Origin of the sequence: Rhizobium herbae (genome assembly GCF_017873135.1) — a bacterium.
Classification (GTDB): Bacteria; Pseudomonadota; Alphaproteobacteria; order Rhizobiales; family Rhizobiaceae; genus Pararhizobium; species Pararhizobium herbae.
In genome coordinates this window covers 228302-343345 of the sequence record NZ_JAGGJV010000002.1, presented here as the reverse complement: position 1 = coordinate 343345, position 115044 = coordinate 228302, and the positions used below count along the sequence as shown (strand labels likewise).

Sequence of the window (115044 nt, the reverse complement as noted above, 5' to 3'; positions counted from 1 at the left end):
ATAGAGGATCCACCAGCTGATCGGCACCATGGCGAAGGCGAAGTAGGTCAGCACGAAATGGCCGGACAGAAGGCTGGAATAGACCGGCCCAAGGACCGGCACGTCCTTCACCGCGTCGGCGAAGGGAAAGGTGACCGTCTGGAAGCGGGCGTCACCGGCAAGCGCCGGCGTGCGGCCACCCTGGCGGAACCAGGCCTCGCCAAGAATGACGGTCGAACCGGCAACGACGAAGTTGATGGCAACGCCGGAGACGATCTGGCTGCCGCGCTGGGTGATCGACGCATAACCATGCACCAGACCCAGAAGCACGGAAATGACAATCGCTGCCAGAAGCCCCGCCATGACGGAGCCGCTGACAGCGGCGACCGCGCCGGCGGCAAAGGCTGCCCCCAGCATCTTGCCTTCGAGACCGATGTCGAAGACCCCTGCCCGCTCGGTGAACAATCCGGCAAGCGCCGCGAAGATCAGCGGTACCGAGACGCGAATGGTGGATTCCAGGAGCGCAATGATGGTGTGGAAAAGGTCCATGGCTCAGGCTCCCCGTGTCTGCGCGGCGGCTGTCGCGCGGCTGCCGATAGCCGCAAACGCCCGTCCGATCGCCGGACGGAACATGTTTTCAAGTGCGCCGGCAAACAGGATGACGAGGCCTTGGATAATGACGATCATGTCCCGCGAGATCGACGGCATTTCAAAGGCGATCTCGGCACCGCCCTGGTAGAGCATGCCGAACAGGATCGCCGCCGGGATGATGCCGGCCGGATGCGAGCGCCCCATCAGCGCCACGGCGATGCCGACAAAGCCTGCGCCCTGCACGAAATCCAGCTGCATGCGGAACTGCTCACCCATGATCGGGTTCAGCGCCATCATGCCGGCAAGGCCACCGGAGATCATCATGACGATGATGGTGATCCGGGTTTCGCTGATGCCGGCATAACGCGCTGCCGACGGGCTGTGGCCCATGGTGCGCATCTCGTAGCCGAACCGCGTGCGCCAGATCAGAACCCAGACGCCGAAGGCGGCCACAAGCGCCAAAAGGAAGGAGACGTTGAACGGCGCATTGCCGACGTTGAGCCCGAAGATCGACAGCAGCCAGTCCAGCTTCGGCAATTGTCCGCCCGCCTCGAAGGTACGGGTCTGTGTCGCCATCGAACCGAGCGGCTTCATCACCTTGGTCAAAAGATAGACCATGATGCTGGAAGCGATGAAATTGAACATGATCGTGGTGATGACGATATGGCTGCCGCGCTTGGCCTGCAGCCAGCCGGGCAGGAAGGCCCAGAGCGCGCCGAAACCAGCCGAGCCGATGATCGCCACCGGAAGGACGATGAACCAGGGCATGGTCTTGTCGAGCCAGAGACAGGCGAGCGCCACGCCGATGCCGCCGATATAGGCCTGCCCCTCGCTGCCGATATTGAACAGACCGGCATGGAAGGCGACGGCAACCGAAAGGCCAGTGAAGATGAAGGTGGTGGCGTAATAGAGCGTGAAGCCGATATATTCGCCGCGGCCAAAGGCGCCGTTGATCATGTGATAGGCGGCATTCAGCGGGTTTTCACCGACCAGCAGCACGACGAGACCAGCCACCAGGAAGGCGACGACGAGGTTGACCAGCGGGATCAGGCCGTATTCGGCCCAGGCCGGCAATTTTGCGTATGGATTGCTCATTCGGCGGCCTCCTTACGGCCTTCGACACCCGCCATCAACAGGCCGAGTTCCCCTTCGGTCGCACCCGGATCCCGCTCGCCGACGACGCGGCCGGCAAACATCACGATGATGCGGTCCGAAAGGGCGCGGATTTCATCGAGTTCGACGGAGACAAGCAGGACTGCCTTGCCCTGGTCACGCATCTCGATGATCCGCTTGTGGATGAATTCGATAGCGCCGACATCGACGCCGCGCGTCGGCTGGCCGATGATCAGCACGTCGGGACCGCGTTCCATTTCCCGCGCCAGCACGATCTTCTGCTGGTTGCCACCGGAGAAATTGGCGGTCTTCAAACGCGGATTGGGCGGCCGGATGTCGTATTTCTTGATCTTCTCTTCGGCATCGGCCTGGATGGCCTTGGTGTTGAGGAACACGCCGTTCAGATAGCGTTTGTCCCGATGATAGCCGAGAATGCCGTTTTCGCTTTCCTCGAATTTCAGCACGAGCCCGACATGATGCCGGTCTTCGGGGACATGGGCGAGACCGCGTGTGCGCAATGCGGCGGGATCGGCATGGCCAGTCACATCGACCGGTTCGCCGTTCAGCAGAACTGTGCCGGAGACGGCCTTGCGGATGCCGGAGATCGCCTCCAGCAGTTCCGACTGGCCATTGCCGGCAACGCCGGCGATGCCGACGATCTCGCCGGCCCTTATATCGAAGGAAACGTTATCGACCATTGTCACGCCGCGCCCGTCGCGAACGGTCAGGTTTCTGACCGAGAATTTCACCGCCCCGGGATTGGCCTCGCCCTTGTCGACCCGCAGGAGGACGCGGCGGCCAACCATGAGTTCGGCCAGTTCCTCGACGGAGGTTTCCTTGGTATTGCGCGTTGCCACCATCTCGCCGCGGCGCATGACGGAGACCTCGTCGGTGATCGCCATGATTTCGCGCAGCTTGTGGGTGATGAAGATGATTGTCTTACCCTGGTCCTTCAGCTGGCCGAGGATGCGGAACAGATGATCGGCCTCCGGCGGCGTCAACACGCCCGTCGGCTCGTCGAGAATGAGGATATCGGCCTTGCGATAGAGTGCCTTGAGGATTTCCACCCGCTGCTGCAGGCCGACCGGAAGCTCTTCGATCAGCGCATCCGGATCGACCTCCAGCGCATATTCGCGCTCCAGCCGCTTCAGCTCGACCCGAGCCTTGGAAATGCTGGTGTTGAGGATCTGGCTGTCTTCGGCGCCCAGCATGACATTTTCGAGCACGGTGAAATTCTCCACCAGCATGAAATGCTGATGCACCATGCCGATGCCGTGGGCGATCGCCGCGTTCGGGTCCTTGATGGTCACCTTGCTGCCGTCAACGACGATATCGCCGCTATCGGCCTGATAGAACCCGTAGAGGATCGACATCAGCGTCGATTTTCCGGCGCCGTTTTCACCGATGATGCCGTGAATGGTGCCCTTGCGGACAGTCAGGTTGATATTCTTGTTGGCATGAACAAGGCCGAAGCTCTTGTCGATGCCACGCAACTCGATGGCAATATCGCTCATATTGACCCATGTTCCCCGAAGCTCGACCCGGTTTTCTCCACTTTGACAGCGGTAGCCCGGGCATCGATTTTTTTTACCAATTGGTATAAGTTTAGCATCGAAATCCGGACGTGAAAGCCCAAAAATCGCAAGCCCGCCCACTCTTCCCAGTTCATTGAGGAGAGTCCAGCGCGATTTATATTCGTTGAGTTGCGTGCGCGACCGGAAATGCGGCGCGGCGCCTGCATAATCACAATCAATATGATAAACGGCTGCGCAAGCGGAGAACGAAAGCACGGCCGCAGGAGAGAATCATGAGCGAAGAACGCATCACCCGGCTCGAAGAGACGATCGCCCACCAGGCAAAGACCATCGAGGAACTGTCGGATCAGCTGGCGGAACAGTGGACGGTCGTCGAGCAGGTCCGCACCAAGCTCGATCGCCTCACGGAGCGGTTCCTCAGCCTCGAGGAGCAGAGTATCGATGCGCCGGCAATCACCCGGCCGCCGCACTACTGACAACGATCGCGTCCGGAGTTCATCCAGATGAAAGCCGCCGGCTCTTTCGGACCGGCGGCTTCTTTATTCAATCTCTCAAGCGATCAATAGGGGCAGGCTTCGTCCGACATGTAGTCGTGAACCTGAACCGTACCGGCAATGATATCAGCCTTTGCCTTGTCGACGGCAGCCTGCATTTCCGGGGTGATCAGGGCCTTGTTGTTGTCGTCGAGCGCATAGCCGACGCCGTCTTCCTTGAGGCCGAGATTGGAAATGCCGACGGCGAACTTGTCGTCCTTGGCGGACGAGAAGGCGTCATAGACGGCCACATCGACGCGCTTCAGCATCGAGGTCAGAACCTTGCCCGGCTGCATGCCGTTCTGGTTCGAATCGACGCCGATACCGAGCTTGCCCGCATCTGCAGCAGCCTGGAGAACGCCGACGCCGGTGCCGCCGGCAGCGTGATAGACGACATCCGAGCCCTGGTCGAACTGCGACTTGGCGATTTCGCCGCCCTTGACCGGGTCGTTCCAGGCATCCGGCGTGGTGCCCGTATAGGCTTCCAGCACCTTGACGTCAGCGCCGGTCGATTTCGCGCCGCCGACATAACCACAGGCAAACTTGTGGATCAGCGGAATATCCATGCCGCCGATGAAGCTGACGGTCTTGGATTTGGAGGCCATGCCGGCCAGAACGCCGACGAGATAGGAGCCTTCCTGCTCCTTGAAGACGACCGACTTCACGTTCGGCTTGTCGACGACCATGTCGATGATGGCGAACTTGGTATCCGGATATTCGACGGAAACCTTTTCGAGAGCCGCAGCCCAGGAAAAGCCGGCCATCACAATCGGGTTGTTGCCGTCGCCGGCAAAGCGGCGAAGCGCCTGCTCGCGCTGCGCATCGTTGGCGATTTCGAATTCGCGATATTCGATGCCGGTTTCCGTCTTGAACTTCTCGGCGCCGTTGAAGGCCGCCTCATTGAAGGATTTGTCGAACTTGCCGCCCAGATCGTAGATGATCGCCGGCTTGATATCGGCGGCAAGCGCCGTGGCGGACATCATCGAGAAGGCAAGGAGACCGAGGAGGGTTTTTTTCATTGTGCAGCCCTGTTGTTGCTATTGATCTTATTGGGTCCTCCCGCAAGCTCCTCTTTCGGGAGCATGTCTGCGGAACCACCACTCCCTGTTCAAGGGTATGACTGGTTGGGGCGCATCCTTGCATGCCTCAAATCAAAATTCACTCAAAATTTTTCAATTGGTAAAAAAAGGTAAATCGCCCAAAAAACCGGCAAAATCATTGCTTTCGGTACGCAAACGGCACAAATTTTGGAACTGATGCAGGTAGCAAAAGGTATTTGGCATGCCCCCTGAAGACAACGAAACCTGGGTGATCGAGGCAGGTCATACGATACTGGAAAAGGAAGCCGCCACCGGCTTTGCTTCACTAGAGGCATGGGAGCGGTTGCTTTACTCTCTCTGGGTCGCCGACTACGGCATGAGAAACGCAGGAGACCTGGACACTGCCGAAGAAGTCGATGAACACTTTCGGGAGAAAGGCCTGCAGGCCGCACGCGAGCTTTCGCTTCTCAAATGTATCCAGGGATTTTCTCTTGCCAGAGAAGATCTTGAGCGGCGCTATTTTGAGCTTTTCGACACGATGTGCGAAGAAATCAAGGGTGTCGAACGACGAACCCGATAAGCCTGTTTGGTAGCAAATTCCGTTCTAGGGGACAAGCATCACACGAAGGCCGCAGAGCTTTCTGCGCTGCGGCCTTTCGTAAAAATCAGAGAATTCACCAGGACTTGCTGAGCTTCAGCGTGATCGTGCGCTGATCGCCGTAACCGCAGGTGAAGAGGCCCTGGCAACCCTTGACGTATTCCTTGTCGAACAGGTTCGTCACGTTGAGCGCAGCACCCCAGCCGTTCTTTTCGTAGCGGATCGCGGCATCGGCAACCACCGCGTCGGGAACCTTGGCCGTGTTGGCCATGTCGGCGAAGGATTCGCCCTGATAGCGCAGGCCGCCGCCGATGCTGACGCCTTCGAGCGCACCGTCCGTCACCATATATTCGAGCCACAACGAGGCCTGATGTTCCGGGATCAGATAAGGCCGGTTGCCGATAAGCGATGGGTCGCCATCTTCCGTGATTTCCAGATCGTTATAAGTATAGCTGGCGAGCATCTTCCAGTTCTGGTTCAGATTGACCTTGCCTTCAAGCTCGAAACCGGTCGATGTGACTTCACCGATCTGTTGCTGGTAAGACGGCGGGCCTGCGATGGTCGTCGTGACGCTCTGCTTGACGATCTGGTAGACCGAAGCCGTCAGCGCGCCGTCGATGAAGCTCGGCTCGTATTTGATGCCGCCCTCGATCTGATGGCCCTCTTCCGGCTCTAGCGCGCCGCCGCTTCCGGAAAGCGTCCCGATCTGCGGATTGAAGAAGGTTGCGACGGAGACATAGGGTGTCAGGCCATTATCGAACTCGTAGGCCAGGCCGGCACGGCCGCTCAGCGCGCTATCGTTGGTAGAGTATGATCCTGTCGCAAGCCGTGAATCGTTGTCGATATCGACATAATCATAGCGGCCGTTCAGCGTGACCAGCCAGCCGTCGCCGAACCGGATCTGGTCCTGCGCGTAGACGCCGATCTGCTTCAGGCGGGTGACGGCATCAAGATAGGTGGAATAGGCGGGAAGATCGGCTCCATAGTCCGGGTCCGCCGGGTCGAGATCCGACGCCGGCCAGGCGGATGCCTGTGTCTGGTCGATCTTGTAATTCTTGTAGTCGAGCCCGAGCAGCAGCGAATGGTCGAGCGGACCAGTAGAGAACTCCTTCTCGGCGCGATTGTCGATATTAAAGCTATCGGCGCTGGTGTCATGCTTGAAGCCCAGGCGTGCCAGCTTGCCGTCCGCCGTGTAGGCATAGGGGTAGACAAGCTCCTCGGCCTTGTCGAGATGGCTGTAGCGCAGGTTCTGAGAGAACTTCCAGCCATTGTCGAACTCGTGCGAGAACTCGTAGCCGAACATCTGCTGGTCGTAGCGGCCGTAGTCGTGATCCGGTTCGCCGAAGAAGAAGTCACGATCTATCTTCCCACCAAAGGGGCCATCAGTCACGGTACCCTCATAGGGCAGGAAGCCGTTGCCGACATGGGTCTGATCGAGCGCGGAAGCGATGGCATAGACCGTCAAGCTGGTCGCATCATCGGGCTCATAAGTGATCTGCGGCATCAGGAAGCCACGCAGGTCTTCAGAATAGTCACTGTAGTTATTGCCGCCCGCCACCTTGCCAGTGATCCGGTAAGTGAGCGTGCCGTCCGCATTCAGCTTGTCGTTGGCATCGAAGCCGAAAAAGGCGTTGCCGAAATTGTTGATGCCGATCTCGGTCGAATAGGCTGGCTCGTCCTGCGGGCGCTTGCGCACGAGGTCGACGATGCCGCCGGGGTTCGAGCCACCGTAGAGAACGGCAGCCGGACCTTTAAGGACCTCGACGCGCTCCAGCATGTAGGCGTCGGTCTGGAAACCGCCGAAGCCATAGGAAAAGAGATTGAGACCGTCGAGGAACGCGCCGGTCTGGGTGGCGTCAAAACCGCGGATGTAGAACCAGTCGGTATCCGGGTCGCTGCCGAAGGGCTCGGTCGATACGCCGGCGGTGTAGCGTAGCGCCTCGTCGATCTTGGTAACGACGCCGCGATCATCGAGTTCTTCCCGCCCGACAACGGAAACCGACTGCGGAATTTCGGCAATCGGCGTCGCTGTCTTGGAACCGGTGCCGGTGGCCTTTGCCACATAGCCATCAACAGGTCCGGTCGCTTCCTTGTCCGTACCCTTGCCGCCTTCGACGATCAGGCGCTCCAGCACCGTCGCATTGCCCGTTGTCGCATCCTGCGCTTGCGCCACCTGCGGAAGCGTGATGGCCGCAACTGCCGCGCTCGCCATCAATATCCGGTAGAGACCAGTCCCCTTGATCTGCATAAATTCGTCACCCCAGCTTGAACCCGGGCGTTTCCGCCCCCGTCGGCGACACGCGATCCGGTATTTCCATGAAAATAAGATGAGTATTTAACTCAACTACACAGGGCGGGGATTGTCTCTGACTGCGGTAATTGAACGATTCTGGTCCATATTCCGCATCGCACACAGGCAAGGCAGACGCACTCAGACCCTCTGGCTTTTCGCCCAGGTCGCCGGTGTCGCACCGACGGTCTTGCGGAAGACACGGGTGAAATGCGCCTGGTCGGCAAAGCCCGTCTCGGCGGCAACCACGCTCATCGGCAGTTCACCCTTGAGCATCAGCTGCTTGGCGCGCTCGATGCGTGCCTTCATCTGCCACTGATGCGGCGGCAGGCCGGTGGACGCCTTGAAGGCATGGCTGAAATAGGACTGCGACAAACCTGTCAGCGTCGCCAGCTCCTCCAGTCGGATGCCGCGCAGGCAATTCTCCTCGATATAATCGATCGACCGGCGCAACTGCCACGATGCCAGTTCGCTGCGCCTGCGTGTCCGGACCGGCGCGAGCCGCATGACATCGACGAACAGCGCCACCGACAGGCCGTCGCCATAGAGGTCGTGCAGCGGCTGCGGATTGACGCATTCGGCGGCGATCAACTCGGCCAGCGTCAGGAAACGCGGCTCCGAGAACATCAGCCGCGGCTGCTCCATCTTGCGGGGATCGAGGTCTTCCATCAGCCGGCGGCTGAGGATATCGGCGTTGAAATGCAGATCGAGATGGCGGACATAATTGACATCGACCATTTCCGCCCAGAGTTCCATGCCGGCCGGAATATAGGAAATGACCTGCCGCCGGCTGTCCTCGGCAACGGCCTGCTGCGTCTGGCGCAGCCGGATATTGCGCCGACCGCCGCCTTTGGCATCGAGCACGATGAACAGCCGCGGATCATCGGCGACGTAGAAGCCGCCGGCGGACGGTGCGCATTCGACATCCCAGAGATCGGCGACGATGCCGTTCCATTCGCGCCGGTTCAGCCCGCCGATAACGGAGAAGCCGGAAATCCTGTTGTTCATGCGCGGCTGGAAGGTCATCCGTTGTCTCGGCATCCCGGCAAAGACTGCCGATCTTAAACTTGCTTTTAATAGTCAAGTTTAGCTAGATCAGAACGTTCATCTTTGCAATTGCGCAAATGTCTGGAAACCCAAGGTTCTTCGGCCATTGTGGCTTTTTCGCCATGAAAAGCGCGCTGCGCGAAGCGCCGGCAGAGACGCCGCATTCCAGGAAACGATGCACAGCTATGTCAACAGGCCGCCGTCGCTCAGGCGGAGAACCGGCCCGCGACCGAGGGCCGCTTGTAGCCGATCACCCACAGCACCAGCGCGATCAGCAGGAAGAAGGCAAAGGCAGGCTGCTGCAGCGACCATCGGACCACCGGATCCAGAAAAGCGCCATTCGCATGCGGCGTCTCCAGGGTCTGCACCAGAGACTGCGTCGAGGGACCGCCGGCCGCAAGCGCCGTTGCCAGCGGTGTCAGCACCGGTTGAGACGCCGAGACCGACTGGATGGCATCCACCGACGCCACCAAGACACCGGCGACAAGCGCCATAAAACTCGCAAACCGCAGCAAAAATCGCATTCCGCCACTCCCCAAACCAGCCCGCATCCGCGGCGGCCAGACCGCATTTCTCCACCTATAGCAAGAAATAGGCACAAGCCTGATGAAGTGCAATGCCGCCCTTTCGCGGGCGCGCATCACAAGAAGTCAAAAAACTGTCAGAAATCAGTTGATCCCACCGAGTTCATCGGTATATATCGCGCCGGTCCGCAGGTTTTCACTTGACGGACAACCCGGTTAGGCACCGCCGAACGGGTTTCAGGAGAAAGCAAGCGCTTGTCTCTGATCCACCGGCCCCAACCGCCGGTGCGATTGACAAAACGGACAGGTGGCCGAGTGGTTGAAGGCGCACGCCTGGAAAGTGTGTATACGTGAGAGCGTATCGCGGGTTCGAATCCCGCTCTGTCCGCCATTTTCCTTTACATGTTTACGCGCGGCGAGGCTCGAGTTCCGCTAGATAAGGTGCCAGCTTTGGCTTCCGCTCTTGGTTGCGACGGAGCTCATCTGTTCATGCTGGCCATGCAGCAATATTCCAGTCCCGCAATCTATCGGCAAATTGAGGCGCTGATCAAACCGGCCCTGGTTTCCGAGAGTGTTGTGTAGAAGCGCACTGCGATACCAACGCATTATCCTTCCACTTGCAACACACCGAGAGAAGGCGGGGATTATCCCGCCTTCTCTTATTACTATCGGCGTTTCTTGCGCCACGGCGCATCCTTCTGCCAGTCACCCGCCATGATGGTCCCGTATGGGATCACCTCGTCGACGATTTCGGCGAGGCCGTAATGCTCGATCTGGGACCGGACATTGGCCGCGTTCTTGTAGGCGCTCGGCAGCTCGGAAATATCGGGGTTGCCGGAGAAGAAGCGGGCGTCGAGGCCCATCGTTTCCCTCTCCATCACAGCCGCGATGTTGTTGGGGCTGAGACCCCGGCTATCGGCGCCGAATTCCTCGCCAAGGTGGCGCATGTGCGCCGTCCGCGAGAAATTACGCCCCGCGCCGTGCGGAGAGAAGCCGAGGCCATGGGCCGCGTTCGAGCCACGCACGATCAGGATCGGTTCCGCCATGTTGAGCGGGATGATCGTCAGATCGGTCGCGTCTTCAGCCCAGTTGTCGAAGGCCGGCGTCGCACCCTTGCCGTGGTAGAACAGGCCGTCGGACTTGCGGAAGACGAAGTTGTGCTCGTTCCAGAAACGGTCGCTCACCTTCGCCCCCAGTTTGTCCGCCGTCATGTCATGGATGGCGTAGTGATTTTCCTTCGTCCACTGGCGGATCGTCTGCAGCGCCGACCAGTACATGTCTCCCTCTTCGCTTTCCGCAGGAATCCAGGCATTCTCCCGGTGCGTTTCGGGAGAAAGCACTTCCCGGAACCTGTTGGCGAGCTTCATGCCCCGGTCATAGAGCCGTGCGCCAGGAGCGCGCGATCCATGATGGGTGACGAGCGCCGTCTCGCCGGTCGACTTCATCTGCCCGACATAGGCGAAATGATTGCCGTCACCCTGCGTGGCGAAGTGATCGATGCCGACGCTGATGATCTCCTTCAAAAGTGGGTTTGCCTGGAATGCCGCCAAGGTCGCCTCGGAAGGCTTGATCTGGGCGCCACGCGGACGGCCTCCCGGACCAAAATGCGTCACCGCATGCACGGCATCGAGCAATGCCTTCGGCTCCACGCCCGGGAAGATCGAGATCGCCATCGAGCAGCAGATATCGGCCGAATGCATGCCGGGATGGATCGCTTCCGACGCCACCACGCCGCCAACCGGGATCGTGCCGACCGGCCCGGACGGGCAGGCGTCAGGCATGATCGCGGCTGCGCGAACGACCGGCGTGCGGGCAAGCTCGCGCATTGTCGCGCTCACCTTCTCGATATTGTCCTGTTCGAAGGCGTCTTCGGCACGGATGTTCATGTGGATCAGGATGTCGTTCGGCGCCTTGAGCGGCAGGGTCGGCCCCGGCTGATAGCCGCGGGCGACCGCAAGCGCATCGGCTGTTGAGCCGCCGTCGTTCAGTACCCGGTTGGCCGCTTCCAGCGCATCGCGAAACCACTTGCCCTGGCTCATGCCGGCATCGATCAAATCCTGTCCGCTCATTACCTCTGTCATTGTCTTTTCTGCGTCTGCAGTCCTTCTGGTTCCGTTTCGTTTCGTCACACCACCCGGGCGACGAGCGTTGGCCGGGGAATAGCTCACCGCTCGCATTCCATCACCGATGGCGCTAAGCGGCCCCTGTAGTCTCCGGCGGCATTCGCCCAGGGTCTTCTTCGTCGTCCCGGCGACGAGTTTTGGCAGGACGGTTGTGCTGAGCTACACTTCACCTCGCGGCAACCGGGATGAATCGAACACCCGACCTTCCCGCCGCAAAGCGACGGGATGCTCTTTCCGTGTAGTCCTGCCGGCATTCTCCGGGCATTCCATTCCTTCAAGTCCCCCGGCAACAAGGGTGGCAGGACAGTATTATCTGAGCTACGCGCTCCTTTCGGGAACGCGGGATGATTTGAACATCCGACACACCACACCGGAAACCCTGTGGGCTGCTCTACCTGTAGTCCTGCCGGCATTTGCCGGGGTAGTTCTTTGCAGCGGCGACGAGGATGGACGAAACCGGATGGCCCCGCTCGTGCCAGAGAGCGCTGCCAAGGGAAGGAGTCGAACCTGCCAGACCATCCAGGTGCGGCTGTAGTTCCGTCCGGCATTCGCCGCTGCAATTCACGTCAGAATGACAATCACCCGGACACTTCCCGCCGGTCCTCCACGGTGGGAGGCGACGACGGAGCAGGCTTCGAACCCACAACTCCATTCGCGGAGCACCAGTATCGCTTCCGGCTTTTCGCCTTTGTAGTCATGGCGACCAATTTCAAGGAAACATCCGCTACCAGAATGGGAACGTGACTTCCCCTGTGGGATTCGAACCCGCCGCGGCCGATGTAGTTTCCTTTGCATTCGCCATGTCATTCGTCCGCGACGACGAGGATTTTTGGAAACATTCCTGCTCTACCGACTGAGCTACGGGTCCATAGTATGGCGGACCCGGCGGGACTCGAACCCGCGACACGGAAGTGTGAACTGTAGTTTCCAAGGCATTCGTCACGGTCCCCGCGCCGTTCACGGCGGCGCGGGGGTATTGCTTTTACGTCAGAGCTCGATCGCCTCGATGGTCTTCACCCAGCCGTCTGCTCCGTTCGCGTTGGCCGCGAAGGATGTGATCACACCATAGACGGCATCCGAGAAGCCGCCGATGTTGAGCACGTCGTCCCGCGTCGGCGCCTGTGTGGTGGCATAGGGCTGGATATCGAGGCAGACCAGCTTTGCAGCCGGGTTGATCCTCTTGATCCGCGCCCATTCCGTCATCACGGCCGTCGGCGTGCCGCTCTTACCCGCATCCATCCAGGACTGGTTGTCCGAGATGAACACGACGAGATCGACCTTCGCACTCTCGTTTGCGAGCCTCCTCAACGGCGCGGAGCAGTTTGTTCCACCGCCGCCAACCGCCGCCAGCTTGGCCGCATTGGTCATCACCGAATCCCGCCGGTTGAGCTTGACGTTCACCACGTCATTCTCGAACGGCAGCACCCGCGCCTTCGGGTTGCGCTGCAGGAACGCCGCGGTCATCAGGCCGGCGACATCGATGCAGCGAACCGAGGATGTTGCCCCCTTGCGGTATCCGGTCACGGGCGAACCCATGGAGCCGGAAACGTCCGGGCACAGCACCACGTTGCCGGCAAGCGACGGCACGTTGGAGATCGCGACATCCATCGCGTCCTGCAGCGCATCGCGCACCACGTCCGGAACCTGGCCATCGACCATCTTCCACGCCATCATCAACTGATAGGGGAAGACCTTGGCCTTGCGGACTTCGTCCGGGTCGGCCAGCCGCGCTGCCAGCATCTCGGCAAACCCTTCAACCTCGAACACGCCGTTGCGTGCGAAGGTGTTGAGGTTCTGCCGCACCATCTGCCAGCCGCCCTTTTCGGCGATCTCGACCCAGTGTTCCCGCGTCAGCGGCAGCGAGGTCAGCATCTGGAACGGCACGGCCGGCACGGGCAGCGTCTGGTCACGCCGGAAGGCTTCCAGCGCCTTGACGAGGTCCGGCAGCGCCGCATAGTCGTGCGGCTTGCCGATCGCCCAGGCATAGAGCGCCTTGCGTTCTTCCGATGCAGGCTTCGGATGCACCATCCGGATCACGTCGGCGAGCGACGGGTCATTGCCGACCATCGCGCGCAGGATCTGTTCGGTGCTTGCCCGTTCCAGCCATGCCTGCACCAGCTTCTTCGGCCGCGTGCCGAGCGACTTGCGTCCTGTCGCACCCGAACGCATCACCTGGACGAAACCGCGCAGCATCTTGCCGCTCTTGACCGCGCGCGGAAACGCACGGGCAAACGCGTCGCTCTGGAGCCCGGAAAGCATGGCCAGCAGTGTTACCGGCATGTGTTTCATATGACCCTTCTCGGCAGCATGAACCGCCACCTTGGCCAGGAACTCCGGCTCGACCTGAAGCGCAAGCGCCTTGACCGCCTCCAGCTGCTCGGCCCCATCCGCATAGAAGGTTCCGTTGAACGTGCCGGTCACGGCATACTGCGCCAGCGCCTCGCGCGGCATCAGCTTGTAGGCCGGCGCGGCTTCGTGGTTTTTCGTGTCCGTGCCCGGAAGCAGTTTTCCGAGGTAGGTTTTGAAGATCGCCTTGTTGACCATGACAGCACCTCTTGGTTGGTTCATGCCAGATACATTTCAAGACGCGTGCCAGTTTTACGAAACGGCTCCTCGGCGCGCATAGTTTTCCTCTATCTATCTGTTATTCATTATGAAAATTATCATCGACCAAAGATACTCCAGAAATTGCCAAAACTTGACGTATCCTTTATCGTATCCAAAATTATCGTCTTTTATAAAATTGGATAATCCATGAAACGACGTGTTGCGATCAGCATCTTGGGAACAACCCTCGACATGGGGAAATGGGACAATCGCTGGAGCCGCTGGCGACCCAATGTCGGGCTGTGCCAGCAAAACGGTTTATTCATTGATCGGCTGGAACTCATCCACGACAATCACGCGACCGCGTTGGCCAACCGGATCACCGCCGACATCGCGACCGTGTCGCCGGCAACGGAGGTGCGCAGCAACGTCATCAATTTCCGGGACCCGTGGGATTTTTCCGAGGTCTATACAAACCTCAGGGATTTTGCCCGCAGCTACCCGTTTGATCCAGACACGGAAGACTATCTCGTCAACATCACCACCGGCACGCACGTAGCGCAGATTTGCTGGTTCTTGTTGACCGAGGCGCGCATCATTCCCGGCCAACTCCTGCAGCTTTCGCCACCCCGCGACCGGGAGGCGGAGCAGGATTTCGCCGGCACGCACCGTATTATCGACCTCGACCTCTCGCGCTATGACGAGATTGCCAAGCGCTTCGCCTCCGAGCGCGAGGACGCTGCCTCTTTCCTGAAGTCGGGAATTTCGACCCGCAACGCCGCCTTCAACCGGATGATCGATGAGATCGAGAAGGTGGTGATCCGCTCGACGGCCCCCGTGCTCCTGACCGGGCCGACGGGGGCAGGCAAATCCCAACTTGCCCGCAAGATCTATGAACTCAAGAAGAGCCAGCGAAAAGTCAGCGGCCCCTTCATCGAGGTCAACTGCGCCACCTTGCGCGGCGACCAGGCCATGTCCACTTTGTTCGGCCATGTGAAGGGCGCGTTCACCGGCGCAGCAGGCGAGCGTTCCGGACTGCTCAAATCCGCGGACAAGGGAGTCCTGTTCCTTGACGAGATCGGCGAACTCGGCCTCGACGAGCAGGCCATGTGCCTGCGCGCGATCGAGGAGAAGCGCTTTCTGCCCGTGGGCGCCGACCGGGAGGTCTCCGCCGATTTCCAGCTGCTGGCCGGCACCAATCGCGACCTCGGCGAAGATGTGCGCATGGGCAAATTTCGCGAAGATCTCTATGCGCGCCTGAATCTGTGGACCTTCCAGCTACCGGGCCTGCGCGAGCGCAAGGAGGATATCGAGCCCAATCTCGACTTCGAGCTCAGGCGCCACCTGGAACGCGAAGGCGAGAATGTCACCTTCAACAAGGAGGCCCGCGAGCGCTACCTTGCCTTTGCGACAGGCCCGCAAGCCGCCTGGAGCGCCAACTTCCGTGACTTGTCCGCTTCGGTAACGCGCATGGCGACGCTTGCGCCGCATGGGCGCATCACCACAGACGTCGTCGATGACGAGGTTCGGCGGTTGAATAACTTCTGGCGCTCATCATCCGACAATCACGCAATCAATACCTTGGTCGAAGAATTACTGGGCGCCGAAGCAGCCGCGCGCCTCGACCTCTTCGACGCAACGCAACTCTCCGCAGTCATCCGCACCTGTAGAGAACACACAACCGCAAGCGCTGCCGGCCGGACCTTGTTCGCCAACTCCCGATTGGAAAAAAAGAGCAGCAACGACGCAGATCGCCTGGTCAAATATCTGGCGCGATTCGATCTGAAGTTCGAGGAAATCAGGAAGCCAAGCTAACGGTCATGCAGGAGAAGGCGGCTGTGTCGTGATGCTGTCGCTCTTCAGACTGGTGCCGGATACGCACGCAAATTCCGAGGCGGCCTGACGTCCAAGAGGTATCGAGACACAAACGGACATCTATGCATGGCGCACAACTTCAATGCCGTTGGCGCCAGCCCATTGTCCGATATCCTGCCGTGTCAACGCGGCCGCCATCAGATCCGGGAACTGGTCCGGCGTGCAGGCAAAGACCGGGCAGTCCATGGCGGCAATCGCGCCGGCATGGCGAACGTCATAGCTCGGCCTGCCATCGTCCGAGAGTGCCAGAAGGACGATGACGTTGACCCCGGACTGTTTAAGGGCCGCGACGCGCGCCAGCATGGATGTCGCATCCCCGCCTTCATATAGATCGGTGACGAGAACAAGATGTGTTTTCGACGGCCGCTCGATCTTCGTCTCGCAATAGGCAAGCGCCGCATTGATATCGGTGCCGCCGCCCAGTTGCACGCCGAAGAGAACCTTGACCGGATCGGCCAGATCCTCGGTCAGGTCGACTATTGCGGTATCGAAGCAGACAAGTTTGGTTGATAGCACGGGCAAGGATGCCATGACGGCTGCGAAGATCGATGCATAGACAACCGAAGATGCCATCGAGCCGGACTGGTCGACGCAAAGCATGACGTGGTCGAGATCAGCGCGCGTGCGTGTCTTTCGAGAAAAACCGATCAACGTCTCCGGCACGATGGTGTTGAACTCCTTCTGGTAGTGGCGAAGATTGGCGCGAATGGTCCGCGGCCAGTCGATATCGGCATGACGGGGCTTACAAGTGCGCTGAGAGCGGTTGAGCGCACCGGTCAGCTTCTCCACCGTTTTGGACTGGAGCCGCTTCATCATGTCCTCGACGACCCTGTTGACCACCATGCGTGCGGTTTCCATGGTCTTTTCGGGTATGGCGCCACGCAGCGAAATCAGGTCGGCGACAAGATGCACGTCGGCCTCCAGCGTCGAGAGAAACTCCGGCTCTAGCATCAGCGCCTTGAGATTGAGCCGCTCGAAGGCATCCTTCTGAATGACCTGGACGACGGGGGCCGGAAAGAACTCGCGGATATCCCCTAGCCAGCGCGAAACCTTCGGCGAGGAGGCACCAAGCCCGCCGCGCCCCTTGCTGCCTTCCGATTCATAGAGAGCCGACAGTGCGCGGCTCAGCCGCTGGTCACGTTCACCGAGACCGTCCATGTCGTCATCGCCAAGTGCCAGCTTCCAACGGCGGATACGTTCCGATGTCATGCGTCCATTCCCAGGATTTGCCGCAGCAAGGGCAGCGCGCGTTCGAAGGCAGGATTGTCCTCCGTCTCATCGATACGGGCGGCCGATGCCTGTCTTCGCCCGCCCGCGATGCGTTCCATGACCCGCTTGCGACCGATCGAATCGAAGCCGGCAAGGGCACGCCGAAACAGCGGCAGGCTTTCGACGAAGACCTCTTCGTCCAATCCGCAAAGCCATTCGTCGATCAGGAAAAGCAGCGTCTCGTCCTGGATGAGGACCTCGGCAGACCCGGCGATGAACGCTTCAACGAAGCCGCCGGCTCGGGCAGGCGTTTCCCCGACGATCTGCCGCGAAAAGGCGGCCGATACCTGCTGCTCGCTCCAAAGGCCGAGATCATGAAGCCGTCGAAGGCTGAGCCCCACGACCGGCGCGACGACATGCGCGTCATCGACCATGAGCGCGAGTTGGCGCCGCCATTCGTCGAGCAGCGCGGCATCCCTTAGAACACCGAGTGCCTCGTCATAGGCCCGCATCGCGATCACGCGCGCCGCGGTCGCATCGTCGTCCAGCTGACGGGAGCCGATCCGGACACCGGCATTGATTTCAGAACTGAGCGCAACGATCAGCGCGCGAAGCTCGGGCTCCGGCAATTTACGGGCGGTGCCGTAGCGGACAATGCGCACAAGCGGCACCACCGCTTTCATCAGATCGGTGATGTCATTGGTCTGCACCGCGGCGGCCTGCAGAAAATCGATGCAGGTGCTTGCGGCCTCGGGAAGATCGGCAACAAGCGCGCCATGCACGAGTTGCGAAAGCTGCGCGATGCCGTTCGCATTGCGGCCGCGCTCGATCGTCGCCACGGCTGCGGCCTGCTCGATCGTCAAACCCCAGACAAGCGCTTCGGCAAGGCCGACGGACATCTCCGGAGACCAGGAGAGATTCCAGATCTCGCGATAGGTCCCGCGCGCCGCCTCCGCATCGATCAGGCGGCCCCAATGGATGTCAATCAGGTTGAGCCGATGGAGAAAGGTCGATTTCAACAGGCCCGCGTCGCTGCGGAGATCGAGCTTGATCTGGCTGTCCGCCTCCTCGGGTTTTATGCGGGCCCTGCGGCACCACAGTTCGAAATCCCGCGCCAGCGGCATTTGCGGAACGGAATCATCAATCTCGCCGATCCGGTTGCCGATATAGAGCTTGCGTTCGACCAGCGCGAGCTGGGCAGCGTCGCCGTGGCAGAGGGCGGAAAGCGTGGCATCGCGCATTTCCGCAAGGCCGGGGACGCTGAGGTCTCTCATGCTCGCAAGCCCGAGCGCAAGGCGCGCGGCTTCGATCGCGGAAGCCGTGGAGGCCGAAAATCCTTCCTGCCGCAACAGGGCGGCGGTGCGCGCCTGCCACAGGGCGGCGAAGGCTTCCGGTCCTTGCTGGCCAGCGCCGGAATAAAGGCTCCAGAGATGCCGATACCAGCCCGGAGAAATGACACCCGCACCATAACCGGACGCATAGCTTAGCCGTCCGTCGCTCCACGGCGCCCAGGTCGCCTCCACCTTGATCTTCGGCAGGTCCTTGACGATGCTGCGGTCCTCGGCAACCGTCGTCTCGGCGCGCAGTCCGCCGACATGCCAGGCGCCAACCACCACCGCGACTTCGCCATCATGCTGTTTTAGCGCATCTCTGATATGTCCGCGCATGAAAGCCTCGCGTCGTTCTTCGCGCAGTTGTTCGCTTTCGCTCATACCTCCGGCGTCGGCCTGATGTTGGCGGGCTTCCGTCATGGCAGCTTCGATGGCGGCAAAGATCTCGAGCGGTGACTGGCCGCCGCCGCCCTGCTCGATCAGCCCGTTCCAGAAGGTCTCGCCATCGCCATATCCTGCAGCTTCCGCAAGCAGGTCGAGCGGATCGAGACGAGACGGGGCGGGGATAGTAGTTTGCGTGCCTTCCTCGTCTTCAGCATTCTTGGGCTGCATATCATCTTCGCGTGCAGCCTTTCCAAGGGCGAGCGACACGGCGGCGGGCCAGTCAATGAAGCGCACTGGACGGCCATGCGCGAGCGCCCATTGCATGGCAACCCATTCCGGAGAAAATTCCGCGAATGGCGCGAAAACAGCGTTCGCCGCCTCGTCGGCGGCATAGAACAACATGGCAAGCGGTGGCTTCATCCCGGGCAGTGCGGCATGCCGGATCAGAGCATCACCTTCCGGCGATCCCTCGATCAGCACACAAGCCGGATCGAGCACGTCGAGCGCACCTTTGAGCAGCGCCGCCGAGCCCGGCCCATGGTGCCGGATGCCAAAGAGATGCGGCTTCCGTTTCATGGTTCAGATCACCTCGCGGATGGCCTCGTAGAGATCGCCCCACCCATCGCGCGTCCGGACGACCGTTTCGAGATATTCGGACAAGGCAACGCTATCCTGCACAGGATCCTTGACGACGGCACCGACGATATTCGCCGCCATCGCATTCGCATCGATCCGACCGTCCCCAAAATGCGCGGCTTCCGCCCAGGCCGAAACACCGACCGAAATTGCTTCTGCGGTCGAGAGAGTTCCCGTCGAGGTCTTCAGTTTGGTCTTGCCGTTCAGTGTCTTTCCGTCGCGAATTTCCCGGAACAGCATGACGACGCGGGCAAGCTCCTTTTCGGCGGGCTGGATCGGCGGCAGGCTGAGATTGCCACCGATCTCGCCGACCCGTTTCACGACGATCCGGGTTTCCTCCTCAAGCGTTGCAGGAGACGGCAAAACCACGACATTAAACCGCCGCTTGAGCGCTGACGAAAGCTCGTTCACACCCTTATCGCGGTTGTTGGCGGTTGCGATAATATTGAAACCGCGCGTGGCGTCGATTGCGATATCGAGTTCCGGCACCGGCAGCGTCTTTTCCGAAAGCACAGTGATCAGCGTGTCCTGCACGTCGGATCCCATACGGGTCAGCTCCTCGAGTCTAAGCAGCGTGCCCTCCTCCATGGCGCGCACCAGCGGCGTCTTGACGAGTGCTTCCCGAGACGGCCCCTTGGCAAGCAGCAAGGCATAGTTCCAGCCGTAGCGGATCTGGTTCTCGTCGGTGCCGGCCGTGCACTGAATCAAGCGCTGGGAAGAGCCGGAAATTGCCGCGGCGAGATGTTCGGAAACCCAGGACTTCGCGGTGCCCGGCAGGCCAAGCAGCATGAGCGCGCGGTCGGTCGCAAGCGTCGCAACCGCCGTTTCGATCAGCCTCCGGTTGCCAACATATTTCGCCGAGATCGGCGTGCCGTCGGATGCGTTGCCACCGAGAAGGTAGGTGACGACCGCCTGCGGCGAGAGTTTCCAATTTGCCGGCCTCTCACGGTCGTCACCCTTGGCCATTGCCGCCAGCTCGCCGGCATAGATCTCTTCGGCAGGGCGGCGAAGTTGTGCTTCAGGCATGAACTGGCTCCAGACTATTCATAAGATCGAGAAAAAGGGTTGCGTTGCCGCTCTTGGCAGGCTCCAGAGCGGCAAGCTCGGATCGCAGCGTCGCACGCAAGGATGCCGGACACAGGATGGCCATGCTGTCCGCGACATCCGCGTCGATGCGCGCCGGGTCCTTGAGGCGCCACTGCCAAGGTGTGGATTTCAGAATGCCGTTGAAGAGACCGACCGTCGCCTCGCCGCCCAGCCACTGCGCCGTGCGATGGATCATCCATGCCGACGTATCGCCAGTCCAGCGGTTCGGACGGAAAACATATTCGACCCAGAGCTGGCGCATATCGGAGCTGTAATCCGCGAGAATCTCGGAATCGAGCTGGGAAAGGGCTTCCCAGCTATCGAGGAGATGGCGATCGGTGATCGTCTTCACGACATCCAGCCGCTTGTCCTGCGTGGCCATGAAGAGCAGGGCAACCAGAAGAGCGCTCTGTCCCTCGGCAGCGGTCACCATGGCCTCGACCGACATCGACAAAGCATCGGCGAGGTCTTGCAAGCCCACCGAGCTGAAAGTTTCGCTGAGCCAGACAATCGTCCCCTGGTCCTTCACCGTTACCGGCAGTTCGAGGGTAAGTACCGTCTTCTTGAAGACGAGCCCGGCTTTGCCGACCTTGATGCGCTCAAGAGCACTGCGTAGCGCCGGGTTGTCGCCCTTGAATCCCGGCAGCCGCAAGAGCAGCTTCTGGGCCAGTTCGCGAACGCGCGGAGCACGATCCCTTTCGAGACCCACCACAAACGGCGCATCCGCTTCGGACAAATGTTCCCGCAAGGCGCCGAGCAATCGCACACGGTTGTCTGCATTCTCCGACGACCAGACCGCCTCGACCAGAGCACGCGCTGCAGCAGGATCGGATGACCTGCGGCCACCGATATAACTGGCCTTTACGGCGGGCGTTGCAAGCATCCAGTTCTCGTCGTTCAGGCGATCGGGTGCAAAATAGCTCTGCTTCTGCGCAACCGGCGTCTCGCGCTCGGAAAAGGCGAGCGCTTCCTCCCCCAGGCTTTCCGCATTCGCCTTCACGAAAGATTCGAGCTTCGGCAGGTCGAAAGGATGCAACCGGAGCTTCCTTTCGCCAAGCTTTCGAACGATTGCGCGGGATAGCTGAGCCGACGCCTGGTTCTTGCCCGAAAGCAGCCGGAGCAGGAGTTTCCGCGCTTTATCCGTCATGATCTCGGCAGTTTCGAGGATGGGATCATCGATCTGAAACTGCGAGGGCTGCGCGGGACGGTCGAAGCGCAGCGACTGGCCTGCAAGGGCCAGCGCCTGCAGGGGATCGGTCGCGCCGATCGCGTCGAGCGGCAGACCATCCCGGCTGCCGGTGAGAAGCTTTGGCAGGATCGCGTTCTTCACGCTGCGAGCAGTCATGCAGTCCACCGCCCAAGCGCCGTTTCCGACCAGCAGAGCGTCAGTTCGCTGCCATCCCAGAGACTGGCACCGTCGATCGCCTCGAACTGCAGAAGCGGCCAGCTCGCCGCGGATTGCGATTTCGCCACCGGAAGGCTGATGCCGCTATCATTGAGGTAGACAGTCTCACCCGAGCGCCTGAGCCGCGCACCGCGAAACATCAGGGGAAACTCCCCGAGCCAGGGTTTTTCGATCAATGCCTCCTCGTAAAGCCCATACGCCGTAGCGAGATCGTGGCTCGGGAGCGCAAGCGGCGCATCGGATGCGTCGGTTCCGGTTATCTGTCTGACGATCAGCGCGCGAAGTGGCACGCTCGACGGATAGAAAACCAGTTCAGCATCGAAGGTATCGCCGACGCTGTAACCGCTTGAGGATGCACCGGTCGAAACCGGGACATAGTCGATGAGTACCGCGTGCCGGTCGCTGCCGTGGAGCCATGTCTCGATCCGCCGCAGCTTGTCCGGCTGGACTTCGCTGCGCGCCGCCCAGACCCGCCAGCTGCCAGAAACGCGTGGCGCCTGTTCATCGGCGAGCAATGCTTCTCGCGTGACATTCCAGCCGATCGTCTGCCGAATGTCGTTGCGCAAGGGCTCGGGCAGGTTCTCCTGCCGGCGATAGGCGTCGGCCAGGAGGTGAAGCGCACCCAGTTCCTGGATGGCAACCATAGGCCGTATGGATTCGGCGAAGGTAAAGAGCCGCGCCGGCAAGGTATCAACCCTCAGCGCCAGGCCCGACGCCTTGGCATCGAACAGGCGTTGCGCCATCACCCGGCATGCCGCGGATGCCTTGGCCGGGAAGGCCGCAATCCCCGCCTCCATCTGGTCCACAAGCCAAGTATCCAGGTCATCGAGGCCGTTGGCAATGGATGCCTCGCGTTCCAGTCGGTTGCGTTCACGGACGGCGATGGCGCGGGCTTCCGTCTTCGCATCGACGGCCTCCTCGGATTCCTCGACCGCTGCAATAGCCGCCCTGGGCTTGTCGGCACTGGTCGGGGAGGTGCTCGTGGAAGGTCCGCGGCGGCGCGACAACCATTCTGTCACCCAGCCCGGTGCCACGGCGGTCGTAAATTCGACCTTGCCCTCAGCGCGCATCCACATGAGCGCCAGCGCGTGCTTGCAGGGGAACTTGCGGCTGGGGCAGCTGCATTTGTAGCCCGCGTCGAGTTCCGTGACAGAGATCCTGTAGGGAGTGGCGCCGGACCCCTGGCATTCGCCCCAGATGAGGCCTGACCCGTCCTGCGCGACAGTCGGCCAGCCCGAGGGTTTCAGAAGCTTGCGCGCCGCCGCGAGAGAGCCTTGATCTGGAGCGAGATCTTCGACCTTGGTCAGGGTTAAACTCAGTGGAACCTCCGACTCAAGCCATATTCCATAACTGCCGTTTTCTGGCATGGCCCAGCGCGGAGTGCAACGCCCGCATGTAGGAATGTCGGAACACGGAGTTGCGCTCGAAACTCAACGGCCACTGCAATCGCCTTGCGGAAACATGACTTTGAAAACAAGCCGATATCGAACACACGCATCGCTCACCGATGGCTGCGCATGCGGAAAGCAGCCGAGCTCGCGCCGGCCGCAGCGACAACGGAGGATTCCTTGAAGGCATCATGCAGGCGGCCATTTCTTTCGGCTCGAACCATGCAGGCCTTCGTCATGTTCTCTCCCTGCTTTGATCGCGGACATCTGTGCTTGGGGTGTCTCAAGCAGGATCAAGTCTACCGATATCCGCTGTTCATTATAGCGTTCGGCAAGGTCAGCATCATCCTGAACTATCTTTCACGAGTCCCGGCCTTCGCAAGCGAGTCGTCGCGGCGGAAAATTATCGACAAGCCGCGGCTGTAGACCCCCGCGAGGATTCCGACGATGCCATCTGACATCCGGCCTCCCCGCCTAGCCAGGCTTATCGATGCCGACAATGCTTCTGCTAAAATCGCAGATGGACTATTCGAAGAGATCGCCAAGATCGGAGAGTCTAACGTCCGACGGATTTATGGCGACTTTGCAAGCGCTCGTTCAAAGGCTTGGACCGACGTCCTCGCCAGACATGCGATTATCCCCCGGCAGCAATTTGCCTATACGACCGGCAAGAACGCTTCCGACATCGCCCTCGTCATACAGGGCTATCAGAGACGCGCGGTCAGATTGGCCAAATTCACCCTTGTGGATTCCAGCAGCACCCGCGCTCCCGCGACCGCGTGTTCGGGTTCGACGTGCTCGGCTTCATTGTGGCTCAATCCGTCCCTGCACGACACGAAGATCATCGCGGCCGGCGCCACGCGGGACACGTATAGCGCGTCGTGAAACGCACCGGACACCATCTGCTTGAAGGGCAGCCGCAGTTGCTGCGCGGCCGTTGCCACGCCATCGATGCAGATAGAGGAGAAGGTGGCGGGGCTCATATCGAAGGTCTTGCGGATATCGAGCGTGCAGCCTGTGGATGGAGCGGCGTCGGTAAAAAGCGTCCGAACCCGTGCCTCGATCTCATCAAGCCGGGCGGAATCCGGGTGGCGGATATCGATGCTGAGAAAGACCGAGCCCGGAATGGAATTGACGGAACCGGGATGCACCATGAGGCGGCCGACGGTAAACCGCGCGTTCGGATCGTCGGGCATGATGGTGTCATACAGCGCGTTGAGCGCCCGGCTGACGGCGACCATGGGGTCGCGGCGAAAGGCAAATTCCGTGGTGCCCGCATGCGCCGCCTGTCCGGTCACGGTGATTTCCAGCCAGCGGGTCCCCTGAATGCCGGTGACGACACCGATCGCGAGATTCTCCTTCTCCAGCGACGGGCCCTGCTCGATATGCAGTTCGAGATAACCGAGAACCGGAAACCCGAGCGGCCGGCTGCGGGCCGCCGGCAGGGCTTCCAGCGTGGCATTCAGCGCATCACTCAGCAAGACTCCGTCGGTGCCCTTGATCTCTTGCCAGCCATCCGGCATGCGACCGAGCGAGAAGGCCATGGAACCCATCGCACCTGGAGCAAAACGGCAGCCTTCCTCGTTCGTCCAGGCAACGACCTCGATCGGCGCATCCGTCTCGGCGCCGGCATCCTCCAGAGCCTCCAGAACCTCAAAAGCCGCCAGCGTGCCAAGAGCGCCGTCGAAGCGGCCGCCGGTCGGCTGGCTGTCGAGATGACTGCCGATCAGAAAAGGCGGCGCGTGGCCATCCCGCCCTTCCCGCCGGATGAAGAGATTGGCCAACGGATCCTGAAACACGCCGAAGCCGCGCTCCATGGCGAGCCGGGCAAGAAGCGCCCGGGCGTCGCGGTCGCAGGGTGTCAATGCCTGCCGATTGACACCGCCGGCCGCCGTCGCGCCGATCGACGCAAAATCATCGAGCCGCTTCAAAAGCCGTTCGCCGTTGATGCGCGCGCGTCCGCTCATGCCTTCAGCCCGGCGATGAAGGCCGTCACACGAGCCTTCTCGACGCGGTTCCACCAGACGCCGTCATATTTCAGGGAACTCGCGACGATGACGCCGTCGACGATATCGAGGATGGCGCGCGCGTTGTCCGGCGTCACGCCGCTGCCGACCAGCGTCGGCAGGCCCGCCGCCTCCTTGATCATGCGGATGTAACCAAGATCCGCGGCATGGCCGGTGCGCTGGCCGGTGGCAATCACGGCATCGGCGTCGAAGAAGACGAGATCCTTGACCTGTTCCTCCACCGGCCTGTCGGCGACGATCGCATGCGCACCGTGCTTGACGTGGGCGTCGGCGAAAATCTTGATGCCGTGCTGTCTCAGCTTTGCCCGGTAGCGCATGGCCCGTGCCGCCTCGCCTTCGATAAAGCCTTCGTTGGCGACGTAGGCATTGGCCCATTGGTTGACACGCACGAAGCCCGCGCCGGCAGCACTTGCGATGGCGAGCGCCGGAATGGCGGCATTGGCGAGAACGTTGATGCCGATCGGCCGGCCGAGCTCCCGCCGAATGCGGTCCGAGATGACCGACATGTAGGCGGACGTCTCCGGTCCGATGTCATCGGGTTTCGAAAAGGGGATGTCCCCATGGTTCTCGATGATCACACTGTCGCATCCACCCTCGAGATAGGCGCGCGCATCGTCCAGGCCCTGGCTGTAGATATCCTCTATCGCCTCTCCCTGATAGCGCGGCGCACCGGGCAGGGGCGGCAGGTGAACCACGCCGATCACAACCTTGCTGCGGCCAAAGAGGGAGAACATCGCATCGCCCGCGCTGGATCCGATTGGTTTTGCTGTCTGCGTCATGGCTGTTCCGTTTCCGATTTCTTCATGAGAATTGATAGTTCCGCCGCCGTCGGGCAGGAGGCAAGCGTTCCCGGCCGGGTGACTGCGATCGCTGCGGCTTCAACGGCTATCCGCAGGGCCGCCCCGGGCGCCATCGCCTGTGCCAGACAGCCGGCAAAGACGCCGCACAGCACGTCGCCCGCGCCGCTGGTATCGACGGGGAATACACCGGGCGCCGCGATAAAGACGGCCGGTATGCCTTTTTCGAGCAGAACGCAGCCCCGTGCGCCAAGCGTGACGATAGCGGCCCCCGCACCGTGGGCGATCAATGCGCCGGCGGCCTCCTGCGGCACGGCACAGCCTGTCATCGCCAGCGCCTCGCCCTCGTTGACGACAACGAAATCGACGCAATTCAGATCGAAAGCAACGTCCCTTGCCAACGGGCTTGCATTGAGCACGGTGCTGGCCCCCCTTGCCTTTGCCGCCTGCAGGCAGGCGCTTGTGACCTCGACTGTCAGGTTGCCCTGCATGACGACGATATCGCCGGGCGCGATGGCCTGAAGCAGGTCCGTGTACCGGAGCGGATCGAAGCCCCGCGCGCAGGAAACGCCGCTGATGATCAGGTTCTCGCCGCATGCGTCCACCGCGATGGCGGAACGATCCGTGGGAAAGGCGAGCGCAACAAGGCCGGAGAGATCCAGATCGGCGGAGAGGGTCTGGCGAATGCGAGCACCATCTGCATCCTCACCGACAGCAGCCCAGAGGGTAACGGCGGAGCCGGTGCGTGCGGCGGCGACGGCCTGGTTTGCACCCTTGCCGCCGATGCCGTCCGCATGACCGCTCGCATTCACCGTCTCGCCCGCCTCGGGAAGACGGTCGAGACGGAATGTCGTATCGATGCAGACGTTGCCGACGGCGTGAACGCGCATGGCTCAGGCTTTCGCGGTCGCCCAGGCAAGCATCTGTTCGAACAGCGTCTTGTAGCCCGACCACGCAATGAAGCTCGACGGCAGCCAGTGCGGACCGACGTCAGAGGCCCAGGCGACCGTCCGGCCCTTGCCGTAGGTTCCCGTCACCAGAAGCGGCTGCGAGCCGTAATCCGTCGAGACCGTCGCCAGCACCTCCGCCCCGTCCTTGACCGTTACCTCGTTATAACCGAGCAGAACCGGCCAGTCGGTTCCGAGCCCCTTGAGAATGGGATGGCTCGCCATGCCCGTGACGACCGGTGCGAAGCCTTCCGGGACCTCGACGCGGTCATCAAAGGGCAAGCAGGAGACAGGAAGGACTTCCTCGACGGGCGTCTTGTGATAGCGCGCGCCGCCGTTGATGCCCTGGAAACTGTAGTAGCCACCGAACATCAGGAGTGCGCCGCCGTTGCGAACATAGTCGCGCAACAGACGAAGACGGTTTGGCGTGGTCTTGGAGTGGATCCAGGTATCGGGATGCAGCAGCAGAGTGTTGGCGCCGATATCCGACAGGATGATGGCCTCATAGGCGGACAGAGCTTCCAGCGATTGCGGAAAATCGCGCTGCGCCTCATGCGCCGGCATGAACTGGACGTCGAACGGGCTGTTCTTCAGCGCTGCCAGAAGCTCGTCCGCACCGGTGTGATAGGTGACGGTCGGAAACTGGTCGAACCCCTTGATGTGGGTTGCGGTGGAAACCCAGGACTCGCCTGCGAGAAGAACTTTGGACTTGGACATGGAAACTCCTTGGACTTTGATGCCAGCGGTCAGGGCGCGCTGGAGAAAACGGATTTCGGATTGTCGATCAACATCCTGTCGATGGCAGCCTGATCGACCCCGTGGCGCTTCAGGCGTGGCAGGAAGTGTTTCAGGATGAAGCCGTAGCCGAAGCCGCCATAGCGGGTGAGCATGATTTTCAGGAACACGTCCTGCGACAGCAGAATGCGGTCGCCGTAGCCCATGTCGATCAGGGAACGAATGGCGCGCGCATTCTGCTCGTCGGAGGGCGACTGGGCATCCTGGTCGGCATAATAGAAATCCATGCCGATCATGTCGTATTCGAGAAAGGCTCCGCGCTCGGCCAGCGCCTTCTGATAGGGCAGATCCTCATGGCTCGGGTTCATATGGCAGAGGATCGTGTGCCGTAGATCGGCGCCTTCCTCTTCCACGACGTCGAGAACCTCGTGCGCCAGGCGTTCCCAGCCGGGCAGGTGGACCGAGAGCGGCACGCCCGTGATCTTCGACGCACGGGCGGCACCCCGCAGCGATTTGCGCTCCTCGGACGTGAAATCCTTGCTGACGCCGATCTCGCCGATAATGCCGGCCATGATCTCGGGTTGTTTTTCACCCCCGCCGATGTCGTCGACGATGAATTCCGTCACGGCATCGACATCCATCGCCTTCAGCCAGTCCGGATGGCTGAACTCCAGATAGAAGCCGGTGCCCATGACGATCTTGAGGCCTGACATTTTGGCGATCCGGGCAAGCTTGGCCGGTTCGCGGCCGATGCCGATATTGGTGGTGTCGACGACGGTGTGACCGCCCAGCGCCTGGAAGCGCTTCAGTTCCGACAGCGCCAGATCGCCATCGTCGAGCGAAACGTTGTCGCGGTTCATGTAGGGGTTCATCCGCAACTCGCCGATGATCTCCATGCTGACCTTCTGCGTGCCGATGGCCTGCGCATCCGGGTGGCATGGGCATCGCCAGGACTTCTCCCCATCGAGGAAAATGTGCTCGTGCATCAGGGTGGTGCCCATGTCGTCGACCGGGATGGGGCCGAGAACGGTCATCACCGTCCCGGACGTCACGCCAATGGCGGCACGCGGTGGAACTGGGCTGTCGAACAGATGATCCACCGTCACTTGCCCCGCACCGCGCCGCGAAACAGGCGGAAGTTCAGCCACACGGCGATCAGGATGATCGTGCCGGTGACAATGGGGGTGAGGAATGGTGACATATGGGCAAGGATCAGGCCGTTGGCAATGACCGCAACCGTCAGCGCGCCAAGCACCGTGCCGACAATCGTGCCCCTGCCCCCGAACAGGCTGGTGCCGCCGAGAACCACCGCCGCGATCACTTCCAGCTCGAACCCCTGCCCCGCATTGGATGAGCCGGAGCCGAGGCGGGCCGCGAGAATGACCCCGGCGAGTGCCGCCGACACGCTTGACAGAATATAGACGAACAGGATCGTGAAGCGCGTGTCGATGCCTGCGCGCCGCACCGCTTCCATGTTGGCGCCGATGCCGGTGACGTAGCGGCCAAATGGAGTGTCGTTGAAGACGACGTACGCGAGCGCCAGGATGCAAAGCGCGATCAGCGCGGGAACGGGAATGCCGAGGAACCACGCCCGGCCGATGGTGGTGAACAGGCTCGTGGTCTCGATCGGAATGGAGTAGCCGCCGGTGATCAGAAGGGCGATGCCGCGGATGACGGACAGGCCGGCGAGCGTGACGATGAAGGCCGGAATACGCTCATAGGCGATGAAGAATCCGTGGATCGCACCGATGAAGGCACCAAGAGCCAGCATCATGACGATGACAAGCGGCCATGGCAGGCCGGCCTGCAGCGCCGTTGCCGACAGCGTGGCCACCAAAGCCAGCACCGAACCGACCGAAAGATCGATCCCGCCGGTCGTGATGACGAAGGTCATGGCGGCCGCCACGATCAGCAGCGGCGCCGATTGGCGCACGATGTTGAGCAGATTGGGTGCCGTGAGGAAGGCGTTGGTGACGAGCGAGAAGACGACGCAGACCACCAGAAAGAACAGCGCGATCGAAACGACGCTGCCGTTCGCCAGCAGCTTGTCCCAGAGGGTTGCCTTGCGCAATCGTGCCTGCGAGACGTGAGAACCGGCATGCCCGGTCTGCGATGTGGGCATGGTCATGCGGAAGCTCCGGTTTCATGGCCGTTATGGGCGGAACGGGCGGCGAACTTGCGCCCGACGATGAGGTTGACGACCTCCTCGATGCTGGTGTCCTCGATCCGTCGTTCGGCGACATTGCGGCCTTCGTACATGACCTGGATACGGTCGCAGACGAGAAAGAGGTCCTGCAGGCGGTGCGTGATGAGAATGACGCTGACGCCGCGGGCACTGACTGCGCGAATGAGTTCGAGAACCGCCTCGACTTCCGCCACGGCAAGCGCCGCCGTCGGCTCGTCCATGATCAGCACCTTCGGCTCGAACGAAGCGGCACGGCCGATGGCGATCGACTGGCGCTGACCACCGGAAAGGTTCTCCACTTTCAGGCGGGTATCGGCGATGACGATGCCGAGCCGGTCGAGCATATCGCGGGTCAGTGCATGCATCGTCTTCTTGTCGAGAAGCGGCATGCCGAGTACATGGCGGCGCGGCTCGCGGCCGAGGAAAAGATTGCCGGCAACATCGACCGTGTCGCACAGCGACAGGTCCTGATAGACCATCTCGACATGGGCGGCGCGGGCATCGGCGGGCGAGGCAAAGGATACGACCTTCCCGTCGATCTCGATCGTGCCGCTGTCGGGAATGACGGCGCCAGAGAGAACCTTGCTCAGTGTCGACTTGCCGGCGCCGTTGTCGCCGACGAGACCCAGAACTTCGCCGGGCTTCAGTGTCAGCGAGACATTGTCGAGCGTCTGGATGGGATGGTAGCGTTTGCAAATACCGGTCATGCGGACGCGGTAGGTATCAGTTGTCATGGTGGGTTTTCCCGTTCATGGCGACCTCTCATCCCGATAGCAGCCGTGATGACGCGGCCATCGGACACAAAAAGGGATGCCGCTCGCTTCTCTCCCGTCAACGCGAGAGAGGATGCCAGAGGGGGGCGCGAGCGGCAATCCGGAGAAGGGTTGTTACTTGAACATGCCCTTGAACTCAGCGACATTGTCCTTGGTGACGATGGTCACCGGAACATTGATGATCGGCTCGATGGTTTCGCCCTTCTTGAGCTTGACCAGCGCTTCGACGGCAGCCTTGCCCTCGCCGGCCGGATCCTGCTGCACGACGGCGGTGACCCAACCCTCTTCAATGCCCTTGACGGCCTGCGCGGTCAGGTCCCAGCCGAAGATCTTGACGTCCTTCTGCCGGCCCTGGCTCTCGACCGCGGAGACGGCGCCGATCAGCTGCGGCTCACCCGTCGCATAGATCGTCGTCATGTCGGGATTGGCGGTCATCAGGTTTTCGGCCGCGCCGAGGGCGATGTCCTGCTGGTTCTGGCCATCGACCGTGTCGAGGAAGGTGACGGCCTGGCCGCCGTCGGTCACGGCCTTCTTGAAGCCGTCGAGACGCTGGTTCTGAATGAAGGAATTGAGCGCGCCGACGATGCCTGTCTTGGCAGTGCCCGACATGTCCGACTTCACATAATCCGAAAAGAACTTGCCGATGTCTTCACCGGCCTTGGCGTTATCGACGCCGATGAACGAAACATTGTCGCCGCCGGGGATCTGCGCGTCGATCGCGATCACCGGAATGCCGGCCGCCTTTGCCGCCGTAATCGCCGGCTTGACGCCATTGACGTCGATGGCGACGAGAATGATGCCGTCCACCTTCTGCGTGATATAGGTCTCGATCGCATCGTTTTGCGCGGCCGGAACGTTGTTGGCGTTGAAGATCACCAGATCGACATTCGCAGCCTTTGCGGCAGCCTGGGCACCGTCATTGATCTGATTGAAGAAGAGAGCCTGCTGGTTGATGGTGACGAGAGCGAAGGTATCCGCCTGGGCGGAAGCCGCTCCAAAAGCGATGGTGAAGGCAAGAGCGGCTATGCCGCCGGAAAGAATTTTGGAAATGCGCATTCGGGTTCCCCTTTTTTTGAATGACCCGTCGTCGGGCTCATCGAGCGCTTGAGCGCCGGGGCATAATTCAATGAGCTTGAACCTTTGTCAAGTAACTTGAATTGCGCTTTTTTAGACTCGCACTGCGTTCAGAATGTCGCCGGCGTGTTCACCCAGAAGATGCTGGCTCTTTGTTTTCCGACATTCCTGTAATGGTGCGGCAACTCCGAATTGAAGACGAAGGCATCGCCCGCCGACAGCAGGAAACTTTTTTCGTCGACGATCAGTTCGATCTCCCCTTCCAGCAGGTAGCCCACCTCCTCGCCCGCGTGCTGAATGGGGCCGGCACTGGCACCTCTTTCCTCGATATGATGGATGTTGCACTGGAGCAGATGTCCGGGCGAATACGGAATGATCCGCTCCAGCGAGATTCCCTCGCCGCGACGCAGAGGGTCCAGCGCGATCAACGGGCGCGTGCCCGCACGAAAGATGATCCCCTCCTCGCCGTCCGATTCTTCGAACATCCAGCCAATATTGGTGTCCAGCGCGGCCACAAGACGATGCAGCATCGGCAGTGAGGGCGATGCCTTGCCGTTTTCGATTTTCGACAGAAGACTTTCCGAACAATGCGCCGCGTCAGCCAGTGCCTTCAATGTCATGCCGCGGGTCTGGCGCGAAAGACGCAGGCGCATCCCGAGACGTAAAGGATTTTGCGCGGGAGCCTCATGCATTGTCATCGGTACGTCGCTCGTTTTGTTTGTCTGGTTCATGCGGCGGCTGTCTTTTTTCAAAGTGTCCAGGAAAGACGGCCACGCCTGTCTTCAGCTCTCGCCGTCTGGACGCTACGGTTCCGCGCAAAGGCGCAACACACCCAGTCGTCAATAGCATTGCCCTTTCATTAAAATCAACCTTCTTGAACAGGAATACATGTGCCGCGATGCGATCCCCCGAAACGCTGATCAGCCTGCATCTTGGCCCACTCTATCCGAAAGTCGCCAGCGGAGAACCGATACCGGCACCGCACAATCCACTGGATCGCCAACGTTCAGGCCGTCATCCGCGACTATGCTGCCGCATGCCGGTCGTAATGCGCAGGCATCGTTCAGCGGTCACCTGAAAATCAACCGAAAACCGACATGACTGCCGGCTGTAGCAAAGACTTCGTTATCCCTGGCAGGATCGAAGGTGCACGGCCGGTCGTACATCGAGATTTTCATCGCCTCCCGGCAACAGCCTGAAGAACGGCCGTATTCATACAATTCGAAGACATAAGTAAATCTTACGACAAACATTGTCACTTTTATGCAACCGACAATACCCATTGATGAAATAAACCATATGGAATAACGTAGTGCATAATGTAATTTTTATACATTTGCGGCGCGTTCAGCGCGAAAGACATATGTGAACATGATCGTGTATATTTCCGCGAATTATACAGTGCATGGCATATTTCGAGTTTTACAATCGCTTTGATTTTTCCGCCTGATGCTGAGCTCACTCCAGTGTCTGTATGCATATCTTGAATATTCTCGCAGTGCCGTACGTTACATGTTCCAAGCATGACACATGATAAATAATGCTTGCGGCACGACAGCGTCGTCGCCGTGAACGAACCATTCGCCACAATCACGTCAATCGTTTCATTCACCCGGGAGGCATAAATGACCACGACACCCGCACTTTGGCTTGCCCAGAAACAAGCGAATACCACTGATACAGGCACCACCGGCGACGATCAGACCGGAATAAGGCTCGTTGCCTTAGCCAACGGCAATTTCATTGCGCTTTGGGAATCCAACACCGACGATGGCGTGGGAAGCGCCGGCGGGACCGATATCATCGGCCAGCTCTACGACGCCGAGGGAAACGCGATCGGCGGCGAATTTCGGGCCAATGACGGTTTCTTCGCGGACGATGAAGGTGTTTTCGAAGCTTCCGGGCTGCCGAACGGCAATTTCGCTGTTGTTTACGAGGACACCGACGTAAACGGCACATCGCTGCGATACAACATCCGGGATGCAAACGGCGCCTTAGTGGCAACGGGTACGATTGCCACCGATCCCGGCGCCAACGATCTGGGCGATCCTTCGATCACAGTCAATTCCGACGGAAGCTTCCTGGTCGTCTATCAGGAAATCAATTCGGGCGCGAACACGACGCAGACATTCGGCGTCATCGTCCAGAGCGACGGCACGACTGTAGGCGCGCCAATTTCGCTGATGGGCGCCTCAACGTCGACCAATGTCGGCACGCAGCAGGTCGATGCCGATACGCTGACCAACGGCAACTACGTCATCGTCTCGCGGGACACCGGCACGGACAACGGCCTGGCGATGCGTATCATTTCCTCGACGGGCACCAATGTGCTGGCCTTTACCAATGTCGCCGATACCGTCACCAACGGCGACAACGACGCGGCACCGACCGTAGCCGCGCTTTCCGGTGGCGGCTATGTGGTTGCCTGGCAAAATACCGACGTCAACGATACCGATCTCGAATTTCAGATCTTCAATGCGGCGGGCGCGACCGTTGGCGGCATTGTAACCGTCAACAGCGGCGGCGCGACGGACAACAACGTGGCCCCTGAGCTGGTCGGCCTGTCCGATGGTGGTTTCGTTATCGTTTATGACGACAACGAGGCGGGCACGATCGCCTTGCAGCGCTACGACGCCTCGGGGGCGGAAGTCGGTACCGAGGTCATCGTCGCCACAGATGGCGTCGCTACCAACAGCTCGCCCACCATTTCGCTGACCGATGACGGCCGCCTTATGGTCGGCTGGACGGCCGATTCCTTCAGCGACAGCGATGTCCAGTTCGCAATCTTCGATCCTCGCGAAACCACGCTCAACGGCGACGGCACGAGTGAAGTCATCACCGCGTTCGCTGATGGCGGCACCGTCAATGCTGGTTCCGGAGCCGATACGATCTTCGGCAGCGCCTTCGCCGATACGCTGAACGGCGAGAATGGTAACGACACCATTCATGGTCGGGGCGGCGACGACCTGATCGAGGGCGGTTTTGACGGCGACACGCTCTTCGGCGATGACGGCAACGATACTATCTTTGCGATGACCCAGGCAGCTCCCGACGACTCGGGCGTGGGCGACACCATTTCCGGCGGCAACGGAAATGATACAATCACCGGATCCTCGGGCGGCGACAACATCAACGGCGACGCAAACGACGACACGATCGACGGTGGCGGTGGCGCCGACACCCTTCAAGGGGGCACAGGGAACGACACCTTCATCTTCAACACCGGCGACATATCAGCCGGTGAAACGATCGACGGCGGCGCGGAATCGGACCGACTGCTCGTCGCATCCGAAACAAGCTTTGTAGACGCTACACTCACCTCCATCGAAGAGATCGAGTTTCTCGCCGGGTCGCCAGGGCAGACCATTACCGTTGCCGCCGCCCAGGTGGGTGCAGGTCTTGCTGCCAATCTGGTCGTCGATTTCAACGCCACCGGGAGCCTGGACAAGTTCCTGGTTTCAATGCTGAGTTCCACAAGCGTCGACCTGTCGCAGTTCCAGGTCCAGGACTTCGATCCGGTCGGCACCGAAAATGACCGGCTGATCGTGCTGGGCGATGACGACAGCGAAACCATCCGTGGCACGAATGTCCGCGACGAACTCTTCGGTGTGGGCGGCAATGACATCCTCGATGGGGGCCAGGGCAACGACTATCTGTCGGGCGGCGTGGGATCGGATCGCGCGACCTATGCCAATGCCGCGACCGGGCTCATCGTCAATCTGTCGGACGCCGCTCAGAATACCGGCGAAGCGACGGGCGACGGCTACAACTCGATTGAGAATCTCACAGGCTCTGCATTCGCGGACACGCTCACCGGCACCAACGGTACCAACAGCATCATCGCCGGCAGCGGCGACGATGCCGTGTTTGGCTTGAACGGCAGCGACAACCTGTTCGGTCAGGATGGCAACGACGTTCTGACCGGCGGCACTGGTGCCGACGATTTGTCTGGTGGCGCGGGCAGCGACAGAGCCTCGTATGACACCGCCGCAGCCGGTGTCATCGCCGCTCTGCTGAGCCCTGCGGGCAATACAGGGGATGCGGCGGGCGACACATATACGTCCATTGAGAACCTCACCGGTTCGAACTTCGCCGACACGCTGACGGGTACCAACAGCTTGAACAGCATCATCGGCGGTGGGGGCGACGACACCATCGTCGGCCTCGGCGGCGACGACAATCTGTTCGGCCAGGACGGCAACGACGTGTTGAACGGTGGCGTCGGTGCCGACGACCTTTCCGGTGGCAACGGGTCCGACCGGGCGACCTACGAGGACGCTGCTGCCGGCGTTACCGCAGCGCTTCTGAGCCCGGCAACCAATACCGGCGAAGCCGCCGGCGATACATATGCCTCCATCGAGAACCTGACCGGTTCCGATTTCAACGACAAGCTCACCGGTACCAACGGCTTGAACAGCATCATCGGTGGCAGCGGCAACGATACCATCTTCGGTCTCGGCGGCGACGACAATCTGTTCGGTCAGGACGGCAACGACGTGCTGATCGGTGGCGTCGGTGCCGACGATCTTTCCGGAGGCAACGGCACGGACACCGCCTCGTATGAAACTGCGGCGGCAGGCGTCGTCGCCAGCCTTACAACTCCTGCCGCCAATACGGGCGACGCGGCCGATGATACATATTCGTCGATCGAGAGCCTGACCGGTTCCGCCTTTGGCGATACGCTGACGGGCAACAGCGCCATCAACGTAATCCTGGGCGGTAACGGAGCCGACACACTGAACGGACGGGCAGGCGACGACACGCTGACAGGCGGCTCGGGCAACGACAACTTCCTGTTCGATACAGCGGTGGGCGCAACCAATGTCGATACCATCACCGACTTCAACTTCGTGAACGACACGATCCAGCTGGACAACGCCATCTTCAACGCCATCGTCGGGGTGGGAACGTTGACCGCAGCACAGTTCGTGGCCAATGCCAGCGGTACGGCCGCCGACGCCGGTGATCGTATCATCTACGAGACCGATACCGGCAAGATCTTCTACGATACCAACGGCAATGCCGCCGGCGGTTCGACCTTGATTGCCAATGTCACAGCCGGGCTCGGTATAACCAACGCTGATTTCTTCATCGTCTGAGTTCCGTAATCTGCCATTATCGGTGATAAATTCGACAGCGCCGGGAGCCTCGCTCCCGGCGCTGTCTTGTCAGCCGCTCGTAGCAGACGCGAAAATGGATGCTTGCATCGACGCTATCACACAGGCCGGGATTGCGGTTTATCCCTCTACGTCACGGCGGCGCCGAAGAAAGCCGATGTGGCTTGCGCTTTTAAAAACTTGCCGCTCATCCTACGGAAAAGCAGGCGCCCCCGCCATCGCTGTCACGGATTTCGGTATTGGTCACCAGCGACGCTGGCGCTGCCGGGCAGATTGTTGCTCGCGTCTGTCGACGACAAGACGGTAATCACCGCCCAGGTGGGAAATGCGGCAGGTGGCAGGTACGGCAGCTCAATGGCAAGTCGCGCAGGATTGCGAGTGAAGACGGCCTGATACTTCATTCCCGTCCCGAGCCGGCAATCATCTGCCCGCCAACGCCGGTCGGACGGCGCGTTGCCGCGGCTGGCGCTGAATCTGACTTCACACACTCAACTTGAGGTGTTAATTATGCATCGTGCCAGAGGGAGGAGAACTTCTTGGCAGCCTCATTTCAGCAGTTCATTTTTATTTGATGCCTTTTTCGCGTGGGCGTCGCCTGCTTGGCGATGTTTAGGGGGTATTTCATGTCCTTGCTGGTCACCAATCCTGATAATGAAACCGACGGCGGCTCGCTGGAACTCGACGGCGCGTCGTTCATCACGTCGACCGATGTCGGGGGGATCACCTACGTCTTCGTCGCCGGCGCGACGGACAACGGCATCAGCGTATTCTCGCTGGGCCTTGATGGTTCTCTGAACAATGTCTCGAACGTGACCGACAGTGGCGCGCTGAACCTGGTCGGGGTCAGCGGGCTCTCAACGATCACCTCGAACGGCAACACCTATCTGATCGCCGCCGGGGCGGGCGACAACGGCCTCAGCGTATTCCGGGTCGGCACCGGCGGTGCCCTGACCAGCGTCGACAACGTCGCCGACGACGCCACCCTGAAACTTGGTGGCGTGGCGCGCGTGACGACGGCAACGGTCGGCGGCAATGCCTATGTGTTCGCAGCCGGCACCAACGACGACGGCATCAGCGTCTTTCGCGTCGCGGGCGACGGCAAGCTGACCGATGTCGCCAACCTCGCTGACACCGGCGTGTTCGAGCTGGACGGCGTCAAGGGCCTGACCACCGCCGTCATCGGCGGCAACACATTCCTGTTCGCAGCCGGCGGCGTCGATGATGGTCTCAGCGTCTTCCAGGTTGCCGCCAATGGCAGCCTGACCCACACCAGTTCGGTCACCGACGACGCCACCCTCAAGCTTGACGGGGCGTCTGACATCGCCACCGCAGTGGTCGGCGGTGTCACCTATGTGTTCGCCACGGGCACGATCGACAACGGCATCAGCGTCTTCTCGGTCAATTCGTCGGGCATCCTGACCAATGTCGCCAACGTTTCCGATAGCGCCAGCCTGCGTCTGGCCGGGGCTACGGGCCTGTCTGTTTCGCTCATGGGCTCGACCACCTATCTGACGGTCGGCGGCGGCGAAAATGGCCTCAGCATGTTCAGGGTGAATGCCGGCGGCACCCTCACTTTCATGGACAACATTGACGATGGCGGCTCCAGGGAGCTGGCGGGCACCACCCAGGTGCATACCGCAACCGTCGGCGGCACCAGCTACATCATTGCGGCCGGCTCGACGGACGACGGCATCAGCACCCTCGGCCTCAAACCCAGCGGCCAGCTGTGGTTTACCACCGAGGGTGGTGACGGCGATACCCGCATCGTGAGAGTCAACAACGATGGCTCCAGCCAGACCATCAACATCGACAACACGCCGGCCACCGATCCGCTGCCGAGTTCGTTCCAGGCCGATGTCGGGCTGGACACAGCGGCGGGCTTTTACTTCGGCTTGTCGAACAGCGGAACTTTCGGCGACAACGCTCTGCTGGTGCGTGGCAATATCGGCAGTTCCGCCACCCCGACAACCGTCGTCGATTTCCCCGATACCGTGATCGTCAACGGCATGCAGGTCGATGCGATCAACCACAAGATCTATGTCGGCTACCAGGACGGCAGCGGTTCGGCGCCGGCCAATACCGGCATCCGGGTCTATAGCTACAATCCGTTGACCGGTGCGCTCACCGACCAGGGCTTCCTGGTCACCTCGGCCACCGACACCCGCGGCCAGGAGAGCGGCTTCGACCTGCTCGACCCGCGCGACTTTGCACTGGATTCCTCAATCGGCCGGCTGTTCTATACGGAGCTTCTGACGGGCGGCGCTGCCTCCATAGGCCTCTTCCGCCTCGACCTCGCCAGCCCCAACACCACAACCCAGCTGGTCAGCCAGGCCCAGTTCCCCGACGACGGTTCCAACGGCTATATCTATGACGTCGAGGTCGACCAGACGACCGACCTCGTCTATTTCACGACCCAGTCGAATGCACCGTCGCCGGACGCCGGCTACAACGCCGCGCAGAATGCCATCTGGTACATCAGCGAGAACGCGTCGAGTGGCACCGCCGTCAAGGTATCGCTGGCCGGCATGCCAGGCGGCTCGACGTTCTACCCGGGCGACATGACCTTCGATCAGACGAAGCGACAGCTTTACGTCGAGTCCGAAGAAGGCAACGGCGGCAGCGCGGATGACGTGATCTACGTCTTCCAGCTGGATGGGGCGGGCACCACGGCCACCCTGATCAACAGCATCTATCCCAGCCCGACCTTTGTCAGCAACGGCGCCAACATCCAGGGCATGACCTTCTCGCAGATCGCGATTTTGAACAGCCTTTCCGGCACTGCCGCCCAGCCAGCCGAACAGGGCGGCGCGGGCACGGTGCTGTTGACCGGTGCGCCTGTGATCACCGATTTCGATGGGGATCATCTGGCCGGCGCGACAGTGCAGATCACCGGCGGCACGTTCTCGTCGAACGAGACCAGTGCTGCGGATGATCACCTGGTGTATGGGGCTTCGTCGCAGATCAGCGGACTGATATCGGGGACGAATATCACGATCAGCTGGAATGCCTCCACCTCGACCCTGTCTTTCAGCGGCTATGACACGATTGCCAATTATCAGGCAGCACTGGCGGCAGTCCGCTTCTATTCTACGGGGGACAACCCCACCAACTATGGGCTGAACACCGATCGAACCATTACCTGGACCGTCAGCGACGGGACGCCCGATGTGCCCGGCGGAAGCCAGAACAGCGGCACGACCGTGATCACCATCGGCGCGGTGAACGATGCGCCGGTAAACGGCACGGTCTCCAGCGCCACGGGCAACGAGGACGCCAGCATTGCCGTCACCGGCCTGCAGATCGGCGATCCCGATGCCAACCCGGCCCTCGACACAGTAACGGTTACGCTCAGCGTCACCAAAGGCGTACTGACGCTGTTGACCAATGTCTCCAGCGGCCTGACCAGCGGCGAAGTCTCGGGCAACGGCACCGCCACGGTCACGCTGACCGGTACGCTGAACGAGATCAACGCGACGCTGGCAGCCACCAACGGCCTTCTTTTCACCGGCAACGCCAACGTCAACGGTACGGACACCCTGACGGTGGTGACCAATGACGGCGGCGGCACAGGCTCGGGCGGCGCCCAGTCCGACACCGACGGCTACACCATCACCATCAACGCATTGAACGACGCCCATACTGGCGGCGCGGCGATCAGCGGCACGGCCACCGAAGATCAGGTCCTTACCGCCGTCTCGACGCTTGCAGACGTCGATGGCATCGGTACGCTGCACTATCAGTGGCAGCACGACGTGGGCGGCGGCTATGTCAATGTCGGGACCGACCAGTCGACCTATACGCTTGGCGACAGCGACGTCGGGGGTGTTGTCCGAGTGGTTATTTACTACACGGATGCCGGTGGTACGGTGGAATCCGCGACCAGTTCCGGAACGGCGGCGATCGCCAACGTCAACGACGATCCGACGGGCGGCGTGTCGATCACCGGTACCACGACCGAGAACCAGATTCTGACGGCCAACACCGCCGCTCTGGCCGATGCCGACGGCCTGGGAACGCTGCACTACCAGTGGCAGCGCAATAGCGGGTCGGGTTTCGTCAATGTCGGAACCGACCAGACGACCTACACGCTTGGCGATGCCGATGTCGGCGCCATCATACGCGTGGTGACCAGCTACACCGACGGTCGGGGTTCCGCGGAAGCCGTGACCAGCACAGCGACGGCTGCGATCGCCGGGGTCAACGATCCACACACAGGCGGCGCGTCGATTACCGGCACGGCAACCGAAGATCAGGTTCTCACCGCCGTCTCCACGCTTGCCGACGTGGATGGATTGGGAACGCTGCATTATCAGTGGCAGCACGACGTCGGCTCGGGCTACGTCAATGTCGGAACCGACCAGTCGACCTATACGCTTGGCGACTCCGACGTTGGCGGCGTTGTCCGCGTGATCATCAGCTACACCGACGGTCAGGGTTTCGCGGAAACCGCGACCAGCGCCGCGACGGCTGCCGTCGCCAACATCGATGACCTGGCCGTGGCCCAGGACGACGCTTTCTCAACAAACGAGGCGACCGTGATCGGCGCGGGCCTGAGCGTCTTCAACAACAATGGCGACGGTGCCGACACCGATCCGGATTCGGCGCTGTCGGTGATCGAGGTCAACGGTTTGGCGGCGAATGTCGGCACGGCGGTGACGCTTGCCTCCGGTGCGCTGCTGACACTGAATGCCGATGGCACGTTCAGCTATGATCCGAACGGTGCGTTCGACGACCTGCCTGGCGCATCGTCCGGGGCATCCAATCTCACGCGGGACGACAGCTTCACCTACACGCTTGCGGGCGGCGATGTAGCGACGGTCGTCGTTACCGTATCCGGTGTCGATAGCGACGGCGACGCGCTGAGGGGCATCGGGGGTGTCAACGATATCCTGACCGGCGGCATCGGCAGCGACAAATATTTCATCGGCGATGCCGGCGACACGATCGTCGAGACAGCCGGACAGGGAACCGCTGATCGCGTCTATGCCGAGGTCAGCTTCACGCTCGCCGCGGACGATGACATCGAGATCCTGAGCACGATAACGTCGACCGGCACGGGCGCCATCAACCTGACCGGCAACACACTGTCGCAGACGATCTACGGCAACGCCGGCAACAACATCCTGCATGACGGCGGAACCTCCGGCTCCCCGCTCTTCGCCTCCTCCCCCGACCGGCTGGTCGGCGGCGACGGAAACGATACCTATCTTGTCTACAACACCGGCGATGTCGTGGTCGAAAACGTCAATGAAGGGACGGACCGCGTCTCGGCCGGCGTCGATTACAAGCTCGGCAGCGGCGTCCATGTCGAGCTTCTCAACACCACCTCGCTTGCCGCCACCTACGCGATCGATCTCACCGGCAACAGCTTCGCGCAGACCATCCGCGGCAATGCCGGCGACAACATCCTCAACGACGGCGGCGCCGGCGCCGCCGATACCCTCATCGGCGGCGATGGCAACGACAGCTATCTAATCTACAATGCCGGCGACACGATCGTCGAGCTGACAGGCGAGGGGAACGACCGCGTCAGCGCCAGGGTGGACTTTGTCCTGGCGGACGATGCCAGCATCGAATATTTGAATACAACCTCGCTGCTTGCCACACATGCGATCGACCTGACGGGCAACAACCTGAGCCAGTTGGTGCGCGGCAACGCGGGCACGAACACACTGGACGGCGGCGACGGCGACGACTTGCTCTATGGAATGGGCGGGCAGGACAGCTTCCGCTTCTCTACCACGCTGAGCGCCGGCAACATTGACAGGATCGGCGACTTTAACGTCGCCGACGACAGGATCGAGCTCGACCACACGATCTTTACGGGCCTGTCGATCGGCGCGCTGTCTGTCTCGGCATTCAAGGATACCGCCGTGGCGGAAAAAGACGCCAATGACCGCATCATCTACAACTCCGATACAGGCGCGCTTCTCTATGACGCGGACGGGTCCGGCACGGCATTCGGCAATGTCAGGTTCGCAACCCTTATCGGCGACCCGACCCTCACCGCCGCCGACTTCTTCGTAGTCTGACGCAAAATGGGGTCGATGCCAACGTAACCGAACCGCGCGCAGAATTGCCGCTGTTGCATGTGGTCGGATAGCTCGCCTACGGTCAATCGAGGAGATGGTGTAGGTCGGCTTTCCGCTTGAATACCCGCCGCAACCTCGATGTTGCCGCTCAAGGAGAAACGAGCATGACCTATGTTGCATCCCCCAAGCGTCCTGTTGGTCACCCGGATCGAGCACTCGACTGTGAAGAAGCGCTCGAAGCGGCACTCAGGCACGTGACGGAAGGTGAAACGCTCGGGGAGCAGGACATCGAAGCCCGGCTTGTCCAGGGCGGCCTGGCGGCAGGATGGGAAGAGGCGGAACTCAGGACAGCGATCGCCGACCTCCGCCGGAACGCTGCGCTGGGACTGCAGGGATTGTCGGAATAGCTATTCGGTCGAATTTGACCTGTTCTTTGGCGAGGCCGGGCATTCCCCGGCCGTTCCTCAAGATGGTGACGGCATCCTGCGCCAACAGGCAGGCCGTCCACCGCCATTCTCCCCGTTCCGACGAAAGCTCTCAGCGCTTGTCAAAAACGGCTGCATCCTGCCGGCCATCGTCTTGTGTCAAAAATACAATACGATGCTCTAGCTGCGTGTTGCAGGCTTGACGACGGTTACCGACTGTGGACGGAGTCGGCTCCGCAATTCCGGAAAGTTTTGTGAATTGTTATTTTCGTTGGAAGCGTATTCATGACCTCGATATCGAACGCCAGGCCTTTCAAGCCATCATCGCCGGGACGCATCCGGCGCATGGTGGTCACGCTGCCGCTCGTCCTGGCGCTCAGCGCTTGCGGCGGCCATGTCAAGGGTGTCATGCAACCGCTCAACCTTGCCGCCGAGCCAAACGGCAATGCGGTCGTCGATATGCTGGTGGCGACCAGCCGCCTGCCGTCCGACAATCCTGCGACGCTGTTTTCCGGGGAGCGCAGCGTAAACCCCTCGATCACCGATGTCGCCGTCTCCATACCGTCGGACAAGGCGCGGGCCGCCGGAACGGTGCAATGGCCGAAGAAGCTGCCGCCCAACCCGGAAACGGATTTCGCCGTCGTCAGGGTACAGCCGGTGGCAACGGGCAAGGAGGCCCACGACTGGGTGCGCCGTCATTCGTCCGGTGGACATGCAATGGTGTTCATCCACGGCTTCAACAATACCTATGAGGATTCTGTCTTCCGGTTTGCCCAGATCGTTCACGATTCCGGCGCCGATGTGACGCCTATTCTGTTCACCTGGCCGTCGCGGGCAAAGGTGTTCGATTACAATTACGACAAGGAAAGCACCAACTATTCGCGCACCTCGCTGGAGATGGTGCTGAAGGCGCTGGTCGAGGACAAGAACATCAAGGACATCACGATCCTCGCCCATTCTATGGGAACATGGCTGGCGATGGAATCGATCCGCCAGATGGCGATCCGCGACGGCAACCTGCCGAAGAAGATCGAGAACGTCATTCTGGCCTCACCCGATATCGATGTCGATGTGTTCGCGCGGCAGTGGAGCGAACTGGGCGACAAGAAACCGAACTTCACCATCTTCGTCTCGCAGGACGACCGGGCGCTGGCCCTATCGCGCTACATCTCCGGCGACGTGCAGCGGCTGGGACAGATCAACCCGGCGGAAGAACCCTACAAGACCAAGCTGGAGAACGCCGGCATCACCGTCGTCGACCTGACCAGGGTGAAATCCACCGACCGCCTGAACCACGGCAAGTTCGCCGAAAGCCCCGAGATCGTGCAGCTGATCGGTCAGCGGCTGGTTACCGGCCAGACGCTGACGGATTCCGACATCGGCGTCGGCGACGGCATCACGGCGATCGTCGCCGGAACGGTAAACACCGTCGGCAAGGTCGCGGCGACCACGGTCGCAACGCCGGTTGACCTTCTCTCCGGAAACATCAAGCCGCTGCCCAAGAAAAAACCTATCGATACCGGCACGACGTTCCAGAGCGAAACCACGCCGTTGAACTGAGTTGCCGGATCGGGGAAAGCGGGAAATCGTGCCCTCGACTGTTCGTAAAAGGCTTGGCCGCAAATCCGCTGGAGCTACAGCACCTCCACCCGGTTCTCGACGAGATGCACGCCGATCACCGAGGCCGCCGCTTCCTCGATGCAGCCGATTTCGGCTTTGGACGAAACATGGCCGCTGAGCACGACAGTACGGCCGAACGCCATCACCGACAGGCCCGACGTGTCGATCAGCGCGGCATACCGGATATAGCGCAGCACCTTCCCGGCCAGATCATCACCGGTCAGGTTCGAATGGTCGTCCTGGTGAACGTAGATTTGCTTGTGCATGGCCATGGTGTCCTTCGAGGGGACAACGCAAGCTTTTCCCGAATGTTCCGCTTTTCTGCAATGGCTTCATCGTGACGGGAAACGTGCAACCGGCATCAGGTGCCCGGCTGAACGTGGATGAAGGCTTCGACGGCCGCGGCAATGAAATCCTGGCGGGCATAGTCCACCGGCTGCTCGCCGCGCAGCACATGGCCGCACATTTGGATTGCCGCCTTGTATGCATTGCCATCGTGAACCGGCCACTTCTCGAGAAGACATTCCGCCGCCTCGCGCGTATGGCGAATGGTGCGATATCTTCCTATCCCGTCGAGTTCGAGGACGACGGGCTCCTGCCACCATTTTTCGATCATTCGGCAACCTCCCGTCACCATCCTGTCATATGAGCCTTGCGTGAAATATACGCCTTGCCCGCTACTTGCTCCGCCTCGGGTTGCGGCATCCCTCCGAATGGGTCTATGGCGGACGTTCATTTTGCCAAGAGGCTGCGCCTGATGTCCGATGTCTTCCTGAATGTCGTGCCGATTTTCGTCCTGATCCTCCTGGGTTGGCTGATCGTGCGGATGAACTACCTGAAGGCGACGGTCGGGGACGGGCTTGGGGACTTCGTCTTTCGGGTTGCCGTGCCGGTGCTTTTGTTTCGCACCATCGCGGAGGCCGACTTCCGGGACGGTTCGCCATGGCCGCTCTGGGTCGCCTATTTCTCCGGCGTCGCGGTGACATGGACGCTCGGGCATCTCGCAGCCACGCTGTTTTTCAAGAAGGACGCGCGCATCGGCGTACTCGCCGGGGTCTCGTCTGCCTTCGCCAACACGGTCTTCATCGGTCTGCCGCTCGTTTCGCGCAGCGTCGGCGAGGAAGGTGTCGTCGCCCTGTCCATCCTCCTGTCGGTGCACCTGCCGGTCATGATGATCGCCGGCACCATCCTGATGGAGCGCGCCGAGCGCAAGGCCAGCGGCAAACCGGGACAGAGCCCGCTCAGGCTGCTCAAAGGCATCCTGCGCAATCTGGTGCGCAATCCGCTGGTCATCGGCCTGGTGCTTGGAGCACTGGTTCATCTCGTCGGCGTGCCGCTCGGCGGTCCGGTCAAGATCGTCGTCGACCAGCTTGCAGGCGTCGCAGCGCCGGCCGCGCTGGTCTCGATCGGCATGGCGCTCGACAAATACGGTCTTGCCGGCAATACCGGTCTCGCCTCGATCACCAGCGCCCTGAAGCTGATCGTTCTGCCGGCAACCGTCTACGGCGCCTGCCAGCTGCTTGGCCTCAACAGCGACTGGACGGCGGCGCTGGTGCTGACCTCATCCGTTCCTACCGGCGTCAATGCCTGGCTGATCGCCAACCACTTCAATGTCGGTCACGGGCTCGCCTCCTCGACGATCACCATCACCACCGCGCTCGGCGTCATTTCGGTTTCCGCCTGGGCCTATATCCTGCTGTAGCAAAGCGGCAGCAGGAACGTAGACATGAGAAAGCCCGGCACTTGGCCGGGCTTTATTCTTTCAGCTGCGCTTTGTTGCGTTTATTGGGCAGGCGCCGTTTCCGTGGCAGGCTTCGTCGCCTCGCCTTCGGTCGCAGGCTTTGCCCCTTCCGTAGCGGGCTTGGCAGTTTCGCCTTCGGCAGCCGGCTTTGCGGCTTCGCCCTCAGTGGCAGGGGTCGCGGCAGCAGACGCGTCGGGCAGAGCAACCGGCGAATCGGCCTGCTCGCGCAGCCAGGCAATCAGATTGGCGCGCTCGTCCGGCTTCTTGACGCCGGCAAAGCCCATCGCGGTGCCAGGAACATGCTTCTTCGGTGCTTCGACGAAGAAGCTCAGGTGATCGTAGGTCCAGGTCTTGTTGGCTTCGGCGAATGTCTTCATGCCGGCCGAATAGGCAAAACCTTCATGCGAGGCGATCGGCCGCTCGACCACGCCCCACAGGTTCGGGCCAACCTTGTTGGCCCCTCCCTTCTCGGCGGTGTGACAGCTTGCGCATTTCTTGAAGACGGTCGCGCCTGCCGTTGCATCGGCAGCAGCCAGAAGCGGCTTGATATCGACTTCGGCTTCTGCCGCGCCACCGGCGCCGGCTTCCGATGTGCCTTCCTCGGCGATGATGGCGAAACCTTCCTTTTCGGGAGCTTCCGAATGGAAAATGCCTTCCGAGGCTATCGATACGGACATCAAAACAAAGACAGTACCAAGAAAGGCACCCACGCCCATGTTCACATATGAGTTCATCCGCCAATGCTCCCCTTGCAACCGGCCCAAACAAAACGCCAGCCTATCTTGAAATCGCGCGGAACCTATGTCTTTTGGCTTTGCGTTGCAACAGACATTATAAGCTCCGGACTGAGACCTTTTGACACTTTTCCGGCGCATTTTGAAGGCCCTACCATGAATAGCGACAATTTGGACAAAACCCTCATTCTCATTCCCGCGCGCATGGCCTCGACGCGGCTGCCGGGCAAGCCCCTTGCCGACATTTGCGGCCTTCCGATGATCGTTCAGGTCGCCTTGCGGGCGCGGGACGCGCAGGCGGGCAGGATCGTCGTTGCGGTGGATCACCAGGACACATTCGATGCGGTAACGGCCGCCGGCTTCGAAGCGGTGATGACAAGGGTCGACCACCAGTCGGGGTCCGATCGCATCTATGAAGCGCTGCTGAAGAGCGATCCGAACGGCAGGGCCGAGATCATCATCAATGTGCAAGGCGACCTTCCCACCATCGAGCCTGAGACAATCCGCGCCGCGCTGCGGCCGCTCGAAAATCCGGATGTCGATATCGCCACGCTGACCGTCGAGATCGAGGATGAAGACGAGAAGCTCAATCCGAACGTCGTCAAGGTCGTCGGCTCGCCGCTATCCGAGACCCGCCTGAAGGCACTTTATTTCACCCGCGCCACCGCACCGCACGGCAAGGGGCCGCTCTATCATCATATCGGCCTCTATGCCTATCGTCGCGCCGCGCTCGAAAAATTCGTATCCCTGCCGCCGTCGGCGCTGGAAAAGCGCGAATCGCTGGAGCAATTGCGGGCCCTCGAAGCTGGCATGCGCATCGACGTCGAGATCGTCAAATCCATACCGCTCGGTGTCGATACCCCGGCCGACCTTGAAAAAGCCCGGCGTCTTCTCGCCGCCAAAGCCTGATCGGACCATGCAATGATCACCAAGACCAACCGGATCTCCTTCCAGGGCGACTATGGCGCCAACTCCGACATGGCCTGCCGCGACATGTTTCCGGAGATGGAGCCGCTGCCCTGCCAGACATTCGAGGATGCTTTCCTGGCAGTCGAGAATGGCGAGGCCGATCTGGCGATGATCCCGATCGAGAACACGATCGCCGGCCGCGTCGCCGACATCCACCATCTGCTGCCCGAATCGCGACTGCACATCATTGGCGAATATTTCATGCCGATCCGGTTTCAGCTGATGGTGCTGCCGGGGGTTTCGCGCGATGAAATCCGCACCGTGCACAGCCATATCCATGCGCTCGGCCAGTGCCGCAAGATCGTGCGCGCCAATGGCTGGAAGCCTGTGGTGGCCGGCGATACGGCGGGCGCAGCCAAGCTCGTCTCCGAAATGGGCGACCGGTCGATGGCGGCCCTTGCCCCAAGGCTCGCTGCCGATCTCTACAAGCTCGACATCATCGCCGAGAATGTCGAGGACACGGAAAACAACGTGACGCGTTTCGTGATCCTGGCGCGCGACCCGAAGAACATCCACCGGAAAGCGGAAAACGACGTCATCGTCACCACCTTCGTCTTCAACGTCCGCAATATCCCGGCAGCCCTCTACAAGGCGCTCGGCGGCTTTGCCACCAACGGCATCAACATGACCAAGCTGGAGAGCTACCAGCTCGGCGGCAAGTTCATCGCGACGCAGTTCTATGCCGATATCGAGGGTCATCCGGAGGATGCGCATGTCCGGCAGGCGCTGGACGAGCTGCGATATTTCTCCGAAAAGGTTCGCATCCTCGGCTCCTACGCGGCGCATCCGATGCGGCTTGTCCTCTAAAGACCGCGTAGCGTTTCTCGCGGGTTAGAATTGGCGGCTGGAAATCACTGGCGAAAAGTGATTGTTTTACGGCGAACCGTTGTGATTTGTTCGTCGCGTTGAGCAGTGCCTGATCGGCAGTCCTCAATGCTTTCCGGCAACAACATGCGCTTGCGAGCCTTCCGCGAAATGCGCAACAAAGGCTGCCCCATGGCAATCAGGACACTTCTTCTCTGCTCCGCCGCCGCATTGGCGGCCTCGACGGGAGCAAGCGCCGCCGACGCCATCGTTGCCGCGGAACCGGAGCCCATGGAGTACGTGCGCGTCTGCGACGCTTTCGGCAAAGGCTACTTCTACATTCCCGGCACCGAAACCTGCCTGAAGATCAGCGGCTACGTGCGTTTCGATTCCAACTATGGCGAGAGCCCTTATTCGGGCGAGAGCAGCGGCTGGGATGCGTTTACGCGCGGAACGATCATGCTCGATGCACGATCGGACAGCGAATTCGGAACGTTGCGCAGCTTCATCGAACTGCGCAGCGACGCGAACAACATCACCGACACCAATACCTATCTCAACGCTGCCTATATCGAGATTGCAGGCTTCCGCGCCGGCTATGCCGATTCACGATACGACACCTGGCTGAATTCCGCCGGCAACATCATCAACGACGATGTGATCGATTACACCGGCGACCGGACCTCCCAGGTCAGCTACGTCTATGGCGGTGACATGGGCTTCTCGGCTTTGATCGGCCTCGAGGAAGGTGCCGGGAGCTATGATACCGGTTTCGCGCCGGTGCCGTCTGTCTCCTATCGCGGCAACGACTTTCCGCACGTTATCGGCGGGGTAAAGTACATGGGGGACTGGGGCGGCATCTCGGCCGTCGGCGGCTACGACACGGAAGCCGAGGCCTTTGGCGGCAAGCTCCGTCTCGATGTCAAGTTCAACGAGACGCTTTCAGTCTTCGTGATGGGCGGCTATCAGTCGGATTGGGACAATGACAATGGCCCCGGCGGATCGCGCCAACGCAACTACTATGGTCCGTGGGATGGCGACTGGGCCGTCTGGGGCGGGTTCTCCGCGCAGATGACCGAAAAGGCCTCGCTGAACGCGCAGGCAGCCTACGAGGAAGACGGAACTTTCGCCGGCGCCGTCAATGTCGAATATGCCGTGGTCGATGGCCTGACGCTCCAGCCGGAAATCAACTACACCGACTTCGGCGGCGAACGCGGCAACGGCAGCGCGATCGGCGGGACCATTCGACTACAGCGCAATTTCTGACCCGGTAAACGGCTAAAACAACACTCCATCGGCGTCCGCCATCCGCGGCTGCCGATTTTGTTCACTTTGGCCAGTCCAGCCAGTCGCGCATCAGCTGATGGGCGATCGCGCCCTTCGGCGGCGGACCGAGTTCCCCCGCCGCCAGCGTCACGCCGGTATTGCGGGCCAGCATGGCTGCTGTCTCCTCGCGCGTGAACCAGCGGCAATCTTCCAGTTCCTGATCGTCGCGGTGGATATCGCGGGACTTCGCCTCGGCATAACAGCCGATCATCAGCGTGTGCGGCATCGGCCAGGGTTGCGAGGCGTGGTAGCGGACGCGGCCGACGCGGATGCCGGATTCCTCATGGGTTTCGCGCCGGACGGCGTTCTCCATCGTTTCGCCCGGCTCGACGAAACCGGCGAGACAGGAATACATGCCCTCGGGAAAGTGCGGACTGCGGCCGAGCAGGCAGAGGTCGCGCTCCAGATCGATGGTCAGCATGATGACCACAGGGTCGGTGCGCGGGAAGACCATGTGACCGCAGGCGGAGCAGACACGGCGATAACCGCCGGCCTTGCCTTCCATGGCCGAACCGCACTTGCCGCAGAAGCGGTTGGTCGCATTCCAGGTGATCAGGCTTGACGCCTGCGCAAACTGGCCGAGCAATTCGTCGGGCAGCATCTGCTGGCGATAGAGCGTGCGGCCGTCGGCCAGCTTGAAAGGTTCGGGGAGCGTTTCCTCCGTCAAACCAATCGGGACAGCCAGCCGCGGCTCGCCATTGGCCAGGAAACCGAGCAGGATGGCATCGTCAAGGACCGGCTCCAGCCCCGCCAGCTCGTAGGGTGCAAACAGCGGGTCGATGATCTTCTCGTCGTGCTTGACGACCAGCTTGCCGCCGGAAAAAGCAAAGACATGCGCTCCCTCCTTGCGGAAGGCCACTTCCAGGCAATCGTCGGCACGATGTTCGGACTGTCTGTCGAGGTGATTTTCCGCGAATGCGACGAGCGTGCTCGGCTCGGGATGCGGGCTGTGCAGGTCGAAGATCGATGTCGTCATGGTCAGAGGTTTTCCAGTATCCGTGCTGCGAATGCCTTGCGCTCGTCATCGCTCCAGGGTTCGGCAGTGCCAAAACCCCAGACCGGCCCCGGCCAGTTGGCATCGCCCTCGTTGCGGGCGATCACATGGACATGGAGCTGGCGGACGATGTTGCCAAGCGCGCCGACATTGATCTTCGTCGCCCCGGTCACCTTTTTCAATGCCGAACCGACCATGTTCGTCTCGAATGTCAGCATGGCCTGGTCAAGCGGCGTCAGGTCGAAGACCTCCGACACGCCATTGCGCTGGGGAATAAGCACCAGCCAGGGCCAGCGGCGATCATTGTTGATGCGAAGCTGGCAAAGACCGAGCGTGGCGATAAGCAATCCATCGCGCTGGAGGCGTTCATCAATTTCGAAAGCAGGCAAGCAGGTCTCCCATGGACAGTGATTTTTCTTTTGTTTCAGTAACGATAGCAGTTTTTTTGGGGCGTGGCTTGCATTTGGTTTCGATATTGCCGATATGGAAGCCGGGAGGTTGGTGGTGGACGAGCCACTCGCCAACCGGGTCAGGTCCGGAAGGAAGCAGCCCCAACGAGCCAGGCACGGGTCATCGTGCCAGCCTCCCACCCTTTTCCTTCTGTCCTGTCTGGACACGACTTGGTGCCAAGCGGCAGGGGCGATGAGCGAAGATAGTCTGATCCCGACATCCGAAAAACCCGCCGCCTACCGCGTGCTTGCGCGCAAGTACCGGCCGAAGGATTTCTCCGACCTGATGGTCGGCCAGGAACCGATGGTGCGCACGCTCACCAATGCGTTCGAGACCGGCCGCATCGCACAGGCCTATATGCTGACCGGTGTTCGCGGCGTCGGCAAGACGACCACTGCCCGTATTCTCGCCCGCGCGCTGAACTACAAGACCCCCGAGATCGACAAGCCGACCATCGACCTGCGTATTCCCGGCGAACATTGCCAGGCGATCATGGAGGGCCGGCATGTCGACGTGATCGAGATGGACGCCGCGTCCCATACCGGCATCGACGATATCCGCGAGATCATCGAGCAGGTGCGCTACCGCCCGGTTTCGGCACGCTACAAAGTCTACATCATCGACGAAGTGCACATGCTCTCGACCCAGGCCTTCAACGGCCTGCTGAAGACGCTCGAAGAGCCGCCAGAGCATGTGAAGTTCATTTTTGCCACGACCGAAATCCGCAAGGTTCCGATCACGGTGCTGTCGCGCTGCCAGCGTTTCGACCTGCGCCGCATCGGCGCGTCGGATCTCGTCGGCCTGTTCACCACCATTCTCGGCAAGGAAGGCATTTCGGCCGATCCGGACGCCATGGCGATGATTGCACGTGCCGCCGAAGGCTCGGCCCGCGACGGCCTGTCGCTGCTCGACCAGGCGATCGCGCATGGCGGCGGTATCGTCGAGGTCGAAGCCGTGCGTTCGATGCTCGGCCTTGCCGACCGCGCCCGCATCGTCGACCTTTTCCAGCATATCGTCAAAGGCGATGTTGCCGCGGCGCTTGAAGAATTCGCCGGTCAATATGAAGCCGGCGCCAGCCCGTCCGTCGTTTTGACCGACCTTGCCGATTTCACCCATCTCGTCACCCGGCTGAAATATGTGCCGGATGCCGCCAGCGACCAGTCGCTGAGCGAGGTCGAGCGCACGCGTGGCGCCGAATTCGCCTCTGGCATCGCCGTGACGACGCTGTCGCGCATGTGGCAGATGCTGCTGAAGGGCATTCCAGAAACGGAAAGCTCGTCACGTCCGGCCGGCGCCGCCGAAATGGTGCTGATCCGGCTTGCCCATGCAGCCCACCTGCCCTCGCCGGAAGATGCCGCGCGACGTCTGCTTGAATTGTCCAGCGGCGAAACCGGTCGCCAACCCTCCGCCCCGAATGGCGGCAATGGCGGCGGCGCGCAGGCATCGATGACCGGCTCGGTGCAGGCACGCGGCAACGATATGCCGCCCGCGCAACGGGCAACCGGGAACGGCGCGACCATGCTGCGCGCAGTACCTGACGTGGCGCCTCCGCAGGCGATGCCGGTCGGCAAGATCGAGGAGCGGCCCGTCGAGGCGCCGGCCGCCAAGGCCGAACCCAAGGTTCCCGTGCGCTCGGTGAGCGATATCGCCGATCTCTGCGGCACCAACCGCGACATCAAGCTGAAGACGCTGGTGCGCGGCTTCGTGCGGCTGGTCAATCTCGAACCCGGAAGGTTGGAAATCAACCTGCCGGAAGACGCGCCGAAGACGCTGGTCGCCGAGTTGCAGAAGAAGCTGGAAGACTGGACCGGCATCCGCTGGATGGTCATCCTCAGCCGTGAACCCGGCCAGCCGACATTGCTTGAAGCCGAGACACAGGCGCAGGAAAAGCGTGTCAGCGATGCGCGCCAGGATCCGGATGTCGCCGCCATTCTCGCCCGCTTCCCCGGCGCCAAGATCACCGACGTCAGGATCAAGGGGCCGGAACCGGAAGAGGAAATCGAGCCGGTGGCCGTGGCCGCCGCCGAATCCGAGGAAGGCGACATCCTTCCCGGCGACGATATCGAGCACTAGGTCTACACAGAACCAAGAGACAAGAAGAGGACAGGACAATGCGCGACATCATGGGCATGATGGGCAAGGTCAAGGAAATGCAGGCCAAGATGGAGAAGATGCAGGAAGAGATTTCTGCGCTCGAAGTCGATGGCTCCTCCGGCGGCGGGCTTGTGACCCTGCGCATGGACGGCAAGGGCAACCTGAAGGGCATCAAGATCGACCCGTCGCTGTTCAAGGAAGACGATGTTGAAATCCTCGAGGACCTGATCGTTGCCGCCCACAAGGACGGCAAGGACAAGGCGGAAGCCATCACCGCCGAAAAGACCAAGGCGCTGACCGCCGGCCTGCCGATCCCGCCCGGCATGAAGCTGCCATTTTAAGGCTGCCGACGGGGCCGGTTGCCGCTCGGCGTCATTCCACAGGCAGGAAAGCCGCGCCGACGATGCGAACCTTGCGGGCCGGCGGCGGTACGACGCTGGCGGTGCCGCGCAGGTCGACATCGCCCAGAAGAACGACGTTCAAGGCGACCGTCTCGACCGGCTGAATGGCCTGTGAATTCACGATTTCCCGACCTGAACCCGCCGTATCGCCTGCGACGGGTGTTTTTGCCAGAACGGTCTTGTAGAAGCGGTTCATATCGCACGTTTTCAGCGGTGACGCCGTGCGATAGGCGCCGGCATTCGGCAGCTCCGCATAGCGCGCACCTGTCGTCACCGAAATCATCTCGTCCGTGTTCCGCTCCGCACTGGTCATCCGGTAGACATCCATTGCCGGATCGTCGCAGATGAATTTGCACTGCGCGGCGATCGCCTCCACGTTCTCGGCCGTGCTGTACCCGGAATTCGGCGTCGGGAAGGAATAACCGTCGGACAGCCGGACGCAGCGCGTCTCCATCCTGGCGCTGATGCGCGGCAAGGCATAGCCGACCGTTGCGCTGCGGGCAGCCGCGGCGGCGGTACGGCGGGCAGACGCACGCTCGGCGATCACCGGCATCTTGCAGCTCTGCCCCGGCGCGGCGGACAGGCTGGCAAGACGGGCGCTCGCCTGTGCGATGCGGCCGGCAATTTCGCGGCATGCAAATGTGGCCCCGGCAGCGCAGCGGTATTTGACTTCGAAGGCGCGATTGGCGGCGATCTGGCGCTGCAGGCGGGCGATTTCGGGGCTGCCCGATGCCCTTGACCCCGAACAATCACCGGCCAAAACGCTATTGCCATGGATCGCTAGGCTGAAAAGCGCGACAACCACCGCGATTCCGAACTGCCTGACATAGGTAAATCCGTGCATGATGACCGCCTTTGCCGCTCTCCTGCACACAGACGCAAGCATACTCGCGCCCTTGCCCTTGCAAGTTCGCGGATGTTTTGCGGTGTCTGCACAATCATCGATTTATCGCAGCAAGCCCGAATGCAATGAGGGCCTTGCGACAGGGTCTCTCATAGGTTGAGAACGGATTGAAATAAAGCGGAACTTGAGCGGATGGTTAAGGCCGACGGTTGCAGTGCGAGGCGACGCCGATGACGGGAGCGGAAGATGTTCATGCGCTGGTGAGCCTGGCTCTCAGCTTGTGATGGATCGGTGCTGCGAGATAGCGGCCGCGATCCTCGTCAGAAAAATTTTGACCGTAAGTCTCCAGCATTTCCGGCATCAGCACCGGCAAACCGGAATAGGCATGATAAGTCACGGCATCGCCCGCCTGAATGACACCGTCTTTGAGCACGCGGCAATAGAAACCCGGCCGCCCGGCCTTGGCGAACCGTCTTGCGAAGGCCGGATCGCCCATACGGGCCGCCAACGTTGCGCATGGTATGCGGGCGGAGGTGACTTCGAGCTCGACCGTATCCGTCTCGAACCGGTCACCAACCGAGATCTTGCGGCTGTCGGCGCCTTCGATCACCAGGTTTTCGCCGAAGATGCCGGGCTTGAGGTCACTCCCCAGTTCCTTCGACCACCAGTCCATATCGATGGAACCCATGGCATAGACGGCCTGATCGGGTCCGCCATGATGCTTGCGGTTGCAGATTTTGTCGCCGATCAGGCCTTCACGGTCGATCATCACACCCGCTTCGACCGGATGCTTGAAAATGCCGGTCTTGTAAGACTTTCCGGGCAGGATTTCGGCGCTGCCGGTGCAGACGGCCAGGATTTTCATGGACAACACTCTCTTTTCAGCGATTCCGTTCGCCGGAGATATGGAGTAGAAACGCGGCATGGCAAAGCGAGTCACCGGCCCAGAAATCGAAAAACTCATTCAGCTCCTGGCAAAGGTGCCCGGGCTCGGGCCGCGCTCGGCCCGGCGCGCAGCCCTGCACCTCGTCAAGAAGAAGGACCAGTTGCTTGGGCCGCTTGCCGACGCCATGGGCGAAGCCTACGCCAAGGTCCGCATCTGCTCGTGCTGCGGCAATGTCGATACGATCGACCCCTGCAGCGTCTGTTCCGACGATCGGCGCGACAATTCCGTCATCATCGTGGTGGAAGACGTGTCCGATCTCTGGGCGCTGGAGCGGGCCAGCGCGATGAACACCGCCTATCACGTGCTCGGCGGCACGCTGTCGCCGCTCGACGGCGTCGGGCCGGACGACCTGAATATCAGGGGCCTCGTCGAGCGCGTGGCGAAAGGCGGCGTGCGCGAACTGATTATCGCCGTCAACGCCACCGTCGAGGGCCAGACGACCGCGCATTACATTACCGACCAACTGGATGGACTGGGCGTCAAGATCACCCGGCTGGCGCATGGCGTACCGGTCGGCGGCGAGCTGGATTACCTGGACGAGGGCACGCTGACGGCGGCACTGAGAGCGAGGACGGCGATTTGAGGAAAGCTATTCGGATGCCGCACGTCACCCCCCTCTGTCACTTCGTGACATCTCCCCCACAAGGGGGGAGATTGGCTGGGGCGCTCGCCTTCCTCAAAAAGACACTCTCCCATTTGCAGCAAGACTGGCTCGGGAAAAGAACAATCTCCCCCCTTGTGGGGGAGATGTCGGCACAGCCGACAGAGGGGGGTAAGGCGCGGCAAGCTCTGGCAGCAGCGATCCTCGCCCTCCTGACGCTCGCCGCCTCGCCCACCCTCGCCGCATCAAAAGCCGATACAGAGGCACAATTCCGCCAATGGCTGCAAACCGACCTCTGGCCGGAAGCACAGAAATCGGGAATTTCCGAAAAATCCTTCAAGGCAGCCTTTGCCGATGTGAAACTCAACTGGGACCTGCCGGATCTCGTGGCCCCAGGCACCAAGCCACCCGGCGACCAGAAGCAGAGCCAGGCGGAATTTTCCTCGCCCGGCGCCTATTTCTCCGAACAGCGGCTGCAGGGTCTGGCGACGACCGGCCGCAGTCTTGCCAAGGAAAATGCCGCGACGCTCCGGCGGATCGAGAAGACCTACGGCGTTCCGGGGCCGATCGTCGTTGCCATCTGGGGCCGGGAATCCGGTTTCGGCCGGGCGAAGATCCCGCATCCGATCATGGACGTGCTGGCCACCAAGGCCTTCATGTCGACGCGCGGTGATCTCTTCCGGCGCGAACTGATCGCCGCCCTGCATATTCTCGACAGCGGCGACGTGCGCGAGGCGGAGATGAAGGGATCCTGGGCCGGCGCCATGGGCCAGCCGCAGTTCCTGCCGACCAGTTTCCTGAAATATGCCGTCGATTTCGATGGCGACGGGCGGCGCGACATCTGGAAATCGACGCCCGACACGCTCGCCTCGATCGCCAACTACCTGGCGAAGAAGGGCTGGAAACGTGGCCGCGACTGGGGTTTCGAGGTCTATATTCCCGCCAATGTCTCCTGCGCGCAGGAAGGCCCGGATCTCGCCAAACCAATCTCGCAATGGGCATCCGATGGGATCGAGCGCGCATCCGGCAAGGCGTTTCCATCCGACGAATCGAAGGCGGATGGCATGATGCTGGTGCCGGCAGGCCGTCACGGCCCGGAATTCATCGTCACCCCGAATTTCTACGTGATCAAGGAATACAACAATTCCGATCTCTATGCCCTCTTCATCGGCAACCTCGCCGACCGGATCGCCTCGGGCGGCGGCGCCTTCAAGCGCGAGTTCGGCGATGTCGGCAAGATGCTGCGTTCGGACGTGCTGAAGATGCAGAAAACGCTGGAAGGTCAGGGCTATGACGTCGGCAAGGCGGATGGCCTGCCCGGTTTCAAGACCCGCCGCTCGATCGGTCGCTGGCAGGCGGAACACGGGATATCCCCGACCTGCTATCCGCAAGAGAACCTGATCGGAAAACTCTAGCCTACCGGGCGAAACCCTGCCGGATTTCACCCGGTACAATGGCTGGTTTCAGGCGAGAATTTCTTCGAGAGCATCGAGGATCGCGTTCCACCCACTTGTATGCCCCTGCCTTGCCTCCTCGCTCTTGAATTTCACCTGTTTCAGCGTGATTTCCGTCGTGTCGGCGTCCACTTCTGCGAGATCGATGGTCACCACGCTGTCGTCGAGCGAATAGGGCGACTCCCAGGTGAAGGACAGGCGCGAATAGGGATCGATCTCGAGATAGGTGCCGGCATGCGGGATTTCCTTCTCGGCCGTCACCATGATGATCGAAAACCGGCCACCCTTCACCGGATCGTTCTTGACCCTGGACAGTTCGGTGCCGCCGGAAGGCACCGCCATGAATTTCGCCAGCATTTCAGGCGAAAGCCAGGCATTGAACACTTTCTCGCGCGAAGCTGCTATTTTGCGGTTCACCGTCAGTTCAAGCTCATTCATCTCTTTCATCCTTTGAAACGAGTAGGTTCTCCAGCGCCGCAAGGCGCAGTTCCCAGATGGACTTCAATTGCGCGAACCAGTTCTCGGTCAGCTTCAGCGGCTCGAGCTCGGCCGCGATGAAATGTTCGCGGCCCAAGGTCCGGCGGGTGACAAGTCCTGCTTCCTCCAGCACCTTGATATGCTTGGAGACGGAATTCAGCGACATGTCGAAATGGGCGGCGAGCGCCGTCACTCTCAACGCCCCCTCCTGAACGAGCAGCGTCAGGATTTGTCGCCGCGTCGTATCACCCGCGGCTTTCAGAATTCGTGACAGATCATCGTCGTTCATTTATTCACCTTATTGGTTGAATATATAAATTTGAGCCGATAGTCAACCATATGGATGAATATTTTTGAACAGGCAAACTCCGCCCTCCCCGGAAACTTTCGCGACGACGGTGGAATTGTTCGGGATTTGAAGAGAAATGCAGGGCAGCGAGGACGCTCAGTGCATGTCCATCTGCTGCTTGTAACGCTCGTAGTCGTAGGGAAGGATGGTCTGGCGCTCGATCATCCGGTGAACGCGCGGTGCCGCGTCGCCGCGATGAAGCGCCGTCAGACGGTCGCCGATTTCGGCATCGGCCTGCGTGCGGCGCTGGTTGTGGCGAACATATTCCACCCAGGTCGGCACGTGATAGGTTTCCGTCCACACCGTCGGGTTTTCCAGATCGCGCATCAGGCCCCATTGTCCCGCGCCATCGCGGATACGGACACGGCGACGCTCGGCCATGGCGGTGAGGAATTCCGGCACGTCGTCATCGGCGATCTCGTAATCGATCATCACGACGATCGGGCCGCTACGGGGCTTCAGGTCCAGCTTCAGCAGCGGCTCGGAGAAGCGGTTGAGCGGATCGAGATTGAGCGACTGGAACTCCGGCAGCGGCAGGCGCAACCCGATGGCAGCGCCGACGATCATCAGCAGCGCCGATGCGATCAGCGCATTGGCCGGGCCGTAATTTTCGGCCAATTGTCCCCACATCCAGCTGCCCGCCGCGATGCCGCCGAAGGTGGTGGTCTGGTAGAGCGACAGGGCGCGGCCGACGACCCAGCGCGGGGTGGAGAGCTGCACGGTCGTGTTGAACAGCGATAGCGCTAGCACCCAGCCGGCACCCGACAGAAGCAGCGCCAGGCTGGTCAGCCAGCCATAGGGGCTTAAAGCGGTGATCAGGCTGCTTACGGCAAAACCGGCAAAGGCGATGCGGACAATCCACTCGCTCGACAGATGTTCGCGCAGCCGTGCACTCAACAGCGCGCCGCCGATGGCACCGAGGCCGAAAGCGCCGAGCATGATGCCGTAGGTCAGCGGCCCGCCGGCAACGAGATCGCGGGCAACCAGCGGCAGAAGCGCCAGGATGGCGCTGGCCGACAGGCCGAAGACGAAGCCGCGAAACAGCACCTTGCCGATATTGGGCGACATGGCGACATAGCGCAGGCCCGCCGAAATCGCCCGGCCCATGGATTCGCGCGGCAGCTTGCTCAACGTTACTTCACGGCGCCAGCGGACGAGCGCGAAGATGATGGCGAAATAGCTGAGCGTATTGGCGGCAAAGGCCGCCGCGGCCCCGGCGCTTGCCACGATGACGCCGCCGATCGCCGGGCCGACCGAACGGGTGATGTTGAAGCCCATGCTGTTCAGGGCCACGGCGGCAGGAAGCACCTCGCGCGGCACCATGTCACCAACCGAGGCCTGCCAGGACGGATTGTTCAGCGCCGTGCCGCAGCCGATGAGAAACGTGAAGAACAGCAGTAGCCACGGCGAGATGAATCCGAAATAGGCACAGACGGTCAGAAGCGCCGAGACAAAAAGCATGAAACACTGGGCGATCAGCATGATCCGTCGCCGGTCGAAATTGTCGGCAAGGGCACCGGAGACCAGCGAGAACAGCATGATCGGCAGCGAGGTCGAGGCCTGCACCAGCGCCACCATGTTCACCGAATCCGTAATCGACGTCATCATCCAGGCAGCACCGACGGCCTGGACGAGACCGCCGAAATTGGAGGCGAGGCTCGCGACCCAGATGACGCGGAAAGTGTCGTGCTTGAACGGCGCCAATGGCGATAGTCGATGTGGCAAAGCGCTTCCCACCCTGTCTGTCTTTGAATCGTCTTTGTGATGCCCAATCTAGGCCAGATGATATTCCGGGCAAGCAAAAGCACCGATCCCGGCATGATTTTGCCACTTCGTGCCCCGCGCCCGGGTTTTGTCGGCCGGGCAGCGGGATATCTTGCATTTGCGGATAATCGAGCGTATATGACCCTCAAATTCTTGATCGGTTGATGAAGAGTGGGCCCGTCAGGACCCGCTCTTTTTTGTTACCCGATGTTTTGGGAGAACTTCGTTTGTCCGATACGACAACGGCAGAAAATACGCAGGAACCACGCCTGATCACCGAGACCGGTGTCGATCGTCGCATTGCCGACATCATCGAGCCGGTGCTGGTGCCTATGGGATACCAGCTGGTGCGCGTCCGTCTCTCGTCACAGAACGGCGCCACGCTACAAATCATGGCCGAGCGGCTCGACGGCACGATGACCGTGCAAGATTGCGAAGCGATCTCGACGGCGATTTCGCCGGTGCTTGATGTGGAAGATCCGGTCGATCGGGAGTATCATCTGGAAGTGTCGTCACCGGGAATCGACCGGCCGATGGTGCGCAAGTCGGATTTCAGCCGCTGGACCGGGCATCTCATCAAGTGCGAGACCTCGATCCTGGTCGATAACCGCAAGCGTTTTCGCGGCAAGATCGTTTCGGCCGACGACGAAGGTTTCACGATCGAACGCGACCAGCCGGCCTATGGCGAGGAACCCCGCGTGGTCATTCCCTTTACGGCGCTGGCTGAAGGCAGGCTGATCCTGACGGATGACCTGATCCGCGACGCGCTGACAGCAGACAAGAAGGCGAAGGCAGCACAGGCTGCCAACGAAAACTTCGAAGACGAAGATTCGCCGATCAATTGAGTTTATGGGCGCGGGACGCCTCGATACGAGGCCCCGGCAATCAGACGGAGACTTTAATATGGCAGTGAGTGCTAACCGGCTCGAACTTCTGCAGATCGCGGATGCCGTCGCGCGCGAAAAGGTGATCGACCGCGAAATCGTTCTGGCCGCCATGGCCGACGCGATCCAGAAGGCGGCGCGCTCGCGCTATGGTTCGGAGAGCAACATCCGCGCCGACATCAATTCCAAGACCGGCGAAATCCGCCTTCAGCGCCTGCTCGAAGTCGTCGAGGTCGCCGAGGATTACGCGACGCAGATCCCGCTCGAGCTTGCACGTGACCGTAACCCGGACGCTGTTATCGGCGACTTCATCGCCGACCCGCTGCCGCCGATGGATTTCGGCCGCATCGCCGCCCAGTCGGCCAAGCAGGTCATCGTCCAGAAGGTGCGCGAAGCCGAGCGTGACCGCCAGTTCGACGAGTTCAAGGACCGCATCGGCGAAATCGTCAACGGCACGGTCAAGCGCGTCGAATATGGTAACGTCATCGTCGATCTCGGCCGTGGCGAAGGCATCATCCGCCGCGACGAAATGATCCCGCGCGAGAACATGCGCTACGGCGACCGCGTCCGCTCTTATGTCTACGACGTGCGCCGCGAACAGCGCGGCCCGCAGATCTTCCTGTCGCGGACCCATCCGCAGTTCATGGTGAAGCTCTTCACCATGGAAGTACCTGAGATCTACGACGGCATCATCCAGATCCGCTCCGTTGCCCGCGACCCCGGTTCGCGCGCCAAGATCGCCGTCATCTCGAACGATTCGTCGATCGATCCGGTCGGCGCCTGCGTCGGTATGCGCGGTTCGCGCGTCCAGGCCGTTGTCGGCGAATTGCAGGGCGAAAAGATCGACATCATTCCGTGGAGCCAAGACCCGGCATCGTTCATCGTCAACGCGTTGCAGCCGGCCGAAGTGTCCAAGGTCGTTCTCGACGAGGATGCAGAGCGCATCGAAGTCGTGGTTCCGGATGAACAGCTGTCGCTGGCCATCGGCCGCCGCGGCCAGAACGTCCGCCTCGCCTCGCAGCTGACCGGCTGGGACATCGACATCATGACGGAAGCCGAGGAATCGGAACGCCGCCAGAAGGAATTCAACGAACGCACAGCGCTGTTCATGGAAGCTCTCGACGTCGACGAAATGGTTGGCCAGGTTCTGGCGTCGGAAGGCTTTGCCGCCGTCGAAGAGCTTGCCTATGTCGAGCTCGACGAAATCGCCTCGATCGAAGGCTTCGACGACGATACCGCCAGCGAACTGCAGACCCGCGCCCGCGAATATCTCGAGCGGCTGGAAGGCGAACTGGATGCCAAGCGCGTCGCACTCGGCGTTTCCGACGAACTGCGTACGATCAACGGCATGACCAGCCAGATGCTGGTGGCGCTGGGCGAAGACGGCATCAAGACGATGGAAGACTTTGCAGGCTGCGCCTCCGACGACCTCGTTGGCTGGTCGGAGCGCAAGGACGGCGAAACGAAGAAGTTCGAAGGCCTGTTCTCCAAGCTCGAAGTCTCGCGCGTCGAGGCCGAACGCATGGTCCTGCAGGCGCGTCTCGCGGCCGGCTGGATCACCGAGGAAGACCTGGCGCGTGAAGAAGAAGCCCTCGAAGTCGTGGAAGGCGCGGAACAGGACGCCTGATAGGGCGTTGCTGATCGTGATCCGAACAGATGTTGCTGCTTGAACACCGCCATGTTGATTGAAGACAAGGACCCTGTGGGGGACATCGATGGTGAAGCAGTGAATGGCCGCATGTGCATCGTGACACGGCAGAGCGGAACGCCGGAAACGCTGATCCGCTTTGTCGCCGGCCCGGACGGCCGGGTAGTGCCCGATCTGAAGAAACAGCTGCCCGGACGGGGCTGCTGGGTGACGGCGGAACGGGCGGTGCTGGAGAAGGCGATAGCCAAGAAGCTGTTTGTCCGCGGCCTCAAGAAGGCGGATGTGATCGCCGGACCGGAACTTGCCGACGAAGTCGATCGGCTGCTGTCGATACAGCTTGGTGGCATGATGAACCTGGCGCGCAAGGCCGCGCAGTTCGTCAGCGGCGCCTCGAAAGTCGAACAGGCAGTGCGCGGACTTGCGGCGCTCGCCACCTTCCATGCGGTCGATGCCGCTGCGGACGGTGTGCGCAAGATAGACCAGGCGCGCAAGGCGATGAGCTTTGTCGTCGATGACGGACAGGAAATACCCTCCTTCCGCTTCTTCACCGAAGCGGAAATGGACGGGCTTTTAGGCCAGAATGCTTTTATCCATGCTTGCGCGCTTGCAGGGCAGGCGGGTGAGGGTGTAGTGAAGCGCGCAAACATGCTCGAAAGATACCGGGGAACCGTCCCCGCTCGAGCCGTTGGCGCCGAATCTGGCTTGCCGACACAATGACGCGGGTCACCGGCGCAGGCCGGAACAGCCGCGATTGCAGAACAGAAATTGAACGGCGGGGTCTGGTGATACGCATCCGGCCCTGATCTTAGGAACGGAACGGAATGACCGACAACAACGACGACAAGACATTCGGCGGAGCCAAGAAGACGCTGACCCTGAAGCCCTCCGGGGTCAGTCAGGGAACAGTTCGCCAGGACATGGGTCGTGGGCGGACGAAGGCAGTCGTGGTCGAGACGCGCAAGCGGCGGCCGATGCGGCCGGAAGACGAAAAGCCGGTCGTTCCGATCGTTGCGGCACCTGCCCCTGTGGTGCGCGCTCCAGAACCGCGCCCGGCACCCGTCCAGCAGCAACAGCCTTCGCGCCCTGCGCCGCAGCAACAGCAGCCGCGCCAGCAGGACAACCGCCAGGACAACAACAACCGCCCGCGTGTCGGCGTGGTTCTCAACCAGCTGTCGGCCGGTGAGATCGACGCCCGCCGCCGTGCGCTGGCCGAAGCCCAGATCCGCGACGCCGAAGACGCCAAGCGCCGCGCCGCCGAAGAGGCACGTCGTGCCGCCGAGGAAGCCGAGCGCCTGAAGCTTGAGCAGGCCGAAACAGCCCGCCGCGCCGCTGAAGAAGCAGCCCGCACACCTGCGGAACGCGAAGCCGAGAAGGCAGCTGTCGAGGCGGCCCAGGCCGCCGAAGCGGAAGCCGCAGCCGTTGCCGCCCGCAAGGCGGAAGATCAGGCCCGTGCGCAGGCCGCACAGCCCGCGACCACAGCGACGGTCACGCCGCCGCTTGGTGTTCGTCGCAAAACGGAAAAGGAAGAGGAAGAGGCCCGCCCGAACCGTGGCGCCACCGCACCGGTGCGCGGCAAGGTCGTGCGTCCGGAGCCTGCAAAGGCCCCTGCCCGTCCGAAGACCGAGGAAGAGCGCCGTAAGGGCAAGTTGACGCTGACTGCCGCTCTCGACGACGACGGCAATCCGCGCGGCCGTTCGATGGCCGCCATGCGCCGCCGGCAGGAGAAGTTCCGCCGCAGCCAGATGCAGGAAACCCGCGAAAAGGTCATGCGCGAAGTGATCCTGCCGGAAACCATCACCATTCAGGAACTGTCGCAGCGCATGTCCGAACGGGCCGTCGACGTCATCAAGTTCCTGATGAAGGAAGGCCAGATGATGAAGCCGGGCGACGTCATCGACGCCGACCTTGCAGAACTCATCGCGGGCGAATTCGGCCACACGGTCAAGCGCGTCTCTGAATCCGACGTCGAAGAAGGTCTCTTCAACAGCGCGGACGACGAAGGCGACATGGTTTCGCGTCCGCCTGTTGTCACCATCATGGGTCACGTCGACCACGGCAAGACCTCGCTGCTCGACGCCATCCGCAAGACAAGTGTGGTTTCGGGCGAAGCGGGTGGCATCACCCAGCATATCGGTGCCTATCAGGTCGAGCAGAACGGTCACAAGATCACCTTCATCGACACACCCGGCCACGCCGCCTTTACGGCGATGCGTGCCCGTGGCGCCCAGGCGACCGATATCGCGATCCTCGTGGTCGCAGCCGACGACAGCGTCATGCCGCAGACGATCGAATCGATCGCCCATGCGAAAGCAGCCGGCGTTCCGATCATCGTGGCGATCAACAAGGTCGACAAGCACGAAGCCGATCCGCAGAAGGTTCGCAACCAGCTGCTTCAGCACGACGTGTTCGTGGAAACCATGGGCGGTGAAGTGCTCGACGTCGAAGTTTCGGCCAAGACCGGCCTCAACCTCGACAAGCTGCTCGAAGCCATCCTGCTGCAGGCCGAAATCCTCGACCTCAAGGCCAATCCTCATCGCAGTGCCGAAGGCACCGTTGTTGAAGCCCAGCTCGATCGCGGCCGCGGTTCGGTCGCGACCGTTCTTGTCCAGAAGGGCACGTTGACCCCGGGCCAGATCATCGTTGCCGGCGACCAGTGGGGCCGCGTGCGCGCGCTCGTCACCGACAAGGGTGAGCATGTGAAGTCCGCAGGCCCCGCGACCCCGGTCGAGGTTCTCGGTCTTTCCGGTACGCCGCAGGCAGGCGACAAGTTCGCCGTCGTCGAAAACGAAAGCCGTGCCCGCGAGATCTCCGAATATCGTCAGCGGCTCACCCGCGACAAGGCCGTTGCCCGTGCATCCGGCCAGCGCGGCTCGCTCGAACAGATGATGATGACGCTGCAGAATACCGGCCTCAAGGAATTCCCGCTGGTCATCAAGGGCGACGTGCAGGGCTCGATCGAAGCCATTGCCGGCGCACTCGACAAGCTGGGAACCGACGAAGTCCGGGCCCGTATCGTGCATTCGGGTGCTGGTGGGATCACCGAATCCGACATCTCGCTGGCGGAAGCCTCGAATGCTGCGATCATCGGCTTCAACGTCCGTGCCAACGTCCAGGCCCGTGCGGCCGCGGAACGCGCCGGCATCGAGATCCGCTACTACAACATCATCTACGATCTGGTGGATGACGTGAAGGCAGCGATGTCGGGCCTGTTGTCGCCGGAACGCCGCGAAACCTTCCTCGGCAATGCCGAAATCCTGGAAGTGTTCAACATCACCAAGACCGGCAAGGTCGCGGGTTGCCGCGTCATCGAAGGCAAGGTCGAACGTGGTGCAGGTGTCCGTCTGGTGCGCGACAACGTCGTCATCCACGAAGGCAAGCTCAAGACCCTCAAGCGCTTCAAGGACGAAGTCTCCGAAGTGCCGATGGGTCAGGAATGCGGCATGGCCTTCGAGAATTACGAAGACATCCGCGCCGGCGACACCATCGAGTGCTTCCGCGTCGAGCACATCACCCGCACGCTGTAATGGCTTTCGGGCTGACAAGATCAATCTTCAGAATGGCGGCTTCAGCCGCCATTTTGCTGTCTGCTACAGGCCCGATACTGGCTGAGGTCTGCGATAAGGCCTACAAATTCGACTACAGCGATCTTGCTCCGGTGAACGCTGCGTCGGAATTTCTGATGATTGTGGTAGGACCGATCGGCGGGCTGGTCGTGTTCTTTGTCGGCCTCTATCTGACGACATCGAAAGCCGGCGTCTTGTTGGGCCTGTCGCTTTTCCTCGGACTGATCGGCCTCTCGGAAATCTTGATGCCGCGTGATGACGTGATCTTCGCTTACATGATCGAAGAAGGATGTGCGCCCGCCTATTCCGCCGTCGGGCCGGTATTCCTGGCAATAGCAATCTCGATCGCCATTTTCGCCGCTTTCGCAATTCGACGCAGAACATCATCCGCCTGAAAATGGCCATGGTGGCTGCGGGCGGCAGCGTCTACGATGCCGGACTCATCCGTTCGGAAGGTTTTTAGATGTTCGCCAATTTCCTCGCCATCACCCTGATCAACACGTTTTCCTGGTTTGGCGGTCAGGGCTACTGCGCCTATGACTTTGCCGTGCTGGAGAGCGGCGAGGAATTGACGAACATCTCGCTGACGCTGCGGCCACGGTTCGATCCGGAGAATACGGCGACCGGCAACACGGAACTGCCGGATGAAACCGTCACGTTCGACGTACTCGGCGGGTCGTCGGTCAATGCGGGAAGTACGGCCAAGATCGAGACCGATTGCAATGTGGAAGGGTTCGACATCGTTGCCGCCACGGGTACGGCGGACGGGGAGCCCATCGATCTGATCGCGGCGGGACGAGTCGAGATCGACAACTACAAGCCACTGCCCCTGAAAGTCGGGGAATAGCGCTGCGGCCGATCGGGACCGCAGCGCGAATGTTTAGATCTGCCGGCCGAGCTTGGCGTCCACCGACTGCGCATTCGATCCGCGAACGGCGAAGAACAGGAAGATGGCTGCCCAGAGGATCGATTTCTCGGCACCACCGAGACCCTCGCCCTGAACGATACCGTGGAAATAGACCGTCACCAGCAGCACGATCATCGCCGCGAAGGCCGCCGGGCGGGTGAACAGGCCGATCGCGACCAGGATGCCGCCGAAGAACTCGGTGGCAGCAAGAAGCGGCGACCAGAAGACGCCGGGGTAAAAGCCGAGCCCTTCGACCATGCCGACAGCGCCGAAAGGGTTCATGATCTTGCCGTAGCCATGCGTCACCAGAAGCACGCCGGCAATGACACGCAAAAGCGTTTCCGCCGTCGTGTCGAACGGCAGATAGAGCCGTTGCAGGGCGGGCACCATGGCAGGTGGGCGGACGGATGTGATGTCGGTCATGTCGTTTCCTTTGAATTTTCGCAATGCCGCATTTTCTTGCTGCGGAAATGGCACGAGGCAAGGTCCGCCCCTTTAAAACATGATAAATTTAGTTGACATTTTCGTGAGGCGATCGTCATCGCCCGTGGTTGCCGCACATGCGGCGGGGAGATACCATCGTCTTTGCAAAATCACACCGGAAGCCGACATGACCGAAAAGCCGCGCATCTCCATCCTCTACTGCACCCAGTGCAACTGGCTGCTGCGCGCCGCCTGGATGGCACAGGAGCTGCTCTCCACCTTCGGCGACAGCCTGGGCGAGGTCGCGCTCGTTCCGGGCACCGGCGGCAATTTCGAAATCCACGTCGGCGCGGTGCTGATCTGGGAACGCAAGCGCGACGGCGGCTTTCCCGGTCCGAAGGAATTGAAGCAGCGTGTGCGCGACGTGATCGAACCCGGGCGCGATCTCGGCCATACGGACCGGACCTGATGCCTTGACGGCAGGACTTCTTTTCGGCGTCTTCAGCGCCGCTTTCCTCTCGGCCACCTTGCTGGTCGGCGTGTCCGAAGCGGCATTGGTCCTTGCGGCCGGGCAGCCGGACGCCCGGCTGTTCGAGCTCTTCCTGGCCGCGACCATCGGCAACGTGCTTGGAGCCATAGTCAATTTCGCACTTGGCCGCTTTCTGCTGCGCTTCGAGCATCGGCGGTGGTTTCCCGTCGGCCCAGCCAACCGGCAGAGAGCCGAGGTACTGTTTGGCCGCTACGGCAGGCCTGTCCTGCTTTTCTCTTGGCTGCCGGTCATCGGCGATCCGCTGACGCTTGCGGCCGGGTTGCTGCGCACGCCTTTTCCGGTCTTCCTCCTCTATGTAACGATCGGCAAGGCAGCGCGTTACGCTATGCTGCTATGGGCTTACACCGCACTGGCGGGATAGGTTTTGCGGAGACGTGTTTGCAAAAACGAAAACGGCGGGGAAAATCCCCGCCGTCTTCGACATGAAACGCCGGCTCACCGGTAAGGCGAACGGCAGATTCGATAGACGCCACCATACGCCAGGAAGCGATTGGTCGACGGATTGTAGGAGCGATACCGGGACAGGCACCACTCCACATGCGACCCGCCGTAACCGCGGCGATAAACCACCGGTGGCGCTACATAGACACGATAGCCCGGGCGATAGTAGCGCCGATGGCTGTAATACGGCCGATAGTAAGGTCTCGGCCGATAATGACCGTGGCCGCGATGGGTGACGGTCTGCACATCGGACTGATGCGCCACCTTGACGTCCGGCACCGCCAGCGGCACCGCCTGCGCGGAGGCCATAGGTGTCATGATGGAGGCGGCGCTCAGCACGCAGCCAATAACGAAACTTCGAAATCCCGCCATTTGTCTCCTCATTTCTCCCAAAAGGGTTTGCTTCGGTTGGTGTCCCTGTTTCATATTACGGCCAGTGTTTTTGTTTTATTCGTTGTTTCGTTTATTGCCCGACTGCAAATTTGGCGTCATTCGACGTCCAACCCCTACCAAACGGGTAGAATGCGCCAATATTCCCTGCGAGTCACTCGCCCGATTATCAAAATCCTGTCAACCAGACGGAGAATAGATTGAGTTTGAAATTCGGCACCAGCGGCCTGCGCGGCCTGTCCACGGACTTGAACGGTCCCGCCGCGGCCATCTACGCGACCGCCTTCGCGCACTATCTTTTGTCCTCCGGTCAGGTCAGATCCGGCGATCCGATCCTGCTTGGCCGGGACTTCCGCGCCTCGAGCCCGGAGATTTCTGCCATCTGCGCCGGCGCATTGACCCGTGCCGGACTGACCGTGCTGGACTGCGGCACCGTGCCGACACCTGCGCTGGCGCTTTATGGCCTGGAAAGGAATGCCGCTGGCCTGATGATCACCGGTTCGCACATCCCCGCCGACCGCAACGGCATCAAATTCTACCGTCCGGACGGCGAGATCGCCAAGGCCGATGAAGAGGCGATCGGCGCTGCGGCGGCCAAAATCATCGCTCAATCCACCCCCATCGACGCGACGCCGGGAACGGCTGACAATCATTCCGAACCCGCGATTGCGCTTTTTCTTGCCCGCAACACGGCGATCCTGCCGCCCGGCGCACTGTCCGGCCTGAAGATCGGCGTCTACCAGCACAGCACGGTGGCACGCGATCTGTTCGTCGAGGTACTCGCCCACTATGGCGCGGATGTCCTCCCGCTCGGCCGCTCCGCCGATTTCATTCCCGTCGATACGGAAGCCGTGTCCCCGGCAACGATCGAACTGCTCAAGGCCTGGGCTGGAGAATACGGGCTCGATGCCATCGTCTCGGCCGATGGCGACGGCGACCGGCCGCTCGTCAGCGACGAGACCGGCCTGCCCTTGCGCGGCGATCTGCTGGGCCTGATTGCCGCCCAGTTTACGGGGGCTTCCATCGCCGTCACGCCGGTCACCTCCAATTCCGGCCTGGAGCGCCAGCAGGGCCTTTCCATCCTGCGTACCCGCGTCGGCTCGCCCTTCGTCATCGCGGGCATGCTGGAGGCCGTTGCCGGCGGCCAGACGGGCGTCGTCGGTTTCGAGGCCAATGGCGGCACGCTGACCGCCACCGACTTCACCCTCAACGGCACCCTGCTCAGGGGCCTGCCGACGCGCGACAGCTTCCTGCCGGTGCTTGCGGTGCTATCGTTCGCCGCGCGCAGCCACAAGCCTCTCTCGGCGCTTGCAGCGGGCTATGCCTTGCCGGTGGCGCTGAGCGACCGGATCGAGAATTTCCCAATTGAGACAAGCGCCGCGCTGATGGCCTATCTGCGCGGCGGCGCGGACAATCTCGCCGCCTTTCTCGCCCCCATAGGAAAGCCGCAATCCATCAGCGACATCGATGGATTGCGGGTAACGCTGACCGATCGGAGCGTTATCCATTTCCGCCCCTCGGGCAATGCCCCCGAGATGCGCTGCTATGTCGAAGCGGAAACCGCCGATCAGGCGCAGACGCTGCTCGAACAGGGCCTCGATTGCATCCGCGCCTTTGCCCGGCAATGCGGCTGAGGCCGATCGCAAAACGACCCGGCCCGAAATCATTTTCGTGGAAAACCGTTGCAGCCCAACGGTTTATTTGGCTTTCCGCAGACCTTTTCACGAAAACTTCAAAAACCCTGTTGACACCTGCACGCGAGCCGCTTACATCCCCGTCCGTCGCCCAGATGGCGGAATTGGTAGACGCGCCAGCTTCAGGTGCTGGTACTCGAAAGGGTGTGGAGGTTCGAGTCCTCTTCTGGGCACCATTCCATTCTAAGTCCTTGATTTAATTCAAGGACTTTTGTGCTAGTCAGTAATGTCCCAGCTGTAACAGTGTTTGTTATAGTCGAGGCATTCAAAGCATGAAAATATTGCCTGAACGGCTTATGGTGCGAAACGGCACCTTCTATTGCCGAATGCGGGTGCCGCGCGATCTGGCGCGGACCTTTGGTCGGGAGTTGATTGTCACCTCCTTGCGAACAGAAGATCTCACGACAGCCAAATCTCGGCTTGCTCGAAAGCCCATCGAGCTGGAAGATCAGTTTGTTGCCACACCGGCAAAACAACATTCTGAAAAAGGCTATGGCCAAACTCCCATGATCGATTCGACGACGGCTCGAGCCCGATTTCTGAAGATCGCCCGGTAGGACGCTAAGGAGTGCGGCTTCGATATGGATCATAGTCCCATCAACAGATCGGCCCTTGCCTACGCGCCAATGCTCGAAAAGCGGCTCCGCCGGTTCAGGAAGCCACACTGTGGATCCGTTCGCATCGACGAAACCTACGTGAAAATCCGCGGTCAATGACGCTATCTTTTTCGGGCTATCGACAAACACGGCAGCGCCGTCGATTTCCTGCTCACAGCAAAGCGCGATCTGGATGCCGCCAAGCGCTTCTTCCGCAAGATGCTAAAGGACGAACCGCTGCCGTCACCCGGCAAAATCGGCACCGACGGAGCCGGTACCTTTCCTTCGACCATCAAAACATCTGTCGATGAGGGCCTCCTGCATCCCGACCCCGTTCTTTATCTTATCAAACACCTGCAGCAAGGCATCGAGAGTGACCATTTCCGGGTGAAAAAAACATGCCAAAAATTGGCGGCTTTCAAACTCTCAACACAGCGCGACTGACCATCGCCGGTTTCGGGGCGATGCTATGGTTGAGGAAGGGCTTCGGCTTTTCCGGAGGCTGGTCCATCAATGACCAGAATGATTTGCTGGCGCGCATCTTCGGACTCAAAAAGGCTGACAAAGCGTGAAATCGCAGCCGCTTACGAGATAACTGCACACTCAAGAAAAGTTTGCGACCAGGCCCTCAGCTTCCTTCGGCCCAGGTCCCAATCAACATTGTCATGAAGCGCTCCGCCGCAGGCGAAAGCGTCCCGCCGCGACGTCGTACGATGCCGATCGTTCGTGAGATTTCGGGATTGCGAATAGGTCTCGTGACGAGGAACGGGTGCTCTTCCTGTGGCGTAGCGAGTTTCGGCAGAACCGAAATTCCAAGCCCGGCCTCCACCAAACCAAGCGATGTCGAGAGATGCGTGACCTCATAGGACCAGCGCAGCTTCAGGTTCGATTTCGCCAATGCTGCGTCAAGAAGGGTACGGTTACCGCTTGAGCGGTGGACCGTGATCAGTTGATAGGGCGCCAGATCGTCCCATTCGAGCTCGCTTTTCGCCGCCAGCGGATGATCCTTGCGTGCCGCCAATACGAATGGATCTTCGATGAGCCTCTCGAAGATGAGGTCGGGATCTGAAAAGCCCATGATATTGATGCCGAACTCGACTTCCCCGCGGGCGACTGCCTGAAGCCCGTCGGTGGCGGGCAGATCGAGAATGCGAAAACGAATATTGGGATACTCGGCGCTGAACTGCTTGATGACGGTCGGCAAAAAATAGAAAGCAGCCGTCGGCAGGCATGCGATCGTCACAAGGCCGCTGCGCTGGGACCCGACATCGCGCACCGCAAACAGCGACGTGTCGAACTCCTCAAGCATGCGCCGTACCAGGGGGATCAGCTCCGCGCCAAGGGCGGTTGTCGAGACATGACGCGTCGTGCGCTCGAGCAAGGGCGCCCCGATTGCCAGCTCCAGCTTCTGAATTCGACGGCTGAGTGCCGGCTGTGACAGATTGAGCGCTTCGGCAGAGCGGTGGAAGTTTTCCAGTTCGACGACCGATAGAAACGCGCGGAGATCCAATATCTCGCAATTAATGCTCATAACGCATCATTCCCTCTGATATTCGCATTTCACATATCAATGGTTTTGCCGCTTACTGCAACAAAGAAGCTGATTGATATTTAAATCACATCAGTATGCGGACACAACCATGAACGACCTGATTTCCATTCCCTGCGTTCTGATGCGAGGCGGCACCTCCAAAGGACCGTTCTTTCTCGCATCCGACCTTCCGTCGGATGAGCGTGAACGCGATCAGATCCTGCTTTCGGTCATGGGGTCTGGTCATCCTTTGCAGATTGACGGCATCGGCGGCGGCAACCCCGTCACCAGCAAGGTTGCCATCGTCGGCCCGGCAACCGTGTCCGATGCGGATGTGGATTATCTGTTCGCCCAGGTCCGCATCGATCAGCAGCTCGTGGATACTTCACCCAACTGTGGAAATATGCTGGCGGCCGTCGGGCCGTTCGCGATCGAGGCCGGCCTGGTCAAGGCGGTGACGGGCGTAACCCGCGTGCGCATTCACAACGTCAATACCGGCAAACTGATCGAAGCGGAGGTTCCGACCCCCGATGGCGGCGTTGCCTATATGGGAGATGCCTCGATCGACGGCGTGCCCGGCAATGCTGCGCCGATCGCGCTGACCTTCATGGACGCGGCCGGGGCACGCACCGGCAAGCTTTTCCCCACCGGCAACCCGCGCGACAGGATCGATGGCATCGATGTGACCTGCATCGATTGCGCGATGCCAATGATGCTGATCGAGGCCGCCGCCCTCGGTGTGACGGGCAATGAAACGGCTGCCCAGCTCAATGCCAACGGCACATTGCTGCAGCGGCTCGAAACGCTAAGGCTTGAGGCCGGCCGGCGCATGGGCATGGGCGATGTCAGCAATCAGGTGACGCCAAAACCGGTGCTGATCTCCAGGCCCAACAAGGGCGGCGATCTCCGGGTGCGCTATTTCATGCCGCACCAGTGCCACCCGTCTCTCGCCACGACCGGCGCGGTTGGGATTGCCACGGCCTGCATCAGCGACGGAACCGTCGCCGCGCAGCTGATCGGCGACCGCAAGCCGCCGGTCGTCCTCGTTCTGGAACATCCAAGCGGTCGTTTGGAAGTGAAACTGGATACCCGCGACGGCAAGACAGTCGCCGGAATCCTGCGGACGGCCCGACGTCTCTTCGAGGGTCGGGTCTTTGCAAAACCTATCGTGCAAATGGTTTGCGCGGCATAATCGAAAGTGGTTGCCGGGAGGGCGCCACGCATCAGGGAGGAATACACATGCGTAAACTCATACTCGCCCTTGCGACAACGGTCGCTTTCGCCGGTTCGGCTTTTGCGGAACCCGTCCGCATCAGCGTCGGGTCCTACAACCTCAACAACCTGCCCTTCCCGGTCGCAGCTGGCCTGGGTCTCTACGAGAAGGAAGGTCTTGAGGTGACCGTCGAAAACTTCGCATCTGGCGGCTCCAAGACGCTGCAGGCGCTTGTTGCCGGCTCCACGGATATTGCTGTCGGCTTCTACGATCATACGATCCAGATGCAGTCGCAGAACAAGGCGGTGGTCGGCTTTGTCCAGCTTGCGCGCAATTCTGGCCTCGTTCTGGCCGGCGGGAAAAACTCGTCCTTCGATCCGACCAAACCGGAAACGATCAAGGGCGCGAAGATCGGCATCACCGCACCGGGATCATCTTCCGACTTCTTCGTGCGCTACTACCTGCAGCGCAACAATCTTTCGGCCGACGATATCTCGCTGATCGGCGTCGGTTCCGGCGCGGCCGCAGTCGCGGCACTCGAGCAGGGGAAAGTCGATCTTCTGGTCAACTACGATCCCGCGGCGACCTTTATTGAAGCCAAGGGTGTCGGCAAGATTTTGATCGACGCCCGCAGCGACGAGGGTGCCAAGGAGATCTATGGCGGAATTTATCCGACCTCCGTCCTCTATGCGACCCAGGCCTATATCGACGAGAACCCGGAAACCATCCAGAAGGTCACGAACGCCACCGTCAAGGCACTGGCATGGATGAACACACATAGCGCTGAAGAGATCGTCGAAAAACTGCCGAAAGAATTCATCTCCGGCGACCGGGACACCTATGTGAAGGCCGTCCAGAATGCCAAACCGATCTTCTCGGTGGACGGCACATTCAGCCAGACCGACACGCAAACGCCGTTGGCCGTTCTCAAGAGCTTCAATGAAAAGGTTGCTGCCGCAACAATCGATCTTTCCAAAACCTACACGAACGCTTTCGTGGACAAGGTAACGGATAAGACCACCAACTGATCCGAGGAGGAGGCCATGTCTTTGGCTGTCGTAAACCCCATGCCTGCCCCGGCGGGACAGCAAAACGCAAAGTCGATGGTATCGATCGACGCCGTGACAATGTCGTTTGGTTCCTATGTCGCGGTGCAGGACGTCAACCTCACGGTTGCCGATGGCGAGTTTCTCGCCATCGTCGGCCCTACCGGTTGCGGCAAGAGCACCATTTTGAATGCGATCGCAGGACTTTTGAAACCCGCGAGTGGAACGGTGTCGATTGACGGCACGCCGGTCAAGGGCGTGCAGAACGACATCGGCTATCTCTTCCAGCAGGACGCGCTGCTGCCGTGGAAGACATCGATCGAGAATGTCGAGCTCGGCCTGATGTTCAGGGGTGTCGGATCCACCGAGCGCCGCGAGCGTTCGATGAGCTGGCTTGCCAAGGTCGGGCTGAAGGGCTTCGAACACCGCTATCCGCATCAACTCTCCGGTGGCCAGCGCAAACGTGTCCAGATGGCGCAAGCCCTCATTGCCGGTCCGAAGGTGATCCTGATGGACGAGCCCTTCTCCGCGCTCGACATCCACACGCGGCACCTCATGCAGAATGAGTTGCTGCGCCTGTGGCAGGAAGAACGTCGCGCCGTGGTCATGATCACGCACGACCTTGAAGAGGCAATCGCGCTGGGAGACCGCGTCGCCATTCTGGCCGCCGGCCCTCGTTCGCGGGTCATCGAGAGTTTCCCGGTCGATCTCGAGCGGCCACGGGATGTGGCTGAGATCAAACTCGATCCACGCTTTATGGATCTGTATCGCAATATCTGGGCTTCCCTGCGCGGCGAAGTGGAGAAAAGCTATGAACGTCGTGACTGAACGCATTATCCAGCTCGGTATGCTGGTCTTTATCCTCGGCGGCTGGCAGCTCGGCGTGACCGCCGGCTTCATCGATGTTTTCTTTTTCCCGGCGCCACTCGATATCTTCAACCAGATCGTCAGTTGGATCGTTGACCCGGGCTTTTACAAGCATGTCTCGATAACCCTGACGGAGACTGTGCTGGGTTACATCATCGGCACGGGTCTTGGTGTCGCCGCCGGTGTATGGCTCGGTCTCAGCCGCAGCGCGGCGCGGATTCTGGACCCGTTCATCAAGGGTCTGAACGCCATTCCGCGCGTCGTGCTGGCGCCGATTTTCGTTCTTTGGCTTGGACTTGGCCTCTGGTCGAAGGTGGCGCTTGCCGTAACGCTCGTTTTCTTCATCACCTTCTTCAACGCGATGCAGGGCGTGCGCGAAGTCAATCCGGTGGTCCTCGCAAATGCAAAGATCCTCGGGGCCAAACGTTCCGATCTGTTGCGGCACGTCTATTTCCCGGCAGCGGCCAGCTGGATCCTGTCCTCCCTTCGCACGTCTGTGGGCTTCGCGGTGGTCGGCGCCATCATTGGCGAATATCTCGGCTCTTCTGCAGGGCTTGGTTATCTGATCGCGCAGGCGGAAGGCAACTTCGACGCGGTCGGCGTGTTCGCCGGCATCATCATCCTGGCCATGTTCGTCCTCATCATCGACCGAATTCTCGATGTGCTGGAAGGCCGGCTCATCAAGTGGAGACCGAACGCAGCAGAAGAAAGAGCGGCGTAACTAATCGAATCGTTTCCATGCGAGTTGGAGTTGGGGTGCCACCATCGGCGGCCCACTCTTTTTCGGCCTTAAGTTCGAACGGTAACCAACACCCGGTTGGTGAGAAGAATCAAAGTGCTAAAATCGTGGCGTTTCTGAGCATCCATTGTTTTAGCACCCCATTGAATGGTGCCGGCTCACACATTCTCTCCCCCTTCTTCATCCAAAATCAATGATGATCGTCTTGGGTTGGCGGCGCGCCCTTCTTGCGAAGATTCATGCCCTAGTCGTGCGGGTCGTTGTGGGGCATCGATCCGCGGATGTCTCTCCCTGCAATGCCGTCGACCACGACGTCGAGGGGGTGCAACTGTGTGAAAGCTCTCCCGAGCAGTATGCAATGCGTTTGGCTCAGGCCACCCCGTCCGCACTTTCGAAATCGAAGAATTTCTGGATCGCAAGGGCGGAAGCCCCACGCGACCAGATGTTGTTCTCCCAGTCGATCTCGATCGGCGGCGGCACTTCAAAGCTGTACTGCTTGACGGCTTCGATCATCGGATCAATCAAAGCCTTTCCAAACCGAATGGCTTCCCCGCCAACAATGACCACTTCCGGGTCGACCAGGTCGATCATGCCGACGAGGCGGATACCGATGTCGCGGCCGATCGACCCCAGGAGTTCGACTGCCTGCGGGTCCCCGGATTCTGCTGCTTCCTGCAATTTGACCGGTTTCTGCCCCGCACTCGTGGCACACAGTTCCGCCCACTGCCTTTCGATGGCCGGCTCCGAAAACCGATGGCTCCAGTTCGCAAATGTGTCCGTTTTCAGCCCGCCGCCATCGACGGCAAAGCCAATTTCACCAGCCGCGAAGCGCGCGCCACGATGGATTTGCCCATGGAAAATCAGCGCCGACCCAACACCCGTGCCGATGATCAGCACGAGCGCCGAAGAACGCCTGCGTGCCGCGCCGAACAGTTGCTGGGCGATGGCGAAAGCATTGACATCGTTATCAACCCAAACAGGAACATGAACCTGCTCGGCAAGGAGGGAGGCAATCGGAACGTTGTGCCAACCGAACCGGTGGGAGATCCGACAGACACCATGTTCGACGTCTATCAATCCGGGCATCGCAAGCCCCACGCCGATGAGCTTTTCACTGCGCAGATCGCTGTCTGGGATCAATTGTTGGACCGCCTGCCTGGATGCTTCCGCCACGGTTTCTGGCTCCACGTTTGACAGTGCGACCACCGTGGCGGCCAGCGGCTCTGTGGAAAGATCCGTAAGCACCGCTTCGACGCGGTCAGACATCAGCTTGAGGCCGATCGAATATCGTGCGGCGTAGTCGAGCTCGACCAGCACCGGTTTGCGCCCGCCCGTGCTTTGGGTACTCTCACCCTCTTTCAGAAACCCCTCCTCGATCAGCTCGGAGACCAGTCCCGTTATTGCGGCATTGCTAAGGCCGGTCTTTGCGGCCAGCTCCCCGCGGCTCAAGCCCCCTTCCCGGCGCAGGAGATTGAGGGCCAGTCTCCGGTTGAGTGCTTTTGCGGTGCCTTGATCGACTTTAAGTGCCATGCGCCCATCTTATTTCATTAAGTGAAAAAAGTCTTGCCATAATCCCCATGCTGAACTATAAAGCCCGCGAGGATCAGTCTCCTGTTGCTGTAGCACAGCCGATTGGCGTCTGGGAGGAGTCCAGACAGTCTTCCAGAAAATCGCGGGCCTACCCGCAGACACGAACATATTCAGGCACATATGCGCCGGATGTGGTGTGCGATCCCTTTCGCACGCCATGGATTTCTGCGCGCCCAAGGTGGAACGAGACAATGACGATTTCTTGGATTTCAACATCTCCTGCAGAGCAATGGGTCGCCAAGTCAATCGACCAGCCACTCAGTGCCATGCGCGGTCCGGCGTTGACCACTGGCACACCCATCCTTGAGAATTTCAAAGGCTTTGGTGGCTGCTTCAACGAACTGGGCTGGAAGGCACTCCAGCTTGTCGACGACAATGCGCGCCAAACCATCCTCGCGGACCTTTTCTCCAAGGACGCCTGTGCATTCAACTACTGCCGCTTGCCGATCGGCGCGAACGACTATTCGGAAATCTGGTACAGCCACAACGAAACGGCTGGCGACTTCGCCATGGCTGATTTCTCCATCGAACGCGACCATCAATATCTGATCCCGTTTATCGAGGCGGCCAGGGAAATGCGGGGCGAAGAGTTGACCCTCTTTGCCTCGCCCTGGAGCCCGCCGACCTGGATGAAATTCCCGCAGGCTTACAACTACGGCACGCTTGTCTGGCAGCCGGAATACCGTAAGGCCTATGCCGACTATTTCGTCCGTTTCGTCCAGGCTTACAGCGACATTGGCATTCCGATCGACGCCGTACATGTCCAGAATGAACCGAATTCCGACCAGAAGTTCCCGTCCTGTATCTGGACCGGAGCCAAGATGCGCGACTTCATCCGCGATGATCTCGGACCGGCATTCTCGGCCGCCGGCCTGAAGACGGAAATCTGGGCGGGTACGATCGAACGGGGCGACTTCAATGCGTGGGCCGGCACGATCTTTTCCGATGCCGAGGCGGCGGCCTACATCACCGGGGCCGGATTTCAATGGGCCGGAAAACACGCTGTCCAGCGGACGCGTCAGGCATTTCCGGACCTGCCGATCATTCAGACCGAGAACGAATGCGGCGATGGCGCCAACACATGGGACCATGCTCACCACGTCTTCGACCTGATCCAGCACTATGTTTCAAACGGCACTGAAGCCTATGTCTACTGGAACATGGTTCTTGAGCCGCAGGGCGAGAGTACCTGGGGCTGGCAGCAGAACTCGATGATCACCATCGATCCTGAAAACCTGGCCGTGATCTACAACCCCGAATTCTACGTGATGAAGCACTTCAGCGCCTTCGTGCGTCCGGGCGCCAAGGTGCTTGCCACCGTGGGGGCGATGGCGGCAAACGCGCTTGCCTTCCGCAATCTTGACGGCACGACCATCTTCGTCATCCAGAATCCAAGCGATGCGCCTCGCAACGTCCCCCTGTCTCTTGGAGAGGAGGCGGCAACGTTCACCCTGCCCGCGCGCTCGATCAACACAATCCGTTTTTGACTGTTCTGGTGGACGATCCCCGTCTGCCCTGCTTGAGGAGGAAGTACATGAACCTTTCAATACGCATGCTCAGGAATACCGCGCTTTTTCTGTCGCTTTCTGCGTCCACCGTGCTGGCGCAGACGACCGTCAACATTCTGCGCCCGGAAGTACCGGCCAACGAAAAGGCCTATTACGATCAGGTCGTCAGTGAATTCGAGAAGACGCATACCGGCGTCGACATCGCGTTCGAATACCTCGCCAACGAAGCCTATAAGCAAAAGCTGAGCATGCTTCTGCAATCCGACGCGAAACCCGACTTGATCTACAGCTGGGCCGGCGGCGTGCTGGCGCAGCAGGCTGAAGCCGGGGTCTTGCAGGATATCACCGCGGTGATGTCGCCGGAATGGGAGGATAGCCTGTCGGCAGCGAGCCTTGCGGCGTTCACCGTCGATGGCAAGGTCTACGGCATACCCACCAACGCCAATGAGGTTGTGTTCTGGACCAATACGGACCTCGCCAACAAGGCTGGCATCGATCTGAGCGCCATCAAGACCTGGGATGACTTCCTCGCGGCGGTCAAAAAGGCGAAGGCAGCCGGCGTTACGCCGATCCTCGCCGGAGGTAAGGACAAGTGGCCGCTGCACTTCTATTACGGCTACCTGATGGTGCGCGAGGCGGGCAAGGACGGACTGGCTGCGGCCATTGCAGGAGAAGGCGATGGTTTTGCGTCGGCACCGTTCATTAAAGCGGGAGAGGACTTCAAGGCACTTCTCGATCTCGAACCCTTCCAGCCGGGTTTCATGGACACAACCTTCGAGCAGGCGACGGGCATGTTCGGCGACGGCAAGGGTATCTTCCACCTGATGGGTGACTGGGATTACGGCACAGCCAAGCAGAACTCCGCCACAGGCAAGGGTATCCCTGACGAAAAGATGGCGACTGTCCGGTTCCCGGTGGTTGCCGGTGGTGCCGGGCAGGCAACCGATACCTTCGGCGGCATCAATGGGTTTGCCGTGGTCGCCGGTGCGAAGCCCGAAGCGGTCGAATTCCTGAAATATCTCTCCAGCAGGGAAAACCAGGCAGAAGCCGGTGCTGAGGGTCTCTTCATTCCCGTAACCAAGGGTGCGGACGACCGGATGAGCAATCCCTTCTTCAAGCAGATGTCGGCCGCCCTGGTCGCGTCCAGCTTCCACCAGATCTTCCTCGATCAGGCGTTGGGGTCGGACGTTGGGGCGACCGTCAACGATGCCGCAGCAGACATTGCCCAGGGTGCGGCAACCCCGGAAGAAGCCGCGAAAACCGTCCAGGATGCGTGGTCCGTTCGTTGAAATTCGCATGTCGCCGGCAGGTTTGACCTGCCGGCCCCATCCAGTGGAGCGAAGCCATGACCAGTGCAGCAAGCATACACAACCGGAAGTCCCGTTCGATATTCGCCGATCTCATGTCCAGCAAAGGCCAGGCAGTCCTTCTCTTGCTGCCGCCAGCCTTGCTGCTGTTCACCCTCTTCGTCGCCTTGCCGCTGTTCGATGCGGCCTACTACAGCCTGTTCAAATGGAACGGATACGGCACACCGACCGATTTCGTCGGCCTCGACAATTTCCGTCAGGTCCTCAATCACGGCATCTTCTGGGAGTCCGTTCGCAACACCCTGATCGTGCTCGCCGTTTCGCTGTTCATCCAGCTGCCGCTCGCACTCGGCCTTGCGCTGATGATCTACGAGAAGACGCCCGCGAACACCTTGTTCCGGCTGGTCTTCTTCCTGCCCTACATCCTGGCGGAAATCGCCTCCGGATTGATCTGGAGCTTTGTCTTCGACGGCAATTCCGGCGTCGCAAGTGCCATTTTCAAGTCACTCGGGATGGACCCCGTCTTCATTCTCGCCGATCGCCACTGGGCCTTTCTCGCCATCACGCTCGTGGTGGTGTGGAAATATTTCGGCTTCCACATGATGATTTTCGTGGCCGCCTTGCAAAGCGTTCCGAAGGAACTTCTGGAGGCTGCAAGGCTCGAAGGCGCAAAGCGCTGGGAAGTCGTCCGCTTTGTCCAGGTGCCGTTGATCGGGGCGGCAATCGGCGTCTCCGCCTTTTTCGCCGTCGTCGGGTCGCTGCAGCTCTTCGACGTGGTCATTCCGTTGACCAATGGCGGGCCGTCCAATTCGACCCACACCATCGTCACCTATCTCTACAGCTTCGGCCTCACCCGCAACCGGATCGGCTTCGGTAGCGCTGTCGGCGTCTTGCTCTTCCTTGCCGCCGTCGGGGTCTCGATCTTTTACCAGTATCAAACCAACAGGAGGAGCAAGTGATGACCTACGCTCGCTTGGTTCCACAGCTCGCGCGTCTGGCGATCCTGCTGATTGTCGTAACGTTCGTACTCGGCCCTTTGACAGTCGCCGTGTTCGGCGGCTTCAAAACGAATGGCGAACTGCTGGCCAGTCCCTTCGGCCTTCCTTCACACTGGAACACCGAATTCTATTCGGCACTGCTCAACGATCCGGGCTTCTGGAAATATCTGGGTAATTCGCTGATCATCTCGCTCTCCACGGTCGTCCTGACGCTGATCGTTGCGGCCGCAGCCGCTTACGTGTTTGCGCAAATCCGCTTCTTCGGCTCCAGGATGATGATGTCTTACCTTTTGGCCGGACTCGTGTTTCCGTTCGCGACGGCAATCCTTCCGCTCTTCATCAAGGTGCGGGACTTCGGCCTTCTCGACAGCTACTGGGCCGTGATCCTGCCGCAGACGGCGTTTGGCCTGTCGCTCTCCATCCTGCTCTTCAAGACATTCTTCGAGCAGTTGCCCAAGGAGCTCTTCGAAGCGGCCTATGTTGAAGGGTGCGGCTATATCCGCTTCTTCTGGCGCTTCACCCTGCCCCTTTCGACACCGATCCTTGCCACCGTCGGCGTCTTTGCCTTCGTTCAGAGCTGGAACAACTTCCTGCTGCCGCTCGTGGTGATCAACTCGCGCGACCTGTTTACCTGGCCGCTCGGCATGATGCAGTTCCGTGGAGAATTCCTCGTCGAATGGAACAGGGTTCTCGCGTTCATCACACTCACCATCCTGCCGGCCGTCGTCTTTTTCGTCGCCGCGCAGAAATACATCGTTGCCGGCCTGACGGGCGGCGCCGTCAAGGGCTGAAACTTAATTTTGGGAGGACTAGAACATGGCAAATGTAGAACTCAGCAACATCAACAAGACGTTCGGAGCAGTCGAGACGATCCCAGATTTGACGCTTTCGGTTCCGGACGGCTCTTTCACGGTGCTTGTTGGCCCCTCCGGCTGCGGAAAGTCGACTTTGTTGCGCATGGTGGCGGGTCTTGAGGAGCCAAGCCGTGGCAAGATTTCGATCGGTGGCAGGGATGTCACCCATGAGGAGCCGTCCAAGCGCGGCATCTCGATGGTATTCCAATCCTACGCGCTTTTCCCCCATATGACGGTCGAGCAGAATATCGACTTCGGCCTCCGGCTTTCGAAGACACCACCGGAGGAACGGCAGAAACGCGTCGATGCGGCGGCCGAGATCCTGCATCTCAAGCCACTTCTGAAGCGCAAGCCGGCAGCCCTGTCCGGCGGTCAGAGGCAGCGCGTTGCGATCGGACGTTCGATTGTCCGCAACCCTGACGTTTTCCTGTTCGACGAGCCCCTTTCCAATCTTGACGCGGCTCTGCGCAATCAGATGCGAGTCGAACTCGCCGATCTGCATGAGCGGTTGAAATCGACGATGATTTACGTGACCCACGATCAGGTCGAGGCGATGACGCTTGCCGATCAGATCGTTGTGATGAATGCGGGAAGAATCGAGCAGGTCGGTGCGCCGATGGAACTCTACAACCGCCCGCAAACACTGTTCGTCGCAGGCTTCATCGGTTCCCCCCGGATGAACCTGATTACCGGCGAGGCCGCCGCAAAAGAGGGTGCGAAGACGATTGGTGTCCGGCCCGAACATATTGAGCTAGGCGAGCGTGGTGCCTGGAAGGGCCGACTGCGCTTTGCCGAACATCTCGGCAACGAAACCATCGCCTATATCGATTCCGAACTTGGGGAGCTGATCATTCGCATCAATGGCGACCACAAGATGAAACCGGGGGAAGTGCTGCAGTTTCAGTTCCTGCAGGAGCATATCCACCGCTTTGATGAAAGCGGGCGGCGGATACAGTAACGGGCTCGCGCTATGGCGCCCTTATCGCGCTTACTGATAAGGGAATTACACACCGATTTGCGTTGATCTGGAATACCGCCAGCGCCGACCAAGGTTTTTGCGCAACCCCTGCAGCCACGCAAGCCGAAGTCCCCGGCCGTTCCCATGTATCAGGTGGCGAAACATAGCTCGCCACCCCCAAATTTTGATCGCTAGCCCATCAAATCATGAAGCGCACAGTTACAAAGCTCAATTCCTCCGCCTTGATTGCGATCGAACAATAGACGCACGAATACCAATAACCTTGAAAACCAACGGCACAACCCGGTCATTAACGCAGCTCTGGTGATGTATCTTCGTTTATTGCATCAAACAGTACCGCAAGCTCGCCCTCCGAAATGCTTTCACCAATTGACCAACTGAGCGCATCGTAGAAGCCGAAAAAGGATTGCCGCGTTCCATCGATAAGTTTCTGGGCTTCATCCTCGCCCAGCTTCAGCCGCTCAACGATAAAGCCTTTCAGCGCCGGCTCCGCCTTCGGATGGCTGAATACGATAGCGGGTGACGACGTTGTCTTGATCCGCGGAGCGGGCGTCGGTTCCGGCACGCAGGGCAGGACCCGCGACAGACGGATATCGCGCGATGAGGCTGCAACTTCGATTGCGAACGCCGTCGCCCGCAGGGTCCAGCGTCCGGTTGCGGTATCGAAATACTGGAAGTCGCGCGGCAGAAGTTCGATATTCACCGTCGCTGTTTCTCCCGGGGCAAGAGCATGCTTGGAAAAAGCCTTGAGTTCGCGGACTGGCCGTTTCAGTCCCGGCTCGATCGGGCGCACGAAAATCTGCACGACTTCCTGACCGAAGACCTCTCCGGTATTGCCGACTTTGAACTGCAGCCTTACGGGCGAGCCGGGCACGACCGCTTCCGCATCGACGGAAAGATCGCCATAAACGAAGTGGGTGTAGCTCAGACCGTGGCCAAAGGGAAAAAGCGGCTTCACCGCACGCACATCATAGTAGCGGTACCCGGCGAAAATGCTTTCGCTGTAGAGATGATGGCCGTTTTCGCCGGGATAAGTATGGAAACCCGGAATATCCTGAATCTTAACCGGCAGCGTCGTGGAGAGCTTTCCGCTGGGATTCACCTTGCCGAAAAGCACCCGTGCCAGAGCCGCGCCACCTCCCTGCCCCGGATAGAAGCAGGCAAGGACGGCATCGACCTTATCAATCCAAGGCATGGCAACGGCATCCGGCATGGTCAGGGCGACAATCGTCCGGCAACCCGTGCTTGTCAGGGCCTCGATCAGTGCATCCTGTCCATCGGCAAGGCTGATATCGGATCGGTCGGTGCCCTCGCCTTCGTCGCCGGTACGATGATTGGCGAAGACAAGGACCATATCGGCAAGGCGCGCCTTGGCCACCGCGTCTGCAATCTGGGTGCCGAGATCGCCGCCATTTTTAGCGAATGGCATGAAATCGATCGCCGCCTCTGCCGCAAGGGCACGGATTTCATCCAGCGGAACATCGACACGGTAAGGATTTGTGGTTGCTGAGCCGGACCCTTGGATTGTCGGCTGTATCGCTCCAGTGCCAACGACGAGAAGGCGTTTTCCCGCCATGTCCTTGAGTGGCAGCGCGGCTGTATCGTTTTTCAGGAGAACAATCGATTCCGCAGCCATGCGGCGGGCAAGTTCGTGATGTCGATCGAGATCGACGGGCCCGACCGCTCGGCGTTTTCCAACCAAGCTCCGGACAAACGAAAGAATACGCCGGCAAGATCGGTCCAGCGCCTCGCAGTCCAGGTGTCCGGCCTGAAGGGCCGCGCGCAGCCGCGCCTTGCGCGGGCCGCTTTCCGGCATGTCGAGATCGGTGCCGGCATGGACCGCCGCTGGCCGGTCCTTGATCGCATGCCAATCCGAGATCACCACGCCGTTATAGCCCCATTCCTCCCGCAGAACGTCCGTCAGCAACCATCGGCTTTCAGCGGCCTGCGCGCCATTCAGCGGATTGTAAGCGCTCATCACCGTCCAGGGATCGCTTTTGGCAATCGCCCGTTCAAACCCGGCAAGGTAGATTTCACGAAGCGCGCGTTCGTCGACGTCCGAACTCATATTGGTTCGGTCGATCTCGGAATTATTGCAGGCAAAGTGCTTGAGCGAGGCTCCGACACCAGCGCCCTGCAGGCCACGAATGAGACCGGCGGCGAGATCACCGCTGACGACCGGATCTTCGGAGTAATACTCATAGGCACGTCCGGCGAGCGGGGTCCGGCGAATATTGATACCGGGGCCAAGAAGCAGATCGACACCGAGAGCCTGGCACTCGGCCGCCAGCGCCTGTCCCAGTTGCTCTGCAAGGGAAGTATCCCAGGAGCAGCCGAGAAGATTGCCGTTCGGAAAACATGTCGCCGGATGAGTATCACCGAACATCCCTGCGCCACCATCTTCGGCGCGCCGGTTCACCACCGCAAGAAAAGCGGAAAGAGCGGCCTCCGGATCGCTGCCGGAATCGATCTGCGTTGTCGAATACCGTACGCCATAGGTCCCATCGGTCATGACGATTGCGGGTATGCCAAGGCGCTCGATAGCCGTGGTCCTCCAGAGCCCGTGGCCGCTGACAAAATCGATCTTTTCCTCATCGGTCATCATAGCGACAACAGACTGCAACTCGTCATCATCAACGGTGTTCAAGGTCGCCTCACTGGTCTTGCAATGTAACAGTTGCCGGCCACGGCCGGCGTTCAGCAGATTTTCTGGAGAAGCTCGATCAGCATCATGCGTTCGGCAGGAGAAAGGGGGCCAAGCGTCCTTTGCGAGACGTCCAGTGCCTGCGCAAGATTCCGCGCGATCGTATCCTCGCCCTCCCGTGTCAAAGTCAGAACCAGTCGGCGCGCATCGACGGCGTCAGGCGCCGTGTTGACGAGGCCGCGCTTGACGAGGCGGTCAACAACACCCTTTATGGTTGCCATATCCATCGCCGTCTCACGGCCGAGATTGCCCTGCGAACACGGCTGCAGATCCTTGAGCTTGACCAATGCGGCCCACTGCGTCGTCGTCAGCTTTTCGGCGATCATATCGGCGAAGATCGCCACATGCCGCTGGTTTGCCTGCCGCAGAAAAAAACCGATTTGTTCCCCCAGCACATAGGCACTGCCGTTGGCGGAAATCGCAGACGTTTCTTCCGCGGGAGAATCGACGCTGCGGGCCGGCTGCTGTTCAAAAGGGCCGTTCATGATTTCTCTCGTTTCCCGGTGCGGCTTTCGCCGGCAACGTTTGGATGCTGCGTCGCTCGGAACATCCATCAGGACGCCCAGGCATCCAGAATGGCCTGCGTTGTCGCGATTTCCAACTGTTCCGCGAAACGCGGCAAAAGATGCTCAAGAACCAGTGTATGAGCCGTTTTGTCGCCGCTTGCCACCGCATCGGCCGCAACGATCACACGAAATCCGAGATCAATCGCATCAAGCACACTGGCGTGCACACAGACATCGGTTTCGACGCCGCTAAACACCAGCGTGTCGATGCCCGCCCCCTCCAGCCTTCCGGCAAAACCGGAAACGCCGAAAACGGAAAACGTCTCCTTCTCCACCTGGGAATCCGTCCCGGCGAGCGCGGCCAAAGGCTCGACCAGATCGAGCATTCCCGGAGCAAGAGCCTCGCCCGTAACCATGGACCAGCGGCGATAATAACTTTTCCACCGGCCCTTGGCGTCTTCGGCGCGCTGCGGCACGATGAACTTCACGAAGAGCGTGTCCGCCTGCCGCTCGCGGCTCAGCCGGACGACGTTCGGGAGGATCGTCTGGATCGCCGGCGTGTGCCAGGCGGTCTCCTCGGCAAACAGGCGCTGCATGTCGATGACCAGATGCAGTGTGCTCTTCGGGATCGGCTCGATCAGCATCGGTTCAGTCCGCAACGGCAACGGTGTGGTCGGCAGACCAACCGAGCACGACCGTCTCGCCCTGTTTGAGGAGATTACCGTCGCGGTTCTGGGCAAAGAGCTTGACCTGCATCCCGTCAGCCGTCTCCAGAATGTAGGATAGCGCCTGGCCCGCATAGATCACCGTTGTGATGCGCGCCGTCAGTCGGTTGCCGGGAGACGTGTCCTTGACGACGAACATCTTTTCAGGACGCACCGCCAGCGTCGCCTGCGCGCCATCGGCCGGCAAGGCACCCGTTACATGAACCACGGTGCCATCGGCGAGACGGACGGCACCGCTTTCGACTTTACCTTGGAGAAAGTTCGAATCCCCGAGGAACTCGGCAGCAAACCGTGTCAGCGGCTTTTCATAGACCGTTTCCGGGTCGCCGATCTGGACGATGCGACCCTTGTCCAGGATCGCGACCTTGTCGGACAGTGTCAGTGCCTCTTCCTGGTCATGCGTGACGAAGATGGTTGTCAGGCCGGTTTCACGCTGGATGCGAAGCAATTCCACCTGCATTTCCTGGCGAAGACGACGGTCGAGCGCCGATAGTGGTTCATCGAGTAGCAGGACGCTTGGCTTGATGACCATGGCGCGGGCCAACGCAACGCGCTGCTGCTGGCCGCCGGAGAGCTGTTTCGGCATGCGATCGGCAAACCCGGGGAGGCGGACCATTTCCAGCGCCGCATCGACCTGCTTGCGCGCTTCGGCGCCATGAATACCGCGGCGGCCAAGGCCGAAGGCGACGTTCTGTGCAATCGTCATATGCGGGAACAGCGCGTAGGACTGGAACATCATGCCGATGTTGCGGCCCCAGACCGGAACATGCGTGACGTCCCTGCCGCCGATGCTGACTTTACCCTCGTCCGGCCGGATGAAGCCGGCGATGATGCGCAGCAATGTCGTCTTGCCCGATCCGGACGGTCCGAGAAGGCTGGTAAAAGACCCCTCCGGAAAGTCCGTGGAGATATCGGTCAGAACCGGCGTCGTGCCGTAGGTCTTGGCGACCGCGTTTACATTAACGTTTGTCACTGACATCTCCGGGTTTGGCGAAGCGCGCAAAGATCAGGATCGCAGCCATCGAGCCGAGCAGAAGCAGCGTCGATATGGCGTTGATTTCGGGCGTGAAGCCCTTGCGGATCGCGGAGTAGATCTGCACCGGCAGCGTCGAGTAGCCGGGCGTGGCAAGAAAATACGAAATCACGAACTGGTCGAGGGAAACGGCGAAAGCAAAGAGCGCCGCACCCAGAATGCTCGGAAACAGAAGCGGAAGCGTCACCGCGAAGAAGGCGTGAATCGGCGTGGAACCAAGGCTCATCGCCGCCTCTTCGAGATCCGCCCGGATCGTGTTGAAACCCGTGCCGACCACCAGCACGACATAGGGGATCGCCAACGCGACGTGACCGATAAGCAGCGCGTGCATCCCGCGCCCGATGCCGGACCAGTAGAAAAACACCAGCATGGCGGTGCCTGTGATCAGCCAAGGGATGGCGATCGGCGGCAGAAGCAACAACTGCAACAGGCTCTTTCCGCGGAACGTGCGCCGGGATAGCGCAATAGAAGCCATCGTACCGAGACAGGTCGCGATCACAGCGGTAATCACCGCTATGATGATGCTGTTCATACCGGCTTTCAGGAGCTGCTGATTGTCCATCAGGGCAACGTACCAGCGAGTGGAAAAGCTGAAGGGCAGTTCATAGAGCTGGGATTCGTTGAAGCCCATCGCCATCATCACCAGGATCGGCGTGTAGAGAAAAAAGAGGATCGCCAGAAGGTAGATACGGCCAAGCTGTCTCATCTTCGCACTCCCCTATGCCGTCGTGCCGCGGCGCAGGACGCCGGAGAAGGTTGCAAAAATCGCGAGAACGACGGCGAGCAGCGTGAACGACAGGGCAGCCCCGAGCGGCCAGTTAAACGCCTGGGTGAACTGGTCCTCGATCACCGTGCCCATGGTCACACCTACCTTGCCGCCAAGGATGCGTGGCTCCATGAAGGATCCGATGACCGGCACGAAGGTGAGCACCGCTCCGGAAATCAGGCCGGGTGCCGCAAGCGGCAGGAGAATGCGCAGAAGGATCGTCCACCAGCGCGCGCCGAGGCTCGCCGCCGCCTCGATGATTGCATCATCGATCGTCGATAGGGCGATATAGCAGGTGAGGATCATATAAGGGAGGTAGCCGTGGACAAGGCCGAGAACGATCGCATAACGGGTATAGAGGAAGGATACGGATCCTATATCCGGTAGCAGCATATGCACCACGCCGTCGAGGAAGCCGTTTTCCCGAAGGACCATTGTCCAGGAGAAGACACGGACAAGCCCGTTCGTCCAGAATGGCAGGAGGAGGAGCACCAGCAATGTCTCGCGCATTCGCCCGACCGTCGCTCGTGCCAGCGCGACCGCGGCGAGAAATCCGAAAACGGCGCAGAGCAGCGTCGTCCAGAAGCCGATGACCAGCGAGGTCCAGGCGATGTTGATCAGATAGGGCTGGTCGATGAAGGCGCGGTAGTGCTTCAGCGTGAAGACGATGGGCGTCTTGCCCATCGGCGTCGCCGACATGAAGCTGAAAACGAACATCGTCAGGAGCGGCAACAGAACCGCCAGCGTCAGCCAGCCGTAGGTCGGCAGCAGAAGCGCTGTCGTGGCGACCCAGGCCGGGATCGGGCGGCGCTGGCGCGGATCCGAAGATCCGCGCGCCGCATCGTTGAGGATGGTATCACTCCGCATAGAAGGCTTTCACTTCCTGCCAGAGGTTGTTGAAGGCCTCGCGGCGATCATCCGGCAGCGCCGACATGATGCTCATGTTGGCGATGTATTCCGGCTTGTGGATCTGACGGCTGAGGTCGTCGGCCGGCAGGCTTTCCATGGCAGCGGTGTTGGCGGACGCCGGAGCGCCGGCCTTGGTTGCCCATTCGACATAGAATTTCGGATCGATCATCCAGTTCGCGAAAGCATGCGCACCTTCGGCATTCGGGGCGCCGACCGGGATGCCGAGACCATCGACCCAGCCGATGCCGCCTTCCTTTGGAACGACGAAATCGACCGGCAGCTTGCTGACGCGCCGCGAACGCACCGCGCCGCCGGACCAATACATCGCCACGTCGAATTCCTTGGCCGCGAAGGACTTGTTCCACTGGTCCTCGGTCGACCAGAGCAGCTTGACGTTCGGCTTGAAGCCCTTGAGGGTTTCCTTGACGAGGTCGAGATCCTTCGGATTGTTCATATCCTGGCCGGTCAGAAGGGCTGCGGCGGCGATAGCGCCGACGGCATCATCCTGAAGGCCGACGCGACCCTTGTAGGCCGGATCGCCGAACACGGCATAGCTGTCCGCCTTCGGCAGGCCTTCGCGCATGGCAATAGCGGTGAGGCCCCAGACCCACGGAACCGCATAACCGACACCGTCCTTGTTGAAGTTCTCGTTGGAGCGCAGGTTTGCCGCGACCGAGGCGATATTTGGCACCTTGGCATAGTCGATCGGCGAGATCAGGTCTTCCGCCATGGCCTGGGCGCAGCGCGCCGCATTGAGGACGACGAGGTCATAGGTGCCCGGATTGGTGCGCAGCTTGGTCAGCATTTCGGCTTCCGAGCTGTAGTAATCGTGCACGACCTCGATGCCGGTCGCTTCCTGGAAGGCCTTGATCGACCAGGCTTCATCCGTGCCGTAGCCCTGCCAGTTGAGGACGGTGATCGTGCCGGCCGAAAAGGCCATTTTCGGCAGCATGGAAACGGCGGCACCGGCGACAAACGTTGCCGACATCAGCTTGAGTGCGTTGCGTCTTGTGATTTCAGTCATGATGTTACCCTCTTTGAATCGGTTGATCTCAGATAAATCCGCGGCGCAGCGACTGCATCTACACTCCGCGCGGAGCATTCAAAGGCATCGAACATTCACATACAAAGAAGGAAATTAGTTTGTATGCAAATTAAAAACCGGAAAAGACGCAACCTGAAACAACATCCAAAAGAGAATACCACAAGTCAGCCGACTGCGTTCTGCCGGAAATCGAATTCCGCAACAGCCAAGGCAAAAACCATCCAGACTTCCGCCTAAACGTGACTTGAAAGCATAATCGAAGCGACAATCCGTAGGATTGTTATCGTCCGATTTTTATCCTCAATCTGAAGTCATTCCTTTGTTCTGACCCTCTGGTTTCAGTTTTCTTTTTGTTATTTTTGTTTGTGTACAAATTAATAAGTCAAGGCTTGATTTATGTCAAGCAACTCACGCTCAAACCGTGCCTGCAACGGCACGAAAATAGATGTCGAGGCGCCGGGGGGCCTTCGAGCCGGAAAGTTCGATTTCAAGCGCGTCGCCGGGACTTAAGCTTTGGCTCTCGCCATCGATTTGCAGCGCCACCACCGTGTCGACGGAAATACCCGGAAAGGCCAGCGAACCTGGCACGTGGAGCGGTCCGATCACGCAGGAAAAAGAAGCCCCCGCAATTGCAATCCTGGACAGCGTCGTTCGCAGCGTCGAAGTCATGAATGGTCGGCCGTGCCGTCGAAGGGTCATGACGCCGGCGGAGATAGAGACGTCGATTTGTCCCGCCGGCGACAGCATCGGGCCGAGCGTGACGTCGCCGCCGGAATTCGACACTGTCCATCCGGACCACGGGTTGAAATCGACCACCTCGCCGACGGCCATCAGCGGCAGCAGGGCCGCCCAGATGTAGAACGGGTCGGTGTCGCCCTGGTCCATGGCTTCGCCTGTTGTGGCGTTGTAGTTTTCTGCGGCGATCCTTTGGCTTTGCCAGGATTGCATGAACAGCGCGTGGCTCTGATCGGCCAAGGTCTTCGCCTCGGCAAGGAACCCGTAACGCCGCAGTCCGAGCCAGACCATGTAGTTGACATTCGGCCAGATGCGGCCACGCCAATAGACATTATCGGCAAAGGCCGGATCGTCGCGCGTCGCATTGGGCAGCGGATAGGGGCCGGCAAAAGTCTTTTCGTCTTTCAGGTGTTCGAGCAGATGGTGCGCCTGCTCTTGCGTCGCCGCGCCGCACAGCAAAGGATAAAAACTCGTCGGCGAGAGCGAACGTACGAAGCCGCCCTTGCGCTGGCGATTGGCGAAGATCTTGCGCTCGTCGTCCCAAAGCTGTTCGGAAATCAGCGTGCGACTGCGCGCCGCCGCCTCGTCAAATTCGCGCGCATCGTCGTGATGCCCGAGCACGCTCGCCATGTTCGACAGCATTTCCGCATCCAGCGCCAATGCACAATTGATGCCGAGATCGAAGGTCGACAGCGTCCGCGTTTCCGGCTGATAGATCGCCTCGTCATGGGTTGCGGAATTGTCCATGCCGGTCTCGTTGCGGGCGCCGAACGCCGTGCCCTTGTACAGGCCTTCGCCGACATCGGACGTGCCGCAGGAAACGAGGCCAGTCGCGTCCGGATCGCGGTGGGTTCGCCACCAGCGCTGGTTTCGGGCAAGTGCCGTGTAGCTTGCCTCCAAAATCGATCGCTCGCCGGTGCGCTGATAGAGCAGCCATGCCACCAGAGCGCCATGTGGCGCCTGCGTCCGGTCGACCCAGGCGTCGTTCGAGGTGACGATGCAGGCAATGTTGCCCTGCGGCGTCGCGCCGGCCAGCGCCACGGCCATGTTTTCGCGGGCTAGATCGGCGTCGAACACCCCGGCGAGAAGGGCGGCAAAGGTCTGGTCGTTGTACCAGACGGCAAACTTTCCGAGGTTCCAGATGCGGGTGACGGCGGTATAGGGCCGCGCGTTGGTTTCGTCCCAGACCGTGTTCCAGGCGACGACATCGCGGATGGCGTCCAGCGCTCCGGCATAATCTCCCGCATGCATAGCCGGCGCGCACGCCTTAACACCCGCATTCAGGCAAGCGCGCGCCTCGGTGACCGCCAGTTCCGCGCTGTCGGCAACGGCGGCGGCATAGGCGCCCTGCCGCATCATTTCGAGATTGAAGCGGAGCGCCAGCACCGGTGCCTCGCTGCTGCGGCTTGCCAGATGGAAATAGCCGTTCGCTTCGAAATCGGCCCGCAGATCATCGATCGTCGTATGACCCGTCACCTGCACCGGCGCCTCGCCCGTGGCCACAGCAACGAAGCGCGTTCCGACCTTGACGACGGCAACGCCTTGCTTTTCATCGAACCGAACCGTTTCGCCGCCCTCGGCGGAAATCGCAATCGTCACCCAGAAACGCAGGCCCCATTCACCGGGCTGCGTACCATTCCAGCTGCCGCGAAAGGCAAAAGGCGTTGTCTTCGCCGCCGACAGGGCGATCGTCGTGCCGGAATGCTCCGTCTCCAGCTCGACCACCGAACCGTCGATCCCGTGGCGGCCGAGCCGGACGTTGTCCCTGCGCGGCTCGATCAACGAGACGGTGCGGCTGCGGGTGGAATAGAGCACCGGCGTGATGCGCACGCCGAGCGGCAGGAAGACCATCTCGGCCGGTCGGGTGGACCAGCTGTTCCAGGCGCGATCAAGGGGAATGGTCGTGTGCTTCAGCATGATGTCGTTCCGGTCTGGTCTGCTTCAAGGGCAATCAGGCGTGGGGCGGCAAGCAACCCGCTCGCGTCGAGAGTCTCGCCCTGGTAGGGCGTTCCCGCATAATAGCGGTTTGCGGCCGTATTGGAGACGGCGATTTCAAGATCGTAGCTTCCGGCCGCAAGATGGCCCAACTCAAACCGGTATGGGCTCCAGCCGCGACGGCCGATCTCGATGCCGTCGAGAGACACGGCGGCGGCCGTTTCCACCCGCGGGAGTTCCAGCACCCAGCGACCGGCAGTCTCGATGCTGATCCTGTTGCGATAGATGCCGGTGCCGGAGAAATCGGGGAAACCCTGACCTTCCCAGCCGCTTGCAACCGAGATCGGCGCGGTCGCCTCGCTGGCTCCAGCCTGGAACGTCCATCGCTTTGCGAGCACCGCGACCGGGCCGCGTGGCGACGCAAACTCCGAAATCGTCAGACCACGCCCGCCTGCCCCGTCAATCGGAAGCAGCCGCATGCACCACACCATTTGTGGCTCGATCAAAATGTTGAGGGATGAAAGCCCGGCCTCATTCGTGATCCCGCCCGTTGCCGGATGCCAGAATTCGCAGTCGAAGCCTGTCGAAAGATGCAGATCGCATGACGCTGGCTCGGGGCCGTCGTTGAACAGAACGACACGCCAGCTTCCGTCCGGCTCACGGCCGATCCATTGCCACGGCTTTTCACCCGTTAACGTCGAAAGCAGCGGACCCCGTTTCGGCAGGGTTTCGAGCAAGGCCACAATCGACACGACATCCGGCCGATCGGCAAGATGAACACTCGCCCAATTGCCGAGTACCGGCATAGGCCCGTCACACAGCACCGACGGCATGGCCCCCGAGCACCAGACCGCGCCGCCGGACGCCCGCAGGCCGACCAGTTTGTCCAGTGTCGCGCTTGACTGCATCACCGTGGCGGACGGCAGGACGACAGCATCGAACGTCAGCCCGGAACACGTCGATAGCCGTCCATCCCGGATGTCCGCCAACCCAATGTCATCCTCACTGATCAACATGAAATCGCAGCCGAGTGCCAACAGATGTTCGCACCATGCGCCAGTATGGTCCGCATGCGCATGGCGCGGACCTTCCGCCCAGGCGGTGTGCAGGGGATAAAGAATGGCCACCGGCGCATGCGGCGTCGCCGGCTCGATGAAGGCGGAAATCCGCGCCGTTTCCTCGGCGAAGAGATGGTGATACGGCCACCACGGCTCGAAATTGATGCCCGGTCCGAAATCAAACCGCGGATTGAGGAAGGGCGTCGTGTTGGTATGGCTGCCATCCGTCTGGTAGACACCGTGCCAGAGGAATTGCCGTGCGCCGAGGCAATACAGCCTGATCGCCTGTGCTCGCATCGTCTGAAGCGTCAACTCCCATTGGCCGGCGGCACGCACGGGAGCGCGCAGCGCGCTGGCATAGGTTTCGACGACGCAACGGCTGCGTCCATTCGAACGGGCGACGGAGTCGCCCAGCTTCGGCGCCAGTTGTGCTGTGAAATTATTGGCGTCGACGGCGCTCTCGTGGCGGAACCGGTCGATGCCGAAGAAGTCCGTGGCCGGCGCCACACGCGGATCGATGGAGGTAAAGCCGCCGTTCAGCGACCAGGAACCGACATGCGGCAGGATTTCATGTCCGGTGAGCACGAGGCCCCTTTCATCCGCCCATGCCCGCAGCGTCCCGAAGAAGGCCTCGTTCATCAGGGTCGAATAGGTCTCGTAGAATTTCGCCCGAAGGCGCAGCGTCGTTTCGCCTTCCCCGTAAAGCAGAGAGATGAGCGCGCGCGGAAACGACGCCTCCGTTGCATTCTCGACGCGGTTGCGGAGTTCGTCGACAAAAAGCAGGCTGTTGCCGAGATTGCCGCTGATCTGGTCCCAGCGATAGAAGCCCGCAGCCGGCTGGTCGTAGAAGACGAAACCCAGCGGATCGTGAACCAGCCCCCCCAGCGCCGCAACGATGGGTTCGATCCCGACTGCGATGAACCGCTGTGCCGCAGCGGGCATCAGGTAATTGATCAGCCGCGAACTGGCCGACCGGGCGCTGACGAAGACCGTGAGCTTCCGTCCCGCCGGCACCTCACCATCAAAGGCGTAGCTGCAGGAAACCGCATCGCAGCCGGTCAATGCGACACGATCGGTGACATCCTCGACAATCCTGGACGTGTCGACATCGTCGGCGTCGTGCAGCAAGGCGGCCTCGATGGCCCATCCGCCCCAGAGGACCGCGCCATTCTCATATTGCCAGCCCATGATGTCCGGCCCCATAGACTGGACGAAAGGCGGCTGAATGCCGCTGATCGCGCCTCGCCTTTCCTCTGTCGTCGCCCAGAACAGGTGCCGTTCGCGCAGGTCGTCGCGCCCTTCGACCGTTCGACCACCGGCGTGGCCGCTGATCCAGTTGTAGTCGTCGTAGATGCCGGTCTTGAGGCCCAGTTCGCCGGCTATGCCGATAGCCGTGCGATAGGCAACGATAAAGGCTTCCGACATGTAGAGATGGCGTGGAAAGGCGATGCGCGCCTGGATCAGTATCGTGCCGAAACCCTGCGCCTTGAAATCGGCGAGCTGCCGCCTGCAGGTTTCCGCGTCCGGTATCGCGTGCCAGAACCAGTAGGCGGAGGGGCGGAAAGCAGCGGTCGGATTGAAGAAAAGCGCCCTGCTTTCGTCGGTTGTCGTTGCAAAGACGTGTGCAGGGCGGTTGTCCATCTCAGTGCACCACCGAGCCGACGCGCCGCATGGCGTCGCCGATCCCGTCCCAGGAGGCCTTGCCCGGAGCGAACCGCGCCCGCAGATAGGCGGCCAGGTCCGCAATCTGCTGTTCGTCCAGCGTATCGCGGAAACTCGGCATCGACATGATCTCCGGCGTCTCCCGCCCCGTGGTCTGCGCCAGAATGGCCGGTGCCTCGACGCCGTTGAGGATGGCCTGAAGCAGGTTATCCGGGCTGTCGCTGTGCAGGTTGCTGTTGAGGGCCAGCGACGACAGCGCATTCGTGCCCGTATGGCAGGAAGCGCAGGCGCCCTCGAAGATCCGCGCACCTTTCGGCGCAAGACGGGCGGCATCGGCTTGTGCCGAAACGCTTGCAGCGACCACCGTCTGCGCTGTCGTGACCTCATCCGCGGCTCCGGCGGGTGCGCTCCCCTTGGCCAGATAGGTCGCCATGGCGCGGATGTCTGCATCCGGCAAGGGCGCCAGCGCCGAAACGACATCTGCCATCGGACCGGCCGCGCTGCCGTGATCGCGTGCATGACCGCTGCGAAGGTAGTTGTAGAAAGCCTCTTTCGTCCACGAGACGGGACTTTTCGCATGAGCGTTCAGCGCGGGCGCTTCCCAGCCATCGGCGAATCCGCCCGATAGAAACGCCTTGCCGCCCTTTTCAGCCCCCAGCACATTGCGCTCCGTGTGACAGGCAGAACAGTGGCCGAGCGTTTCTACCAGGTAGGCCCCCCGGTTCCATTCGGCATCCTCTGCCCGATTGTATTGGAAAGGTGCGGCTTTCAGGAACATGGCGTTCCAGCCGGCCATCAGCGCCCGGATGCCGAAGGGGAATTTCAGCTTCGTTTCGGTCGGCTTTTCCGCCACCGGCGTCTGGGTCATCATGTAGGCGTAGAGCGCCTGCAGGTCGGCATCCTCGGCACCGGCAAAGGAGGTGTAGGGGTGAGCCGGATAAAGATGGTGGCCGTCACGGCTGATCCCCTGTCGCATGGCGCGCTCGAAGGCAGGATAGGACCAGCCGCCGATGCCGTTTTCCACGTCAGGTGTGATGTTTGTCGCATAGACAGCGCCGAACGGCGTGTCGAAGCGGCGCCCGCCGGCAAAGGCGAGACCATCAGTGCCGACATGGCAGACATTGCAGGCGCCGGCCGCAGCCACCAGCCGGCCGCGCTCGATCGTCACGCTACTGTAGACATTGGCATCGGGCCGTTCGATCGGGCTGATCGCCGTCCGCCATGGAGATCCCATCGTGAGAAGGCCGGCGACGGCGGCAAGACCACCCGCAATCGGCAGGCCGAATTTCCACCATACGGTGCGTTTCCGCTGCGCGGGCGTTTCCGCCTGCCCGCCACCATTCAGCCCTGCCAGCACGCGCTCCGGCGTCAGCGGCAGCTCGCGGAAACGGATACCCGTCGCGTCGAAAACGGCATTGGCGATCGCCGCGGCGCTCGGAACCGAGGCGGATTCACCGACACCCAGCGGCGGCTCGTCCGGACGCGGGATCATCAGGACATCGATGTCGGGCACCTCCGGGAAGGTGATCAGCGAATAGCCGCCCCATTCCTTCGACGTGACCGCTGTCGTGGAGAAATCGACCTTTTCCTTCAACACGCGGCTGGTGGACTGGATGATGTTGCCGTGGATCTGGTGCCGAACGCCATCGGGATTGATCATCAGGCCGGAATCCTGCGCGCAGATCACCTTGGTGACGGCGATCTCCCCGGTCTTGCGATTGACCGCGACGTCGGTGACCCAGGCCGCCCAGGCTGCCGCCGTGCCGGGAAACTTGCCATGCACGTAGACAGCATAGGCAAAACCGCGGCCGTAAAGCAGATCGCCCTCCCCGCCCAGCGTGCCCGGCTTGGTGTGGGGCACCCAGCCTGCGCGCTCGGCCACCGCATGTACGAGATCGATGGCACGCGGGTCCTGCAGGTAGCGCAGCCGGTATTCGATCGGATCGACGCCGGCTGCCGTCGCCAGTTCGTCGACGAAGGATTCATGGGCAAACGTGTTCGGCATGGCCGAGACGCCGCGGAACCAGGAGGCCCGGGCGATCGGCGGCATGTCGTGAACGGTGACACGCAGATTGCCATAGGCATAGGGCGGGATCGCCGTGCGGTCGCCCATCTGCAGCGTATCTGGCGCAGCCGGTATCTTGCCGGTCAGGATAAGGGGAAGCGTCGGCGCGAGATTGGAGGGATAGCGCGTTTCGAAATCATAGGCCGACGGGCCTCCGTCGATATCGAGGCCGCCGCGCACGTCAATCACCTGAGCCGCCCCTTTCGGCTCCCAGGCATGCTCCTGTTCGCGGGTGAGCTGCACCCGGACGGGCGCATTGACTGCCCGCGACAGGAGCGCCGCATCCGCCGTCACGTCGTCGGCGCAGTTGCGCCCGTAGCATCCGGCCGCCTCGAGCCGTTCAACCGTGATGCGGTCTTCCGGCAGATCGAGCAGGATCGACAGGTCGCGGCGCATCGGGAAAGGGTTTTGCGTACCGGACCACACCGTCAGCCCCTCTTCGCGGAAATCCGCGACGGCGCAGGACGGTCCGATCGAGGCATGCATCTGGTAAGGCCAGACATAGGTCCGGTCCATCGCGGTCGTCGCACCGGCCAGGGCCAGATCAACATTGCCACGGTCGGCCAGTTTGCGCGGTGTTGAAGGGTTTGCACGAAGCGCTTCTTCCGGCGCGTTGAGATCCGGCCGTTCCGGCGCGGCGCGCCAAAGAACCTTCAGCTGTTTCGCGGCCAGAGCGGCATTTTCCTCGCGTGTGGCGACGACACCGACGAAGTCGCCGATCGCGACGACCGCAACCAGACCGGCAACATTGGCAACGGAGCTTTCGTCGATCGAGATCAGGCTCGCCCCGACATGCTCCCCGTGATCGAAACCGGCATAGGGCGGGCGCACGACGCGGCCATGCAGCATGCCAGGCACACGCACATCGTGCACATAGGTCCAGCGCCCGGTCGCCTTCTGCGGGATATCGACGCGCGGGCGCGACGCGCCGACGATGCGGTAATCAGACACCGGCTTCAGCGGTGCTTCCGGGTCAATGGTCAGGCGTACATGATCGCCGGCGACGAGCTCGGCGAAGGTCATGCTCCAGTTTTCAAGCGTTGCCGTCCTGATGATCCCGTCTTCGACAATGAGGCTTTCGACCGGCAACTCATGCAGCCGCGCGGCCTTCGCCAGGAGAAAGTGTCTCGCCGTCGCCGCGGCCAGCCGCAGCGGCGTGGCCGTCACCTGGATCGTCTCGCTTGCAATCGTCGCACCCTGGTTCGGGGTGACGGATGTGGCTCCGAGCACCATCTGAACCTGCTCGAAGGGAGCTGACAATTCCTCGGCGACAATCTGCGCAAGCGACGTGCGAATGCCGGTGCCGAGATCGACATGCCCGTTAAAAGCTGTGATGAGCCCATCCGCGCCGATCGTCAGATAGAGCTCGCCCTCGCCGCTTGCTCCGGCCGACAGAACGGCAAGCAACTCTTCCCTGGAAAGATGGTCGTCCTTCGATGTTTCGCGCTCCACCGTCATTGCGGCCGCTCCAATGTCTCGGTCGCACCACCGCTCATTCGCGCAACCTTCCGTGCGGCTTCATTTCGCAAGTCGGCCTGTGACAACTCGACTGCGCCGCGGACGGCGGCAAGAATCTCGATATGCGTTCCGCAACGGCATAGATTATGGCGAAGCGCCTCGCGGATGTCCGCCTCGGACGGCGACGGGTTTTGCTGGAGCAAGGCGACAGTCGCGATGATCATGCCGTTCAGGCAATAGCCGCATTGCGCGGCTGCGGCGTCTATGAAGGCTTGCTGGACGGGGTGAAGATTGTCCCCGTCACCAAGGCCCTCCAGCGTGGTCACGCAGCGCGACCCGACCGCCGAAAGCGGAATGGTGCAGGCGCGTACGGCCCGGCCATCGACCAGGATGGAACAGGCGCCGCACTCGCCGAGACCGCACCCGAATTTCGGGCCGTTCAGCGCAAGATCGTTTCTGAGAATATAGAGTAGCGGCGTCTTCGGATCGGCCTCGACGGCCCATTGGGAGCCATTGACATCGAGCTGGAAGGCCTTGCTCATACGGCACATCCTCAGCGACGCAACCGCAGCAAAGACAACACTGCGGAAACCGCTTCCGCACCCATCCTCATCCTGCCCGCCCGGTCAGTGCCCATATCGCTTCCCGCTTCTCCGTACGCTCAATAAAAAGTGTATACGCTTTAAAGTAAGATCGTTCAAGCAAAAATACACCGGAGAAAATCAGCCGGAATGCCGCATAAATCAGCGTAATGGCTAGTTCTTCGGCAAGGATTCAGCTGAGTGCCGGAATTTTTGGCTTGCTTTTTAAAGCGTATACACTTAATAATCGGCAACCAAATTCAATTGCGGCAAAGGACAGCCCATGACGACGGAGAAGCAGACGATCGCAATCATCGGCGCAGGGCTCGGCGGGGCCGCGGCGGGTGCGCTTCTCCAGTCAGCCGGCTTCGACGTGAAGATTTTCGAGCAGGCGCCGAGCTTCACCCGCCTTGGCGCCGGCATCCATATGGGGCCGAACGTTCTCAAGATCTTCCAGCGCATCGGCATGGACCAAAAACTGATCGACATCAGCAGCACGCCGAGCCACTGGTTCAGCAGAAACGGCATGACCGGCGAATATCTGTCCCGCATTCCGCTCGAAGGGTACGGGGCAACCTACTGCACGGTGCATCGCGGCGACCTGTCCGCCCTGCAGATGGATACGATGGCGCCCGGCACCGTGGAATTCAACAAGCGGCTGACACGGCTTGAGGACAATGGCTCCGATGTCTACCTGGAGTTCCAGGACGGCACGTCCACCCGCGCAGCAATCGTCATCGGCGCCGACGGCATCAATTCGCGTGTCCGTGAAACTCTGCTGGGTGCGGAGCGTCCGAACTACAGCGGTTGGGTTGGCCATCGCGCCATGATCTCCGCCGAAAAGCTGAAGAAGTTCGATCTCACCTTCGAGGACTGCGTCAAGTGGTGGGGACCGGACCGTCATATGATGGTGTACTATACCACGAGCCGTCGCGACGAGTATTATTACGTGACCGGCGTACCGCACGCCGCCTGGGAATTCGACGGCGCCTTCGTCCAGAGCAGCCGCGAGGAAATGTTCGCGGCTTTCGCCGGCTATCATCCCGTCATCCAGGCGCTGATCGAGGCGACGGATGAGGTGACGAAATGGCCGCTGTTCAACCGTAATCCCCTGCCGCTGTGGAGCCAGGGCCGCATGGTCCTGCTCGGCGACGCCTGCCATCCAATGAAGCCGCACATGGCGCAGGGTGCCGCCATGGCGATCGAGGATGCGGCGATGCTGACGCGCTGCCTTCAGGAAACAGGCCCGAATGCCTATTCCGCGGCCTTCGCACTCTACGAGGCGAATCGTCGCGAACGTGCCACCCGCGTGCAGACCGTATCCAACGCCAACACATTCCTGCTGACGCAGGAAGATCCGTCCTGGGTCTATGGCTACGACGTCTATGCCGAGCCACTCCAGGACAAGAGCGTCGCATGAGCGCCCCCCTCCTCTACGGCGCCAATGTCTTTGCCAATGGCATTCGACAGCACTACCTGCGTTACGGCGGCAAGGGGTCTGCCCTCATTCTCATTCCCGGCATCACCAGCCCGGCGATCACCTGGGGCTTCGTCGCCGAGCAGCTGGCGGAACGCCACGATGTCTACGTGCTCGACGTGCGCGGCCGTGGCCTGTCCTCCACCGGACCGGACCTCGACTATGGCCTTGATGCCATGGCGGCCGATGTCGTCGGCTTTGCCGATGCGCTCGGTCTCTCCGCCCCTGCCCTTCTCGGTCATTCCATGGGTGCGCGCATCGCGATGCGGGCGGCGACATCGGGAAAGACCGGGTTTGCCCGTCTCGCTTTGATCGACCCGCCGGTCTCCGGCCCCGGTCGCCGGCCCTATCCGAGCAAGCTGCCCTGGTATGTCGATTCGATCCGTCTTGCGGTAAAAGGTATCGATGCGGAGGGGATGAAGGCGTTCTGCCCGACCTGGAACCAGGACCAGCTGAGGCTTCGCGCCGAATGGCTGCACACCTGCTACGAGCCGGCCATCGTCACGGCCTTCGAGGATTTTCACACGGACGACATCTTCCCCGATTTCAAGGCGCTGAAGCAGCCTGCAATGCTGATGATCGCCGGGCGCGGCGGCGTGATCGCACCGGAGGACGAGGCGGAAATCCACACGCTTAATCCCGCAATAGAGATCACCCGTGCGGCAAATGCCGGCCACATGATCCCATGGGACGATTTCGACGGATTTTTCGAAGCGCTTGGAGATTTCCTCGTCCGATAATCACCGACGGCGGGCCTTTGGTCCGCCATTTTATTGCCGCAACGAGAACGCCTATCCGCGCCCGCTCATTGATCAAAGGAGCCCACCCGTGCAGAAATTCTACCGTATCGGCCAGATCGTGCCGAGCTCCAACACGACGATGGAAACGGAAATTCCGGCGATGCTGACGGCACGGCAATCGATCCGCCCGGAGCGCTTCACCTTCCACTCCAGCCGCATGCGCATGAAAAAGGTGGTCAAGGAAGAGCTGGCGGCGATGGACGCCGAATCGGACCGTTGCGCGATCGAATTGTCGGACGCCCGCGTCGATGTTCTGGGTTATGCCTGCCTGGTCGCCATCATGGCCATGGGGCTCGGCTATCACCGCCAGTCGGAAAAGCGCCTGACCGGTCGCACGATCGACGAAGGTACGAACATCCCGGTCGTCACCAGCGCCGGCGCGCTGATCGAGGGGCTGAAGGTGATGAAGGCGAAGAAGATTGCTGTTGTGGCACCCTATATGAAGCCGCTCACCGAACTCGTCGTCAACTACATCCGCGAAGAAGGCTTCGAGGTGATGGACTGGCGGGCGCTGGAAATTCCAGACAATCTCGATGTCGCGCGCCACGATCCCAATAATCTGCCGGCCATCGTGCAGACGCTCGATCTGACCGATGTCGATGTCATCGTGCTGTCGGCCTGCGTCCAGATGCCGTCTTTGCCCGTGATCGCCAAGGTCGAGGCCATGACCGGCAAGCCGGTGATCACGGCCGCCGCCGCAACCACCTATTGCATGCTGAAATCGCTCGGGCTGGAAGCCGTTTCGCCGGGTGCCGGCGCGCTTCTGTCCGGCGCCTATTGAGGAGAGCGTCATGCAGAGTGCTAAAGCCAATTATCAAGGTGTCTGGGGCAACCGCATCGGCTTTGGCCAGCGGCCGGCCCTTCTCGTCATCGATTTCCTCAAGGCCTACACGATCGAAGGCGCACCGCTTTATGCGCCCGGCGTGGTCGAAGCGGTCGCCCGCACGCCGGAGCTGATCGACGCCGCACGGGCCGCAAAGGTGCCTGTCATTCACACACGCATCTTGTACCTCGCGGAAAACTGCGCCGATGGCGGCATGTGGGTGAAAAAGTCGCCGGTGATGAAAGCCATGGTCGAGGGCAATGTGCTGGCGGAATTCTGCGACGAAGTCCCGCCCGCTGCCGGCGAACTTGTCATCGTCAAGCAGTATGCCAGCGCCTTCTTCGGCACCAGCCTCGCCTCGCATCTGCATGCGCAGGGCATTGACACGGTCGTGCTCGCGGGGTGCTCGACGAGCGGCTGCATCCGCGCCAGCGCGGTGGATGCCGTCCAGCACGGGTTCCGCACGATCGTCGTCCGCGACTGCGTCGGCGACCGGCATCCAGATCCGCACAATGCCAATCTTTTCGACATTGACAGCAAATACGGCGACGTCGTCTCGCGTGAAGAGGCGATCGCCGAAATCGCCAAGGTCACATCCGAATGTCCCTGACGGGACGAAACACCCACGCCTTCAATCAATAAAAGGGAACGAGCATGGATCATTTCAGCTTCACGGAAATCTGCCTGCATCAGTTGAAGATGTCGGGCGTCCACGAGGGCGAAAAACTCATCGTCCTGACCCAGGGCAACGAGCGCCTCGATTACGCCGACGCCTTCATGGCGGCGGGTATGCGGCTTGGCGCCAAGATGTACCATATGCGGTTGCCGCCGGTGCCGCCGGCAGGTGCATGGGCGGTTGGCCAGACGGGCCTCGCAGCCATGCCGGAAGCGGTCGAGGCCCTGAAGGCCGCCGATATGCTGATCGACTGCATCTTCCTGCTTTTCAGCCCGGAACAGATGGCGATACAGGCATCCGGCACGCGTATTCTCACCGCTGTCGAACCGCCAGAACTTCTCGCCCGCATGTTGCCGACGAAGGAACTGCGCGAGCGCGTCGAATTTGCCGGCGAACTCCTGTCCAAGGCAAAGGTGATGCGGATCACCTCCGCACATGGCACAGATGTCACCTACAAGCTCAACACCTATCCCGCCATCACGGAATATGCGTGCACGGACGAGCCGGGCCGCTGGGACCACTGGCCGTCCGGTTTTGTGTTCACCGGTGGTGACGACGACGGTGTAGACGGCACAATCGTCGTTGCCCCCGGCGATATCCTGCTGCCGCAGAATATTTATGTGCGCGACCCGATCATCTATACGATCGAAAATGGCTGGATCACTGATATCAGAGGCGGCCTCGACGCCGAGCTGGTCAAATCCTACATGGCCGGCTTCAACGATCCGCGTGGCATGGGCATGAGCCATGTCGGCTGGGGCCTCAATCAGAACGCCAAGTGGCATCGCATGGTGCCCGGAGAATTCCCGGGCGGCATGGGCATGGAGGCCCGCTCGTTCTACGGCAACGTGATGTTCTCCACCGGCCCGAACAACGAACTCGGCGGCCCGAACGACACCGCCTGTCATCTCGATATCCCGATGCGCAATTGCTCGCTCTTCCTCGACGACGAGCCGATGGTTCTCGACGGAGACATCGCCGTCAAGGAAATGCAGTACAACTGGAAATAAAGGCCGGGCAGCCCTTGGGCTGATGCCAAAGATTGCTCTTCCGGAGAGGGCGATCTAATCAAAAAGACGGGGAGCATCGTCATAGGCCTGGCGAAGCTTCCCGTCGATCCGGGACCAAATAGTTGAAAGGGCGGGCCAGATGTCGGACGAGCAGGAAAAGCCGGATCGGCAGATCGGTGGCTACAGGTTCACCGATCAGGTCGGGCACCTGATGCGCAAGGCCTACCAGAAGCATCTTGCCATCTTCCAGGAAAACGCCAGCGATCCGCACTTAACCTCGGTGCAGTTCGTGACGCTTTGTGCGCTACGCGACAACGGCCCCAGTTCCCAGGCCGAACTGGTCAAGGCGACCGCAGTCGATCAGGCAACAATCCGGGGCATCATCGACCGGTTGAAGGCACGCGGCCTGATCGAAGTCTCGAAGGACGCGCAGGACGGACGCAAGGTCATCATGTCGCTTCTGCCTGCTGGCAGGGATGTGCTTGACGCCATGTATCCGCGGGCGAGTCTGATCACCGATCTCACTATGGAAAAGCTCAATCCGGCGGAACGCGTGGCGCTGCTCTACCTGCTGCGCAAGATTTCGGAAGACGACGAAATCTGAACCACGAGTACAGTGTCCGGAGGCGCTTCTCCCGATTGAGCAAGCCAAGCGTATTTGAGATTTTCTTCGGGCAGTCTGAGCACGTCGGCCGGTTCTGTCGCAAACTTTGCGACGGATTTGCAACCTGGATGGTCATGGCAACAGAGAACAACGTCTGGTCTGAAAAGGTCGTCATCGACAAGAGCGGTGCGAACCTGGCAGGATTGCAAAACATGAATTGGCTGCTGCTGTTGCAGGCATGGTTCTGGCGGATCGAGATCCTGCAGGTCAAATACCTCAACAACATGATCGAGCTAGACCACCGGTTTCTCAAGAAGCTGACCCGTCCGATGAAAGGCTTCCAATCCTTTCAGTCTGCGTCAGCAACGCTGGATGGCATCGAAGTGGGGCATATGATCCGCAAGCGGCAATTTCCAACGAGTGGCCAATCCGCATTTCAGCAATTCGCCGCGCTGGCAGCAAAACTGTGTCCAGCGATAGCTGTTTCCGTAACCTTTCCAAAAGTTTGCGACAGAACCCGTTCGCCTGCCGATGATGCCGACGTCGTACTTGCCACTCATTCCGAAATCCGAGCGGCGGCACCGAGTTCGAGCCAGTCGAGCTCTTCCTCCAGCCGATGGAATGCGTCGTCACCGATCTGACCCGATCGCCGCATCTCCAGCGCTCTTGTGCGAGCCGCGGCCAGAGCTGCTCTTTGACCTGAGACCCTTGTTCCCTCCAGTTTTCGGGAGCGTCTTGGGTTTTACCTCATTTAACCACCGATGTGCCGCCTCCCATGATAAACAAGCTCGTGAACCACGATGGCGAGAACGCAGGCGTACCGGCGGCAAGTATCCAACGATAGAATTATTTGTATCTGAAGAAATGACCGCTCTGGCGGCCATGCCGAGAACGCGTGCCTGGTCCGAAACGATTGGTTTCTGGATCGAGAAAGGCGAGCAAGACGATGCCGCGAGCATTGGCATTGCTCTCACAGTATCGCTGTCGTCGATGCCAGCGGCGCGCTCGTCGCCTTTACGCGACAGGACGGGCCCTGATCGGAAGCATCGACCTTGCGATCGGTAGGGCGGCCATGAATGCCTGAACGTATCATCATTCGTTGAAGGAGAAGACCGTGACCCAACATGTCCTGTTCATCGTCACCAACGCAGCGGTGATCGGTCCGCACAACCGCAAGACAGGCTTCTTTTTCGCCGAGGTTGCTCATCCTTTCGATGTGCTCGACAAGGCGGGGATTGCAGTGGAGTTCGCATCACCTGCTGGTGGATGGACGCCGTACGACGCGTACGACGAGAGCGATCCCGCCCAAAAGGAGTTTCTCGAGAGCAAGGCTTTTCGGCGGCTGAATCACAGCCGCAAGCTGTCCGAAGTGGACGCTGCGGATTACGACGCCATCCTGGTGCCCGGCGGCCTCGGGCCCATGGTCGACATCCAACGCAATGCGGATGTACAGAAGGCCATCGAGCGCGCCTGGAGCACGGGCAAGCTCGTGACCGCTGTTTGTCACGGTCCGTGCGCGCTGCTCAGCGTAGACCTCGGTGATGGCACACCGTTCGTGCGCGGCAAGAAGCTTACGTCATTCTCGAAGAAGGAAGAGTACGACTACGCCCGCGATGACGTGCCCTACGAACTCGAGGACGCGCTAAGAGCGGAGGGTGCCGAGTACTCGTCCGCATCCAACTGGGAACCTCACGTCATCGTTGATGGCCGGCTCATCACCGGACAGAACCCCGCCTCGGCGGGACCGCTGGGGAAAGAGTTGGTCGCTGCCCTCAGACGGGCTGCCGTTCCGGCGTGAATTGTTGAGACGCAGACTGAGATATTCGGGCGTGCGTTCCATACCGTAATCTCATGCTTGCAACCTCTCGCCCCGCCCGCTCAAACGAATGCACGTGCGCATTTCATGGGGAGCATTTGGTATGACGCAATCGCCGGCCAAGATCACAGCCATCCTGACTGCTCATCCCGGCAAGGCCGCTGAATTGCGAGCACTGCTCGTTGGGATGGCCCCGCTTTGCAGGGCGGAACCCGGCAACCTGCGTTGGGATGTCTGGCGCGACCTGGCACATAGCGAGCGCTACGTACTCGACGAGCTGTATCTGGACGCCGCCGCCGTCGAGGCGCATCGCAAGACCCGGCATTATCAGACCTATTTGGCCGTAATCTCCGAACTGGCCGACCGCACGGCATGGGTGCTGGAGGCGGTGGAGGTCAGGTAACTGGCCGGCATCGCCGATGCCTGGCACCCGGTTGAGCACACACATGCTTCTCCCGCTCCGGCCAGCTCCATGGATTGGATAGGAGAGCGAGGATATGCGGTACCCTCCTTTCCGCATGGTGTGTTCGGTGTCACCTTGCCATTGTTCCCCGGGACGACATAGGAATGTGCAGGAAGAACGGCCGATCGTTTATGTCATCGATGACGACCCATCGGTCCGGGACGGGCTGGACTCCTGTTGCCATCGGTCGGTTACATCTCTCGCGCTACCGGCGGCGACCCTCTGCGGTGTACCGTGCCATTGCGGCGAAGCCTGCCAGGCAACCCGGCAATCCGCGGCAAAGCGGCTCCGTTCTTCCCGCCCCATGAAAATCCAATGAGCATGGAACGCCCCCCTGCTCCGCCACTCTCTCTTGCTTCAGATCAAAATTATACACGGAGGGGCCTCAATATGAGTAACTCCCCTATTGAATTCGGCTTTTTTCATCCCCATCTCCAGTTGGCACCCGGTTACCGATGTAAACCGGGCAAAGCTCGGTCAGAAGGAACGACGATCTGTTCCCGGCCGGTGCGGTTCTACTGCTGACGATGCCTCTGGCTTAAAACCGCCGGAGAGTTTTGCTATGTCTGCACTAACCGTCTGGTTTTTTCAAAAGCCTGCATTAGTATGTGCTTCCATGATGGACACACGCTTCTCTTCGGCTCTGCAGATTATTATTACAGTTGCCGTCAACGAAAAGAACAACACTCGCTCGACGAGCGATACGCTGGCAGCGAAACTCGATGCCAAGCCCAGTCTTGTGCGCAAGCTGCTGGCCCCATTGATGCAGAAGAATATCCTTGTGTCGTCCGAAGGATACCAGGGCGGCTATCGGCTGGGCCGGCCCGCCAGTGCGATCTATTTGAGCGAGATCTATCTTGCCGTGACACCGGACAAGAAAATCTGGGCCACCCGCGACGACATTCCCGCCGAATGCTTCATTTCAAGCAATATCAACGAATGGTCGGAGAAACTCGGCAAGGAAGCGGAGCAGGCGCTGCTTGGCCTGCTGGGCGAAAAATCGGTAGAGGACGCCATCGCGGAACTGGCGACCATCGACGGCGGCAAATGTCCGCTGGGTAGGACGCTCGCGCCCTGAAAGGGAACTTTCCCGGTCGTGCGGGACGGCCGGAGGGAACCGGGCCGTCCCCGTCACTGATCGGAGGTCAATCAAATCCGTGACGAACCATGGGCCAGCCGCGCGATTGCACGGCCGGCCGTATGCCAGAGTGCGACTTAGAAATCGCGCTGCAGGCGAACGAAGCCGAACACTTCGTCGTCGGCATCGTCTTCGTCACGATACTGAACGCTCACCTTGCTCTTGAGGCCGTCAGTGATCTTGTAGTCGACGGTCACGCCGCCGGTCCATGCATCGCCGCCGCCAAAGCCGTCGCCATCCGCACGGAGGGCGATTTTGCTGAAGTACTGGAAGCCGGGAGTGATCGCGAACTTGTCGTTGATCTTCAGCTCATACTGAGCACCGGCAGTCCATTCCGACTCTTCGTAGTAGTAGTTCGCACCGGTAGCATAGGCACCGTAAACGCCAAGCTGGCCCGGTCCGATATCCGCGGTGACGATGCCGCGGACAGCACCTTCTTCGCTATCGGTGTCATAACCGCCAAGCAGGTAAGCGGTGACAACGCCGACCGTGCCGGAAACCTGACCGATGATACCAACATTGTTCGGACGCGCGGTGTCTTCCAGCTCTTCCACGGCGATACCCGCCTTGAAGGCGTCCGTTTCGTACTGGTAGCGAATGGCGTTGTGACGGGTTTCATTGCTGGCAAGGACGTCGGTCTCGCCGCTCATGTCGTCATCCCACCAGTTGTACTGCATGCCGATGCGGAGGCCGGCGATGTCGATGTAGCCTTCGTTGAGGAAGGTGTTGTCGCCCGAGGGATTTTTGGCCTCAGTACGCAGGCTGATCACACTGGCCAAAGTACCGAATTCCGTGTCGTTCTTCGCCGTGAAGTCGATCTGTGCGCGGGTCTTGGTGTTCCAGTCGGACGTGCCCGACTCATCGCGACCGAAGTCGGTCTGGAAACGGATGTAACCGCCGATCTTCAGGCAGGTTTCCGTGCCCGGGATGTAGAAGTAGCCAGTACCGAACGCGTCGCAGACGCGTACGTATTCCATCGGCTCAGGTTCAGCCGCGACAATAGCGTCGGCGGCAAATGCGCCGCTTGCTGTGCTCAACGCCGCAGCGGACGCAAAGAGAAAAGCCTTTATAGTCATTTCGGATCCAATCAAGTTTCGATTGGGCACAGGTTTCCGTGGCTGAAAATCAGCGTCCCCGACCCCAAATATCGATTCAAGCCCCAATGGCAGCGGTCAAGACCGCATGCCGAGATTACATGGATGAGGAACTGTAACAATAAAAATTACAGTCTTATTTGTCATAAATGTCTGTTGGGATTTTTACTGTTGCCGAAACGCAACGGCTGCAGATGCCGGATTGTGAGTGCCCTCACCATCTCAACGGGATATCCCGTCCGGCGCACCTACTCATGAGGGTGTGACCGGTAACATATACGGTGTGGAGATAGTCGCGGCACGATCAAACTGCAAGTAGGAGCGGCTGACGATTTCGTGAAAGACGTCAAAGTGACGCAACCGCGCAAGGCTGATCGCCTCAAGCGGCCATTCACGCGCCGGGCCAGACCGGCGAATCGCGCTTGACATCACAGACCTGCCCGTATTTTAATCCTGCCGACAGATTAAGCACTTCCTTCACATGACCATATGGTCGACGGGCAGTTTGGCCCCATGATGCTCCCATCACCGATGGGTCGGCATCATGGGGTTTTTGGTTTTGGCGGATCGATGAAAAACACGGTACGGATCGGCATTCTTTATTCGACGACAGGCCCCTATGGGGGGATGGGCCGGGACGGACGCGATGGCGCCGAGCTTGCCATCGAACAGGTCCGCGCTACCCATGAAAATGCCATCGAACCGGTCTTCATCGATCCGCATGCCGATATCGCCGCCTATCTCGAAGGCGCCCGTTCGATGCTGCGCGATCACGGCTGCCGGCACATCATCGGCACCATCACCTCGCTTGCCCGCAAGGAGGTGATACCGCTCGTCGAAAAGCATGACGGCCTGCTCTGGTACATGTGCCCCTATGAGGGCTTCGAGGCCAATGACAACGTCATCTATACCGGCGGCTGCCCCAACCAGCACCTGCTGCCGCTGTTCGACTATCTGATCCCGCGCTTCGGCCGCCGGCCCTATCTGGTCGGCGCAAACTATGTCTGGGGCTGGGAAATGAACCGCCTTGCCCGGGAACTGATCGAAGACGCCGGCGGCGAAGTGCTGGGCGAACGCTATCTGCCGCTCGAAGAGACCGCGGTGGAGCGCATCGTGCTCGACATCGAACAGCGCCGGCCGAGCTTCATCCTCAACAACCTCGTCGGCCCTTCGAGCTATGCCTTTCTCGCCGCCATCCGCGCGCTCGGCGCGCGCGATCCGGCCTTCCGCCCGGAAAACTGCCCGGTTGTCAGCTGCGACCTGCAGGAATGCGAAATCCCCGACATCGGCCTTGGCGTCGCCACCGGCCAGCTCTGCGCCGCGGCCTATTTCGACACGGTCGCCACGCCGGAGAATACAGCCTTCAAGGCGCAGGTGGCAGCCCGCTTCGGGCCTGACCGACGCGTTTCCAGCATCTTCGCCAGCGCCTATGCCTCCGTAAAGCTTTGCGCGGAGGCTATCATCGCAGCCGGAACGGACGATCCAACCGCCGTGTCGCGGTTTCTGTCGGCAACGCCGCTTCCGACCGTTCTCGGGCCAATCCTGATCAGCCCGGACACCCGCCATGCGGCCCTTCCCTTTCATCTCGGCCGGATCAACGACAGCGGCGGCTTCGACATCATCGCCTCGCAGCCGGCCATCGCCGCCGACCCTTACCTCACCGGCCGGCGAATGCGTCCGCCGCCGCAGCTGAGGATCGTGTCATGAGGGAGACACCGAATTTCACCGGCTGGCGGGCCACGATCCTGCACAGGGAAGACAGCAACACAGAACGCCTGACACGCCAGCTGAAACTGATCGGCTTGCACGTGAATGTGCAATGGGAACCGCTTGACGCGGGCGACCTGCCCGATATCGTTCTGGTCGATGCGGACCAGGGCTTCGATGGCCTGTTGCCCTGGAGCGGCGAGGATGCACCGTGCCCGCTGGTGGCGCTGCTGGGCTCCGAGGCCCCGGGCCGCATCGCCTGGGCGATGGCACAGGGCGTCGGCGCGATCATCGCAAAACCGCTTGCGTCCTCGGCCGTCTACCCGGCCCTCGTCATGGCGCTCGGCATCCACAAGGAGCGCAAGGCCGTCATCGACAAGATGAAGCACCTTGAAGAGCGCGTGCGCCTGCGCCCGCTGGTCCACGCGGCCGTCGAGCGCATCATTGCCGTGCGCAAGGTCGACGAGGAGCTCGCCTACACAATCCTGCGCAATTGCGCGATGCAGCGGCGAATGCCGATGGAGCAGGTCGCAGCCTCGATCCTCGGCGGCGGCGAGCCGTTGCCGGAGGCCGGCTGATGCGGATCCTGAAAAGCATGATCCGCCAGCCGTCGGCCCTGTTCGGCCTGGCGATCGTCGCGCTGGTTATCCTCATGGCCATCGCCGCCCCCCTGATTGCGCCCTATAGCCCCAATGAGCAGATGTTCGACGGCCTGACGCTGGAAGGCGCGCCGATGCCACCGAGCGCGCAGTTCCTGCTCGGCACCGATACGCTCGGCCGCGATCTGTTCTCGCGGCTGCTGTTCGGCGCCCGTACCTCGCTTGTCATCGGCCTCGTCGCCAATGGCATCGCCGTCACAATCGGCCTTCTGATCGGCATCCTGTCGGGCTATATGCGCGGCCTCGTCGGCAATGCGCTGATGCGCTTCACCGACCTAATGATGGCCTTTCCGGCTCTGCTGCTGGCAATCGTGCTGGCGGCACTGCTGCGCCCCAGCCTCTGGATCGTCGCCATGGTGATCGCGCTGGTCAACTGGGTGCAGGTGGCGCGCATCGTCTATACCGAGACCCGCGGCCTGGTGGAGCGCGACTTCATCCTGGCGGAGCGCTCGCTGGGCGCCGGCCACGTCCGCATCCTGTTCCACCATATCCTGCCGCACCTGATGCCGACGGCAATCGTCTGGGGCACGCTCGGCATTGCCACCACCGTGCTTCTGGAGGCGACCCTGTCGTTCCTCGGCATCGGCGTGCAGCCGCCGACACCGTCCTGGGGCAATATCATCTTCGAAAGCCAGAGCTATTTTCAGGCCGCCCCCTGGCTCGTCTTCATTCCCGGCGCCGTGATCCTTTTGACCGCCCTCTCGTTCAACCTGGTCGGCGATGCGCTGCGCGATATCCTCGATCCGACGCAGCGCGGGAGGGGTTGAGATGATCTTCCTGCTGATGCGGCGTCTCGTCCAGACCGCCCTGATCCTGCTGGGCGTCGCCGCGATCACCTTCCTGCTGCTCTATGCCCTGCCGGCCGACCCCGCCCGGATGATCGCCGGCCGCAGCGCCACGGCGCAGACGGTTGCCAATATCCGGCACGAACTCGGACTAGACCAACCTCTGCT

The 115044-nt window shown here is 60.9% G+C and carries 96 protein-coding genes, 2 tRNA genes, 1 other RNA gene and 5 pseudogenes (2 of these 104 only partly in view); 54 read left to right on the top strand and 50 right to left on the bottom strand.

Annotation, left to right across the window (positions count from 1 at the left end; genetic code table 11):
• The 3 genes in view from J2Z75_RS06900 to J2Z75_RS06890 are tightly spaced (at most 3 nt apart) and all read right to left on the bottom strand, a layout consistent with a single transcriptional unit that may run on beyond the window.
• A protein-coding gene (locus J2Z75_RS06900) for an ABC transporter permease (protein WP_209849667.1) crosses the window boundary here: on the bottom strand, positions 1-528 show its 5' portion. The gene continues 444 nt to the left of window position 1, outside the view; 528 of the gene's 972 nt are visible here — the first part of the coding sequence; its start codon is at positions 526-528; its stop codon lies off the left edge, out of view.
• A 3-nt stretch (positions 529-531) separates the two neighbouring features.
• Positions 532-1665 (bottom strand): ABC transporter permease, encoded by a 1134-nt coding sequence (locus J2Z75_RS06895; protein WP_209849665.1) that lies wholly within the window; start codon positions 1663-1665, stop codon positions 532-534.
• Entirely contained in the window at positions 1662-3197 is a 1536-nt protein-coding gene (locus J2Z75_RS06890; protein WP_209849663.1) for an ABC transporter ATP-binding protein, read from the bottom strand. The genes J2Z75_RS06895 and J2Z75_RS06890 overlap by 4 nt, the downstream gene beginning before the upstream one ends.
• A 293-nt stretch (positions 3198-3490) precedes the next feature.
• On the opposite strand from J2Z75_RS06890, the gene J2Z75_RS06885 reads away from it, so the two are divergent.
• Positions 3491-3694 carry a SlyX family protein gene (locus J2Z75_RS06885; protein WP_209849660.1) on the top strand — a complete coding sequence of 68 codons (204 nt, stop codon included), beginning with the start codon at positions 3491-3493 and terminating at the stop codon, positions 3692-3694.
• Positions 3695-3777: 83 nt separating this feature from the next.
• Here J2Z75_RS06885 and J2Z75_RS06880 read toward each other — a convergent pair whose 3' ends face one another.
• Positions 3778-4770: a BMP family lipoprotein gene (locus J2Z75_RS06880; RefSeq protein ID WP_209849657.1), complete on the bottom strand. Its 993-nt coding sequence runs from the start codon at positions 4768-4770 to the stop codon at positions 3778-3780.
• A 262-nt stretch (positions 4771-5032) separates the two neighbouring features.
• Here J2Z75_RS06880 and J2Z75_RS06875 point away from each other — a divergent pair, with 262 nt between their 5' ends.
• Positions 5033-5371, top strand: coding sequence for a hypothetical protein (locus J2Z75_RS06875; protein ID WP_209849654.1), 339 nt, complete (start codon positions 5033-5035; stop codon positions 5369-5371).
• Positions 5372-5465: 94 nt separating this feature from the next.
• On the opposite strand, the gene J2Z75_RS06870 is transcribed toward J2Z75_RS06875, so the two are convergent.
• The 3 genes from J2Z75_RS06870 to J2Z75_RS06860 form a co-directional block, all read right to left on the bottom strand.
• The gene (locus tag J2Z75_RS06870) at positions 5466-7637 is read right to left on the bottom strand and encodes a TonB-dependent siderophore receptor (protein WP_209849651.1); all 2172 of its coding nucleotides are present in this window, start codon (positions 7635-7637) and stop codon (positions 5466-5468) included.
• A 183-nt stretch (positions 7638-7820) separates the two neighbouring features.
• The gene (locus tag J2Z75_RS06865) at positions 7821-8705 is read right to left on the bottom strand and encodes a helix-turn-helix domain-containing protein (RefSeq protein WP_209849648.1); all 885 of its coding nucleotides are present in this window, start codon (positions 8703-8705) and stop codon (positions 7821-7823) included.
• A gap of 227 nt (positions 8706-8932) precedes the next feature.
• Positions 8933-9250, bottom strand: coding sequence for a hypothetical protein (locus J2Z75_RS06860; protein WP_209849644.1), 318 nt, complete (start codon positions 9248-9250; stop codon positions 8933-8935).
• 301 nt (positions 9251-9551) lie between these two features.
• On the opposite strand from J2Z75_RS06860, the gene J2Z75_RS06855 reads away from it, so the two are divergent.
• A tRNA-Ser gene (locus tag J2Z75_RS06855) sits at positions 9552-9641 on the top strand.
• A 274-nt stretch (positions 9642-9915) separates the two neighbouring features.
• Here the strand turns inward: J2Z75_RS06855 and J2Z75_RS06850 are convergent.
• Together J2Z75_RS06850 and J2Z75_RS06845 are read right to left on the bottom strand one after the other, a co-directional pair.
• Entirely contained in the window at positions 9916-11319 is a 1404-nt protein-coding gene (locus tag J2Z75_RS06850; protein WP_209850653.1) for an RtcB family protein, read from the bottom strand.
• Between the two features lie 1041 nt (positions 11320-12360).
• Entirely contained in the window at positions 12361-13917 is a 1557-nt protein-coding gene (locus tag J2Z75_RS06845) for an RNA-binding protein (RefSeq protein WP_209850651.1), read from the bottom strand.
• Between the two features lie 210 nt (positions 13918-14127).
• Here J2Z75_RS06845 and rtcR point away from each other — a divergent pair, with 210 nt between their 5' ends.
• Positions 14128-15735 carry an RNA repair transcriptional activator RtcR gene (gene rtcR, locus J2Z75_RS06840; RefSeq protein ID WP_209849639.1) on the top strand — a complete coding sequence of 536 codons (1608 nt, stop codon included), beginning with the start codon at positions 14128-14130 and terminating at the stop codon, positions 15733-15735.
• A 120-nt stretch (positions 15736-15855) separates the two neighbouring features.
• On the opposite strand, the gene J2Z75_RS06835 is transcribed toward rtcR, so the two are convergent.
• The 6 genes from J2Z75_RS06835 to J2Z75_RS29505 all read right to left on the bottom strand — a co-directional run bounded on the left by J2Z75_RS06835 (position 15856) and on the right by J2Z75_RS29505 (position 23473).
• Entirely contained in the window at positions 15856-17004 is a 1149-nt protein-coding gene (locus J2Z75_RS06835; RefSeq protein WP_209849636.1) for a VWA domain-containing protein, read from the bottom strand.
• The gene (locus tag J2Z75_RS06830; RefSeq protein ID WP_209849633.1) at positions 17001-19295 is read right to left on the bottom strand and encodes a DUF5682 family protein; all 2295 of its coding nucleotides are present in this window, start codon (positions 19293-19295) and stop codon (positions 17001-17003) included. The genes J2Z75_RS06835 and J2Z75_RS06830 overlap by 4 nt, the downstream gene beginning before the upstream one ends.
• Before the next feature lie 3 nt (positions 19296-19298).
• Entirely contained in the window at positions 19299-20381 is a 1083-nt protein-coding gene (locus J2Z75_RS06825) for an ATP-binding protein (RefSeq protein ID WP_209849631.1), read from the bottom strand.
• Entirely contained in the window at positions 20374-21786 is a 1413-nt protein-coding gene (locus tag J2Z75_RS06820) for a DUF5691 domain-containing protein (protein WP_209849629.1), read from the bottom strand. The genes J2Z75_RS06825 and J2Z75_RS06820 overlap by 8 nt, the downstream gene beginning before the upstream one ends.
• Positions 21783-23213, bottom strand: a complete 1431-nt coding sequence (locus J2Z75_RS06815; protein ID WP_234937200.1) for an SWIM zinc finger family protein — start codon at positions 23211-23213, stop codon at positions 21783-21785. The genes J2Z75_RS06820 and J2Z75_RS06815 overlap by 4 nt, the downstream gene beginning before the upstream one ends.
• A gap of 134 nt (positions 23214-23347) precedes the next feature.
• Positions 23348-23473 carry a hypothetical protein gene (locus tag J2Z75_RS29505; protein WP_268842047.1) on the bottom strand — a complete coding sequence of 42 codons (126 nt, stop codon included), beginning with the start codon at positions 23471-23473 and terminating at the stop codon, positions 23348-23350.
• Positions 23474-23681: 208 nt separating this feature from the next.
• Here J2Z75_RS29505 and J2Z75_RS29665 point away from each other — a divergent pair.
• Positions 23682-23993 (top strand): annotated as a pseudogene (locus J2Z75_RS29665) (NYN domain-containing protein); the annotation flags it as partial.
• Here J2Z75_RS29665 and J2Z75_RS06810 read toward each other — a convergent pair.
• The 9 genes from J2Z75_RS06810 to J2Z75_RS06770 form a co-directional block, all read right to left on the bottom strand.
• Positions 23942-25201 carry a Zn-dependent hydrolase gene (locus tag J2Z75_RS06810; RefSeq protein WP_209849626.1) on the bottom strand — a complete coding sequence of 420 codons (1260 nt, stop codon included), beginning with the start codon at positions 25199-25201 and terminating at the stop codon, positions 23942-23944. The pseudogene J2Z75_RS29665 and the gene J2Z75_RS06810 overlap by 52 nt on opposite strands.
• Positions 25198-26040, bottom strand: coding sequence for a BtpA/SgcQ family protein (locus J2Z75_RS06805; RefSeq protein WP_209849624.1), 843 nt, complete (start codon positions 26038-26040; stop codon positions 25198-25200). The genes J2Z75_RS06810 and J2Z75_RS06805 overlap by 4 nt, the downstream gene beginning before the upstream one ends.
• Positions 26037-26948, bottom strand: coding sequence for a ribokinase (locus J2Z75_RS06800; protein WP_209849622.1), 912 nt, complete (start codon positions 26946-26948; stop codon positions 26037-26039). The genes J2Z75_RS06805 and J2Z75_RS06800 overlap by 4 nt, the downstream gene beginning before the upstream one ends.
• Positions 26949-26951: 3 nt before the next feature.
• Positions 26952-27722 (bottom strand): glutamine amidotransferase, encoded by a 771-nt coding sequence (locus J2Z75_RS06795; RefSeq protein WP_209849621.1) that lies wholly within the window; start codon positions 27720-27722, stop codon positions 26952-26954.
• A 29-nt stretch (positions 27723-27751) separates the two neighbouring features.
• A complete protein-coding gene (locus tag J2Z75_RS06790) occupies positions 27752-28840 on the bottom strand; it encodes a phosphotriesterase family protein (RefSeq protein ID WP_209850647.1) in 1089 nt (362 codons plus the stop codon).
• 2 nt (positions 28841-28842) lie between these two features.
• A complete protein-coding gene (locus J2Z75_RS06785) occupies positions 28843-29868 on the bottom strand; it encodes an ABC transporter permease (protein ID WP_209849618.1) in 1026 nt (341 codons plus the stop codon).
• On the bottom strand, positions 29865-30659 hold the full coding sequence (locus J2Z75_RS06780; protein ID WP_209849617.1) for an ATP-binding cassette domain-containing protein: 795 nt from the start codon (positions 30657-30659) through the stop codon (positions 29865-29867). The genes J2Z75_RS06785 and J2Z75_RS06780 overlap by 4 nt, the downstream gene beginning before the upstream one ends.
• Positions 30660-30812: 153 nt before the next feature.
• The gene (locus J2Z75_RS06775) at positions 30813-31754 is read right to left on the bottom strand and encodes an ABC transporter substrate-binding protein (RefSeq protein WP_209849616.1); all 942 of its coding nucleotides are present in this window, start codon (positions 31752-31754) and stop codon (positions 30813-30815) included.
• Positions 31755-31882: 128 nt separating this feature from the next.
• Complete coding sequence (locus J2Z75_RS06770; RefSeq protein WP_234937199.1) at positions 31883-32503, bottom strand: cupin domain-containing protein; 621 nt, start codon at positions 32501-32503, stop codon at positions 31883-31885.
• An 894-nt stretch (positions 32504-33397) separates the two neighbouring features.
• Here J2Z75_RS06770 and J2Z75_RS06765 point away from each other — a divergent pair.
• The 4 genes from J2Z75_RS06765 to J2Z75_RS06750 all read left to right on the top strand — a co-directional run bounded on the left by J2Z75_RS06765 (position 33398) and on the right by J2Z75_RS06750 (position 44906).
• Complete coding sequence (locus tag J2Z75_RS06765) at positions 33398-36871, top strand: beta strand repeat-containing protein (RefSeq protein WP_209849615.1); 3474 nt, start codon at positions 33398-33400, stop codon at positions 36869-36871.
• Between the two features lie 641 nt (positions 36872-37512).
• Positions 37513-42921, top strand: a complete 5409-nt coding sequence (locus J2Z75_RS06760) for a beta strand repeat-containing protein (protein ID WP_209849614.1) — start codon at positions 37513-37515, stop codon at positions 42919-42921.
• A 164-nt stretch (positions 42922-43085) separates the two neighbouring features.
• A complete protein-coding gene (locus J2Z75_RS06755; RefSeq protein WP_209849613.1) occupies positions 43086-43328 on the top strand; it encodes a hypothetical protein in 243 nt (80 codons plus the stop codon).
• 363 nt (positions 43329-43691) lie between these two features.
• Entirely contained in the window at positions 43692-44906 is a 1215-nt protein-coding gene (locus tag J2Z75_RS06750; protein ID WP_234937231.1) for an alpha/beta hydrolase, read from the top strand.
• A gap of 74 nt (positions 44907-44980) precedes the next feature.
• Here J2Z75_RS06750 and J2Z75_RS06745 read toward each other — a convergent pair whose 3' ends face one another.
• Together J2Z75_RS06745 and J2Z75_RS06740 are read right to left on the bottom strand one after the other, a co-directional pair.
• Complete coding sequence (locus J2Z75_RS06745) at positions 44981-45232, bottom strand: BON domain-containing protein (RefSeq protein WP_209849611.1); 252 nt, start codon at positions 45230-45232, stop codon at positions 44981-44983.
• Between the two features lie 95 nt (positions 45233-45327).
• Complete coding sequence (locus J2Z75_RS06740; RefSeq protein ID WP_209849609.1) at positions 45328-45582, bottom strand: DUF982 domain-containing protein; 255 nt, start codon at positions 45580-45582, stop codon at positions 45328-45330.
• Between the two features lie 141 nt (positions 45583-45723).
• On the opposite strand from J2Z75_RS06740, the gene J2Z75_RS06735 reads away from it, so the two are divergent.
• Positions 45724-46668, top strand: a complete 945-nt coding sequence (locus J2Z75_RS06735) for an AEC family transporter (RefSeq protein WP_209850643.1) — start codon at positions 45724-45726, stop codon at positions 46666-46668.
• Between the two features lie 80 nt (positions 46669-46748).
• Here J2Z75_RS06735 and J2Z75_RS06730 read toward each other — a convergent pair whose 3' ends face one another.
• A complete protein-coding gene (locus tag J2Z75_RS06730) occupies positions 46749-47441 on the bottom strand; it encodes a c-type cytochrome (RefSeq protein WP_209849607.1) in 693 nt (230 codons plus the stop codon).
• A gap of 156 nt (positions 47442-47597) precedes the next feature.
• Here J2Z75_RS06730 and J2Z75_RS06725 point away from each other — a divergent pair, with 156 nt between their 5' ends.
• From J2Z75_RS06725 to J2Z75_RS06715, 3 genes are all read left to right on the top strand, one after another.
• Positions 47598-48350, top strand: a complete 753-nt coding sequence (locus tag J2Z75_RS06725; protein ID WP_209849605.1) for a 3-deoxy-manno-octulosonate cytidylyltransferase — start codon at positions 47598-47600, stop codon at positions 48348-48350.
• A 12-nt stretch (positions 48351-48362) separates the two neighbouring features.
• A complete protein-coding gene (locus J2Z75_RS06720) occupies positions 48363-49217 on the top strand; it encodes a prephenate dehydratase (protein WP_209849603.1) in 855 nt (284 codons plus the stop codon).
• Between the two features lie 189 nt (positions 49218-49406).
• A complete protein-coding gene (locus J2Z75_RS06715; protein WP_209849600.1) occupies positions 49407-50480 on the top strand; it encodes a porin in 1074 nt (357 codons plus the stop codon).
• A 61-nt stretch (positions 50481-50541) separates the two neighbouring features.
• On the opposite strand, the gene nudC is transcribed toward J2Z75_RS06715, so the two are convergent.
• Both nudC and J2Z75_RS06705 read right to left on the bottom strand, forming a co-directional pair.
• On the bottom strand, positions 50542-51516 hold the full coding sequence (gene nudC / locus J2Z75_RS06710; RefSeq protein ID WP_209849597.1) for an NAD(+) diphosphatase: 975 nt from the start codon (positions 51514-51516) through the stop codon (positions 50542-50544).
• Between the two features lie 2 nt (positions 51517-51518).
• Positions 51519-51923: an HIT domain-containing protein gene (locus J2Z75_RS06705; RefSeq protein ID WP_209849592.1), complete on the bottom strand. Its 405-nt coding sequence runs from the start codon at positions 51921-51923 to the stop codon at positions 51519-51521.
• Positions 51924-52027: 104 nt separating this feature from the next.
• Between J2Z75_RS06705 and ffs the strand changes: the two genes are divergently transcribed.
• The 3 genes from ffs to J2Z75_RS06690 all read left to right on the top strand — a co-directional run bounded on the left by ffs (position 52028) and on the right by J2Z75_RS06690 (position 54419).
• Positions 52028-52124, top strand: an RNA gene (gene ffs / locus J2Z75_RS06700) — signal recognition particle sRNA small type.
• Between the two features lie 52 nt (positions 52125-52176).
• On the top strand, positions 52177-54057 hold the full coding sequence (locus tag J2Z75_RS06695) for a DNA polymerase III subunit gamma/tau (RefSeq protein WP_209849589.1): 1881 nt from the start codon (positions 52177-52179) through the stop codon (positions 54055-54057).
• A 38-nt stretch (positions 54058-54095) separates the two neighbouring features.
• Positions 54096-54419, top strand: a complete 324-nt coding sequence (locus J2Z75_RS06690; protein WP_209849586.1) for a YbaB/EbfC family nucleoid-associated protein — start codon at positions 54096-54098, stop codon at positions 54417-54419.
• Between the two features lie 31 nt (positions 54420-54450).
• Here the strand turns inward: J2Z75_RS06690 and J2Z75_RS06685 are convergent, their stop codons facing one another.
• Positions 54451-55323, bottom strand: coding sequence for a DUF2865 domain-containing protein (locus tag J2Z75_RS06685; RefSeq protein WP_209849582.1), 873 nt, complete (start codon positions 55321-55323; stop codon positions 54451-54453).
• 250 nt (positions 55324-55573) lie between these two features.
• Positions 55574-56188: an MOSC domain-containing protein gene (locus tag J2Z75_RS06680; RefSeq protein WP_209849577.1), complete on the bottom strand. Its 615-nt coding sequence runs from the start codon at positions 56186-56188 to the stop codon at positions 55574-55576.
• A 58-nt stretch (positions 56189-56246) separates the two neighbouring features.
• Between J2Z75_RS06680 and recR the strand changes: the two genes are divergently transcribed.
• Both recR and J2Z75_RS06670 read left to right on the top strand, forming a co-directional pair.
• Positions 56247-56852 (top strand): recombination mediator RecR, encoded by a 606-nt coding sequence (gene recR, locus J2Z75_RS06675; RefSeq protein ID WP_209849572.1) that lies wholly within the window; start codon positions 56247-56249, stop codon positions 56850-56852.
• Positions 56853-57016: 164 nt separating this feature from the next.
• Positions 57017-58285, top strand: a complete 1269-nt coding sequence (locus tag J2Z75_RS06670) for a lytic murein transglycosylase (RefSeq protein WP_209849569.1) — start codon at positions 57017-57019, stop codon at positions 58283-58285.
• Between the two features lie 48 nt (positions 58286-58333).
• On the opposite strand, the gene J2Z75_RS06665 is transcribed toward J2Z75_RS06670, so the two are convergent.
• From J2Z75_RS06665 to J2Z75_RS06655, 3 genes are all read right to left on the bottom strand, one after another.
• Entirely contained in the window at positions 58334-58762 is a 429-nt protein-coding gene (locus J2Z75_RS06665; RefSeq protein WP_209849566.1) for an SRPBCC family protein, read from the bottom strand.
• Positions 58755-59090, bottom strand: a complete 336-nt coding sequence (locus J2Z75_RS06660; protein ID WP_209849563.1) for an ArsR/SmtB family transcription factor — start codon at positions 59088-59090, stop codon at positions 58755-58757. Before J2Z75_RS06660 ends, J2Z75_RS06665 begins: the two co-directional genes overlap by 8 nt.
• Positions 59091-59246: 156 nt before the next feature.
• Complete coding sequence (locus tag J2Z75_RS06655; RefSeq protein WP_209849560.1) at positions 59247-60875, bottom strand: MFS transporter; 1629 nt, start codon at positions 60873-60875, stop codon at positions 59247-59249.
• Between the two features lie 266 nt (positions 60876-61141).
• On the opposite strand from J2Z75_RS06655, the gene rimP reads away from it, so the two are divergent.
• The 7 genes and pseudogenes from rimP to J2Z75_RS06625 all read left to right on the top strand — a co-directional run bounded on the left by rimP (position 61142) and on the right by J2Z75_RS06625 (position 67856).
• Positions 61142-61759, top strand: coding sequence for a ribosome maturation factor RimP (rimP, locus tag J2Z75_RS06650; protein ID WP_209849557.1), 618 nt, complete (start codon positions 61142-61144; stop codon positions 61757-61759).
• A 58-nt stretch (positions 61760-61817) separates the two neighbouring features.
• Complete coding sequence (gene nusA / locus J2Z75_RS06645; RefSeq protein ID WP_209849554.1) at positions 61818-63425, top strand: transcription termination factor NusA; 1608 nt, start codon at positions 61818-61820, stop codon at positions 63423-63425.
• A 51-nt stretch (positions 63426-63476) separates the two neighbouring features.
• Positions 63477-64163, top strand: coding sequence for an RNA-binding protein (locus J2Z75_RS06640; RefSeq protein ID WP_209849551.1), 687 nt, complete (start codon positions 63477-63479; stop codon positions 64161-64163).
• 104 nt (positions 64164-64267) lie between these two features.
• Positions 64268-64843, top strand: a pseudogene (locus tag J2Z75_RS29660) (translation initiation factor IF-2 associated domain-containing protein); the annotation flags it as partial.
• A gap of 42 nt (positions 64844-64885) precedes the next feature.
• Positions 64886-66970, top strand: a pseudogene (gene infB / locus J2Z75_RS06635) (translation initiation factor IF-2); the annotation flags it as partial.
• Entirely contained in the window at positions 66970-67404 is a 435-nt protein-coding gene (locus tag J2Z75_RS06630) for a hypothetical protein (RefSeq protein ID WP_209849545.1), read from the top strand. The pseudogene infB and the gene J2Z75_RS06630, both read left to right, overlap by 1 nt.
• A gap of 68 nt (positions 67405-67472) precedes the next feature.
• Positions 67473-67856 carry a hypothetical protein gene (locus J2Z75_RS06625; protein ID WP_209849542.1) on the top strand — a complete coding sequence of 128 codons (384 nt, stop codon included), beginning with the start codon at positions 67473-67475 and terminating at the stop codon, positions 67854-67856.
• 33 nt (positions 67857-67889) lie between these two features.
• On the opposite strand, the gene J2Z75_RS06620 is transcribed toward J2Z75_RS06625, so the two are convergent.
• The gene (locus tag J2Z75_RS06620) at positions 67890-68339 is read right to left on the bottom strand and encodes a DoxX family protein (RefSeq protein ID WP_209849539.1); all 450 of its coding nucleotides are present in this window, start codon (positions 68337-68339) and stop codon (positions 67890-67892) included.
• Between the two features lie 187 nt (positions 68340-68526).
• On the opposite strand from J2Z75_RS06620, the gene J2Z75_RS06615 reads away from it, so the two are divergent.
• Both J2Z75_RS06615 and J2Z75_RS06610 read left to right on the top strand, forming a co-directional pair.
• Entirely contained in the window at positions 68527-68808 is a 282-nt protein-coding gene (locus tag J2Z75_RS06615) for a SelT/SelW/SelH family protein (protein ID WP_209849536.1), read from the top strand.
• An 85-nt stretch (positions 68809-68893) separates the two neighbouring features.
• Complete coding sequence (locus J2Z75_RS06610) at positions 68894-69250, top strand: YqaA family protein (RefSeq protein ID WP_407692748.1); 357 nt, start codon at positions 68894-68896, stop codon at positions 69248-69250.
• Positions 69251-69324: 74 nt separating this feature from the next.
• Here J2Z75_RS06610 and J2Z75_RS06605 read toward each other — a convergent pair whose 3' ends face one another.
• Entirely contained in the window at positions 69325-69648 is a 324-nt protein-coding gene (locus tag J2Z75_RS06605; RefSeq protein WP_407692743.1) for a BA14K family protein, read from the bottom strand.
• A gap of 272 nt (positions 69649-69920) precedes the next feature.
• Between J2Z75_RS06605 and J2Z75_RS06600 the strand changes: the two genes are divergently transcribed.
• From J2Z75_RS06600 to J2Z75_RS06585, 4 genes and pseudogenes are all read left to right on the top strand, one after another.
• Positions 69921-71354 (top strand): phosphomannomutase, encoded by a 1434-nt coding sequence (locus J2Z75_RS06600; RefSeq protein ID WP_209849530.1) that lies wholly within the window; start codon positions 69921-69923, stop codon positions 71352-71354.
• 149 nt (positions 71355-71503) lie between these two features.
• A tRNA-Leu gene (locus J2Z75_RS06595) sits at positions 71504-71590 on the top strand.
• Positions 71591-71686: 96 nt separating this feature from the next.
• A complete protein-coding gene (locus J2Z75_RS06590; protein ID WP_209849528.1) occupies positions 71687-71971 on the top strand; it encodes a DUF6538 domain-containing protein in 285 nt (94 codons plus the stop codon).
• A 9-nt stretch (positions 71972-71980) separates the two neighbouring features.
• Positions 71981-72582, top strand: a pseudogene (locus J2Z75_RS06585) (IS6 family transposase); the annotation flags it as partial.
• 56 nt (positions 72583-72638) lie between these two features.
• Here the strand turns inward: J2Z75_RS06585 and J2Z75_RS06580 are convergent.
• Complete coding sequence (locus J2Z75_RS06580) at positions 72639-73541, bottom strand: LysR family transcriptional regulator (RefSeq protein ID WP_209849525.1); 903 nt, start codon at positions 73539-73541, stop codon at positions 72639-72641.
• Between the two features lie 109 nt (positions 73542-73650).
• On the opposite strand from J2Z75_RS06580, the gene J2Z75_RS06575 reads away from it, so the two are divergent.
• Genes J2Z75_RS06575 through J2Z75_RS06560 form a run of 4 tightly spaced genes read left to right on the top strand, consistent with a single transcriptional unit; the run spans position 73651 to position 77388 of the window.
• The gene (locus tag J2Z75_RS06575; protein ID WP_209849520.1) at positions 73651-74733 is read left to right on the top strand and encodes a 4-oxalomesaconate tautomerase; all 1083 of its coding nucleotides are present in this window, start codon (positions 73651-73653) and stop codon (positions 74731-74733) included.
• Positions 74734-74780: 47 nt separating this feature from the next.
• A complete protein-coding gene (locus J2Z75_RS06570; RefSeq protein WP_209849518.1) occupies positions 74781-75782 on the top strand; it encodes an ABC transporter substrate-binding protein in 1002 nt (333 codons plus the stop codon).
• A gap of 15 nt (positions 75783-75797) precedes the next feature.
• Positions 75798-76628: an ABC transporter ATP-binding protein gene (locus J2Z75_RS06565; protein ID WP_407692742.1), complete on the top strand. Its 831-nt coding sequence runs from the start codon at positions 75798-75800 to the stop codon at positions 76626-76628.
• Positions 76612-77388: an ABC transporter permease gene (locus J2Z75_RS06560; RefSeq protein ID WP_194730311.1), complete on the top strand. Its 777-nt coding sequence runs from the start codon at positions 76612-76614 to the stop codon at positions 77386-77388. Before J2Z75_RS06565 ends, J2Z75_RS06560 begins: the two co-directional genes overlap by 17 nt.
• A 387-nt stretch (positions 77389-77775) precedes the next feature.
• Here the strand turns inward: J2Z75_RS06560 and J2Z75_RS06555 are convergent, their stop codons facing one another.
• Positions 77776-78936, bottom strand: coding sequence for an ROK family transcriptional regulator (locus tag J2Z75_RS06555; RefSeq protein WP_209849515.1), 1161 nt, complete (start codon positions 78934-78936; stop codon positions 77776-77778).
• 251 nt (positions 78937-79187) lie between these two features.
• Here J2Z75_RS06555 and J2Z75_RS06550 point away from each other — a divergent pair, with 251 nt between their 5' ends.
• The 5 genes from J2Z75_RS06550 to J2Z75_RS06530 are packed head-to-tail and all read left to right on the top strand — an operon-like array spanning position 79188 to position 84621.
• Complete coding sequence (locus tag J2Z75_RS06550; protein WP_209849513.1) at positions 79188-80483, top strand: glycoside hydrolase family 30 protein; 1296 nt, start codon at positions 79188-79190, stop codon at positions 80481-80483.
• Positions 80484-80530: 47 nt separating this feature from the next.
• On the top strand, positions 80531-81793 hold the full coding sequence (locus J2Z75_RS06545) for an extracellular solute-binding protein (protein ID WP_209849511.1): 1263 nt from the start codon (positions 80531-80533) through the stop codon (positions 81791-81793).
• A 56-nt stretch (positions 81794-81849) separates the two neighbouring features.
• The gene (locus tag J2Z75_RS06540; protein WP_209849508.1) at positions 81850-82770 is read left to right on the top strand and encodes a carbohydrate ABC transporter permease; all 921 of its coding nucleotides are present in this window, start codon (positions 81850-81852) and stop codon (positions 82768-82770) included.
• The gene (locus J2Z75_RS06535; RefSeq protein WP_112858187.1) at positions 82770-83600 is read left to right on the top strand and encodes a carbohydrate ABC transporter permease; all 831 of its coding nucleotides are present in this window, start codon (positions 82770-82772) and stop codon (positions 83598-83600) included. The genes J2Z75_RS06540 and J2Z75_RS06535 overlap by 1 nt, the downstream gene beginning before the upstream one ends.
• 25 nt (positions 83601-83625) lie before the next feature.
• A complete protein-coding gene (locus J2Z75_RS06530) occupies positions 83626-84621 on the top strand; it encodes an ABC transporter ATP-binding protein (RefSeq protein ID WP_209849505.1) in 996 nt (331 codons plus the stop codon).
• Between the two features lie 310 nt (positions 84622-84931).
• Here the strand turns inward: J2Z75_RS06530 and J2Z75_RS06525 are convergent, their stop codons facing one another.
• The 11 genes from J2Z75_RS06525 to J2Z75_RS06475 form a co-directional block, all read right to left on the bottom strand.
• Positions 84932-87247, bottom strand: a complete 2316-nt coding sequence (locus tag J2Z75_RS06525) for a beta-glucosidase family protein (RefSeq protein ID WP_209850634.1) — start codon at positions 87245-87247, stop codon at positions 84932-84934.
• 92 nt (positions 87248-87339) lie between these two features.
• Positions 87340-87831, bottom strand: a complete 492-nt coding sequence (locus tag J2Z75_RS06520) for a MarR family winged helix-turn-helix transcriptional regulator (protein ID WP_209849501.1) — start codon at positions 87829-87831, stop codon at positions 87340-87342.
• Between the two features lie 68 nt (positions 87832-87899).
• Positions 87900-88496 (bottom strand): cysteine hydrolase, encoded by a 597-nt coding sequence (locus J2Z75_RS06515; RefSeq protein WP_209849498.1) that lies wholly within the window; start codon positions 88494-88496, stop codon positions 87900-87902.
• Positions 88497-88500: 4 nt separating this feature from the next.
• On the bottom strand, positions 88501-89550 hold the full coding sequence (locus J2Z75_RS06510; RefSeq protein WP_209849495.1) for an ABC transporter ATP-binding protein: 1050 nt from the start codon (positions 89548-89550) through the stop codon (positions 88501-88503).
• A complete protein-coding gene (locus tag J2Z75_RS06505; RefSeq protein ID WP_037123389.1) occupies positions 89537-90316 on the bottom strand; it encodes an ABC transporter permease in 780 nt (259 codons plus the stop codon). The genes J2Z75_RS06510 and J2Z75_RS06505 overlap by 14 nt, the downstream gene beginning before the upstream one ends.
• A 12-nt stretch (positions 90317-90328) precedes the next feature.
• Positions 90329-91243: an ABC transporter permease gene (locus J2Z75_RS06500; RefSeq protein WP_209849492.1), complete on the bottom strand. Its 915-nt coding sequence runs from the start codon at positions 91241-91243 to the stop codon at positions 90329-90331.
• Positions 91233-92309, bottom strand: coding sequence for an ABC transporter substrate-binding protein (locus J2Z75_RS06495; RefSeq protein WP_209849488.1), 1077 nt, complete (start codon positions 92307-92309; stop codon positions 91233-91235). Before J2Z75_RS06495 ends, J2Z75_RS06500 begins: the two co-directional genes overlap by 11 nt.
• Before the next feature lie 435 nt (positions 92310-92744).
• Positions 92745-94982: an MGH1-like glycoside hydrolase domain-containing protein gene (locus J2Z75_RS06490; RefSeq protein WP_209849485.1), complete on the bottom strand. Its 2238-nt coding sequence runs from the start codon at positions 94980-94982 to the stop codon at positions 92745-92747.
• Positions 94976-97699: a carbohydrate-binding protein gene (locus tag J2Z75_RS06485; RefSeq protein ID WP_209849482.1), complete on the bottom strand. Its 2724-nt coding sequence runs from the start codon at positions 97697-97699 to the stop codon at positions 94976-94978. The genes J2Z75_RS06490 and J2Z75_RS06485 overlap by 7 nt, the downstream gene beginning before the upstream one ends.
• A 1-nt stretch (position 97700) precedes the next feature.
• Positions 97701-101243, bottom strand: coding sequence for a molybdopterin cofactor-binding domain-containing protein (locus tag J2Z75_RS06480; RefSeq protein WP_209849479.1), 3543 nt, complete (start codon positions 101241-101243; stop codon positions 97701-97703).
• A complete protein-coding gene (locus J2Z75_RS06475) occupies positions 101240-101785 on the bottom strand; it encodes a (2Fe-2S)-binding protein (RefSeq protein ID WP_209849477.1) in 546 nt (181 codons plus the stop codon). Before J2Z75_RS06475 ends, J2Z75_RS06480 begins: the two co-directional genes overlap by 4 nt.
• Positions 101786-102107: 322 nt before the next feature.
• Here J2Z75_RS06475 and J2Z75_RS06470 point away from each other — a divergent pair, with 322 nt between their 5' ends.
• The 10 genes and pseudogenes from J2Z75_RS06470 (at position 102108) to J2Z75_RS06425 (ending at position 110571) form a co-directional block, all read left to right on the top strand.
• On the top strand, positions 102108-103244 hold the full coding sequence (locus tag J2Z75_RS06470) for an FAD-dependent monooxygenase (protein ID WP_209849474.1): 1137 nt from the start codon (positions 102108-102110) through the stop codon (positions 103242-103244).
• Positions 103241-104041 carry an alpha/beta fold hydrolase gene (locus J2Z75_RS06465; protein ID WP_209849471.1) on the top strand — a complete coding sequence of 267 codons (801 nt, stop codon included), beginning with the start codon at positions 103241-103243 and terminating at the stop codon, positions 104039-104041. The genes J2Z75_RS06470 and J2Z75_RS06465 overlap by 4 nt, the downstream gene beginning before the upstream one ends.
• Positions 104042-104129: 88 nt before the next feature.
• Positions 104130-104882: a maleate cis-trans isomerase family protein gene (locus J2Z75_RS06460; protein WP_327791241.1), complete on the top strand. Its 753-nt coding sequence runs from the start codon at positions 104130-104132 to the stop codon at positions 104880-104882.
• Positions 104883-104892: 10 nt separating this feature from the next.
• The gene (locus J2Z75_RS06455) at positions 104893-105534 is read left to right on the top strand and encodes an N-carbamoylsarcosine amidohydrolase (protein WP_209849468.1); all 642 of its coding nucleotides are present in this window, start codon (positions 104893-104895) and stop codon (positions 105532-105534) included.
• Between the two features lie 44 nt (positions 105535-105578).
• Complete coding sequence (locus tag J2Z75_RS06450) at positions 105579-106610, top strand: M29 family metallopeptidase (RefSeq protein ID WP_209849465.1); 1032 nt, start codon at positions 105579-105581, stop codon at positions 106608-106610.
• Between the two features lie 139 nt (positions 106611-106749).
• Positions 106750-107214, top strand: a complete 465-nt coding sequence (locus J2Z75_RS06445; RefSeq protein ID WP_209849462.1) for a MarR family winged helix-turn-helix transcriptional regulator — start codon at positions 106750-106752, stop codon at positions 107212-107214.
• 137 nt (positions 107215-107351) lie between these two features.
• Positions 107352-107675: pseudogene (locus J2Z75_RS06440) on the top strand (DDE-type integrase/transposase/recombinase); the annotation flags it as partial.
• Between the two features lie 653 nt (positions 107676-108328).
• On the top strand, positions 108329-109012 hold the full coding sequence (locus tag J2Z75_RS06435) for a type 1 glutamine amidotransferase domain-containing protein (protein ID WP_209849459.1): 684 nt from the start codon (positions 108329-108331) through the stop codon (positions 109010-109012).
• Positions 109013-109133: 121 nt separating this feature from the next.
• Positions 109134-109433 (top strand): putative quinol monooxygenase, encoded by a 300-nt coding sequence (locus J2Z75_RS06430; protein WP_209849456.1) that lies wholly within the window; start codon positions 109134-109136, stop codon positions 109431-109433.
• 466 nt (positions 109434-109899) lie between these two features.
• Entirely contained in the window at positions 109900-110571 is a 672-nt protein-coding gene (locus tag J2Z75_RS06425; RefSeq protein WP_209849454.1) for an RrF2 family transcriptional regulator, read from the top strand.
• Positions 110572-110708: 137 nt separating this feature from the next.
• On the opposite strand, the gene J2Z75_RS06420 is transcribed toward J2Z75_RS06425, so the two are convergent.
• On the bottom strand, positions 110709-111707 hold the full coding sequence (locus J2Z75_RS06420; RefSeq protein ID WP_209849449.1) for a porin: 999 nt from the start codon (positions 111705-111707) through the stop codon (positions 110709-110711).
• A gap of 588 nt (positions 111708-112295) precedes the next feature.
• Here J2Z75_RS06420 and J2Z75_RS06415 point away from each other — a divergent pair.
• The 4 genes in view from J2Z75_RS06415 to J2Z75_RS06400 are tightly spaced (at most 1 nt apart) and all read left to right on the top strand, a layout consistent with a single transcriptional unit that may run on beyond the window.
• Complete coding sequence (locus J2Z75_RS06415; protein ID WP_209849446.1) at positions 112296-113432, top strand: transporter substrate-binding protein; 1137 nt, start codon at positions 112296-112298, stop codon at positions 113430-113432.
• Entirely contained in the window at positions 113429-114010 is a 582-nt protein-coding gene (locus J2Z75_RS06410; RefSeq protein WP_209849443.1) for an ANTAR domain-containing response regulator, read from the top strand. The genes J2Z75_RS06415 and J2Z75_RS06410 overlap by 4 nt, the downstream gene beginning before the upstream one ends.
• Positions 114010-114858, top strand: a complete 849-nt coding sequence (locus tag J2Z75_RS06405) for an ABC transporter permease (protein WP_209849440.1) — start codon at positions 114010-114012, stop codon at positions 114856-114858. The genes J2Z75_RS06410 and J2Z75_RS06405 overlap by 1 nt, the downstream gene beginning before the upstream one ends.
• A 1-nt stretch (position 114859) precedes the next feature.
• Positions 114860-115044 carry the 5' portion of an ABC transporter permease gene (locus J2Z75_RS06400; protein ID WP_209849437.1) on the top strand. The gene runs 736 nt beyond the window's last position, so the window shows 185 of its 921 coding nt (coding positions 1-185); its start codon is at positions 114860-114862; its stop codon lies off the right edge, out of view.

Excerpts from the sequence above, each read along its gene's own strand:
- J2Z75_RS06895 (WP_209849665.1), bottom strand. The coding sequence starts at position 1,665 with ATGAGCAATCCATACGCAAAATTGCCGGCCTGGGCCGAATACGGCCTG.
- J2Z75_RS06890 (WP_209849663.1), bottom strand. The coding sequence starts at position 3,197 with ATGAGCGATATTGCCATCGAGTTGCGTGGCATCGACAAGAGCTTCGGC.
- J2Z75_RS06885 (WP_209849660.1), top strand. The coding sequence starts at position 3,491 with ATGAGCGAAGAACGCATCACCCGGCTCGAAGAGACGATCGCCCACCAG.
- J2Z75_RS06880 (WP_209849657.1), bottom strand. The coding sequence starts at position 4,770 with ATGAAAAAAACCCTCCTCGGTCTCCTTGCCTTCTCGATGATGTCCGCC.
- J2Z75_RS06875 (WP_209849654.1), top strand. The coding sequence starts at position 5,033 with ATGCCCCCTGAAGACAACGAAACCTGGGTGATCGAGGCAGGTCATACG.
- J2Z75_RS06870 (WP_209849651.1), bottom strand. The coding sequence starts at position 7,637 with ATGCAGATCAAGGGGACTGGTCTCTACCGGATATTGATGGCGAGCGCG.
- J2Z75_RS06865 (WP_209849648.1), bottom strand. The coding sequence starts at position 8,705 with ATGACCTTCCAGCCGCGCATGAACAACAGGATTTCCGGCTTCTCCGTT.
- J2Z75_RS06860 (WP_209849644.1), bottom strand. The coding sequence starts at position 9,250 with ATGCGATTTTTGCTGCGGTTTGCGAGTTTTATGGCGCTTGTCGCCGGT.
- J2Z75_RS06850 (WP_209850653.1), bottom strand. The coding sequence starts at position 11,319 with ATGAGCGGACAGGATTTGATCGATGCCGGCATGAGCCAGGGCAAGTGG.
- J2Z75_RS06845 (WP_209850651.1), bottom strand. The coding sequence starts at position 13,917 with ATGGTCAACAAGGCGATCTTCAAAACCTACCTCGGAAAACTGCTTCCG.
- rtcR (WP_209849639.1), top strand. The coding sequence starts at position 14,128 with ATGAAACGACGTGTTGCGATCAGCATCTTGGGAACAACCCTCGACATG.
- J2Z75_RS06835 (WP_209849636.1), bottom strand. The coding sequence starts at position 17,004 with ATGACATCGGAACGTATCCGCCGTTGGAAGCTGGCACTTGGCGATGAC.
- J2Z75_RS06830 (WP_209849633.1), bottom strand. The coding sequence starts at position 19,295 with ATGAAACGGAAGCCGCATCTCTTTGGCATCCGGCACCATGGGCCGGGC.
- J2Z75_RS06825 (WP_209849631.1), bottom strand. The coding sequence starts at position 20,381 with ATGCCTGAAGCACAACTTCGCCGCCCTGCCGAAGAGATCTATGCCGGC.
- J2Z75_RS06820 (WP_209849629.1), bottom strand. The coding sequence starts at position 21,786 with ATGACTGCTCGCAGCGTGAAGAACGCGATCCTGCCAAAGCTTCTCACC.
- J2Z75_RS06815 (WP_234937200.1), bottom strand. The coding sequence starts at position 23,213 with ATGCCAGAAAACGGCAGTTATGGAATATGGCTTGAGTCGGAGGTTCCA.
- J2Z75_RS29505 (WP_268842047.1), bottom strand. The coding sequence starts at position 23,473 with ATGACGAAGGCCTGCATGGTTCGAGCCGAAAGAAATGGCCGCCTGCAT.
- J2Z75_RS06810 (WP_209849626.1), bottom strand. The coding sequence starts at position 25,201 with ATGAGCGGACGCGCGCGCATCAACGGCGAACGGCTTTTGAAGCGGCTC.
- J2Z75_RS06805 (WP_209849624.1), bottom strand. The coding sequence starts at position 26,040 with ATGACGCAGACAGCAAAACCAATCGGATCCAGCGCGGGCGATGCGATG.
- J2Z75_RS06800 (WP_209849622.1), bottom strand. The coding sequence starts at position 26,948 with ATGCGCGTTCACGCCGTCGGCAACGTCTGCATCGATACGACATTCCGT.
- J2Z75_RS06795 (WP_209849621.1), bottom strand. The coding sequence starts at position 27,722 with ATGTCCAAGTCCAAAGTTCTTCTCGCAGGCGAGTCCTGGGTTTCCACC.
- J2Z75_RS06785 (WP_209849618.1), bottom strand. The coding sequence starts at position 29,868 with ATGACCATGCCCACATCGCAGACCGGGCATGCCGGTTCTCACGTCTCG.
- J2Z75_RS06780 (WP_209849617.1), bottom strand. The coding sequence starts at position 30,659 with ATGACAACTGATACCTACCGCGTCCGCATGACCGGTATTTGCAAACGC.
- J2Z75_RS06775 (WP_209849616.1), bottom strand. The coding sequence starts at position 31,754 with ATGCGCATTTCCAAAATTCTTTCCGGCGGCATAGCCGCTCTTGCCTTC.
- J2Z75_RS06770 (WP_234937199.1), bottom strand. The coding sequence starts at position 32,503 with ATGAACCAGACAAACAAAACGAGCGACGTACCGATGACAATGCATGAG.
- J2Z75_RS06765 (WP_209849615.1), top strand. The coding sequence starts at position 33,398 with ATGACCACGACACCCGCACTTTGGCTTGCCCAGAAACAAGCGAATACC.
- J2Z75_RS06760 (WP_209849614.1), top strand. The coding sequence starts at position 37,513 with ATGTCCTTGCTGGTCACCAATCCTGATAATGAAACCGACGGCGGCTCG.
- J2Z75_RS06755 (WP_209849613.1), top strand. The coding sequence starts at position 43,086 with ATGACCTATGTTGCATCCCCCAAGCGTCCTGTTGGTCACCCGGATCGA.
- J2Z75_RS06750 (WP_234937231.1), top strand. The coding sequence starts at position 43,692 with ATGGTGGTCACGCTGCCGCTCGTCCTGGCGCTCAGCGCTTGCGGCGGC.
- J2Z75_RS06745 (WP_209849611.1), bottom strand. The coding sequence starts at position 45,232 with ATGCACAAGCAAATCTACGTTCACCAGGACGACCATTCGAACCTGACC.
- J2Z75_RS06740 (WP_209849609.1), bottom strand. The coding sequence starts at position 45,582 with ATGATCGAAAAATGGTGGCAGGAGCCCGTCGTCCTCGAACTCGACGGG.
- J2Z75_RS06735 (WP_209850643.1), top strand. The coding sequence starts at position 45,724 with ATGTCCGATGTCTTCCTGAATGTCGTGCCGATTTTCGTCCTGATCCTC.
- J2Z75_RS06730 (WP_209849607.1), bottom strand. The coding sequence starts at position 47,441 with ATGAACTCATATGTGAACATGGGCGTGGGTGCCTTTCTTGGTACTGTC.
- J2Z75_RS06725 (WP_209849605.1), top strand. The coding sequence starts at position 47,598 with ATGAATAGCGACAATTTGGACAAAACCCTCATTCTCATTCCCGCGCGC.
- J2Z75_RS06720 (WP_209849603.1), top strand. The coding sequence starts at position 48,363 with ATGATCACCAAGACCAACCGGATCTCCTTCCAGGGCGACTATGGCGCC.
- J2Z75_RS06715 (WP_209849600.1), top strand. The coding sequence starts at position 49,407 with ATGGCAATCAGGACACTTCTTCTCTGCTCCGCCGCCGCATTGGCGGCC.
- nudC (WP_209849597.1), bottom strand. The coding sequence starts at position 51,516 with ATGACGACATCGATCTTCGACCTGCACAGCCCGCATCCCGAGCCGAGC.
- J2Z75_RS06695 (WP_209849589.1), top strand. The coding sequence starts at position 52,177 with ATGAGCGAAGATAGTCTGATCCCGACATCCGAAAAACCCGCCGCCTAC.
- J2Z75_RS06690 (WP_209849586.1), top strand. The coding sequence starts at position 54,096 with ATGCGCGACATCATGGGCATGATGGGCAAGGTCAAGGAAATGCAGGCC.
- J2Z75_RS06685 (WP_209849582.1), bottom strand. The coding sequence starts at position 55,323 with ATGCACGGATTTACCTATGTCAGGCAGTTCGGAATCGCGGTGGTTGTC.
- J2Z75_RS06680 (WP_209849577.1), bottom strand. The coding sequence starts at position 56,188 with ATGAAAATCCTGGCCGTCTGCACCGGCAGCGCCGAAATCCTGCCCGGA.
- recR (WP_209849572.1), top strand. The coding sequence starts at position 56,247 with ATGGCAAAGCGAGTCACCGGCCCAGAAATCGAAAAACTCATTCAGCTC.
- J2Z75_RS06670 (WP_209849569.1), top strand. The coding sequence starts at position 57,017 with ATGTCGGCACAGCCGACAGAGGGGGGTAAGGCGCGGCAAGCTCTGGCA.
- J2Z75_RS06665 (WP_209849566.1), bottom strand. The coding sequence starts at position 58,762 with ATGAATGAGCTTGAACTGACGGTGAACCGCAAAATAGCAGCTTCGCGC.
- J2Z75_RS06660 (WP_209849563.1), bottom strand. The coding sequence starts at position 59,090 with ATGAACGACGATGATCTGTCACGAATTCTGAAAGCCGCGGGTGATACG.
- nusA (WP_209849554.1), top strand. The coding sequence starts at position 61,818 with ATGGCAGTGAGTGCTAACCGGCTCGAACTTCTGCAGATCGCGGATGCC.
- J2Z75_RS06640 (WP_209849551.1), top strand. The coding sequence starts at position 63,477 with ATGTTGATTGAAGACAAGGACCCTGTGGGGGACATCGATGGTGAAGCA.
- J2Z75_RS06630 (WP_209849545.1), top strand. The coding sequence starts at position 66,970 with ATGGCTTTCGGGCTGACAAGATCAATCTTCAGAATGGCGGCTTCAGCC.
- J2Z75_RS06625 (WP_209849542.1), top strand. The coding sequence starts at position 67,473 with ATGTTCGCCAATTTCCTCGCCATCACCCTGATCAACACGTTTTCCTGG.
- J2Z75_RS06620 (WP_209849539.1), bottom strand. The coding sequence starts at position 68,339 with ATGACCGACATCACATCCGTCCGCCCACCTGCCATGGTGCCCGCCCTG.
- J2Z75_RS06615 (WP_209849536.1), top strand. The coding sequence starts at position 68,527 with ATGACCGAAAAGCCGCGCATCTCCATCCTCTACTGCACCCAGTGCAAC.
- J2Z75_RS06605 (WP_407692743.1), bottom strand. The coding sequence starts at position 69,648 with ATGACACCTATGGCCTCCGCGCAGGCGGTGCCGCTGGCGGTGCCGGAC.
- J2Z75_RS06590 (WP_209849528.1), top strand. The coding sequence starts at position 71,687 with ATGAAAATATTGCCTGAACGGCTTATGGTGCGAAACGGCACCTTCTAT.
- J2Z75_RS06580 (WP_209849525.1), bottom strand. The coding sequence starts at position 73,541 with ATGAGCATTAATTGCGAGATATTGGATCTCCGCGCGTTTCTATCGGTC.
- J2Z75_RS06575 (WP_209849520.1), top strand. The coding sequence starts at position 73,651 with ATGAACGACCTGATTTCCATTCCCTGCGTTCTGATGCGAGGCGGCACC.
- J2Z75_RS06570 (WP_209849518.1), top strand. The coding sequence starts at position 74,781 with ATGCGTAAACTCATACTCGCCCTTGCGACAACGGTCGCTTTCGCCGGT.
- J2Z75_RS06565 (WP_407692742.1), top strand. The coding sequence starts at position 75,798 with ATGTCTTTGGCTGTCGTAAACCCCATGCCTGCCCCGGCGGGACAGCAA.
- J2Z75_RS06560 (WP_194730311.1), top strand. The coding sequence starts at position 76,612 with ATGAACGTCGTGACTGAACGCATTATCCAGCTCGGTATGCTGGTCTTT.
- J2Z75_RS06555 (WP_209849515.1), bottom strand. The coding sequence starts at position 78,936 with ATGGCACTTAAAGTCGATCAAGGCACCGCAAAAGCACTCAACCGGAGA.
- J2Z75_RS06550 (WP_209849513.1), top strand. The coding sequence starts at position 79,188 with ATGACGATTTCTTGGATTTCAACATCTCCTGCAGAGCAATGGGTCGCC.
- J2Z75_RS06545 (WP_209849511.1), top strand. The coding sequence starts at position 80,531 with ATGAACCTTTCAATACGCATGCTCAGGAATACCGCGCTTTTTCTGTCG.
- J2Z75_RS06540 (WP_209849508.1), top strand. The coding sequence starts at position 81,850 with ATGACCAGTGCAGCAAGCATACACAACCGGAAGTCCCGTTCGATATTC.
- J2Z75_RS06535 (WP_112858187.1), top strand. The coding sequence starts at position 82,770 with ATGACCTACGCTCGCTTGGTTCCACAGCTCGCGCGTCTGGCGATCCTG.
- J2Z75_RS06530 (WP_209849505.1), top strand. The coding sequence starts at position 83,626 with ATGGCAAATGTAGAACTCAGCAACATCAACAAGACGTTCGGAGCAGTC.
- J2Z75_RS06525 (WP_209850634.1), bottom strand. The coding sequence starts at position 87,247 with ATGATGACCGATGAGGAAAAGATCGATTTTGTCAGCGGCCACGGGCTC.
- J2Z75_RS06520 (WP_209849501.1), bottom strand. The coding sequence starts at position 87,831 with ATGAACGGCCCTTTTGAACAGCAGCCGGCCCGCAGCGTCGATTCTCCC.
- J2Z75_RS06515 (WP_209849498.1), bottom strand. The coding sequence starts at position 88,496 with ATGCTGATCGAGCCGATCCCGAAGAGCACACTGCATCTGGTCATCGAC.
- J2Z75_RS06505 (WP_037123389.1), bottom strand. The coding sequence starts at position 90,316 with ATGAGACAGCTTGGCCGTATCTACCTTCTGGCGATCCTCTTTTTTCTC.
- J2Z75_RS06500 (WP_209849492.1), bottom strand. The coding sequence starts at position 91,243 with ATGCGGAGTGATACCATCCTCAACGATGCGGCGCGCGGATCTTCGGAT.
- J2Z75_RS06495 (WP_209849488.1), bottom strand. The coding sequence starts at position 92,309 with ATGACTGAAATCACAAGACGCAACGCACTCAAGCTGATGTCGGCAACG.
- J2Z75_RS06490 (WP_209849485.1), bottom strand. The coding sequence starts at position 94,982 with ATGCTGAAGCACACGACCATTCCCCTTGATCGCGCCTGGAACAGCTGG.
- J2Z75_RS06485 (WP_209849482.1), bottom strand. The coding sequence starts at position 97,699 with ATGGACAACCGCCCTGCACACGTCTTTGCAACGACAACCGACGAAAGC.
- J2Z75_RS06480 (WP_209849479.1), bottom strand. The coding sequence starts at position 101,243 with ATGACGGTGGAGCGCGAAACATCGAAGGACGACCATCTTTCCAGGGAA.
- J2Z75_RS06475 (WP_209849477.1), bottom strand. The coding sequence starts at position 101,785 with ATGAGCAAGGCCTTCCAGCTCGATGTCAATGGCTCCCAATGGGCCGTC.
- J2Z75_RS06470 (WP_209849474.1), top strand. The coding sequence starts at position 102,108 with ATGACGACGGAGAAGCAGACGATCGCAATCATCGGCGCAGGGCTCGGC.
- J2Z75_RS06465 (WP_209849471.1), top strand. The coding sequence starts at position 103,241 with ATGAGCGCCCCCCTCCTCTACGGCGCCAATGTCTTTGCCAATGGCATT.
- J2Z75_RS06455 (WP_209849468.1), top strand. The coding sequence starts at position 104,893 with ATGCAGAGTGCTAAAGCCAATTATCAAGGTGTCTGGGGCAACCGCATC.
- J2Z75_RS06450 (WP_209849465.1), top strand. The coding sequence starts at position 105,579 with ATGGATCATTTCAGCTTCACGGAAATCTGCCTGCATCAGTTGAAGATG.
- J2Z75_RS06445 (WP_209849462.1), top strand. The coding sequence starts at position 106,750 with ATGTCGGACGAGCAGGAAAAGCCGGATCGGCAGATCGGTGGCTACAGG.
- J2Z75_RS06430 (WP_209849456.1), top strand. The coding sequence starts at position 109,134 with ATGACGCAATCGCCGGCCAAGATCACAGCCATCCTGACTGCTCATCCC.
- J2Z75_RS06420 (WP_209849449.1), bottom strand. The coding sequence starts at position 111,707 with ATGACTATAAAGGCTTTTCTCTTTGCGTCCGCTGCGGCGTTGAGCACA.
- J2Z75_RS06415 (WP_209849446.1), top strand. The coding sequence starts at position 112,296 with ATGAAAAACACGGTACGGATCGGCATTCTTTATTCGACGACAGGCCCC.
- J2Z75_RS06410 (WP_209849443.1), top strand. The coding sequence starts at position 113,429 with ATGAGGGAGACACCGAATTTCACCGGCTGGCGGGCCACGATCCTGCAC.
- J2Z75_RS06405 (WP_209849440.1), top strand. The coding sequence starts at position 114,010 with ATGCGGATCCTGAAAAGCATGATCCGCCAGCCGTCGGCCCTGTTCGGC.